Raw genomic sequence first — 115,343 nt, forward strand, 5'->3', positions numbered from 1 at the left:
TTCCGTCTCAAAGTTTTTCCAGCACATTTTAATGATGACTGTGCTTTAGAACTGTGGAGTTTGGATTATAAAAAAGGAATCTTTGAAGAGGAATTTGGCGTGAAATTAGTGCCTATTTTGGAAACGTCTACTGTTCCAAGTAGTTGTTAGGAAAATGATGGCATTTCTTTGAACCACAGTAGGGGCGCAACGCCTTGCGCCCCTACAGCTTTTTTTATGAACCGCAGAGGCGCAGAGAACGCAGAGGGAAGAGAGAAGAGATTTTACCGTAGGTTGGGTTGAGGAACGAAACCCAACATTTACAGGCATTTGTTGAGTTTCTCCACGGCGATCCCAACCCACAAAAGTTCTCAGCCCTTGTAGTATTGGGTTAGGGGGATCTCCAAAGCGTGAAATCCCGTAAGTCTTAACGGCGCGATCGCTATTACTGGAGTTTCCTTTTGCTTGCAGTTACCACTAGATGAGTTCTTGAAAGCTACTTTAGCGATCGCTTGTATATTTTAATCTACAGTAAAACCAGTATATTGACGCATGAATTGAGATTTATACGCTAGAACAATGTCTTGTTTGGGAATGCCTAACTCCACTAACTCGTTGGCGATTCCATCTTCCGTACCATCGTATTGAATCCAAATTTTGTCACCTTTGATATCAATATGAATTAAGCATCCATAAACGCGGCGGCGGTTTTCCCAACCCACGCTAATGACTTGATAGTGATCTTGCTCGTTATCAAATGCAGTGTAACGCTCAATGTCACCAAATGATGGTTTGATTTGACTGTAGTCCGTCAAAATTTGCTTAATTGCTTGACGATACTCATTTATTTTATCCATTGTGCGAGCGCCTGTTAAGTTCTTTAATTTACGAAAAAAACATTCAAAGGTTTGTTTGCGCTCTGCCAATATTCCTCTGCAGAACGCAAAATATTAACTGCTATTTGCCACTGTGTAGGTTCAGCCTGAGCGAAGATATCGGGGCGTTCATACAATAAAACATAGCTTTCAGCCGAAAACCATGTTAAATCAGTGATACATTCATCAAATGCATCCCAATTAGCACCAAAGTACGCAGGGAATTGCATTGCTTCAGCAGCTTTTCTTAAAAAAGTTTCTTTACTCGAAATTTCTCTACCATTAAGATAAAAAACTTGAATACCTTGTTCAGCCAGTTCTTCTATAATTTTATCTATAACCTGCTTCCTAGTAGCCATAATTTCTGGCTTGGGTACAGCTGTTTGCATAAAAGATAAATTATATTCACTCATTTAGCTCTCCTTTTGCTTACAGCTACTACTAGATGAGTTCTTGAAAGCTATTGTAGTGATTGCTAGTGTAGTACATTTCTCCACTTTGCCCTACAATCAGACGGCGACCACCTCTGTCTGGTGCTCCTGGTGTCTCTACAGTATACTCTTTATAGTAGCCAAGAGGTTGCGACGGTAGCAAGCCTTCAATATTTTTGAAAACAGTACCATCTTTCCCATGAGGAAATGGTCTACCTTGTGAAATTAGATTGATAGTGATTTGGACTTCAGGAGGCAGTTGACTAATGGCAACCTGTGGTATTCCCGTCATTTAAATATCTTATCTCCTTGTCCGTGATAAATATGAGTAACTAACAAATTACAGCTTTTCCCACTCATCTCTTGAAATTCCAAAAATTAAATAAATTTGTATTTAAGTTTACAGCAAAAGCAGTATATTGACGCATGAATTGAGATTTATACGCCAGAACAATGTCTTGTTTGGGAATGCCTAACTGCACTAGTTCATTGGCGATGCCATCTTCCGTACCGTCGTATTGAATCCAAACTTTGTCACCTTTGATATCAATGTAAATTAAGCATCCATAAACGCGACGGCGATTTTCCCAGCCCACACTAATTACCTGATAGGGATCTTGTTGTTAATCAAATGCAGTGTAGCGCTCAATGCCACCAAATGATGGTTTGATTTGACTGTAGTCCGTCAAAATTTGCTTAATTGCTTGACGATACTCATTTATTTTATCCATTGTGCGATCGCCTCGTTTAAGCGTGAGTAGCTGTTGGACAAGATATGCTTGCTGTTGCAGTTTTGCTGTTAGTTGATAGTTCTAGAACTTTTGTCGCTGCTTTTTATCTTTCTCAAGCTCGTTCTTTTTTCTGTGAATACTACTTTGAACAAATTCTATTTCTAGCTGATTGAGCCAGTCTCCATCTTTAGATTCAAGCAATTTTTCTAAGCGACTGAGACGTGGATCGTTCACCCAAAGATAACCGTTATCTCGATGGTGCTTGTCCCAATCCCTTGCAGCAAATGTCAAACGTTGCTGTAACATCAGGTTTTCGTATTCCTGTCGCTGCCATTTTTCTAACTTGTCCCACTCTCTCACTAGCGCATCATGAACGGGTTCTACATAAGGTTCTCCCCCGATGTCTTTTCCTCTAACAATTAGGCGAACGCGCTCGAAATGGTCGAGGATTTTCTCCACTCGTTGGTTTTCTGCTTCTGTTGGGTACTTAAGTTCCCATAAAGGGACTCTTCGCCGTGCTAACTGTCCATCTTCAATAGCGACCATTCTTAACATGACTCGCCGCAATGTTGCTTGATGGGCTGAGTCAAACTTGTCGCATTCCTCTGTTGCTCGCTGTCTTAACGAACCAATAACTCCACCTAAGGCATCATAATCTTCTTGAGTTAAAGTTCGCCTTTCTTGTGCAACACATTTTATATAAAGTTCGCTGAGTGTAAAAGATAAGAGTGACAGCGTTCCTGGCATTTGTCCAACATCATCAATGAGGCGATCAACAAGAGTTGGTGGCTCAAAGTCTAGCATCTTTTCAATTGCAGGTCTTTCAATGGCTTGACGCAATTCATGAGACTTCATAGCCTTGACTTGAAAGCGTGCTGTATCCCAATAGGATTTTAGCGGAGAATCTGTAAAACGGGATTCAAAGTCAGATCGCAAAGTCAACACTATATAAAGGCGAGGATCTGCCTCTAAAGCTTGTGTCAAAAAATTTAAGAAACTCTCTCGCGTTTTTTGTGTCAAGCACATTGTTAAGAGTTCCTCAAATTGGTCAACAACCAATAAAAACTTTGTGTTAGCCCGAACTTGGTTGTACTGTTCTATCAGGTTAATAAATTGGCTTGGTGCTTCTTTAAGCTTTTCTTTGAGGAAAGAAATTTTCTTTTGTTTCTCGGCTTCAGTTGTATAATTCTCGGCTTCAGTTGTATAAGCATTTCGCAAAACAGCTTCTGCAAGTGCTCCAAAGGGAGACCTTGTGGGTCGAATGGTCGGTAAGATATAAAATTCTTGTTCGTGATGAGTTCGCAAGCAAGGGATAAGCCCTGCTTTTACCAAACTTGACTTGCCAGAACCGGAAACTCCCAAGACAACGGTTAGTTGGTTACGGCGTTCGCTAATATGAGTATACAGTTGATTGATAAGTTCATTTCTACCAAAGAATAGGGAAGAATGTTGTTCTTCATAGCTTTTGAGTCCTCGGTATGGGTTGTTTCCTGGCTTGAGTGCGGGTGCATCTTCTAAGTTCTCCCGATCAAAGTGAGGTAGCAAGAAAATAAATTCACCTTTGTCATGCTTTTGCAGAGGAAATAAACTGGGTGTTTGGTGGGCGTTGCGATCATCAGTGATTTGCTCAACTTTATCCCGCACGTAGGAATAAATTTCCGTTGCAGTGATAATACCATCACCTCTTTTTAAAGTTGTGTCGGCGTGACCTTCTAATGCTTCAAATAATGCACTTGCAAAAGGGGAGTGTTCTTGTGTCAGGTCACTTTCTCTCTTGCCAAAAAAACCCAAGAAATCAAGGGCTTTTTGATCGTAAGCAGCGGAAGTAATGACTTGCCATGCACGAGCACGAATGAAGCGATCGTATCGTTCCTTGTAGACTTTTCGCGCAGGCATGGCGTTACGATAGGAACTTGAACGAAATGCTCCTGTAAAACAACCGTCTAAAATAACCAGCATATGACGGCATGGCAATTCTATGAGAGCATCATGCAAGTCCTGCATGGGTAGGAGAAGGTCTTGTGTTTGGAGGAGAGTTTCAGTTTTTGCATCAGTTGGGATGAGATAGCCTCTGTAAAGACTGTCGTCTTCTAACCCATCTGTAGGTACGATTCCATGTCCGGCAAAGTAAAAGAGTATGCAATCGCTCTCCTTCACTTCAACAGTTGTATTACCGACTGGGAATTTCTTGTTTTTGAAATCGGCAAGCAGAGCGTTTAATTCAGAAAGGGTAGCCTGTGAATTAAGTAGAATTTTAACTTGATATTTATAGGTTTGTTGAAGAACATTTGCCAGTTTTTCGGCATCAGCAACAGGAGTTGTTAAGGGTGGAATACCATTTGAGTATTCGTTAATACCAATAACAACTGCTAAATTACGTTCAAAATCGTAATTACCTTTTGTTTTTCTTTTAGATTTTGGAATACTCTCGTTTGAGAGCTGTTGTTCTAGTTGTTCGGCAAAACGAGCATATTCTCCGCCCATCCGTTTTAATACTTGCGCTGTTACTCTCGCAAACGGACGGACTTGAGAGGCTACTCCATCATCTTTTCCTGGTGCAAAATTCTGTAAGACTGCGGCAAACTCTTGAAGCGATAGCCCCAAGCGATATGCAATATACTCCGAAACTTTACTAATAACGTCGAGCGAATCTTTGCTAGGAATTGATTCTAGCAGTATCTCGCGGACTCCCGGCATAAAGTCGTACTCAACAGAATCGGCTTTTGTTTGTCTCTCAATCTTTGATAAGGGTTTGAGCAATCCACCCAAAAATACTTCTGCGACATGGATTTGCCTCGATTGAGATAACATTTGTGCTTGAATAATTCGCATGACTGGCAAGCAAATGACTGGCGCTGCTGCCAACAATATTGCCAGTTTGCGTGCTATTGGCGATGCGGTTACGCGGAAACGTTGAACTCGTTGTTGGGCAGAAAGTTGCACGGAGGAACGTTCGTTGTCAAAATCATCATTAACTACAGCTTGTAAATCGAACACAAACCCTGGTATCCAAGTGCCTCCTTTGCCTGTTATCATCTGCGCCCAGTTGTACAGATTTTCTACTTCCAAAGTAACAACCGGTACTTTGATGCCAGTATCAATATCAGTGTCATCCCAAGCTGACACTTGTTTCACTCTCAATTTTTGGTTGAAAACACCTACTTCTAAAGCAGAAAATAGTACTGGTGTTTGTAGTCCTAAAGCTGTTCGTTGCCACATATGTTGTGGCAACATTTGCAAAATTACTGCCAACCCACTTTCTGACCATATCTTCAATGCATCCAATATCGCACCATTGTGCCAAAAACTAGCGATGCAATCACTGACGATAAGTATTAAACGACGACCGTTAGGATCAATGAGCTCTTTAGTGCTACGAAATCCTCGATCTCCTCTTGTTACACCAGTACCTGGGCGAATTTTAATTTTTGTACGATCCTCAACCACTAACCCCCAAGTACGTATATCTCGAAACACACCGTAATTTTCCAAAATCTGCTGTATTTCTACTATTGTATGTTGCCAAATAAGCATTGATTCGCTTTCATCAACTACTAGTGCTACCTCTAACCAAGGTTCGAGTACGGGTTTGAGTACTGGTATCCAAATTTGCTCTTCAGCAATTTTTTGTATTGTTGGAGTTTCATCTAATACAGTAAGAGCAGTATTTGAAGGAACTTGACGCAGGAGAGAGCGTATTGCCCGTGCTAAGTTAAGTGGTTCTGGTAGCGATAGTGCATCTGGTACTTTAAATGAAACAGATGGGGTAGCATCATGTTGCGTGTAAACACCTGCTGATTGAGATGTGTCCTTTTGTGTAGAAGGTGAAGGTTCGTTTTTGGAATTGCTTGGTTCTGGCTTGGAAAGAGAATCTGAAGGTATCGATTTTGATGGAATGGTTTGTGGAATCTCCTTTTTAGACTGGGGTACTTGATTTTCTAAAGGGATAGAAGGGAATTTTGGCACTGCTTGCTGCATCTTGACGGCAAGCCATATGACTTCTGCAATTTCTTTTGCCGTCAAATCCTTTGTTCTTAGAGCCGTAATGAGTTTGTCAATCATTCGTTGTTTTCACTACGTAAGATATTGCATAAGTAGTGCTTTGAGATTTGTCTCGTCAACTGGAGTCAATCTGGATTTACCAGTCAGTAAGTAAACAGCATTCAGCAGTTGGTCGGTTGCTAGCTCTCCATTTTTACATTTTTCAAGAAAATCCTCAATGAGAGGTTCGGCTTTTTCTAGAACTTCATCTCCCAAATGCGCTTTCACAATTTCCGTTAGGGCTTTTTGGCTAGGTTGTTGAAGTGTCAGTCGCAAACAGCGACGTAAAAAAGCAGGAGGAAAATCTCGTTCTCCATTACTGGTAAGTAGAATGAATGGAAACGCATCACAATGTATGCGACCATCTGTAACAGAAGCGTCGGTGCCATCATAACTTCGCACTATTACCCGTTGTTCCAACTTAGATATACGGGCTAGTTCTGGAATTTCAAAATCCCCTTCTTCAAATAAATTTAGCAGGTCATTAGGTAAGTTAATATCGCTTTTGTCTATTTCATCAATAAGTAAGACACGTGGACGGGGCGATGGTAACAATGCTGTTCCAACCGGTCCTAGCTGAATGTATTGACCAATACTGTTATTTGTTTTATTGGTTTCACTTTTTTGATTTAATTGAGCATCCTGTAAACGAGCGATCGCATCATAGCGATACAGACCCTCCTGTAGCGTTGAACGTGCTGTTATAGGCCACAAAAGAACTGAACCGAGGTTGAGTTCATAAGCGACGGCATAGGCAAGGGAAGTTTTGCCGATTCCTGGTTTACCAGTAACTAACAAAGGTCGCCGCAAATAAAGTGCTGCGTTGACAATGTTAATTAAGTCGGTATCTTTTTGGTCAATCCAAAAGTTTCTACCCCGTTGCACAGCTTTTGTTTCTTTATCCTCTATTTTTTCGAGCTTCTTAGCACTAGCGAACCTGCGCCAACCGGGAGGATCGGGTAAACGTTCAATTTCATCATGGGGTTTACTATTCCCTTTGAAAATTCGCCAATCGCTCATGAATAACTCCTGTGTATTTCTATTGTCCTGGTGTTAGCAATTCAATCACGTCGGGTACAGGTGGTAACCGATATGGATCTTCCCACAAGATAGACAAGTAACCTGAGTACTTATCAGAATAAGCATACACTTCTTCTCGTTTTTTTCGCAGCAGTTCAGGTAGCTCAATTAGCTTTACCTTGTTCAAAAAATCGTTGATTTCAATCTCCAGCTTCTGGTGAGGTATGTCACACATAGACCAGATAGCAATTGGCGCTGCTGCTTTATGAATTGCTTGGAACAAATCTTGACTTTTTGATACTGATAAAGCACAGGCTACTTTAAGACCTATTTTTTGCTTCAAATCCGAAGTTATTTTCTTCCAGTCACAGTTTTCTATGCTTTTAAGTTCATAAAAATCGTCCTGACTTAATAAACTGTGAAAACAATCCTGTACTTTTTGCCAGTTTTTACGCCATTGATTATCATATTTTATCAGATATCTACGATCAAGTCGTTCACTCGAACGTAGTAAAACTCCATGTAAAATTTCAACGGGATCGTCCATAAATAACCATTGATAAATCTCTTCACATAAGTTTTTATATGGTAAGAAAAACTCAATGGTGAGATTGAAATTGCGCTGATAACGGCGAGTATGACTATTAAGTATTTTTAAACTTTCTTCTAAAAACTTCTCTACATTCTCTGAAATTTCGCTAATCAGACATATCACTTCTTCATTCTTGATATCTAAAGGTAAAAATCCCTTTGATGGATCGTTTTTATCTAACATCTTATCATCTAAAATTAACCAGGCTTTAATTCTAAACGTATTACTCCCATCTATTTCAGGACGAAGTACTATTAATAAATAAGACTGAAAATTATTGGATTCTTGAACTACTATCCTTGTACCTGATTTATCTTCTATAGAAGGTACTGTTAAATGTTTTACATTTTCTTGTATAGAGTTAGAAATAAGATGGAGTTTTTCATAAACTTCATGAGAAAAACTCTGATTTACCCGCAGTAAGTTTGTAACCAATGTAAGTATTTCTTTATTGCCAAACTTTTGCTCTATAAATTCATTAATGTTATCGGTTGATAATACAGGCCAGTCAGGTAAAGAATCACGCACAGCTTGCCTAACAATAAATTCATCTACCTGTTGAATAGTTTTTATCACCTCTTTTTTAAATTCCAATTCCTGATTTAAGTTTTTATTATCTGACATAATAATATTAAATACTATGTTATTAGTATTACTAACAAGATTATCACTTATAACTGTATTACTGTTACCTTGAACAGCTTGATTATTATTACCTTGAACAGTCCTATTTTGATTTCCTTCAACTGTACTACTAGAACTACAGGGTATTGCGTGAGTCATGAATCAATTCTGAAAGTAATTTATAATAAACAACTTACCGTAACTGTAGAATTTTAAGTTTTATAGAGAGTATCTTAAACATAGCCAAATTTTTAAATTTTTATTTCTATAGAATTATGCTAATAGCTTTTGCTATGCCTATTTAGTAGATTGCTTTATAAGCCCAGTAAATGAGAACTTGCAGCAGTACCTAACCAACTTGCTACTTTAACGACGATTGGTTTAGCTTTATCCCAAAGTGTCTTACATGCATCCACAGTTTTACTAGCTTTCTCAAGAGTTTCAGTCATTGTGTCTAAATTTCCGTTTGCTACCTTTTTTTGTGGTTCTGCTTTACTCAGTGCTTTCTTTGTATTAGTTAAATTCTCGATTACATCTTCCTTAAGCTGTTTCGGTATTTCAGTCTCTTGAACTAAATATTCAAGTTCAGCTAACAAATTTATCACTTCATCTTTAGTTAACTTTCTTTCATCTATATCAGTTCTGCCAAAAGAGACTTGATTGTTATTACCCTGAACCGAATTATTGTTATTTCCTTGAACACTATAATTATACGATACGTTAGGACTGTTATTCATAATGCTTGTCTCCTCATGCTCTTTTAACTCTGTTGCTTTTAAGTTACTAGAGAATAAACTTTTGGAACCATCGCCAATGATTTTTGGAGTTAAAGATTCCGGTATCCCATACATCTTAATGTTATTACAGCCAATTTTAAAAGCATCATCATAATTTCTCCCAGCACCAAGGGCGTCATAAAATGCTGTGGAGAATTTGATAGCAGCATCATCTGTAATAGCTCGTTCCATACCAATAACACACTCAACGTGCTGATGTATTGCTTTAGCTTGCTCTTCAGAGTAACAAGCATTAAGCAGTACACACTCAACTTTTTTAAATAACCCAAATAGGTCTGCTAGTGATTTTGTACTAACTAGCTGCATTTGCCCAAAATCATTCTCTAGGACAATACCACCGGAATGCGAACCTGCTGTGGTAGCGTTCCTCTGTAGCTCCTTGGAATCTCTACCTAACTCTGCACCGTCACCCCTTTTTCCATGACCAGAGAAATGTACAAACTGTGGTTCCTTATCTAAGAGAGTACGACGCAATTCATCAATACGTACTGCCCCTTTGGTAATAATTTCAACACTATCTCTATGTTGGAAGCGTTCCAATGCATTCTGTATTTCCCGTACCTCCTTCTCCAAACAGAGTCTCTCTGTATCTATAGGATTTGCCGATAAAATTAAAATCCTCTTTTTCATAATGTCTTAAAGATGATATTGCGGATAGTGAGAATGTCTTAACTAGGAGAGCAATACATGATAATGGATACAACATGAGTATGTAATTTTCCGGCTTAAAAAGTCATAATGCTCCTTTTCTGCTCTTATCTGTCGCTCTTAAGTAATATTAAGAAATATTATATTTATATGTATTAACAAAAAACTATGTTATCCAGAAGAGTGTCGATATCAAGTTGTTGACTGAACATGAATTCAAGCCTCGTAAGGTAAATTCTTTATCTCTCACTAGGTTTGAGATTGAGCAACTTATGCAGTTCTTTCCCACTCATCTCTTGAAATTCCAAAAATCAAAGTATCCCACCAGCGCCCCTTAAACCATTCATTCTCAGTAAATCTTTCCTCAAATTGCATCCCTACTTTTTCCATCACTCTAGCAGAGGCAAGGTTTTCAGCAATGCACCAGCCATAAATACGTTGTAGCTTTAACTCCTCAAAACCAAACTTTATCATGGTGGTTGCTGCTTCCGTTGCATATCCCTTTCCCCAGTAATCTGCAGCTATTTCGTAACCAAGGGAAGCTTCTGGTAATTCTGGTTTTATTTTGCGAATACCACAATTTCCAATGACTTTTTCTTCTTCTTTTAAGACGATCGCTAACTGAAATTTCGTTCTTGGCACTTGCTTTTGCTGTTCTAAAAACATTTGCACAAATTCTTGCACATCAGTTTCGCTACGTGTCTCCCATTCGTAAAATTCCAGGTATTGTGGATCTGCTTGGTAGTCAAAAACGGCTTGCCAGTCTTCCGGCATAAATTCTCTTAAGGTAAGGCGCTGGGAGGAAAGAATCATTTTAGTGAATGAAGCATTAACAATTAATCAGAAAACTACAGAAAAAATTATCCAATCTTGTGGGATGGAAGCCTTGTGGAATGGAAGCTTTGTGGAATGGAAGCTTTGTGGAATGGAAGCTTTGTGGAATGGAAGCTTTGTGGAATGGAAGCTTTGTGGAATGGAAGTCTTGTGGGATGGGCGTCCTCGCCCGTCCTTTATTTATTGCGGGCAAGATGTCATAAGGGGCGGGCAAGATGCCCGCACCACAAGCAGTTTTGGAGAGTGAAATTAAGCCCTGCAAAGCTTTTTCAATGCAAAATCTAAAATCTAAAATCCAAAATTGTATTACCAGTCCCCGGTATAACTTTACAAAACGACATAATTCGGTACAATTGTGTAAAGTGTTTCTTGCAATTGTAAAACAAAGGCGCAACCAGTACCATGCAACTGAAGTTCAGTGCATCTCAACAACCCTTCGCACCAATACTGCTGATAGCTCCATTTTTCTTATGGGGTACTGCAATGGTAGCAATGAAAGGCGCGATTCCCCACACGACACCATTCTTTTTAGCAGGGGTGCGTTTGATACCAGCCGGGGTACTGATTCTCATAGCAGCAGTATTCATGGGTAAGCCTCAGCCGAAAGGATGGTTGGCGTGGCTGTGGATAACTCTATTTGCTTTGGTAGATGGAACTCTATTTCAGGGCTTTTTAGCAGAAGGGTTAGTGAGAACGAGTGCTGGGCTGGGGTCTGTCATGATTGATTCTCAACCTTTAGCAGTTGCCTTGTTGTCTTTGTGGCTGTTCCAAGAACGCATCGGTTTATGGGGATGGTTGGGACTCGCACTGGGAGTGATGGGTATTAGTTTAATTGGCTTACCAGATGATTTGATTCTGGGTATCTTCTCTCATTCCTTCCCCCCCTCCCCCACTCTCCCCCTCCCCCACTCCTTTCTAGATAGTGGCGAATGGTTAATGCTTTTGGCAGCACTCAGTATGGCAGTGGGAACTGTGCTGATTCGCTTTGTGTGTCGTCACGCCGATCCCGTAACTGCTACAGGATGGCATATGATTTTGGGTGGATTGCCATTGTGGGGAATTTCAGCAGTGGCAGAATCTGAGCAAATACAGAATCTTGTTCCTTCTGATTGGCTCGCTTTGAGTTATGCGACGGTGTTCGGAAGTGCGATCGCATACGGCTTGTTTTTCTATTTTGCTTCTAGTGGCAGTCTCACCAGTTTAAGTTCTCTCACCTTCCTCACACCTGTATTTGCTTTGCTATTTGGTAATTTGCTCCTTCAAGAAGTGTTAAGCCCAGTGCAGTGGGTGGGAGTGGGATTGACTCTAGTCAGTATTTACCTCATAAATCAGCGAGATACTTTAGCTGGATCTGGTCATAAACTTGTTACGAGTACTCAGAACACGGCACAACAGCAATCTCTGCTAGAGGCTTCTGCAAAGAAACTCAACAGAGTGACTATACCTTTGCGCGAATCGGAACAGGAAATTTTACAGTAAGTTAAAAAAAAGTCCTCAAAAAGAAAGAATTATCAAAATTATTACTATTGATGGAAAGATTGGGAACAGGTTGTAGTATCCTTCAATCATATTCAGCTGTTACGCTATTTATTTACGTACACTGAGTTGTTAAGCAGCTAGCTACTTGCAGCTCTATAGTTGAAGTCTTCCATGGCTTGGTGAGTGGGGTGTATTCAATAATTTATTTTGTAGCCAAGAAAAAAAATTAACACTAAGATAGCTTGTTACCGTGGTATTGATGCGTTAGTAATGCATATCCTACCTAAAGATCTTTATATGGGGCTACGTAGTTCCTCTGTACTTCTCATTGCCAGCATTGCTTGCTTGGGTCTTGACCATAGTTTAGCAAGCAATGCGACCCCTACCCAAGCTGTGAAAAGCGTCAAACTTGCTCAAGCAAGTTCTACAGACACAGTCAATATTTCTACTCTTCTCCAACCTGGTAGCACAGGTACAGAAGTAAAAACACTGCAAACCTCACTGAAAAAGTTGGGATACTACAATGGTGAAATAGATGGTAAATACGGTACGGTGACAAGCTTGGCTGTTGCGAAATTTCAGCAAGCTAGGGGTTTAGTTGCAGACGGTGTATTTGGAACTGTTACAAAACAAAATATTGAAAAAAACATTAAGAAAAAGTCTTTGAAGCCCTCTATGGCGATCGCAAGCAACGCGATCGCAGCCAGTACAACTACAGAGCAAGAAGAAAAACAGGACATACTGTGGTGGTTACTGGTGAGTATAGGCGCTTTGGGAAGTCTTGGCGCACTCGCTTACATTATTAGGGGATTTAGTCAAGTCAAAAAACCTGCTTATTTTGAAACTTCTCGTCAAGAGAACACCAACTCTGTTAAGCCATCAATACCAGAAAACACCACCACTAGAAACGAAAGATACTTAAGAAGTACTGAACTTGTCCCACCAGAAACAGTTGCAAACCCTCAACCCCAATTACTGTCAGTAGAAAAAACTTCTCGCCTTGCCAAAGTCAACATCATAGACCAATTGATAGAAGACTTACACAGCGCAGATCCAACACAACGCCGTAAAGCTATATGGGATTTGGGACAAAAGGGAGATTCAAGAGCCGTTCAACCACTCGTGGAACTGATGGTAGATGCAGATACTCAGCAACGCAGCTTAATTTTGGCAGCTTTGGCAGAAATTGGCACTCGGACACTTAAACCCATGAATCGTGCTTTGGCAATTTCATTGCAGGATGAAAGCCCCCAGGTGCGGAAAAATGCCATCCGCGATTTGACTCGCATTTATGACATGATGGCTCAAGTTAGCCAAATGTTATCCCACGCAATGCACGATCCCGATGCTGAGGTGCAAGCCACAGCAAAGTATGCTCTTTCACAAATGAACCGCATCCGTTCTTTACCCAGTCAGGAAAGAGAGGACAGCGATCAGTGACCAGTGACCAGTGACAAATGACAAAATCAATTTCATGGAATCCAAAATCCAAAATCCAAAATCCAAAACCTTCCCCTCACCTCTTAAGCCAGGTGACTTATTAAGAGTCATAGCACCTAGTGGTGCTTTGCGAGAATTTGAGACATTTCAACAAGGGATTGAAATCTGGCGATCGCGCGGTTATCGAGTGGAAGTCACACCAGATATCGATCAAAGGTGGGGGTACTTGGGGGGGAAAGACGAACATCGTCGCTCTCAGCTAAAAACAGCGTGGAACGATCCAGATTGCCGTGGTATTCTCTGTGCTAGAGGAGGTTTTGGTAGTACGCGTATTTTAGAAAATTGGAATTGGGGAACGGATGAAGTTACAGATGTCGCAGGTACCTCATTGGCTAAAAAATCTGCCACTTGCAAATGGTTAATTGGTTTTTCTGATATTACTGCCCTTTTGTGGAGTTTATATACAGTAGGTATTTCAAGCGTCCACGGTCCTGTTTTGACAACTTTGGCTTTAGAACCAGATTGGTCTATACAACGATTGTTTGATTTGGTGGAAGGTCGTCCTCTTGCACCTTTAGAAGGTTGTGGCTGGGGTGGAGGTATAACGACTGGTATCCTATTACCAGCAAATCTTACAGTAGCAACCCATCTTCTTGGTACTTCATTACAACCAAGTATGGATAATGTGATTTTGGCACTAGAGGATGTGACAGAGGCTCCTTACCGTATCGATAGGTTGTTAACTCAATGGCGCATGAGTGGTACTTTGTCAAAAGTCAGAGGTATTGCTCTAGGACGCTTTAGCCGATGTGAACCACCACCAAATGTCCCCAGTTTCACTATTGAGGAAGTTTTACGCGATCGCTTGGGCGATCTGGGTATTCCTGTGGTTTCCAACCTGCCTTTTGGTCATGATGGACCCAATGCTGGTTTACTAGTAGGTGTGAAGGTAACTTTAGATGCAGATCGAGGAGTATTAGGTTAGAAGAACAATAATTATTCTCTGTCTTGTTTCGCTAGTGTTTCGTTATCAAAATACTCACGCCAATAAACAATTCGACCGTCTTTGACCTCAAGAACGATCGCATCGTCTGCTTTGTTCCGTTTCCCCGTTCTCTTTTCGGTATCTTCGTAGTGCCATTCTACAGCAGCTTGGTTGCCATCAACAACAACTCGCCGAATAGTAATGCTCACATCGATAAACTGTTCGGCGAACTTAGAAACTTCTTGCCGAATCTTTGTTTGTCCCTGCCATCGTTGACCAGGTACAATGAGTTCACCATCGGATGTAAATAATTGAGCAACAGCATCTGGATCGCGTGCAACCCAGGCGTTTCTAGCCTGTTCAATCAGCGTTCGAACATTTTGCCTTGTTCTATTTTGACTTGCAGACCCTACCATGCTCAGTACAAAGCTAAGTAGAACCATAGTGAACTACCTACACTCCAGCAAGCTGTGAGTGTAGGCTTCTAGCATTCCTAAGAACTACTAGAACTTCCTTGGAGGTACTATTAGTAGTAGAATTCTCTACTACTGGATTCCCCTTACGGCGTTTTATTGTTGGGAACAGTCCCAGCCCAACACGCTTTAAATTGACAGCAGCATTAATGTCGCGGTCAACCCAAAGCAATTCTTTTTCATCCCAGTACTCGCGGATATCACAATCAGTAAAGATGAATTCGTCACGATACGCAAGTAATTGAGATGTGTATGCAGGTTTCACTGCTATTGTCCTAGCCCCAGCTTTTCCAGCTATGTATTCTAGGATTGTAAAAAACTGTCCAAATGCAGCATCGTTCCAAGATTTGTTTAACCCAGACTTGGCTGACTGACCATTTGGTAAATACTTGCCGTTCTCATCCTGCTTGGCTTTGTTCCTTTTTGACAAAGCTTTTAAGTTTAAATCTTCGTGTGCAAAAACTTTTTTATTTGTCCGAACTAGAGCGTGAGCAGTCTTAAATGCATGGTCTTTTCGTGCTCTGGCAATACGTTGATGTTCACGTGCTTCACGTTTAGCCAATTTACGGCGTGCCTTAGTCCCTTTTTTCTTAGCTGATTTACGATTAGAAACTTTAGCCAGACGCTTTTCAGACTTCCTGAAAGACTTTAAAGAAGGTAGCTTGATATTCTCTGAAGTTGCCAAATAATCATCTTCATGTAGCACGGCGTCCAATCCCAAAGTATTATCCCAAGTTGGTGTCACTTCATCAGGATTGAATTCAGGTACATTTGGATCTTCTAGGCAAATCGTGATATACCAGCCATCTGCTTTTTTAGTTAATAAAGCGTTTCTCAATACAAAACCATTAGGTAAAGGTCGATGTAAGCGTACTTTTATCCAACCATCAAGCTTTGAAATTGACAAAAATAACCAATTCTTTTCAATTCGTTCAATCGTGATAGCTTGTCCCTCAATCCTCATGGTGCGATAACGTGCTGCATTTTTAAAACGTGGCTTCCCGCTACGCCTGCCGTTACTGTCTCCTTGAATAAAACGAGAAAAAGCTTTATCTACTCGCTTAGAAACATCTTGTAATGTTTGCGAAGGCAGCTTTGAAAAGTCTAGTAATTCTCCAGAATGACTTACCTTAAACAAGTCTTCTTTAATATCAGGAAGTTGTTTCTTTTGAAGATAGTAATCAGGACGCTCTCGTAGTTGTGGTAACGGACAGCTGATTATTGAACAAGCATCAATACGACTACGGTTATTTTCCCACCAATCAAATCTCTCTCCAAGTTGTTTATTATACCAGTATTGGCAAATTCGCAACCACTCGTTTAATTCTAGTTTTTGATTGGTGTCTGGATAAGCGCGATACTGATAGTTAAGCAACAAAGGAACTCACCTCCCTAAATTCTAATCAGTGTTGTTATTATGGACTACAGTGATTGTAACATAGTTCCTGGAAAAATTGTGAAAAATGATTTTGTTTCAAAAGGTCGGTCAGTCAGTGACTTAAAAGCCCTTCTTGTACTGACAACCAAATATAGACGCAAAGCCATTACTGGTGAGATGTTGAAGCGTTTGCACGTTATCCTTGAAGACTTGTTGGTTAAATGGGACTGCAAACTAGTTGAGTTTAATGGGGAATCCGACCATGTACACGCTCTATTCCAGTATCATCCTGACTTGCAGTTAAGCACACTAGTTGGAAACATTAAGTCAACGACTTTCCGCAGACTCAGACAAGAATTTGCAGAGCATTTAAGGCGTTTCTATACCAAAGATGTTTTCTGGAATGGGTCTTACTTTATCGCTAGTTGCGGTGGTGTGACCATCTCAACCTTAAAACAGTATATTGAAGCACAAGACAGTCCGGAGATTGGCAATTCCTCATCGACCCCACTCCCGCGTTGACCGTCGGTCAACATAGGTCGGGGGTCAATTCGTCATTGCCCCAAAATTCATCCCACGCCTCACTTCGTGTAGGACGTGGGGCTTCTTTTGGATTAAGCTAACCAATAACCAATCCCACCAATTCAAAACCACGGTTCTTCTTAGAATACCTTTGCTATGCATCAAATGAAGCAGCGAGTAACCTAACTCAGTAGCAGTCTACCTCCGCTAGGTCAGTGAATCTCAAGTGCATCTTTTACTTGCTAAGATGATGATGCCTAACGTTCCCTACCTTTGACCGCTCTGGTGAAAGGTTTAGCCTTCCATTAGTAGAGATGAAGTGAAGGAAGCGACAAAAACTCCACAACGTCTACATCAACGTATTATTTGCATTGTCTACATCCTTGACGTCGCTCTCCTACAGGATGTAGCAATAGACCACAGCGGCACAACATCTATCCAATGCGGTTTTTTATTAATACTCAATATGATAGCTGTTGGCTCTCTTAATGCGATCTACCAATAGATGGAAATACCTTTCCATCTATAGATAGGTTATGCAGTTGTGGTAGAAAAGTTTTTATTTGAAAACGACTTCTAGTCGCAAAAGCAAGTACAAATCATAACTTTCCAAACATCCTCTTAAACAAAAGTAATATTATAAGATCTGAAAGATATAGTTGTACGGAATTTTATGTCCTTGAGCCGCGTCTTCTCTCATATTTATCAGGTTAATCTTTGGCAGAGTTCAGAATCTGCATCTGGTCGAGGTTCTGAGGTAGCTACCACGGCTAAGGTTCGAGAGTCTATATCAGCCCTGCTTCAAAATTTGAGTATCAAGTCGATTGTAGATGCTCCCTGTGGTGATTTTAATTGGATGAGCCAGGTTTCCCTAAATAATATTGAATACCTCGGGTTAGATATTGTTCCAGATGTTATAGAACGGGTTCGGGCTAAATATGAAAAACCGGGCTTAATTTTCAAAACAGGCGATCTCACAAGGACGATCTTACCAACTGTAGATTTGATTATTTGCCGAGATGGTCTTGTACACTTATCTTTTAGCGATATCTTTAGTGCTCTAGAAAAGTTTAAGTCCAGTCAGTCTACTTATATGTTGACGACTACATATCCCAACCTTTCTACAAACCGAAATGTAGCTAGTGGATCTTGGCGAGCAATCAATCTTGAGAAACCTCCCTTTAACTTTAGTCCTCCAACACTCATATTTAGCGATCCGTCAGATGATACGGGTTCTCATCCAGATAAATCTTTGGCTCTGTGGTCTCTGAAAGATATTGAGCTTTCGCCTCCTGCTCAGTTCAGTTTTTCATCACTACAAATTAGTGTCATTTCTTTTATTAGACGATTTATTCCCTCTTTTCTGCTTTGATTTGTGAAAATTCACGTTGGATTAAAATTTAGTATATTCTTATACTAAATTTGGCTAGCGCGGAACTTTTCGATCTTATTTAAAGTAAATCTAGGTTAGTATAACCACAGCCGCCGCCCCAACAAAGACTGGATATAATTATGACATTTACCCATTCCCCAGAAGGAGAAGAACGGAAAGTTCAGATCGCGAGTACCGCCTCTATTGATGGAACTCCCGTCGCTTATATTGTTGTTTTAGCAGCAGTAACCACTGCTCTGGCTTTTATTCCCTTCACTATCGTATTAGCATCGGGAGGAGGAATGCCATTGAGCCAGAGTATTTTTCCTTTGTTGGGATGGATACTTGGACCTTTTGCAGGTGCATTAGCCAGTGGTATTGGTACGTTCATTGGAACTTTTCTGGCTCCCTATACCGCAGGTATTCCCATTTTTTCAATTTGGGGAGCAATGCTAGGTAGCTTTACTGCAGGAATTATGGTTTTAGGTTACAGACGCAAATATTGGTGGATAGGATTAACGATTTTTTTCGCCTTTGAGCTTTTTCTGTACACCAACCATGCTCTTCGCAATGGCGTAACTCCTAAAATAGTCCTTGCAGGATCTTTCGTAAACTGGTCAAGTCTTTTACTATTCGCTTTACCCACACGTACCTTGTTTGCTCGATGGATTGCGAGTCAAAAGATTATTCCCTTCATGACGGGTTTATTCTTAGGAACATGGACAGTGTGGGGGCTAATTCACCTTAGTACAATCGTCATAACGTACTATATATTTAATTGGCCTGAAGAAGTATGGATTGTCCTGATTCCTGTCATGCCTGTAGAAAACTTGATTCGTTGTGTAGCTGGTACAGTGATTGGAGCAGGAGTCATTTCCGGACTTAGAGAGATAAATTTAGTGAAACCGAGAGAAGCTATTTATTAAAAGTAATGAAAGCGATCGCTACTTTAGAAAAATTCTCTTATCTTTACCCTAGTTCTCCTGAACCAGTATTAAGAGATATCTCCTTAGAAATTTACTCAGGAGAATTTTTAGGAGTCATCGGACCGACGGGTGCAGGTAAAACTACACTGTGTCTGGCGCTGAATGGAATTGTCCCCCAATTTTACGGGGGACGTTTTTTCGGACATATTACAGTGGTGGGAAAAGACACTCTTGAGTGTCCAATCTCTGAGTTAGCGCGTTATGTAGGGATGGTATTTGAAGACCCCGAAATGCAACTCACTTCGACCTCTGTAGAAAATGAAATTGCTTTTGCTCTGGAAAATTTATGCGTTCCCAGAGATGAAATTTTTAGGCGGATTCCCCGTGTCTTAGAAGCAGTGCGCTTAGAAGGCTGTGAAACAAAAAATCCTCAAGACTTATCTGGTGGACAAAAACAGCGTTTAGCTATTGCTGCTACCTTAGCCTTACAACCTACCCTACTTATTCTTGATGAACCGACCTCTCAATTAGACCCGATTGGTGCTGAGGAAGTTTTTGCGACTGTCAAAGAACTCAATCAAGAATTAGGGATTTCAATTCTTATGGTTTCCCATGCGGCTGAAGAAATGGCTCAATTCGCCGATCGCTTGGCTTTTTTATCTGATGGTCAACTCTTAGATGTGGGAACGCCCAATCAAATTTATTCTCGTATTGAACAATTAACACAACACAACCTGCGTCCACCTCAAGTCGCTCAAACTTTTTACTTAATAGAGCAACGCAAAATTCCCATTAGTCAAATTCCCGTGACTCTCCCTCAAGGTTTGTCTTTGTTGAGCAAGTTATCAACAGAAAATCAGATTGTCCCACCCCCTCAATTTTCTCAAGCTGAAAAGAGTACAAAAACGCCTTTGCTGTCTGTGCAAAACTTAAGTCACATCTATGAAGATGGAACACAATCATTACGTGATGTATCTCTCAATATTCATCGGGGGGAATATGTGCTAATTGTTGGGCAAAATGGCGCAGGAAAAAGTACCTTGGTTAAGCATTTCCTCAACCTTTTACAACCATCTCAAGGAAAGGTCTATGTTGATAATCAAGAGACTAGGACTCTGTCGGTTAGTCATTTAGCTCGTTCCATTGGCTATGTTGCTCAAAATCCTGATAACCAAATTTTTAATACGACAGTAGAAAAAGAAGTCTCGTTTGCTTTACGAAATCTGGGTTACTCGCGCAAAGTCGTAGAGCAACGAACCTATGAAAGTCTGAAGAGTATGGACTTATGGGAAGAACGCCATCTTCATCCCCTTGCTTTACCTAAAGGCGATCGCGCTCGGATTGTGATTGCTGCGATTTTAGCTATGAACCCAGAAATCATTATTTTCGATGAACCAACTATCGGACAGGATTATCGGGGAGCTTGCTCAATTTTGGACGTAAGTCGTGAATTGCATCAGACGGGAAAAACCATAATTGTAATTACTCATCATTTATATCTAATGACCGAATACGCCCAACGGGTTGTTGTTATGGGACAAGGAACTATCCTACTCGACGCGCCTATACGTCAAGCTTATCATCAAACGGAATTGTTACAATCAACCTATTTAACTCCCCCGCAAGCAGTTTTGTTATCTCAAAAACTCTCCGAACTCACCAATCAAGATTATCCTTTACTTACTCCTCAGGAATTAGCCAATTGTTTTAAGTAGCTCTTTCTGATACTCCCTTTTTAAGGCTTTAGCTTCTCTACCCCACCCTAACCCTCCACGCGTGAAAGGGGAGGGAACTGGAAATTCAATTTCCCCACTCTGTTCTTTGCGCTCTTTGCGTCTTTGCGGTTCATAATTTTTACAACTCAAATTAGGACTGCTATATCTTATTATTTTATTTAGGAGATAGGATAATGGGAATTAAAAATTTTCAGACTGTAAAACGAGATTCAATCTTTACTCGTATAGATTTCCGCACAAAATTAGTGCTGATTGGAACAATAACCCTGATTGCTTTTATCTGGGAAAGCCCTATTACTGGAGGTCTGTTAACTTTAAGTGTTACCATTGCTTGTCTTGTAGCAGGAGTCAAGTTAAATTATTTGGGTACTCTGTTGAAAATTATGATTCCTTTTTATATATTCCTCTTACTGAGTATGGGGTTTTTTAATGTCTCTCAGGTAAAATTATTAACCCACAAGGAGGAATTAACTCCGTTGTTGACTGTCCCTTCAAGTTGGTGGTTGGTTGGAGGAGCAAAAATGTCAGTAGAAGGGATTTTATATGGAATAAATGTCATGTTTAAAACCTTGACAATGGTTCTGGTGATTCCGCTAGGAATTTTCACAACTGATGTGAATCAGATGATTGTCAGTATGGTTAAGGCTAAAATTCCTTATAAAATTGTGTTTATTTTTTCGTCTACTTTACGCTTTTTTCCCGTGCTTTTTGAAGAAATACAAGCCATTATTGAAGCCCAACGATTAAGGGGACTAGCTTTTGAAAAAATGGGTTGGCTGCAACGGACTCGAGTCTATGCTACCGTTGCAGTCCCCCTCATTTTAAATGCAATGACTAAATCCCAAACCCTAGAAGTGGTGTTACAATCGAAGGCTTTTTCTGGAAGTTCTCAGAGGACTTATCTTCATGAGTCCATACTTAAAACGACAGATTATTTCATCATAGGAAGCTGCGTAGGATTATTTGTCCTAGCTTTAATTGTCTATTTCGGGTTGGGCGTTGGTCAGTTTGCTTGGCTGATTTATTCTTAAAACACTAAACTCTGACCCATTTCAACACCTTGGGGTCTTTGTTATAGCGGTAGGTAAAGCCATCTTGAGCTGTGATGGACTTGCCAACGCTTGCCTTGCGTCTGATAGTGTTAATGGGAGCGCCTGTTAATCTCTGCATTTCCTTATGAGAAAGCCCTGAAATTGTGCTTACTTCTGGTTGACTTAGGGATTGATTTTGTGGTGAAACATCTATTGTAATTTGAGGGGTTTCGGGATGATTAGTATTAATTTCTTTGTCTTCTGTAATTTGAGGGTTTTTAGGCGGATTAGTACTAATTTCTTTGATTTTTTGAAGGCGATAATCCTGCACAGTCAGAAGTTGCCAACTGGAATCTTGCGAAAGTTCTAAAACCCATTGATGATAATTAAATAAACTTTCTCGATGTCCAACACTGATGAAAGTTGTTTTCGTTTCTTGCAATTGTTGATATAAATTGCTTTCATTGTTCAAATCTAAAGCACTCGTTGCTTCGTCTAATATAGTGAAGCTAGGATGAGTAACTATTAGTCGTGCAAATGCCAAGCGTTGTTGTTCTCCCAGCGATAATATGTTCTCCCAAGGGACTTCTGTATCAAAGCTATCGATTCGAGTCAGCAACTTTTGTAGGTTGACTTGTTGCAAAACTTCTTCAAGTTCAGGGTCGCTCATTTGACGAGTTGTATTCGGATAGAGTAACTGTTCGCGCAAAGTTCCCAGAATTATATAAGGACGTTGGGGTAAAAATAAGACTTCTTCTAGAGGAGGTCGCACCAGACGACCAGTTCCCGCATTCCACAAACCAGCGATCGCTCTCAACAGAGAACTTTTTCCTCGTCCACTCGGTCCGACAATCAGTAAACCTTCCCCTGGTTGAACAGACACAGATAAGTCTTCGACGATGACCTGTTCGTAGTTTGGCGTTTGTAAAGTGACATTCTCAAAAGCCAGACGGTTTTCTTCTAATGTTTTGATAGTACTCACGTTCTCTGGCTGTTGCGTAACACCTTTCAACGCATCCGATAACTCAGCTAAACGATCGACATAACTGGAAAATCTTCCTGAAGTTGCAAATTCTCTGATTAATTCTGCCATAGCAGTAGCAAACAGATTACAAGCTACACTGGCTTGAGAAATTTCTCCAAAATCAATTTCACCTCTAATCTGTAAAGGTCCGAATACTATAAATGGAAATATTTGGATAGCCGCCTGATATCCTCTGTTAAAAATATCCTGAGTTCTCTCCCAATTAATCTTGTGTTTAGTACTTTGAATAATATTACTAAATCTTCGCTGAATTATATTTAATTCTTTTTTTTCCCCCTGAAAAAAAGCTATTGATTCAGCATGATCGCGAACATGGGTCAGGCTATAAGTATAGTCTGCTTCAAATTCGAGTTCCTCTTGATTAATTTTATTTAATTCTTGAGCCAAGTAAACAGCAATTAAGTTGCCTATGATAGTATAAGCAACCAATACAATTGCAACCCATTGGGAAAGAGACCAGAGAATTATTAAAAACACTATCATTTCCAGAACTTTTTCTAGGAAAGTAGCCGAAAAACTGACAGCATTTTTGGTAAGTGGGGAAATTTCTTGGGATATTCGTTGATCTGGATTATCAACATCAGATTTAAAGTTTATCTTATAATAAGAACGATTGTCTAAATATTTTTCTAAAATATGACTATTCAGCCATTGATACCAATCAAGAGCGATTTGTTTTCTAACGAATCTAGAAAATCCTAATAAAAGTGTTACACAGACCAGAGCACCGCCGTAAACCCATAATGCATCAACAAATTTAGTCAAATCTTTTTCTTCAACGATGATATCGAGTAAATAGCGACCAACAAAACTATTAAAGGCAGTTACCCCCACAAGCGCAATGATTAATACTATCAGGAGAATGAGCATTACCCACGAACGAATGACATCAGAAAATGCTCTTCCTCCTGCTTCTGTAGGATACCAGTAAGGTCCCGCGATCGCTCTGACATTCTCCCAAAATTGATTAAAATCCTGGGAAGAATTCTTTGTTGAAGTTTTATCAAGAAAAGTTGGAGATTGCATATCTTAAAAATTTATTTTGGCTCTTGAGGCTTTTCAAATAGATATGGGAAATTACTGACTTCACTCCATTTGCCAAATACAACATCGTATTGTATTATAAGGTAATTGCTCCATCTCTCATCACCGCCTGTAATTTTCTGGCTAATATTTTTACATTTGGTTCATAAAGCATTTGACCGTGGTTTCCAGGTACAGATATGACCTTCACAGGCTTTTGAGTATAAGCTTGCCATCCCCAATCCGGTAAATCGTAATCTGAAATAGCTTGGAGTTCTTGTAAAAGAATCTCATGAACTTCTCGAGCGCGGAATAAAATAATAGGGGCAGAAATTTGATGATGGGGCTGATAATTTGCGTAATTGAGCGTCAGCATTTTCATCACTCCCATATTAGTTTTGAGTAAAGACAGGGTTGAGTGTTCTGGTAGAATATTATGACTGTATAAATACTCTGCCGCCAGATCCCAACGAGCTTGGTCATCAGCTTCCGCAGCTAAATCATCGTATTTCAGTCCTAAAGAAACTCTCTTTAAGGCTTCAATCCGTTGAATGGATTGCCAAATCCAATCAATATCTGCTCTATGAGTTAAATACTCGGGGTGAGAAATCAGTCCGGCGTCAAAAATAGCCAGTAAACTCACCTTTTCACCTTGCTGTTCCAGTTGGGAAGCCATTTCAAAAGCAACAGCACAACCAGAAGAGTATCCTGCTAGTATGTATGGACTCTTGGCTTGCTGTTGGCGTAATAACTCAATGAGCTGACTTGCATGGGCTGCTACCGAGTCGGGGAGTGTGCTAAGTCCGTCTCTTCCTGGAGTTTCAAGTCCATACACTGGTCTTTCAGTGCCTAGATTGATGGCTAAATCTTGAAAATAGAAGCCGTGTCCGTTTGCGCCAGGAAGACAAAATAGAGGGGTAGTGACCAGTGACCAGTGACAGGGTTGGAAAGACAGTAAATCGGGATGGGATTGTTTAGCCTGAGTATGACAGAGTTGTTGTGCCAGTTGAGCAATTGTCGGGTTCTGAAATAAACTGCTTAAGGAAAGTTGTTGCCCAAACACCAGTTGAATATCATTGAGCAATTTCATCGCCAATAAAGAATGACCGCCCAAGTCGAAAAAGCGATCGTGAATTCCAATTTCTTGACGTTCGAGTACAGCAGACCATACCTGTGCTAGTTGTTTTTCAACTTCATTGCGTGGAGCTTCAAATAAGCCTTCAACCCCAATATTGGGAGCAGGTAAAGTTTTACGGTCAATTTTACCATTGGGAGTTAAAGGCAACTTATCCAGTATGACGATCTGAGCAGGTACCATGTAATCGGGTAGACGGGATTTAAGATAATTTTTTAATTGGGTAGACAAATTAGTGGTAATTCCCGTTACGTAGGCAATTAAATGATTGCTCTCAGTTTTATGTAAGGTGACAATTGCTTCTTTAACTGATGGATATTGTAATAAAATTGATTCTATCTCACCGAGTTCAATTCTAAAGCCGCGTAGTTTAATTTGGTCGTCCATGCGACCCAGATATTCAAGGTTTCCATCAGTCCTCCATCTTGCTAAGTCGCCAGTTTTGTAAATTCGCTCGGTGTTACCAAATAATTCAACACATATGAATTTTTCGGCGGTCGTTTCAGGACGGTTGAGATAGCCTCTTGCTAAACCAACGCCAGCGATGCACAATTCCCCTGGTATTCCTGGGGGTAACGGTTGATTGTGAGCATCTAAAATGTAGATGCGGGTATTGGGTAACGGTTTACCGATGGGCGGTTTTTTGCCATTGGGTTCACAAAGAGCGATACTTGCACAAACTGTAGATTCTGTCGGTCCGTAGCCATTAAAAAAACGCCTTCCTTTTGCCCACCGGGTCACTAATTCTGTTGAACAAGCTTCACCAGCAGTCACTACGATTTGCCAATCAGGTAATGTCGCTTGCGGTAATAGGGATAGGACGGAAGGAGGTAACGTGACATGGGAAATTTTGCGATCGCCTAAAAAGTGTACTAAATCTTGAGTGGATAACAAGGTTTCTTTTTTAGCAAGATACAAACAAGCACCAGCGACGAGAGCAGTAGCAATTTCCCAAATTGAAGCATCGAAACTGAAAGAAGCAAACTGAAGCAAACGGCTTTGGGGTTGAATTTGCAAAACTTGGTCAACTGCTAAAGTCATATTAACCAGTCCTCGATGCTCGATCTTTACTCCCTTGGGTCTTCCCGTCGAACCAGAGGTATAGATCGCATAAGCCAAATCTAATGGTGTACTTTGAGGACTGGGATTATCTGTTAATTCAGCAAAAGTTTCCCGATCTAAACAAACGATCTTAAGGGGGTTTTCCAGTTCAGTTAGTGGTAAGTGGTCTAGTAGGAAACTTTGGGTCAACAACACCGATGTCCCAGAATCTTCTAGCATGAACTCAATACGCTCTTTGGGATAATTGGGCTCGATCGGCACATAAGCAGCACCCGCTTTCAGGATACCGAGTACACCAATAATCATTTCTAATGACCGTTCAACGCAGATACCAATGAATGTATCTGGCTGAATTTGATAATTTTGAATGAGATAATGAGCCAGTTGGTTGGCTTTTTGATTCAATTGCTGGTAAGTTAAACTTTGGGATTCAAATACCAAAGCAAGATGATGAGGGTTTTTTTCAACTCGATATTCAAACAGATCGACTAAAGTTTGATTCAGAGGATAATCGGTTTGAGTTTGATTCCATTGCTGTAGTTGCAAAAGTTCCGCCACTGTCATCAAAGGCAGAGTTTTGATAGGTTGGTTTGGGCGATCGATAATTCCCTGAAGCAAAACTTCAAACTGTTCCGCCATCCTTTGGATAGTACTCTTCTCAAAGAGATCGGTAGCGTATTCCCAAGAGCAATTTAACTGGCGATCGCATTCTGTGACCAGAAGTGTTAGGTCAAACTTAGCAAACGGACAGGTTACATCAAGCCATTGAATCTCTAATCCGGGCAAACTCAGGTCGGGACTTTCATTATTTTCCAGCGCCAACATGACCTGGAATAAGGGGTTATAACTCATGCTGCGCTCTGGTTGTAACTTTTCTACCAGAAGTTCAAAGGGTATATCTTGATGAGCATAAGCATCTAAACAGGTTTGGCGAGTTTGTTGCAAGAACTCAATAAAACTTTGCTCCGGCTTGATTTGGTTACGCAGTACCAAGGTATTGACAAAAAAGCCAATTAATAATTCTGTTTGGCTGTGAGTGCGGTTAGCAATGGGAGAACCAATACAAAGATCGTTTTGGCGACTGTAACGAGAAAGCAAAATACTCAAAGCCGCCAACAAGGTCATAAACAGGCTTGCTCCTTGTTGTTGACTGAAAGTTTTAATGGCATCGCTTAATTCCGGCGTCAGAGAGTAGAGATAGCGTTTGCCTCGGTAGCTTTGGTGTGCTGAGCGAGGATAATCGGTAGGTAATTCCAGTAATGAAGTTGCATCCTTGAGTTGATGTTTCCAATAGTCGATCTGGTTTTCTAATACCTCCCCTTGTAGCCAGTTTCGTTGCCAGTTTGCATAATCGCTGTATTGAATGGGTAGAGGAGTCAGGTTTGGGGTTTGACCTCGGGCAAAGGCGGTATAAGCTTGCTGTAACTCACGAACAAACACCCCCATTGACCAGCCGTCACTGACAATGTGGTGCATATTAACGAGCAACACATATTTCTGCTCTTTCAATTGCAGCAGTTTTGCTTTAAACAAAGGTCCGGTATTTAAGTCAAACGGCTCTCGAGCATGAGCATCGATTAAATGCTGGAGAATTGGGGAGTGGGGAGTGGGGAGTGGGGAGTGGGATATTGGGGATTGGGGATTAGGGATTGGGCATTGGGCATTGGGCATTGGGAAAACTTTTTCCCACCCCCTACTCCCTACTCCCCACTCCCTACTCCCCAATTCCATCGTTAAAACTTCGATAGCGTCTAAATTTTGGATAACAACTTGAGGTTGTCCGGCTACTGTAGGAAAATACATTCTAAGACTGGCATGACGGTTTAGCAGATAAGCCAAACTAGAGCGCAGAGCATCAATATTGAGGTTGCCGAACAGTTGTAAAGCGATCGGCATATTGTAGGTAGCTGATGACCCTTGGAGTTGTGCTAACAGCCAGAGGCGTTGTTGAGCAAAGGAAAGGGGCTTTGGAGTATCAGCGCTAATGAGGGGAATTTCCTCTGCCATGACAGTCTTGGCTTTGGCAGCATTTAGGAACGCTAATATATCTGCTTTATGAGTTTGTATCTCCTGCTTCAGCTCGGAAGTAAGGACATTTTTGCTAGTACGAATCCGTAATTTATCATCTTCAGCCCAAATTCGGCAGCCTATGTTCTGCAAACGAAGCATTAAAGAAACTACGTGCTCTTTTTGTGTCATAGTTCAATTTCCTCTTCGTCTGAGTTTAAAGGTTGCATATCTGTAGTGGCGGAATTAACCCAAATGCAGGTATCGAGATAATTCGCCAATTCACTGAGAGTGGGGTACTCAAAGACTTTACGCAGTGGCAGTTCTATTTTGAAGCTGTCCCGGATACGGGCGCACAGTTGGGTCGCTAATAGGGAATGTCCTCCTAAGTTAAAGAAGTTATCCTGGCGGGCTACGCCTACACCTAACGCAGACATCGCTTCATATTTCAGCAACTTCGCCCATAATTGAGCCAGCACTTTTTCTGTCGATGTTACGGGCAATTCAATGTCTGTTGATAAAACTGCTTCATCTGCTATAGGTAAAGCTTTGCGGTCTACTTTTCCATTTGGTGTCAGTGGCAGTTGTTTTAAGACAGTGAAATGACTGGGAATCATATAATCGGGGAGATTTTTTTCCAGAAAGTCTCGCCATTCAACCAATAATGCTGGATCGACTGGATTGGTACGATATTTTAATGGTTGATTTGCGTAATGTTGCCAAGGTTTCAGCCGTAAATTTTTCTCGATCGCAAATCGTGGTAGTGTCACCTGTCCGGGGATATTCCTTTGAAAAACAACATCGTAACAGGAAAACCCTGGAGAGCTATATTGTATAAAAGGCGTATAAGGCAAATCTCGCACCAAAGTTCTGAACACTTCGGGTTCTATCCCTGATTTGGCTTGTGCAACTGCTGCTTTTAAATCTAAAACAGTACCATCTAATTGACCGATTTGTTCTAACATCTCCATTTCTGAGGTTAGACGCGCATTGGGGATATCTTTAATGCCTAGCAAATCCGGTTGCTGAGTCGTTAAAATTTTCTCGATAGTTTCCAGATTCAGTTGTTCGGTTTGCCAATCTAACCATTCCGGTTCCTCCAAAGGTGTGTCGGCTCGATCCAAATAGAGAGTGGCATTATAACGAAAACGGCTCATCTCCGTCAGAGCATAACCCCGTTGCAATTGAATTTGCACTTGACTAATCCGAGGAATTCTTTGTTTGAGGGCAATAAAGAAATCGGGGTCAATCAGTAATTCACCTTCGGTGCGAATGCTTTTTTGAATCTGCAGACGCAAATCCTTGATTGATAAGTCATCGGGGGCGCGCTCAAACTCAACTGACGTCTGGAAAGCTTCCTGTAGATGGAGATTACGCACATCCCCAATAAAGATGGTTCCCTGAGTCGTCACAGCGTTAACAGCCCCCTCCAAAACTTCCAAAAAGTAATCCAAGGAGGGAAAATACTGAATGACAGAATTCATGATAACTAAGTCATGAGCATTTGTCTCTATACCGTCAAACTGGTTAGCTGCACTGTGTTTTAAGGTAATTCTGTCTTGAAGATAGGGGGTAAGGGAAGAGGGATTTTCCCGTGAATGGCTGTCTTGAAAGGATAGTTGTTTGAGATGTTGTTCGATGTGATGCAATGCTTCAGACGAAAAATCTGTACCCAGATAATGCTGACAATGAGGCGCAATTTTAAACAATAACATCCCTGTCCCGCAACCAATTTCCCAAACCCGTTTCGGTTCAAGTTCTAAAATTTGACCAACTATTGTATCTCGCCATTCTTGCATCGCTGCTTGGGGAATGGATTTTCCTGTGTAGCTATCATTCCAACCTGCTAAATTGAGGGTTGGGTCATCGGTTGAGGCTTGTTGTTGAGAGTAGCTATCATTGAAAACTTGCTGCCATAGTCCAACCTGTTCAGCTTGAAGACTTTGATTTTCAAGGTCGTTATCTGTTGGCGTAGGTACAATATAAGCTAGCAAGCGCCGATCAATTGCATCTTCTCCTTTTACAATGACAACTGCTTGCCCAATTTTAGGGTGTTTGGCTAACAAGGCTTCAATTTCGCCCAATTCTATGCGAAAACCGCGCAGTTTTACTTGATTGTCTATCCGCCCCAGGTATTCTAAGTTACCGTCGGGCAACCATCTGGCTAAATCTCCGGTTTTGTAAACTCGTTCTCGTTCGCCAAGCAAGTCGAGTTCGATGAATTTTTCTGCTGTGAGTTCAGGACGGTTGAGATAACCACGGGCTAAAGGGGTACCCGCAATACAAAGCTCCCCAGGAATACCAGGAGGGAGGGCTTGGTTTTGATTGTCTAAGATGTAGATACGCACATTGGCAATTGGTTGTCCTATCAATAGATTGCCAACCAGATCCCTTTTTCCAGTTGCTTCGTAGACACAACACCCCACAACTGTTTCTGTGGGTCCATATTCGTTAATCAACCGAGTCTCAGGGGCATGAGTTAGCCACGGAGTTATCTGGTTAATACGTAATACCTCACCGCCTAAAACCAAAGCATTAACTCGATTCTGCATCATATGCGGTGCGAGTTGCTGATTGAGTATCTCTAGATGCGAAGGCGTAATTTTGATTAGGGAGAGATGGTTATTTTGTTCAAGAATATCTGCTAGGACTTCAATCTCTTGTTTTTCTCTGACCAAAGCAGTGGTACGCCCACAAATTAGAGGTAGATACAGGGAGGTAATCGTTGCATCAAAGCTAAGGGAAGACTGCACGGCTGTCCCTTGCCCTTGCGCTACTGCATAAAAGTTTTTTGCCCAGTGTAAATAGTTAGTTAAACCACGGTGTAGCAATTGTACGCCTTTAGGTCGCCCAGTAGAGCCTGATGTGTAAATGATATAAGCTAAATCATTAGGTTGATGGCAACTTGGGTTTTCTGTCGATTGGTTGGCAAAGTTATCCTTATCTAAACACAGGATTAAAAATTGGGGACTGGGGAACTCGGGGCCCCCTCTGGGGATAAGGGGTAATGGGGACTGGGAAAGAGTTTGTTGATCCCCAATGTCCAATCCCCAATGCTCAATCCCCAGTTTATCTTTGAGTTGACTGTGAGTGAGCAAAATCTGTGCTCCACAGTCTTCGAGCATAAAACGAATCCGCTCTTGTGGGTAGTTGGGGTCAATTGGCACATAAGCCCCACCTGCTTTGAGGATACCAAATAAGCCAATAACCATAGACAGAGATCGCTCCATACAGATCGCGATCGCTAGATTGTTATGCAATTTTTGCTCTTTTTGAAATTGCAACAAATAATTAGCCAATTGATTTGCTTTTTGGTTGAGTTCTTGATAACTTAAGCTGCAATCTTCAAATACAACTGCAATATTATCAGGTGTTTTTGCTACCTGTTGTTCAAACAGAGTCACCAGTGTTTGGTCTTGGGGGTAATTGGTATCGGTTTGATTCCACCGGCGCAGTTGCTGGATTTCTGCTATTGTCATCAAGGGGAGCTGACCAATAATCTGCTGTTGGGTATTTTGGGTCGCGCCAGCGTGCTGTAGGCATATCGCTTCGAGCAAAACTTCAAAGTGTCCTGCCATGCGCCTAATGGTTTCAGCCTCAAATAAATCGGTGGCATATTCCCACATACAATGCAATTGGTCGCCCCTTTCGCAAAGATCCACTGTCAAATCAAACTTAGCAAATGGATAACTTTGCTCCCAGTATTGAATATCCAGCCCTGGTAAATTAACATTCGTCCCCGCACTTTCCGTGTTTTGCAACACCATCATGACTTGAAATAAGGGGTTGTGACTCAGGCTGCGTTCTGGTTGTAACTGTTCTACCAAATATTCAAAGGGAATATCTTGATGAGCATACGCATCTAAGCAAGTTTGACGGATTTGTTGGAGTAACTTGTTAAATTCTTGCTCTGGCTTGACTTGACTCCGCAATACCAAAGTATTGACAAAAAAGCCGATTAACCCTTCTGTATGGCTATGGGTGCGGTTAGCGATCGCAGTACCGACACATATGTCTTCTTGACGGCTGTAACGAGATAGTAAAATACTAAAAGCCGTCAACAGGGTCATAAACAAACTCACCTCGTATTTTTGACTGACTCTTTTGAGTGATAAAGTCAGTTCACTGCTCAAACGATATTCCTCGCGTCCACCTTGGTAACTTTGTTGCGCTGGACGGGGATAGTCAGTCGGCAAATCTAGCAATCGAGGAGCGCCATTTAGTTGTTGTTTCCAGTAATTTTCTTGACTTTCTAAAATATTTCCTTGCAACCAGTTGCGCTGCCAAGCTGCATAATCGCTATATTGAATCGGTAACTCTTCCCAATTCGGAGCTTCACCTCGAAGGAAAGCAAGATAAGCTTGTTGCCATTCCCGCTTGAATACACCCATTGACCATCCATCGCTGATAATGTGGTGCATATTAACAAGCAACACATATTTTTGCTGTTGAAGTTGCAGCAGTTTTGCTTTGAAGAGGGGACCAGTATTTAAGTCAAAGGGTTCTTGGGCATGATTATCGGCTAACCATTGTACCGTTTTTGCTTGAGTCTGGAGATCGAGTTCCTGCAAGTCTACGAACTCTAGCACTTCTATATCCTCTGGATTTTGGACGACGACTTGAGGTTTTCCTTCTACGACCGGAAAATATGTCCGTAAACTAGCATGGCGTTTGAGCACATAGGCAAAACTTGCACGCAACGCTTCTATATTTAAATTGCCCTCAAGTTGCAGAGCCATTGGCATATTGTAGGTAGCCGAGGTTCCTTTCCCTTCAAGCTGGGCTAAAAACCAGAGTCTTGATTGAGCAAAGGACAAAACTTTAGAGTCGTTTTCCGGCTGTGGTGCGATGGTGGTTCGGGCGCAAGGCATTGCGCCCCTACTGTCAATTTCTGTTGCCAACTCAGACAAAATACTCTGCTCAAATACCTTACGGACAGGTAATTCTACCCCAAAAATGTCACGAATACGGGCAACTAATTGGGTTGCTAATAGAGAATGTCCGCCCAGTTCAAAAAAGTTATCTTGACGACTAACAGACTTAGTTTTTAAGAGAGTTTGCCATAACGCAGCCAGTAGTTTTTCTGTTGGAGTGACTGGCATTTCTTCCTCAGTGGAAGTGGCTATATCTGGTGCTGGTAGCGATCGCCGATCTAATTTACCGTTAGGGGTAAGGGGTAACTTATCCAATACCATAATCTGGCTGGGAACCATATAATTTGGCAGGTGAGTTTTGAGGTAGTCCTTGAGTCGATCCCCTAAATTAACAGATTTTTCTATCACCGTAATATATGCCACTAGCCTAGAATTATTATCTGCTTCATGTAAAATTACGACAGCTTCTCTAACTGACGAACAATGCAATAATAACGATTCAATTTCACCCAATTCGATGCGGAAGCCCCGCAGTTTTACTTGGTTATCAAGTCGTCCTAGATATTCTAAGTTACCATCAGTTAACCATCTTGCCCGATCGCCAGTTTTGTAAATTCGTTCGGTTTTGCCGAATAACTCAACTTCAAGAAATTTTCTCTTGGTAGTTTCAGGACGGTTGAGATAGCCCCTTGCTAAACCAACACCAGCAATGCATAATTCCCCAGGTATTCCAATGGGTAATGGTTGATTGTATGCATCTAAAATATAGATGCGGGTGTTAGACAAAGGTTGACCAATGGGTGGTTTTGTGATGTTAGCTTGACAAAGCACGTTGCCTGTGGTAAGTGTAGCGATCGCCGCATTCACCGTCGCTTCCGTCGGTCCGTAACAATTGAAGAAACGCCGTCCCTGCGCCCACCGAGTCACTAATTCTTTTGAGCAAGGCTCACCACCAACACCCAAGTATCGCAAATCACTTAAGGTGGCTTGAGGTAAAACAGATAAGACTGAAGAAGGAAAAAAGCTGTGGGTAATTTTGCGATCGGTTAAGAAGTCAACTAGAATTTGACTGGGTAACAAAGTTTCTTCATTGGCAAGATACAAGCAAGCACCAGTGACAAAAGCCGTTGCAATTTCTGCTACAGATGAATCGAAACTTAAAGAACCAAACTGAAGCAAACGGCTTTGGGTTTGAACTTGAAAAGTGTTAGCGCACGCGAAGCTGAGATTGACAACTGCTCGATGCTCAATCGTGACTCCCTTTGGTCTTCCCGTCGAACCAGAGGTGTAGATAAGGTAGGCTAAATTATTGGGTGTGCTTCTTGGACTGGGATTCTTAGTTGATTCTTCAGCAAAAGTTGTCTCATCCAAACAAATAACTTTATGTGGGTATTCAGTGTTCGCACCAAGTAATTTGTTGAGTAGAAAACTTTGGGTCAGCAACACCGATGTCCCAGAATCTTCCAACATGAACTGAATCCGTCGCTGGGGATATTTGGGGTCAATCGGTACATAAGCCCCACCGGCTTTAAGGATACCGAGTACACCAATAATCATCTCCACAGATCGTTCAACACATATACCAATTAAAGTGTCTGGTTGAATTTGGTGCTTTTGAATGAGATAGTGCGCTAATTGGTTTGCTTTTTGATTCAGTTGCTGGTAAGTCAGACTTTGGGATTCAAACACCAACGCAAGGTTATGAGGATTGTTTTCAACTTGAGCTTCAAACAGGTCAACCAAAGTTCGTTCGAGAGGATAATCAGTTTGAGTTTGATTCCAAATTTGCAGTTGCTGACGTTCATCGTCTGTCAGCAACGGTAAAGAATGAATCGGTTGGTTTGGCTTATCAACAATTCCTTGAAGCAGAATTTTAAAATGTTCCGCCATGCGCCTAATGGTTTTAGCTTCAAACAAATCTGTTGCATATTCCCATTCTCCTCTCAATCCCTGAGGCGTTTGTCGAAACGTCAGTAATAAATCCAAAAAAGTTGTTGTATTTTCCCACTGAAAAAGAGTAACATCCAATCCATGAGTTTCCAATCTTTGCTCTTGTTCATTTTGCAAGCTAAAACCTACTTGGAACAGGGGATGATGGGACAGAGATCGCTCCTGACCCAGTTCATCAACGAGTTTCTCAAAAGGTAAGTCTTGATGGTCATAAGCATTCAGGGTAACTTGCTTCACCCGATTGAGTAACTCTAAGAAAGTTGGATTCCCTTGGAGGTTAGTACGCAAAGCTAGAGTATTGACAAAAAAGCCAATCAGTGTTTCAATTTCCCGACAGTTGCGATTGGCGATCGCAGAACCAACGACAATATCCTCTTGTCCGCTATAACGTGATAGTAAGAGCGTAAATGCTCCCAGTAAAGTCATAAACAGAGTCGTTCCCGACTCCTGACTCAAATGCATCAGCTTCTGCGATAAATCCCGATCGAGTTGCAAGAAGATACTACGCCCCCTAAAACTTTGAACGGAAGGGCGAGGTCGTGTGGGTAATTCTAACAGGGGAGGGACAGCAACCAGTTGTTTTTGCCAGTAATTCAGTTGAGTTTGGAGGATCTCTCCCTGTAACCATTGTCTTTGCCAATAGGCAAAATCAGCATACTGTAACGATAATTCAGGTAAGGGAGACGCTTCGCCAGAGCAAAATGCAGTATAAAGGGCGAACAATTCACGGCGGAATATCTCCATCGACCAACCATCACAAACGATATGATGAATCACGAGCAACAGCAGATGCGATCGCTCAGCCAGTTGCAACAACTTTACCCGCAACAAAGGCGGCTTTGATAAATCAAAAGGCTGTTGCAATTCTTCTGTAGCTAATTGCTGCGCTTTGCTTAACTGGTCTTGTCCGGTCAATTGTCGCCAGTCTAGCACCTGTACCATCAGTTGAAGATGAGCGTGAATTACCTGTATTGGCGAGCCATCGACAACTGAGAAAGTCGTGCGTAAAACTTCATGACGCTGAACAATTTCTCTAATAGCTTGTTCTAAGGCACTTATATTCAGAAATCCCCTAAGTTGCCAAAAAAACGGGACATTGTAGACACAATTTTTGCCTTCTAATTGGTCGAGAAACCACAGTCTTTGTTGGGCAAAAGAGAGGAGAAGGGGTTGTTCCCGCGATACGGGTGTAAGTAGAGGAGTTAACCTGCGATCATTTTGTGAAGATTGCTGTTGCTTTTTCAGTTTTTGTAGGACTAGTTCTCGCTTTTCTGGCGAAAGAGTTTCAAGACGTTTTAGTAGATCGCTCATAATAAATCCTGATACTAATTAATCAGTGACTCTCTCACCTCTTTCCTCTGCGTACTCTGCGCCTCTACGGTTAAATAAACTATTTTTGAACCGCAGAGGCGCAGAGAGTACAGAGAGAAGAGTGTGAATAAAATTTTCCATAAATGATTTAGGATTCCTATGGTTTGAAGTCTATTTTTCTTTCTGTGAATTTTTGGTTTTGTATTATACTTGCTCAATTTAATTCTTAAAAACGTAATTGCTGCATTACTTCCTCCTCTGATAACCCATCGACTTCCCCTAAAATCTGTGCTAAGGCATCATTTTCTGCTTGCTCAAATTGTTGAGCAGTCACTTTTTGGGCAAGTTCAGCAATGGTTGGATTTTCAAACAAATAACGCAAAGAAAAATCAAGAGAAAAAGCTTCTCTTAATCGAGAAACAACTTGAGTCGCCAATAAAGAATGTCCCCCCAACTCGAAAAATTTCTCGTAAATTCCAACCTGTTTTAATCGCAGAACCTCAGCCCAAATTGTAGCTAATTGTTGTTCAATGGCGGTGCGAGGAGCAACAAAATCAATTTCTAGATTTCTTTGAGAAGCATCTGGAGCAGGTAAAGCAAGGCGATTTATCTTACCATTAGGCGTTAGAGGGAATTCCTCAACAAACACGAAAGCCGTGGGAATCATGTAGTCAGGTAGCTTGTTCTTAAGGAATTGTCGCAGTAGGGGCGCAAGGCTTTGCGCCCTCACAATTGATGCGTTCTCCTTACTCAAGAAATAAGCAACTAAGCACTTATTCCCAGGTTCGTCTTCCCGTACAATAACCAAGACTTGCTTTATATCTGGATGTTGAATTAAAACCGCTTCAATTTCTTCTAATTCGATGCGAAAACCCCGAAGTTTAACTTGTGTATCAATTCGACCTAGAAATTCCAAATTCCCATCAGGGAGACGGCGGATTAAATCCCCAGTTTTGTAAAGCGTATCACCCTCAACAAAAGGATTAGGAATAAATCTTTCACGGGTTAATGTTGGTTGATTTAAGTAACCTCTAGCAACACTCGCCCCACCCACATAGAGTTCTCCAGGAATTTCAAGAGGAACCCTGTGTAAATCTTTATCTAGAAGGTAAACTTTCCGGTCACCAATGGGTTTTCCAATAGGAATTGAACGGACATTTTGAGCAAGTTGTTTGGGAAGCGGGTAACAAGAGGTAAAAACTGTACATTCCGAAGGACCATAAGCATGAATAATTTGGGTTTCAAGCAATAGTTCTAAGGCGCGACGAACATGAGGTATGGAAACGGATTCTCCCCCAAAGAGCAGTTGTTTAACTCCTGACAAACCTTCGGGTATTGTATCGATCGCGAGATTGAATAAAGCCGTAGTCAGAAACAAGGTGTTAATTCCTTGTTCTTGAATAATTTGGCTTAAGCCCTCTGGTGTGGGAATTCTCTCTGGGTAAAGCACGCAACGCCCCCCGTAAAGCAAGGGCGACCAAAGTTCTAGGGTGAGCGCATCCCAAGAAATGGATGAATGTTGTAGCCAAATTAAATTTGCATCAAGATGAATGTAATCAACCCCAAACATAAAACCAATAAAGCTACGATGGGGAACTTCTGTTCCTTTTGGTGTTCCCGTTGAACCAGAAGTATAAATAATATAAGCTAAATTTTCTGGATTAACGTCACTAGATAAATTGTCTTCTTTGTATTGTGCAATTATTTCCCAATCTGAATCAAGATTCACCACAGTTTGATTTTGGATGGGAAGGCGATCACGCAAATGAGTTTGTGTGAGTAAGATGGGTGCTTGTGCATCTTTTAACATAAACGCCAGTCTTTCTGAAGGATAAGCGGGATCTAAAGGAACATAAACTCCACCTGCTTTGAGAATAGCGAGTATTCCTATTACCATTAAAAGCGAGCGAGCAACACAAATTCCCACCCGTACTTCGGGTTGAACTCCTAGTGCTTGTAGGTAATGAGCTAATTGATTGGCGCGGTTATTCAACTCCCGATAGGTTAAGTTCTGCTTTTCATATACAATGGCAACTGCGTTGGGAGTTTTTTCTACCTGTTCTTCAAATAAAGTCTGAATACATTTATAATGAATAGAATCTATATTTTGATAATTTTCTAACAGAATCAATTGTTTTTCTTCGGCGGAATTCAGCAGAGATAATTGGGAAATATCTTGTTGTAAATTGGTTGCAAATCCTTCTAGCAACGTTTGGAAATGTCCGATCACACGGGCAATTGTCTGTTCCTTGAAGCAACTGGTATCATAGATAATCCTGCCAGACAATTGCGCTCCAGGATTAACCACTACTGTTAGAGGATAATTTGTGCGTTCAAAACAACGAAGATGACTAATTTCTAAAGTTTTTTCGTTTTCTTTTTCGGTAGAGTCAAGCGGATAATTCTCAAAAACTAAAAGGCTCTCAAACAATGAAATTCCTGGCGGAAGATCGCTTAGGCGTTGAATTTCCGCTAGAGAGTAGTAAGCATATTGTTCCTGCTCGAGTGCTTGGGTTTGTAAATGCTTGAGCCAGAGTAATAGTTCTGTCTTAGCTGTAACTTGTACTCGTATGGGGATGGTGTTAATTAATAGCCCAACCATTGAATCTACTCCCGCCAAATTTGATGAGCGACCCGATACAGTTGCACCAAAGACCACATCGCTTTCCCCACTGTAACGGGAAAGGAGCACCGCCCATGCTCCTTGCACCAAATTATTCAAGGTTAAGTGATGCTGTCGCGCTAAAAATTGCAGCTTGTTAGTTACCGTTTGAGATAATTGGAAAGGTTTTTCATCGTAAGTCCCCTGTCCTCTGTTTCCTCCTAAAGGGGTAGGAGCCTCAAACCCCTGGAGAGCTTGTTGCCAAAAGTTCTTTGCCTGAGTAATATCTTGTTGCTGTAACCAATCAATATACTCTCGATAGGGACGAGCAGGAAGCAAATGTAAATGTTCGCCTCGATAATTAGCTTCATAGAAAGCTAAAACTTCTTTCAAGACAATCTGCATCGACCAACCATCAAAGAGAATATGATGATGACTCCAAATAAATTGGTAAGTTTGTTCCTTTAGCTGGATAATGGTGAAGCGCATCAGGGGAGCAACATGAAGGGAAAATCCTTTTTGGCAATCGCTCTTGAGAAAATCCGCTAGATGCTGTTGTTGTTCGTTGAGCATTAAATGACGCCAATCTAGTTTCACCCAAGGAAGTTCCACTTGCTTGCTCACCATTTGCAAAGGCTTTTCTATCTCTTCCCAATAAAAAGAACTCCGCAAAACTGGGTGTCGCACAACAACCCATTGCCAAGCTTGCTGAAATGCAGGAAAATTCAATTTACCAGACAGGGTACAAATCAACTGCTCGAAATAAAGTTCCGATTCTGGTGCATAAAGAGTATGAAAGAGCATACCCTGTTGCATCGGCGAAAGTTCATAAAGGTCTTCAATATTTTTCATAAGGAGATTGGTATTGGTCACTGGTCACTGGTCACTGATTTTGTTGATTTTGGCTAGAAATTTATCTAGCTGTTTTTGGCTTAATCTAGCTGCTGAAAAGTCAGAAGGAGTATGACCGATCGCATCAGGTGACTGACAGTGAGCAATCAGAGTTTTTAATGCCTCCATGAATCCAAAAGCCAAGCATTCAATGGTGGCTCGTTTATGAACTTTTACACTATAAGCCCAAGTCATTTCCAGTTTTCCCGCACGAATAAATCCGCTAACTCCTAACAGGTGGCTGCGCCTATTAAGTAAGCTCTGTTCGGCTTTGAATTCTTTAACCGAACCTAAAACCTCAGTTGCTGATAGCACCCGATCGAATTGACCGAGGTAGTTAAAACTCACTTGTACTTGAGGTAACGCCTGAAGTTTTTTGCGTATTTCGGGATTGTTGTTCAAATATCGCAACACACCATAACCAATACCCCGGTTGGGAATACGCCGCAGTTGTTCTTTGACTGACTTTAAAGTCTCGCCAGGATGGTCAACTGCTTCTAGCTGTAGACAAACGGGGAACAAAGTGGTAAACCAACCCACAGTGCGTGACAGATCCACATCCTCAAATAAATCTTCTCGTCCATGTCCCTCTAAATCAAGGAGTAGGAACTGTTCCCCCGTCCATTGGGCAAAGCTTTGCACTAGGGCAGTCAACAGCACATCATTAATTTGAGTGTTGTAGGCAGAGGGTACATCTTGCAATAGGGCGCGGGTCTGTTCTTCACTTAAAGAAAGTGACACAGTAGCGGTTGAGGCTATAGTGTTGTCTTCTGTGGTTGAAGGATAATCGACTGGCAATGCGGTCACTTTAAAATTAGACTGACTCACCCAGTAATCCAACTCTGTGAGGATTTTCTCAGATTGTCCATATTCTGTCAGGCGATCGCTCCAATATTGGAAGGAAGTTGTCTTTAGTGGTAGTTTAATAGCTTCGCCACATCTCACTTGTTGGAAAGCAGTAGCCAAGTCTTCTAGCAAAATTCGCCAGGAGATGCCATCGACTGCTAGGTGATGGATAATTAACAGTAACCGACCTAGTCGATCGTTGCCCAACTGAAATAATGCCACTTGTGCAATCGCTCCAGTGGATAAGTTCAGACTAGCCTGAAGTTCAGTATTTGCACCATTCATCGCTGTTTGTTGTGCGTCTGGTGACAAGTGTGACAAATCGAACACACTCAATGGCACAGTTTCTTGGGCGGTGGTGTTAATTTGCTGCCAGTTTTCGCCTTCCCACACAAACCTCGTAGGTTGGGTTGAGGAACGAAACCCAACATTAGTGTAAGAGTGACAGTTTTCGCCTTCCCACACAAACCGCAGACGCAGAGCATCATGATGCAGTAATAATTGTTGCATGATTTGCTGCAACTGCTCGCGGGTCAATTCTGGTGGGACTTCTAGCAGTACTGATTGGTTAAAATAATTGGGTTCGGACAATTCCTGCTCGAAAAACCACTGCTGGATTGGTGTCAGTGCTATCTGACCAGTCACTAATCCTTGCTCAGCTTTAACAGAACGAACCAAACCTGCCACAGCAGCTAACTCCGCAATGGTTTGGTACTTAAATAGCTGTTTGGGAGCAATTTGGATACCCGCCTGATTAGCACGGGAAATGATTTGAATGCTAAGGATAGAGTCTCCACCCAATTCAAAAAAGTTATCGTGGATGCCGATTTTTTCTATTCTTAAGATTTCTGACCAGATTGCCGCTAATTTCTCCTCTACAAGTGTGCGGTGTGTAACAAATTTATCTTCAATACTACGAGAAAAGTCGGGAGTTGGAAGGGCGCGGTAGTCTACCTTCTGATTGGGTGTCAGGGGTAGCGCTTCTAGCAGCACGAACGCCGAGGGCACCATATAATTCGGCAATTTCTGCTTGAGAAAATGGCGCAATTCATCAGTAGTTGGTTGTGACTGGTGCGGCACGATATAAGCCACTAGGCGCTTTTGTCCGGGAATGTCTTCACGGGCAATGACAACAGCTTGGAACACCTGAGGATGTTGATGCAGCACTGTCTCAATTTCTCCCAACTCAATGCGAAAGCCCCGCACCTTCACCTGAGTGTCAACTCGACCAAGATATTCCAAAGTGCCATCCGCTCGAAATCTTGCTAAATCCCCTGTTTTATATAATTTTGGATTTTGGATTGTGGATTTTGGATTGTAAAACGGATTCTGGATAAATTTCTCCGCAGTAAGTTCAGGACGTTGCCAATACCCTCTAGCTAAGGAAGCTCCGCCAATGTGCAGTTCTCCTGGAACTCCTATGGGTACAGGCTGCAAATATCGATCTAAGACATAAACCCAAGCATTGCTTATGGGGCGTCCAATCGAAACAGAGGTGGCTGTGGAGGAATTAAGGCGGTGTAGGGTGGTGATGACCGTTGCTTCCGTTGGTCCGTAGCTATTAAATAATTGAGGTGGATGGGGAAGATGAGCAACACTACTATGCCAATGCTTCACTTTTGACGGTTGAACTTCTTCTCCTCCAACGATCGCAATTCTCAAGCTTGCGGGAATACGAGAGTCTTGAGACTTTAGTTCTGCCACTAATTGATGCCAGTATGCTGTAGGCAGATCCAAAACAGTTAACTGCCATTCTTGGCAACATCGCCAAAATTCATCACTGGAGTGCAACATCTGTTCGGTGCGGAGCACTAATGTTGCACCGACTAATAGAGTGGGAAAAATTTCTTCAATAGATGTATCAAAGCAGATGGACGCAAATTGTAGAATGCGTTCGCGAAGCGTACCCGTAGGGTTCTCGCCTGCATCAATTCCATACTCGTGGATAGCGGTCATGACAAAATTCATCAGCGATCGATGTTCGATCGCCACCCCCTTGGGTTTGCCTGTGGAACCAGAGGTGTAAATAATGTAGGCAAGGTTGTGCAGCTGAACGTCACTCGTCGGATTGGCTGTACTGTATTGACCAATGACTGACCAATCCGTGTCTAAACAGATTGTTTTTCCGGCATAATCTGGTAGTTGAGACCGGAATCTTTCTTGAGTCAGCAGAATGCTCAATTGCGTATCTTTGAGAATGTCAGCCAATCGCTCTTGGGGATAAGCAGGGTCAAGGGGAACATAAGCACCACCTGCTTTGAGAATGCCGAGTAAGCCAACAATCATTTCAAGAGAACGGTCAACGCAGATGCCAACTAGGGTTTCTGGTTTGACTCCTAAACTTTGCAAATAGTGTGCCAGTTGATTGGCGCGATCGCTCAATTCACGGTATGTTAATTGTTGACTTGACTGCTCTACGGCTACAGCATCAGGCGATTGCTCCACTTGTTCTGCAAATAACTGATGGATACACTCATCTTGTGGATATTCCCTTTGATTTTGATTCCATTTCACCAACAACTGTTGTTCAAACTGAGTTAACAGAGGTAGTTTCCCAATCTGCTGCTCTGGGTTAGCAAGAATTTCTTCTAGTAACTTTTGATACTGCTCTAGCATTCGTTGAATTGTCGCAGCATCGAAGAGGTCGCTGTTATACTCTAAAACTAGGGTGATGCCCTTGGCTCCTGTTTTAGAACCGTTCTGCACGCTTTGTTCATAGCGCGGTATGACCAGGAAATCCAGATCGAACTTTGAGGATTTGTTGCCGATTGGTTCGTGCAGGCTGATGTTTAAACCTGGGAAGCTCAAGTTTGGCATGGGAGAATCATGGAAGCTAAACATCACTTGAAACAAGGGATTGTGACTCAAGTTGCGTATTGGTTTGAGAACCTCCACCACTTTATCGAAGGGTAAGTCCTCGTTAGCATAAGCTTCCAGAGTACAGGAGCGTACTCGAGCGAGTAACTCCCGAAATGTGGGATTACCTGACAAATTGTTGCGTAAAACCAAGTTATTGACCATCATGCCAATTAACCCCTCGACCTCGCGCATCCGCCGATTGGCAACAGCTGTGCCGACGCTAATGTCGTCTTGCCCGGTGTATCGGTGCAACATGACCAAAAAAGCTGCCAGCATCGTCATGAATAAGGTAACACCCTCTCGACGACTGAGAACTCTGAGCGATTCACACAAGTCGATAGGAAGTTCCATCCTGATTTGATCGCCTTGGTAAGTTTGCTCTGTTGGTCGCGGGCGGTCTAATGGTAATTCCAACAGGGGTGAACTACCTGATAATTTTTGTTGCCAGTAAGTCAATTGAGCTTGGGCTTCCTGACTTTTGACCCACTGTCGTTGCCAATAAGCAAAGTCCGCAAACTGCAAGAGTGGTTCGGGAAGCGGGGAAGGATGACCCAAAGAGAATGCTTGATAAAGTTGTATTAACTCACCTAGAAAGACGTTGAATGACCAACCATCATGAACCATGTGATGTTCGATGTGGAGCAACAGGTGTTCGCGTTCGCGAAGCGGCTGCTTTGCAGCATCGCCCTTGGCGCAAGCCGTACCCGGCTTATCGCTTAACTTGAACAACACCCACCTAACTAATGGTAGTTGATTTAAGTCAAAAGGCTTTTGCACTTCTGTCTCAACTAGCTTTTGAGCCTGGGTCTCACGCTCGTTTTCTGGGAATGACTGGAGGTCGATCGCGATAAAATCGATTGGTTGGTGTGGATGAATGACCTGAAATAGCCGCCCATTTATTGCTGGATAAGTCGTGTGCAAGATTTCATGACGCAGCACAATTTCGTTGAGACACTGTTGTAGTACTGCTACATCTAGCTGACCGTGAAATCTCAGAGTTGCCTGGAATTGGTAGGCGTTACTTTCTGGAGCCAATTGCTGGATGAAGTACACTCGCTCTTGGGCAAAGGAGACAGGCAAGAATCCTTCATGAGAAATTCTTTCTATAGCAAGACGTTGCCAGTGTTGCTCTGGATAAGCTTGTGCGATGAGTTGACCTAAAGCCCCTATGGTGGGGTTTTCAAATATCTGGTGAAAGGATAACTCGACAGTGAATACTTCGCGCACGCGAGAAAGCATCTGAGTTGCAATTAGGGAATGACCCCCCAGATAGAAAAAATTATCGTTGACTCCAATCTGTTCGAGTCTGAGTAACTCAGCCCAGATGAGGGCTAACTTCTCTTCAATTGGATTGCTCGGCGCGATGAAGCTTTCTTCGAGATCGGGACGCGAGCGATCGGGGACTGGAAGGTTTTTACGATCCACCTTACCATTAGGGGTTAGAGGTAAGGAGTCGAGAATCACAAAAACTGCTGGTACCATGTAAAGAGGCAGCTTTTCTTCAAGGAAGCGTTTTAGGATAGTAGCGTTTGCTTCCGATTTTTGGTTCAAGACAGTATAGGCAACAAGGCGCTTATCACCGGGAATATCTTCACGGGCGATGACCGCTGCTTGACTGACATCTGGGTGTTGACTCAAAAGCGCTTCAATTTCTCCTAATTCAATGCGGAAGCCGCGAATCTTCACCTGATTATCAACTCGACCAATGAAGATAATAGTGCCATCCGGTAAGAAGCGAGCTAAATCACCTGTTTTGTAAAGGCGTTCAGAACAGGATTGGTCTTCCTTGACTCCCCTGCTCCCCTGCTCAAGAGCTCCCCTGCTTCTTCTAAAGGGATTGGAAATGAATTTTTCCTCAGTTAGGTCTGGGCGGTTTAAGTAACCTCGTGCCAAGCCATCGCCGCCAATATATAATTCCCCAGGAGTCCCAATGGGGACTGGTTGAAGTTTGGAATCCAGTATATATATTTGTGTATTAGAAATTGGGCGACCAATCGGCAAATTTGTTGCCCCTTCCGCAACGTCTTGCACCAAGTACCAACAAGAGAATGTTGTACTCTCAGTCGGACCATAAGCATTGAGCAATCGCTGTGGCGGTCTATTCCTCAAAACTGCTTTGACCGACTTAGGATCTAAAGCGTCACCACCAATGAGCAAGTGTCGCAGATCTTTAAATGCCTGGGGGACAATGCTTGCTAACTGATTAAATAAGGCTGGCGTCAAGAATAATACACTGATGCTTTGTTCGCGGATGTATGCTGCGAAATGCTGGGGCGAAAGCACAACATTTTGGGGAACAATGACCAGCTTAGCACCGTGCAGGAGAGCACCCCAGATCTCAAAAGTAGCTGCGTCAAAGGAAGCATTTGAGGCTTGGGCAATACGATCGCTCTTGTCTAACTGCACGTAGTTCGTGTTGCATACTAGCCGATTGACAGCCCGATGCGGTACAGCGACTCCCTTTGGTGTTCCTGTAGAACCAGATGTATAGATAACATAAGCTAGGTTTTCCGCCGTTACATCGGTATTGGGGTTCTCTTGGCTTTGGCGATCGATTAATTCCCAATCGGTATCCAGACAAACTGTCTTCACCCCGCTTTCTCTAAACCCTGCAACAAACTTTTCCTGCGTCAACAGCACCTGCACTTGCGAATCTGATACCATAAAGTTCAGACGTTCTTGAGGATACGTTGGATCTAGCGGCACGTAAGCTCCACCCGCCTTGAGAATGGCCAAGTTACCCACTACCATTTCCCAAGAGCGCTCAACGCAAATTCCTACCAGAACTTCAGTCCCTACACCTAAAGATTGCAGATGGTGCGCTACTTTGTTAGCTCGGTGATTCAACTCTTGATAGGTAAATTTCTCCTCATTAAAGACGACAGCAATATTGTGTGGAGTTTTTTCCACTTGTGCTTCAAATAACTGATGTATACACAAATGCTTGGGATAATCTACCCTTGTATCATTCCATTCCACCAATATTTTATGTTTCTCCTGCTCACTTAAAACAGAAAAACCATCAACAGAATGAGCAGAAACAATCACAATTTCTTGCATAAAAGATACTTTAAAAGTTGAGTAAATTGAAAAATATAGTCCAATTATTACTACTTCTCTATGCTTCAGCCAGTTGTTTAACTAGAGCAACCCTAAATCATTTGTAAAATTCTCTCTTTTTTCTTTTCTTTGCGCTTTTTGCGACGCCCGGAGCTTCAACTGCTGGTAACCAGAGCAACGAACTGGCTAGTCTTAGCGGTTCATTAATTTTTACAATTTAAATATGAATGATACATACTTCATAAATTCCTTCAGACTTACATTTTATTCATGTACAAAAAGGATACAAAAAAATATTTTCTGTCTGAAGAAATCTCCATCCATTTTTTCATATCCATCAGATTGATAAGTTATGAAGAATGGTGAGCGTCCTCGCCCACCAATTTCTTTCATCCTTTAGCTTTCATACTCAGCCTTTTTGTACCAGTACTATTCGCTCTCAAAAGACACCAAATTGAACAGTGAAATTATTCATCAACAATTTCAACTGTCCTTGGTGCGTCAGGTACTTCATAAGTATTTTCTGGTGGGCTAAGGTGATGTTTTAGTTTGAGTTTTAGCTCATCTGTAATAGGTAGATCTTTAATTTCTTTAAGGAGAACTCTCAAGGATTCGGTTTTGCTGCGTTCTGAATAGATTGCCTTCAGAAGGGCTTCAAGTCCAAATCCCGCTACAGCATCCCCTACAACTGATATCAGACCAAGTATGGCTATACCACCTACGATGCCAAACGGTCCTCCCCAGGCTGTGAGGGCGGCAGCAACAGCCGCAGAACTACCTCCTGATGCGGCTGTTAAAACTACAAGAATTATGCCAGGAAGACCTAGACCGGCAAGTTTTTTAGCGATTTCGTCCATTGGAATTACCTAAAATCCTTACGTTTTGGTTAAAAAATGACTAACGGTAAGAGACTAGAACTGTTGTCAAGAAAGAACTCTGTTTCAAAATTTAGACTACGCTAAATAAGAGCCATCCACACTTAGATAAGGTTAAAATTTTACAAATTTTTCTATTTACCCCGATCTAAGAACTGAGTCACTTAATCAAGATTGTGACTGATTTTTCCTTTGACATTTGGCAAACTGAACCATCTGTTTGTTCTATCACTATATGCTTCATACAGCAGCCCTGTACCCAATCGACGAACTGCCGATTTATTTTTGCGCTAGCGATCGCATGGCAGCGCCGCCGTACCCGGCTTATCGCGTTCAGCTTAACAAAATATTACATAACTCATCAATTTGTTGACTTTGTGCTGCAATCAGTTGGTGGGCTGAGGCTTGTAGCTGGCGAATGTTTTCCAACTTGACATTATCTACGAGTTCCAAATCTCCTGTAAGGAATGTTTGAAACCGATAATAAGAACCGTTGAGTTCTTTTTGACTCGCCTCAAACCAGCGTTCTAATTCTCCGGCTACCACTTCACTACCACCATCAAAGACAATATTTAAAAGCGGTTGTCCCCATTGCAACTGCCCCCAATGTTTGACTTCGTTATAGGTATAGACACTTGTCAGAGAACCCGTTCCCAAGGAAACTATCAAGAGATCGTCTAAATTCACTGGCTGCGTGTTTTGTCTGCTTATTCTCGCCTCCATAATTGCTAAATAGGTGGGATTATTAGCAATCAATCCACCATCCACTAAAGTATAGAAGCCGTTGGCATTATGGGAACTTGCAACGCGATAGGGAGGAAAATAAGTTGGAATCGCAGTTGTTGCCATGGCTGCATCTTTAAGTGTAAAGCCGACAGATAACTTGCGAAACCTTTTCGATTCTATCTGTTGTTTTTCAACTTTATTTGTAAACAAGATGGGAATTCGCTGCTCAATATCGTAGCTAGTTACGAACACTTCTTTGAGATTCCCCTCTAGAGGCGCATCTCCAAAATATTCCCGGAAGATTTCCTCTCTGCTATCCGCCGCGTATTTTGGCTGGATAAATACATCTTCTATCGGTCCAAGTATTTTTTCCCATGCTGGCTCGTAAAACATTTCTGGTCCATACTCAACAAAGAGTTTTACCAGATCCTCTGCGGTATATTGAGCGATAGGCGTGGTATCGAATGGCTCCAAATTTAATCGGGGTTTAGTCAGTCCGAGCGCTAGAACTCCTCCAGTAGAAGTACCTGCAATTAAATCGAACAAACTGAATATCTGCTTTTGTGTCCGCTTTTCAATTTCTGCTAGTATCAAGGCTGGGATAATGCCCCGAATACCGCCTCCATCGATGGTTAGTATTTTATATTTAGCATTGGCTGGTGTATTCATAGCTGCTTGCGATTGCTCCTGAGTGAATGTTTGCGATCGCTCCTGCTGTGGGATATTTTCTGAGACTTCGCTTTGACTCGTTTGGTCTATTTTGATTTCCCCTGCTTGTGGTTGGGAGGTTAGAGATGTTTGGTCGCGAGCGAGTTTTTTCCTTGTCTCTTTTTTTACTTTTGGTTGACCTTCATTCCTGGCTGCTGCTGGAGCTAAAGCCGTCGTCTCTTGAGTCGGGGAATCTTCCTCTTGCACCACAGTTTCTGTTAAAGGAAGGTTTTCCTCTAAACGATTTGCTGTCTCATCTTGTCTTTCGCCCTCATTGGAGGATTGTGCGGTCATATATGGAAGTTCTGCTAAATCCCAAGTGGGATTGCCATGCAACGTTCCACCATAGCCATTTCCAGTTTGGTCTCGGACAATTGCTCCTTCTCCTTCGTTTAATGTCCAGTAAGCTACTAATCCAAGTTCATTCCCAACTAGAGGCTGATACCGTTGTGTTTGGATTTGCGTTTGGTCACAGGGGTAATTCCAGACACTTATGTTAGCTATTTGACCTGTATAATATATGTTATTATGTAAAGTCGCGCCCAAAGTTACAGAACTCGTTGCTTTGTTTAACGAGGCACCTCTCAACGAGCCTGCATACTCATGCTCATCAAGATATATGGTCAGTTGCCCCTGATAAAAGACAATCGCAAAGAAGTGCCATTGTCCGAGCGTCAGTTCTCCATTGCCAAAGGTTCTGAGACCGTTGTCTAGCTTCTCATCAATATAAACATCGAGATTTCCTGACTCACTAATGCCAAACTCAAAATTATCACTGTACCTATCTGAAGAACGGGCAAAAAAAACATTGCGCGTCCCATAAGTACTCGCTTTACTTGTGAGTTGATGCGGATTCAACCATCCTGAAATTGTAAAGGCAGAACTCCCTTCTGCAAAAACACCACCAATATCATTTTTGCCAAAATCTATGTAATCATCCTGCCCATCAAATGTCAAAACTGATTGCGTGTATACCTTGTTTGTCACAACATTTTCATCTCCCAATCGTACTTGGACTTACGCACTGGTATAAAACTGAACTTTTAGGTTGAAACTGGTTGACTATGACTAAAGTAGATTTTAACCCAAGCTTGCTAATAATCAGCTTCAAGTTATCAAGTTTACCAAGAAAATGCAATAGCAGACAACACAAATAAATGACATTTTGCAATGGGTGCAAGATGTGAGATTGGGGTCGCAGACAGTTAAGAAAGTTAAGACAGTTAAGCACATATTTATTAAAGGGGAAAACACATTATTGTAACTGTGTCCAAACTCCTTGACAGCGTTCCATCACTAGCGCCTGAAAAATTGATTGAGTTGATGGATGAATATTTATTTTATACAGAGAAAAAATTCCTGTAGGACTTTTAAGGTTTAACTCTCTTCGGGTAAGACATAATGCTTGTGCTCGATGGAGTTCCACAGCTTGCAGTAAACCTGGATAAGTCAAATTACGTAAAGCTAATTGACCTTTTTTAGTAACATATATGGCATCATTTTGAAAAAGATGTTCTAAGCTTATAAGCCCAGCATACACATCCACATCTTTTTCTATGCCTCCTAAACGGTGAGCATCTAAGCCAAAGCGAATGCAGAAATTGACAGCTACCAACTTCCCAGCTTCTTCAGCAGGTAAAGTGCAAGCTGCAAACTCAAAGCCCAAGCTATCAGATCGCCATTCTTCTACACCACTATGGGTATAGTTTTGGAGAAGGTTTTGCTTTACCTTGAAGTCAAATCCCAAACCACTCGCGTGTCCTGCTTCATGAACTTGAGTATCTATGTGGCGATAGCGTTCACCATTAATTTCGTCTTCTAAAGGACCTAAGAGTAAATTAGCTGTTTCATATTCAAATACTTTTTGGATGCATTCGCGGCTCGATCCTAAAAAACGCCGTCGCTGTTCCCTTGCATTGTTTAATGCTGGACCACAAACAATGTTAGGAAAAGACCATCCATTCGGGACGATGAAGGCTTCACCACTTTCACCACTAGTATTACCGCAACTAGCAATCTCGGTAAAGGACAGGTTTCTTGGAATTGGTTGACTTAAGGTTCCAAATTTTTCGCGAATCAGATTTTCTAATTGTTCAATAGATGGCTGAGAGTTTGAGTGTATTTGCCCGTAAATTGAGCTTAAAGTCACTTTGTGTTGGCATTGTCGATTTATTTGGTAAGGGGCGATAATCAGAAAATAGCCGTTTTTACCGATAAAATCCATATTGACAAAGCCTTCAGATAAGATACTCCAGTCATTATTTTCTAGAGCATCTGCTGTGTTGAGTAGCCAATCTGGAGGCAGTTCACAAGAGTTGTTTGCCTGTTGACGCAGTTTTTTGACAGCAATGGCAATTTCATCTTGCTCGATATATTGGACTACTTGTTTGGTTAATTCTTGTTCATCTACAAAGATCTTTGTCATTTGTGATACCTAAGATTGTATAGAAAACAAGCTATCAATTTGCATCTTCTTGTAAACGCACTCAAACATAGCGTTCTTACCTAGTCCATCCCTATTTTGTAAAAATATTAAGCGATTAGAAATCGCTGCTACAAAAAAACTTGCCCGCCTGCGCGGACTAGTAGTTCTTACCCTGTGGAGGCAGGCTTTGTTTGTATACCTCCAAAATTTTATTAATGTTTGAGTGAAAATGCAAGGATATTTTAACTACCAGCTTAACTGTCTTAAATTTCCGCTTAAATGTCTTATCTGTCTTAACCGTCCAATTAACAGTCTTAAGTGCTATTGCATTTTCTTCAGAAAACTGAGATGATTTGTGAGTTGAAGTTCTAAGTAACTCAATTTAAAAAAATATACAATGTTAGTAATTGCGCTTTAGCGCTAAAGCATAAGCACCAACCTAAAAGGCTCTAAAATTTAATTTGTTTGAGCTATTTTAATATGTGTTTTCAAGAAAGTAAGTTGATTTCATCAGATAAGCTGTCTTTAAAAAGGATAAAGCTAATGCAGTTAAATGATTATAGTTATAGTCGGCTTCTAGTAAATTCAGATAAAAAAAAATTTACAAGTAGAGAAATAGAAGTTGCTATTCTGTCGAGTTTGACTGTAGATGATTGTGTAGTGATAAAAAGACAAACCCAAAAGCTACAACAGGAATTACTTGCCTATGTAGTTCCATCAGGCTTATTCGCACCAGAACAATTGTTGTCTCACCTGCAAGCAATTCTGCCTAGCGAATTGATACCTACAGCACTCGTACCAGTCTCCACCATACCCCTAACAGATGTAGGGCAGGTAGATGAAGTCTTTTTAGCGAGATCAGAAGTTATTGACTCTGACTTAATGCATTGCGTCGAGGAGCAATTGGAGTCATTATCAGAAATTGAACATGTTGCGGTGGTTGTTGAATCAAGAGTTACAAGTATTCCTCCCGTGCATTTGGAGGATTTGTTAGGTGAGACTCACGTGTTCGCCTCTGAAGATAGCGAGCAACAAGCACAAACAAAAATATCTGGTAAAGTAAAAGTAGAAAATAAAAACATTTTCTCGTCAAAAAAGCTAGCTATTAGTCATGGGGAACCGCTACAACTCCCTCCAGATGCTCCCAAAACTTTAGCAGAAGTACTGCAACGAGCAGCTCAAAATTCAACTAAGGGTATTATCTACATTCAGCCTGATGGCAGCGAGAAACTTCAATCGTATCGGGAATTATGGCAGGAAGCCCAACAGATTTTAGCTGGATTGAGAAAGCTAGGATTAAAATCTCAAAACAAAGTTATTTTTCAACTAGAGGATAATCAAGATTTTATCCGTGCTTTTTGGGGTTGTGTACTAGGGGGCTTTGTTCCAGTGCCAGTATCCATCGCCCCTACCTATGAGCTAGTCAACAGTACCGCAAGCAAATTACAAAATACTTGGCAGATGTTGGGGAAACCCCTTGTACTAACGAGTGCTTCTTTAGCTCCCAAGATAGATGCTTTTTCAAGGCTTTTAAATTTAGAAAACTTTCAAATTGCAACTATTGAGAGCCTGCGTCAGTGCGAAGCGGATTTTCACTGGCATCAAAGTCAGCCAGAAGATTTAGCAATTTTGCTTTTGACGTCTGGAAGCACGGGTAAACCCAAAGCTGTGATGCAGAGTCATGGCAGTCTAATCGGCCATTGTGCTGCTACTGTTGCAATGAACAGTTTTACACAAGAGGATGTCTCTTTAAATTGGTTTCCCCTAGATCATGTTGGGGGAATAATCATGTTCCATCTTCGGGATGTTTATCTAGGTTGCCAGCAAATCCATGCTCCCACAGACTTGGTTTTGCAGAAACCTACAAAATGGCTGGATTGGATTTTCTACTATCGAGCCACGATTACCTGGGCTCCTAATTTCGCTTATGGACTGATCGATGAGCAACTAAAAAAGCTAAAAAGTAGGGCGACTTCCACATGGGAATTATCTTCAATGCGATTTATGCTTAATGGAGGTGAAGCGATCGTCGCGAAAACAGCAAGAAAATTTTTGCAGTTGCTGGAATTTTATCAACTGCCTACTACTGCAATGCACCCAGCATGGGGAATGGCTGAGACATCTTCAGGCGTTACCTATTCTGACAGCTTTCTATTGGATTCAACGACAGACGAGCAAAAATTTGTGGAAGTGGGCACACCTATTGCTGGATTTTCTATGCGAATTGTGGATACCCAAAACCAAGTCGTTGAGGAACAAACAATTGGGCGATTGCAGGTTAAAGGTACTTCCGTGACTTCTGGTTACTATCAGAATCCACAGGCAAACCAAGAAGCTTTTACCCCCGATGGTTGGTTTAATACTGGGGATTTAGGATTTCTTGATGGAGGTCGTTTAACTATTACTGGACGACAGAAAGAGATCATTATCATCAATGGACTCAACTACTACTGTCAAGAAATCGAAGCTGCCGTTGAAGAACTTAAAGATGTAGAGGTTTCTTACACAGCTGCCTGTGCAGTGAGACAACCAGGAATAAATACCGACCAACTTGCTATCTTTTTCAATACTCTTCTTTCTGAGGGTACCAGTTTAGTAACTCTGCTTAAAGAAATTCGCACTTCTGTTGTCAACAGGTTGGGAGTAAATCCAGACTATCTTATTCCAGTAGAGCAAGAAATTATTCCTAAAACTGCTATTGGGAAAATTCAACGCTCCCAATTGAGCCAGCGTTTCAATAAAGGTGAGTTTCAATCAATTATTAAACGAATTGATATATTACTAGGTAACACTAATACCATTCCTGACTGGTTCTACCGTCAAGTATGGAAGCCCAAATATCCCATTACCACTCTTAATTCTTCTTTAACTGTTACTCATTCTACTCTAGTATTTCTAGATTCTTTCGGGTTAGGAACATATTTATGTCAAATATTGTCAGAACATAACCTGCCATACATAACTGTTTCACCCGGAGAAGATTTTCAAAAAATAAATGGCTCGCATTACACAATTACTCCAGGACAAGCCAAGGATTACCAACTTTTAATCGAATCCCTAGCAGCAGCTAATATTCCCATTGGGCAGATTCTTCATTTTTGGACTTATGACCAGTATATTGGCGAAGTTAAAAGCCTTGATGCTCTCGAACAAGCACAAGAACATGGGATATACAGTTTATTATTCCTGGTTCAAGCTTTAGCCAAAGTTCAGGGTTTGGATAATTCTGTTCAATTAATACTTATTTCTTCTCATATCCAATCTATATTCTCAGATGACCCAATAACTTACGAGAAATCAACAGTCTTAGGGCTGCTGAAAACTATTTCTCAAGAACTACCAAAAGTGAACTGTCGGCACATCGATTTGCCTTTTGGAAAAGTTGAAACAAATGCAGCTTGTATCCTACAAGAGATGCAAGTTTTCTCAAAAGAACGCGAAGTAGCCTACAGAAATGGTCAGCGTTTTATTCCTCGTCTAGAGAAAGTTGATTTGACTGACGAACCTAAATCCCCAGTCACCTTCAAGCAAGGAGGAACTTATTTAATCACTGGAGGACTGGGAGGGATAGGTATCCAGATTGCCCAATATCTATTGAAACATTATAAAGCTCGGCTACTGTTGGTCGGCAGAACTCCTTTACCAAATAAAAGTACCTGGAATGCTCATTTAGAGAGGGAAGATGCTCTGACACAACGCCTCCAAGCTTATCAACAACTAGAAAAGCTTGAGGGAGAGATAATTTACGAAGCTGTTGATATCTGTGACTTGAAACAGTTGCAGATAATAGTTGAAAAAACTAAATATCGATGGCAGAAAAACTTAGATGGAATAATTCATTTAGCCGGAACTTTTCACGAGCAACTTGTACTTAAAGAGCAAAAGGAAAACTTAGCAGCAGTACTACGTCCTAAGGTGTTAGGGACTTGGGTACTGCATCAATTGGTGAAGGATAGTTGCGACACCATTTTTATCAACTTTTCTTCGGTAAACGGTTTTTTTGGTAGCACTGCTGTTGGTGCTTATGCTGCTGCTAATAGTTTTCTCGATCGCTTTTCTCATTACCAAAATTCCAAAAGTGAATTAGCAAGCTATTGTATGAGTTGGAGTATGTGGGATGAAACAGGGATGAGCCAGGGATATCAGATGAAAAATCTAACCCGTGCTAAAGGTTTCTATATTATGTCTTCCTCCCAAGCAATATCTTCAATGCTTGCAAGCTTACAACATCAGCAAGGGCATCTATTTATAGGTTTGGATGGCAGCAACCAAAACATTCAACGTTGGCAGTCGTCAGCTTTTGGTTTACAAAAGTTAACCGCCTATTTTACTGTTAGTAGTAGTGAAAAGGTGGTTAATTTACCAGATTTACAGCTACAAGACCGCTTTGGAACTTCTTTTACCTGCAATTTAATACCGCTGGATGAGATGCCCTTCACCGTAAGTGGTACTATTGATAAAAACAAATTAATTCGGCAGTTTAATCATCAGGAAGCAAACGCTAATGTAGCACCCCGAAACGAGGTAGAAAAACAGATGGCTCAAATTTGGCACCAAGTTTTAGGCATACCTCTTCTTAGTATTCACGATAACTTCTTGGAAATGGGAGGAAATTCTTTGTTGGGAACGCAATTAATTTCTCGGTTACGCGATGCATTCTCTATTGAGTTGTCTTTACGCGATTTATTTGCATCTCCGACTGTAAGCGCTCTGGCTAGTAACATTCAAGCACTGCAAATTGCAACAAAAGACATTACATTGATTGCTAATGCACAAGAAGAATACGAAGTGGGTTCTTTATAAGATGACAGTATTTAAATTTTTATCTTCATTAGAAAGCTTAGGAATTGATATCTGGCTTGAAGATGACCAGCTACGCTACCGTGCGCCTAAAGGAGTCATGACATCAACCATCAAGCAGGAATTGATGGAGAGTAAAACAGAAATACTTAGTTTTTTGCGAAAAGCCAGAGATGCCAAACAATCAACTGCTAGACCTATACTACCTATTGAAAGAAATCGCGATCTACCTTTGTCTTTCAGCCAACAAAGAATGTGGTTTCTCTATGAATTAGATAGAGAAAATACGTCATACAACGAAAGTCTACAATTGCGGATTAGCGGAGTCCCAAATGTAGCCCTATTAGAGCAAAGTATTAACGAAATTATCCATCGCCACGAAGCTTTGCGGACTATTTTTACCACGGTAGATGGATTGGCGGTGCAGCGAATTTTACCCAGCTTAACTATCAATATACCAGTCTTAGACTTGCAAGGGTTAAAAGAAGCTGAAATTCAACAGCGAGTTATTGACGGAATCCGCAAACCCTTTGATTTAGAAAAACAGCCTTTACTGCGAGTTAGCCTCCTACGCCTGAAACCAGAGTTACATCTGCTGATACTGACGATACACCACATTATTGTGGATGGTTGGTCAATAGGAATATTCATCAAAGAATTGTCAGATCTATATCAAGCCTTTTCTGTTGGTTCTCCAACTCCATTACCAAAGTTAACAATCCAATATGGCGACTTCGCTGTTTGGCAGAGAGAATGGTTGACTGAGGAATTGCAACAACAACTTGATTATTGGAAGCAACAGTTAGCCGATGCACCACCATTATTAGAATTACCAACAGATTATCCTCGCCCCTCAGTTCAAAGTTTCTCTGGCGCGGTTAAAAAATGGCAACTCAACTCGAATTTAAGCGCACAACTCAAAACCTTGAGCCAAGAGTCCGGAACTACCTTATTTGTGACACTCTTGGTAGCTTTTGTAGTCTTACTTCATCGTTACAGCCATCAGGATGATATTTGTATTGGCTCCCCTTTTGCTAACCGCAACCGTACAGAAATTGAACCGCTCATAGGCTGTTTTATTAACACCTTGGTGTTGCGTACTCAAATTAACGATCGCTCCAGTTTTAGAGAGTTGATTGCTCGGGTGCATTCTGTTGTTTTGGATGCCCACGCACACCAAGATGTGCCGTTTGAACAAGTGGTAGAAGCAATACAACCAGAACGTTCTCTTGGTTACAATCCCTTGTTTCAAGTAATATTTGTCCTGGAGAATTTTTCGCTCGATACTTTAGAATTACCCGATATTAGTTTAACTCCAGAGATAGTAGAGCAGGATACGGCTCAGGTTGATTTGAGGCTCGCGATTTGGCAAACACAGCAGGGATTGATAGGTTCGTGGAGATATAACAGTGACCTGTTTGATGCCAGCACGATTGAACGGATGGCAAGTCATTTTGTGACCTTGCTTGAAGGTATTGTTGCAAATCCACTGCAGAAGATTTCACAATTACCTTTGCTTACAGAAGTTGAGCAACAGCAGTTATTGGTTGAGTGGAACAAGACTCAAGTTGATTATCCCTCCTCTAAGTGTATTCATCAGTTATTTGAGGAACAGGTAGAGCGGACACCAGATGCAGTAGCAGTTGTATTTGAAAATCAACAACTCACTTACCGCCAGTTGAATAGTCGCTCTAACCAGTTGGCGCACTACTTAAAGTCTTTGGGTGTAGGCGCAGATGTGCTGGTGGGATTGTGTGTGGAGCGATCGCCAGACACAATTATCGGACTACTGGGTATTCTTAAAGCGGGTGGTGCTTATTTACCCCTTGACCCAGAGTATCCGACTGAGCGTTTGCTCGTTATGCTCAAAGATGCCCGAGTTCCAGTGCTGTTGACGCAACAAAATATAATTGCAGGGCTTCCACAACACCAAGCAGAACTTGTTTGCTTAGATACTGACTGGCGGCGAATCTCTCAAGCAGTGGAATCAAATCCGGTTTGTGAAATTCAACCTGAGAACTTGGCTTATGCAATCTACACTTCAGGTTCGACAGGAGAGCCAAAGGGAGTCTTGATTCAGCACTCCTCAGTTGTGAATCTCGCCAACGGTTTGCATCAAGCTATCTATTCTCAGCACCAGAGGTCCCGATTGCAAGTCAGCTTGAATGGGTCTTTAGCTTTTGATACTTCTGTTAAACAAATTATTCAACTGATATACGGTCATGCCTTGGACATAGTACCAGAAAAGGTGCGATTTGATGGAAATGCCATGTTGTCCTACCTGTGGCAGCAAAAAATAGATGTGTTAGATTGCACACCATCGCAACTGGGACTGCTGATTTCAGCAGGATTGCTGGACAGTGAGGCTGCTCCTCAATATGTACTGGTTGGAGGAGAACCTATTGATGAATCTATGTGGGCAACTTTGGCACAGGCTCACAATATTAATTTTTATAATGTCTATGGACCTACAGAATGCACTGTAGATACTACAGTGTGTTTGATAACAGCTAACCTCAAGCCAGTTATTGGTCGTCCCATAACTAACGTAAAAACCTATATTTTAGACGAATATCTGCAACCTGTTCCCGTTGGTGTACCTGGGGAATTGCACGTTGGCGGTGCGGGATTGGCAAGAGGCTATCTCAATGCTAAAGAGTTAACGCAAAAGAAATTGATTCCCAATCCGTTTGATAAGACAGCAGGGAGTAGATTATATAAAACAGGGGATTTAGCCCGTTATTTATCAGATGGCAACATCGAATACTTGGGGCGCATTGATAACCAAGTAAAAATTCGGGGTTTTCGGATTGAATTGGGAGAAATCGAAGCAGTCCTCGGCCAGTATCCTCACGTGCAAACCGCTTGTGTCATCTCCCATGAAGATCGACCAGGAATTAAACGCTTAGTTGCTTACATAGTACCGCAAAAAGATGTAACACCAACAACAAGCGAACTGCGGCAATTCCTGAAAACTAGGCTGCCAGATTATATGGTACCCAGTGCTTTTGTTATCTTAGAAGCCCTACCTTTAACGCGCAACGGCAAAGTAGATCGCCGTGCATTGAAAGCACCAGACTTGCGCGAGGGGCTGGAAGTGAGTTTTGTTGCTCCGCATACCCCAGAGGAAGAAATATTAGCCCAAATTTGGTCTGAAGTTCTGAGAGTGGAGCAAGTTGGTATACATGATAACTTCTTTGAACTCGGTGGCGATTCCATCCTCACTATTCAAATCATCGTGAGAGCAAGGCAAGCAGGTTTGCAGCTGATTCCCAAGCAATTCTTTACCCATCAAACCATTGCCGAATTAGCTGTAGTCGCAGAAACAAACAGGGTGGCGCAAATAGAACAGGGATTAGTCACAGGTGCAGTTACCCTAACGCCAATTCAACAAAGATTTTTTGAGCAGAACTCGCCCGAAAAGCACCACTACAATCAATCATTTCTGCTATCTGTACCATCCAACCTTAAGCCAGAACTATTAGAGCAAGCATGGCAGCAATTGCTAGTACATCATGATGCCCTACGCTTGCGATTTACACAACCTGACGATCGCTGGCAACAAATTCACTCTACTGGGTGCGATCGCGTTACTGTCTCCTTTGTAGATTTATCCACACTCCCAGACAGCGAGCAACAAACAACTATTGCAGCTACCGCCTCTTCCTTACAAGCAAGTTTGCAGCTTGCAGAAAATCTCGTCCAAGTTGCCTTTTTCTGGTTGGGGGTTGACAAAAGGGCGCGATTACTCATCATCATTCACCACTTGGTAGTGGATGGTGTTTCCTGGCGGATTTTGTTAGAAGATTTGCAGACAGCTTACCAGCAACTGTCTCAAGGACAAACGATATCGCTTCCAGCCAAAACCACCTCTTTCAAAGATTGGGCGCAACATCTGGTAGAATATGGCCAATCGGATGTTTTAAAATCCGAACTGCCTTACTGGTTGAGTGTATCTAGTGCTTCTGTTTACTCCATCCCAGTAGACCATACAGCAGGAGCAAACACAGTATCATCCGCTCGTACAATATCCGTGTTTTTGAATGAGGCACAAACCCAAGCACTCCTACAAGATGTGCCAAAAGCTTATAAAACTCAGATTAACGATGTCTTACTGACTGCTTTAGCATTGGTTTTGAGCAGATGGACTCACTCTGAGTCAGTGTTCTTCAACCTAGAAGGTCATGGACGGGAAAATATAGTGGATGGTGTAGATTTATCTCGCACCGTCGGTTGGTTTACAACAATTTTCCCGGTAGTTTTAAATATTCCTGCAACAGACAAAGACAATATCGGGGATGTTTTAAAATCTGTCAAAGAACAATTACGCACCATTCCCAACAAAGGAATTGGCTATGGCTTATTGCGCTACTTGAGCCAGAAGCCAGAAATCATTGCCCAACTCCAGACATCCAAGCAAGCAGAGATTAGCTTCAATTATCTGGGTCAATTTGCTCAAGTTCTCAATCAATCTTCAATGATGCAAATCGCGAGTGAATCTAGCGGACAAAACCACAGTTTGCATCATCCGCGCCCTCATCTGCTAGACATTAACGCCATCATTATCGATGAACGGCTGCAAATAGATTGGACATACAGTAGCAATTTCCATCAACCCAGAACCATTGAGAAGATTGCTCAAGAATTTCTTGAAACATTACAAGAACTCATTGACCATTGTTTATCTTCTGAAAACGGGGGTTATACTCCCACAGATTTCCCACTATTACAACTTAACCAATCAGAACTAGATCGAATATTTGCAAATCTATGAAATCAGAAATTAACAAAACAAACAAACAAAATGTTGAAGATATTTATCCCCTATCACCAATGCAACAGGGGATGCTGTTTCATAGTTTGTATGAACCAGACTCAGGCGTATATTTTTCCCAGATAAGTTGCACTTTGACAGGAAATTTGTATATACCAACCTTTGAGCAAGCTTGGCAGAAAATAGTAGCAAAGCATTCCATCTTCCGCACGGCTTTTCTTTGGGAGACTTTGAGTACTCCTGTGCAAGTTGTGTATCGACAGGTACAGGTCACAGTCGAAACTTACGACTGGCAAAATTTACCTCCACAAGAACAGCAACAACAGTTAGAAGTTTTTCTGGATTTCGATCGGCAAAAGGCTTTGCAATTGTCTCAAGCTCCATTGATGCGTTTGCATCTGATCCGATTTGACAGAAATACTTATCAATTTATCTGGAGCCATCATCATTTATTAATGGATGGCTGGTCTTTACCTTTAGTTTTTAAAGACCTGTTGAACTTTTATCAAGCGATTTCTCAGGGAGAAACTTTCCGCTATCAAACTGCTGTCAGCTACCGTAACTATATTGCTTGGCTACAGCAACAAGATCGGAAACAAGCTGAAAAATTCTGGAAACAAAAACTTCAAGGTTTTACTGTACCCACTCCTTTAACAGTAGAAAAACAGCTTTCAAACCAAGAAAGTCGCAGTGTCAGGTATGGTACACAACAAATTCAGTTTACAGTTTCAGCAACAACTGCACTTCAGTCTTTTGTACGACAGCATCGCTTGACGCTCAATAATTTGGTGCAAGCAACTTGGGGATTGTTGCTGTCTCGCTACAGCCAAGAAACAGATGTCGTTTTTGGTGCAACTGTATCTGGTCGGGAGTCATCTATTGTCGGGATCGAGTCGATGGTGGGGCTATTTATTAACACCTTACCAATGCGAGTTCAAGTTGCAGCAGACTCCCAAGTGCTGGCTTTATTGAAGGATTTACAGGCGCAGCAAGTTGAGTCTGAGCAATACTCATATAGTTCATTGGCTGAGATTCAGAGTCTTAGTGAAATCCCCAAAGGAACGTCTTTGTTTGATAGCATTGTTGTCTTTGAAAATTATCCATTTGATGATGCACAAAAATTAGACAATGGCAGTTTCTCCATAGAGAATATTCGGGGCTTTGAACAATCTAATTATCCACTCACATTAGTCGCTCTCCCCGGTCAGCAATTACGGGTGAAGATTAGCTACGATACTAGCCGATTTGATGATGCAGCGATCGCTCGAATGTTGGGGCATTTCCAAACATTGCTTTTGGGAACGATCGCCAACCCACAACAGCGCATTTCTCAATTGCCAATGCTTACAGAAGTTGAGCAACAGCAGTTATTGGTTGAGTGGAACAATACTCAGGCAAATTACCCTCAGGAGCGGTGTATCTATCAGTTGTTTGAGGAGCAGGTACAGCGCAACCCGAATGCTATAGCAGTGACATTTGGCGATCGACAACTAACCTATCAACAGTTGAACGTCCAAGCCAATCAAGTGGCGCATTACTTGCGCTCGTTGGGTGTAAAAGCCGATATGCTGGTGGGTATTTGTGTGGAGCGATCGCTCTTAACGATCGTGGGCATACTAGGCATTCTTAAGGCAGGTGGAGCTTATGTACCACTCGATCCCGAGTATCCCCAAGAGCGTCTTAGTTTCATGTTAGAAGATGCTCGAGTGGGAGTGCTGTTAACTCAACAGCAATTGGTAGAGTCTCTACCTAAACATCAAGCGCATATCGTTTGCTTAGACACCGACTGGGAAAAAATTGCTCGAGAGTGCTCCTCAAACCTGGAAAACACCGCCACACCCGAGAACCTAGCATACGTCATTTACACTTCAGGGTCTACAGGGAAGCCCAAAGGTGTTTTAGTCAATCACTCCAACGTAGTTCGTCTATTTGCAGCAACAGATTGGTATAACTTTAACTCTCAAGATGTCTGGACATTGTTCCACTCTTATGCATTCGACTTCTCAGTATGGGAAATTTGGGGTGCTTTGTTTTATGGTGGACGACTGGTCGTTGTGCCCTACCTTGTGACGCGATCGCCCGAATCCTTCTATAATTTATTGTGTCAAGAGAAAGTCACAATTCTTAACCAAACACCTTCAGCCTTCCGCCAATTAATTCAAGCCGAACAAGCAATAGCAACTGCTAACGCCCTAAGTTTGCGCTTAGTGATTTTTGGTGGGGAAGCCCTGGAACTCAAGAGTTTGCAGCCTTGGTTCGAGCGACACGGCGACCAAATACCCCAGTTAGTCAATATGTACGGAATTACAGAAACCACCGTACACGTTACCTATCGTCCCCTAAGCAAAGCCGATTTGTACGATACAGCCAGCGTCATTGGTCGTCCAATTCCCGACTTACAGGTGTATGTCTTGGATAAACATTTACAGCCAGTGCCCATTGGTGTTCCTGGGGAGATGTATGTTGGTGGTGCTGGGGTGACGAGTGGCTACCTGAATCGTCCCGAACTGACAGAACAACGATTTATCTCTCATCCCTTTGGGGATTTTGGATTGCCGATTTTAGATTTTGGATTAGACAACAGGAGTGAGAATTTAGAATTTTCTCAAACTATTGAATCAGAAAATAAATCTCAAAATCCAAAATCCAAAATCCAAAATCCAAAATTGGATCGTCTCTACAAAACTGGGGATTTAGCGCGGTATTTGCCCAATGGCGAGTTAGAGTATTTAGGACGCATAGATAACCAGGTCAAGATTCGCGGCTTCCGCATTGAGTTGGGAGAAATTGAGGGATTGCTGGCGCAACACCCAGCCGTTTGGGAAAACGTGGTGGTGGTTCGAGAAGATGAACCGGGGGACAAACGTTTAGTTGCTTACGTAGTGCCAAAACTGGAACAATCTGCCACAGTTCAAGAACTGCGTCAGTTCCTCAGCAGCCAACTGCCAAGCTACATGGTGCCAAACACCTTCGTGTTGCTGGAATCCTTACCCCTCACCTCTAACGGTAAAATAGACCGCCGCGCCTTACCAAAACCAGACTTAGACAGCACGCAGCTAGAAAAATTTGTTTCCCCACGCACTCCCATTGAAGAAATGCTGGCACAAATTTGGGCGCAAGTGCTGAAACTAGAGCAAGTGGGCATTCACGATAACTTTTTTGAACTGGGGGGACATTCTCTACTAGCAACGCAACTTGTTTCACGCATCCGCAACCTTTTTAAAGTGGAACTACCATTGCGTGAGTTGTTTACCAATGCAACAGTAGCGCAATTAGCGCGATCGCTTCAGCAGTTGCAACAACAAGAGATCGCCCTGACTTCCCCGCCCATCCTCAAGCGAGCGGAGAATGTAGAACTACCACTTTCATTTGCTCAACAGCGTTTATGGTTTTTAGACCAATTTGAGCCGAATAGTCCATTTTACAATATCCATGTTGCTTTGCGTCTAACAGGAACTCTCAAAGTTACTGCCTTGGAACAAAGTTTACAAGCGATCGTTGAGCGTCATGAAGCTTTACGCACTAACTTCAGGACTGTTGATGGACAAGCAAAGCAAATTATTAGGGAATGGGGAATAGGGAATGGGGAATGGGAAACAGTTTCCGTTGTTGACTTGCAACATCTGTCTAAAGAAGAACAAGAACTAGCTGTACAGCAATTAGCGCAAGCACACGCTGTTCAACCTTTTGACCTAGCAAATCAGGCGTTATTCAGAGCGAATTTACTGGTGCTGAATGAGACAGAAAATGTCTTGTTAGTTTCCATGCACCACATTGTCTCGGATGGCTGGTCAATGGGTGTGTTTGTTGAAGAATTGGCGGTGCTGTACGATGCTTATGCTCGAAGTAAATCACCCAATTTATTACCACTACCGGTTCAGTATGCAGACTTTGCACTATGGCAGAGACAGTGGTTGCAAGGCTCGGTACTGCAAAGTCAATTGAATTATTGGCAAAAACAACTCCAAGATGCACCAGCTTTATTACCGCTTCCTACAGACCGACCCAGACCAGCGGTGCAAACCTTTGCTGGCGCACGTCAAGAGTTTTCGATTTCTCAAAAACTCACCCAAAAACTGACACAACTGAGTCAGCAACAAGGTTGTACTCTCTTTATGACGCTGTTAGCAGCGTTTGATACCCTACTTTACCGCTACACGGAACAAACAGATATTTTGGTGGGGACACCAATTGCAAACCGCGATCGCACGTACTTGGAAGGGTTAATTGGCTTTTTTGTCAATACCTTAGTCATGCGTACCAACTTGGCAGGTAACCCCAGTTTTAGCGAATTATTGGATCGCGTTCGGTTCATGGCAGTGGAAGCATACACGCATCAGAATTTACCGTTTGAAATGCTGGTGGAAGCATTGCAGCCAGAACGCAATCTCAGTCATACACCACTGTTCCAAGTGATGTTTGTCCTGGAAAATGCGCCTATATCAACCGTGGAGTTAACTGGGTTAACTGTCAATCTACTTAAAATCAAGAGTAAAACTGCCAAGTTCGATCTTACCTTAGCAATGGAGAACACTGCTACCGGACTGGTGGGTGTGTGGGAGTACAATACTGACTTGTTTGATACGGGTACTATTGAACGGCTGGCGAATCATTTTGTGACACTGCTAGAATCCATTGTGGCGAATCCACAACAGCGTATTTCTCAATTGCCTTTGTTGACACAACCCGAACAACATCAACTGTTAGTTGAGTGGAATGATACTCAAGTAGATTATCCTCAGGATAAGTGTATCCATCAGTTGTTTGAGGAGCAGGTGCAGCGTACTCCTGATGCAGTGGCGGTGGTGTGGGAAAATCAACAACTGACCTACCATGAACTGAATTGCCGTGCTAACCAGTTGGCGCACTACTTGAAGTCCTTGGGTGTGGGGGCTGATGTACTGGTAGGGTTGTGTGTAGAGCGATCTTTGGAAATGATGGTGGGATTATTGGGTATTCTCAAAGCAGGTGGGGCTTATGTACCACTTGACCCCGAGTATCCCCAAGACCGCTTAAGCTTCACGATCGCAGATGCTCAGCTTTCGATCCTCTTGACTCAACAGCATTTAGTAGAAAGGCTACCTGACCATCAAGCACAGCTTGTTTGTTTAGATACTAACTGGCAATCTATTGCTCAATCGAGTGATACTGCTTTGGTTAATAGCATCAGCAGCAAAAATTTAGCTTATGTAATTTACACTTCTGGTTCTACAGGTCAGCCCAAGGGTGTGATGATTCAACATCAATCCCTAGTGAATCTTACTCAATCGACAATTGTTGAATATGGTATAACGAATAGCGATCGTATACTACAATTTGCCTCCATTAGCTTCGATGTAGCAGCAGTAGAAATTTATCCTTACCTAAGTTGTGGTGCGACAGTAGTGCTGCGAACTCAAGAAATGCTGAGTTCAGTGCAGACGTCGAGCCAAAAATGCCGCGATTGGAATTTAACGGTTTTAAGTTTCCCAACCGCATACTGGCATCAACTAACTTTTGAATTAGTCAATGCCAATTTGCGGTTACCTGATTCCATCCGATTGGTAATTATTGGCGGCGAGCATCCACTTGAACAACGATTTAGAATGTGGCAGCAACATATAGGTGAATATCCGCAACTTATCAACGCTTATGGACCTACTGAAGCAACTGTAGAAGTGACGTGCAAAAAACTAGGTGTTGATGAGCAAAAGATAACTATTGGACGACCCATTCATAACACTCAGATATACATTCTCGATCGGTATTTACAACCAGTTCCCATTGGCGTACCGGGAGAACTGCTCATTGGTGGTGCTTCCGTGGCAAGAGGATATCTCAACCGTCCGGAGTTGACCGATGAGAAATTTATTTCCCATCCGTTCTTGGGGTCAGGAGGAGATAGATTATATAAAACGGGGGATTTAGCACGCTATTTACCTGACGGCAACATCGAATACTTGGGACGCATCGACAATCAAGTTAAAATCCGTGGCTTCCGCATTGAGTTGGGAGAGATTGAAACAGTTCTGAGCCAATATCCTCACGTACAAGCTTGTTGTGTCATCGCCCGTCAAGATACACCTGGTGACAACCGCTTAGTCGCCTACATAGTACCGCAAAAAGGTGTAACACTTACAACTAGCGAACTGCATCAGTTTTTGTCTCACAAACTGCCTGACTACATGATGCCCCAGGCTTTTGTGATGTTGGAGTTCTTGCCACTAACTCCTAACGATAAAGTAGACTACGGCGCTTTACCAGCACCAGATTTACAGAGCGGCGCAGACAAATATGTTGCCCCACGAACTCCCACCGAAGAAATGCTGGCACAAATTTGGGCGCAAGTGCTGAAAGTAGAGCAAGTGGGCATTCACGATAACTTTTTTAGCTTGGGAGGACACTCGCTACTAGCAACGCAACTCGTTTCACGTATCCGCAAAATTTTCCAAGTGGAGCTACCATTACGCGAGTTGTTTGCTACAGCCACAGTTAGCGAATTGGCGCAATCCATCGACCATTTGCAGCAACAGGATTTAGCGACTGCCCCACCCATCTTAAGGCGGGCAGAGAATGTAGAACTACCACTGTCATTTGCTCAACAGCGTTTGTGGTTTTTAGACCAGTTTGAGCCGAACAGTGCCTTGTACAACATTCCCTTTGCTTTGCGTCTAGCAGGAAATCTGAATCAAGCTGCGCTACAACAGAGCTTACAAGCAATTATTCATCGTCACGAAGCTCTACGCACCAACTTCATCAGCGTTGATGGACAAGCAACGCAAGTTATTAGGGAATGGGGAATAGGGAATGGGCAATGGGAAACAGTCAAAAGTTCCGACCTCTTAGCACTTACAAATTGGCAACTGTCAGTTGTTGAATTGCAACATCTGTCTGCCGATGAAAAAGAAAGAGCTGCACAGCAATTAGCCCAACAACAAGCTCTTCAACCTTTTGAGCTAGCAACACAAGCATTAGTGAGGACAACGTTACTAGTGCTGAATGAGACAGAGCATATCTTGTTAGTCTGCATGCACCACATTGTCTCAGATGGCTGGTCAATAGGTGTGTTGGTCTCTGAATTAACGACGTTGTACAATGCTTATGCTCGAGGTCAATCCCCCAATTTAGCACCACTCCCGATTCAGTATGCCGACTTTGCACTATGGCAGAGACAGTGGTTGCAAGGGGATGTACTACAAAGCCAATTGGATTACTGGCAAAAACAATTGGCAGATGCACCTACTTTATTAGCGCTTCCTACTGACCGACCAAGACCAGCCCAGCAAACCTTCGCAGGCGCACATCAGGAGTTTACACTCTCTGTTGAGTTAACTCAAAAACTAACAAAACTCAGCCAAGAGCAAGGGTGTACTCTCTTCATGACGCTGTTGGCAGCATTTGATACATTACTTTATCGCTATACAGGACAGTCAGATATTTTGGTGGGGACACCAATTGCTAACCGCAATCGTAATGAAATAGAAGGGTTAATTGGCTTTTTTGTCAATACTTTAGTTTTGCGGACTGATTTATCAGCCAATCCTAGCTTTAACGAATTACTGACTCGTGTTCGGTTGATGGCAATGGATGCTTATGCTCATCAGGATTTGCCGTTTGAAATGTTGGTGGAAGCATTACAGCCAGAACGAGACCTCAGTCACTCACCACTGTTTCAGGTAGATTTTCTGCTGCAAAACGATCCCCTATCAACCGTAGAGTTGACTGGATTAACTGTCAGTTCGTTGCTAATAGATACTGCAATGGCCAAATTTGATTTGACCTTGGCAATGCAGAACACTGCTAACGGACTGGTGGGTGTGTGGGAGTACAACACTGACTTGTTCAACCATACCACTATCGAGAGGATGACTGGTCATTTTGTAACTCTGCTGGAAGCAGTTGCTACCGATCCCTCTGAGCGAATTGACCAATTGCCAATATTAACAGCAGTTGAGCAACAGCAATTACTTGTTGAGTGGAATGATACTCAGGCTGATTATCCTTGGGATAAGTGTCTCCATCAATTATTTGAGCAGCAGGCAGAACTAACTCCTAATGCAGTAGCAGTGGTGTTTGACAATCAACCACTGACATATCAGGAGTTGAACGCCCAAGCGAATCAATTAGCACATTACCTACAGTCTCTGGGTGTAGGGACAGAGACTTTAGTGGGGATTTATTTGGAGCGATCGCTATCCATCATTGTGGCATTGTTAGCCGTTCTTAAAGCAGGTGGCGCTTATGTGCCTCTAGACCCCGATTATCCCCAGCAGCGATTGGCTGATATATCGGAAGATTCACAAGTTTCGGTACTGATTGCACAGCAGAAATTGCTCAATTCCTTGCCAATCCAAGGGGTGAAAGTTATTGTCTTAGACGCGGAGTTTGAGCAATTAGCGTCTCAAAGTCAAGAAAATCTGGTGAGTGAAGTAGAACCAGAAAACTTGGCTTGTTTGTTGTACACTTCTGGATCTACTGGCAAACCCAAAGGGGTGATGCTGACTCACGCTGCGTTAGTAAATCATAGCAGTGCGATTAGTGAAGTCTTTGGTTTGACGAGTCGCGATCGCGTTTTACAATTTGCTTCTTTTGGCTTTGATGTAGCCGCTGAAGAAATCTACCCAACTTGGTATAAAGGCGGAACCGTGGTCATTAGACCCGTGCAAATGTTTTCTGACTTTGCCAATCTTGCCAAATTTATTGAAGAACAAAAGCTGACTGTTTTAAATATTACCCCAGCTTACTGGCATGAATGGACGGTGGCGGTATCTCAATCCTATGCAACCGTACCGCAATGTTTGCGCGTAGTGGCTGTGGGTGGCGATGCAGTGCTACCAGAAACAGTGACTATGTGGCGGCAATTGGTAGGCGATCGCATCACTTGTCTCAATGTTTACGGTCCTACCGAAGCGTCGGTAACAGCTGTAGTCCACGATTTGCTAGATCCCAAATCGGAAAAAACGAATACAGTTCTTATTGGTCGTCCCATCGCTAACACAGAAATCTTTATCCTCGATCGTCATCTCCAACCAGTACCTGTTGGCATCAAAGGGGAATTGCATATTGGTGGCGTGCGTTTAGCCAGAGGATACTTCAACCGCCCTCAATTGACAGACGAAAAATTTATCCCCAACCCGTTTAGTGATTTTGGATTGCCGATTTTAGATTTTGGATTGGGGAGTAGGAATGAGAATTTAGAATCTTCTCAAACTACTGAATCGGAAAACAAATCGAATCATCTCAAATCCAAAATCCAAAATCCAAAATCAAATAATCCAAAATCCAAAATCCAAAATCCAAAATTATATAAGACTGGAGATTTAGCACGCTATCTACCCGATGGCAACATTGAGTGCTTCGGACGCATTGACAATCAGGTAAAAATCCGGGGCTTCCGCATTGAGTTGGGAGAAATCGAAGCCGTACTCAACCAACATCCTGATGTTCAGACATCTTGTGTCGTCCTCCGCGAAGATACAATAGGTGATAAACGCCTGGTCGCTTACGTTGTACCTTATTCTCAAGACATACCCGCAATTAGCGAACTGCGTCAATTCCTCTCCAATCGGCTGCCGCTTTACATGGTGCCGAATACTTTCGTGGTGATGGAGTCCCTACCGCTAACACCGCACCGCAAAGTAGATCGCCGCGCCCTACCCGTACCAGATTTACACAGCGCACAAACAGACAGCTATGTTGCACCGCGCACTCCCACCGAAGAAATGCTGGCGCAAATTTGGGCGCAAGTGTTGAAATTAGAGCAAGTAGGTATTCACGATAACTTCTTTACTTTGGGAGGACACTCGCTGCTAGCAACACAGCTAGTTTCACGTATCCGCAACATTTTCAAAGTAGAACTACCATTACGTAGCATTTTTGCAGCAGCAACTGTTGCTGCATTGGCGGATGCGATCGGGCAATTGCAGTCACAAAATTTAGAATTAACTTCCCCACCCATTTTGCCAAGAGCAAAGGACGCTCAATTATCACTGTCATTCGCTCAACAGCGTTTGTGGTTTTTAGAACAGTTACAGCCGAACAGTGCCTTATACAACATTCCCGAAGCTTTGCGTCTGGTAGGAACTTTGAATCAAACTGCGCTACAACAAAGCTTGCAAGAAATCATTCAGCGCCACGAAGCCTTACGTACTAACTTCATCGTCGTTGATGGACAAGCAACGCAAATTATTAGGGAATGGGGAATAGGGAATGGGGAATGGGAAACAGTAAGAACTTCCGACCTCTTAGCACCTACTGATTGGCAACTTTCAATTGTTGACTTGCAGCATCTACCTGCAAACGAGCAAGAAATAGCTGTACGGCAACTAGCGCAACAACAAGCTCTGCAACCCTTTGACCTGGCAACACAGGCATTAGTGAGGACGACATTACTGGTGCTGAATGAGACAGAACACATCTTGTTAGTGTGTATGCACCACATTGTTTCTGATGAGTGGTCAGTAGGTGTGTTTGTCCAAGAATTAACAGCGTTGTACAATGCCTATGCTCAAGGTCAGCCCTCACCGTTAGCGCCACTACCGATTCAGTATGCTGACTTTGCACTGTGGCAAAGACAGTGGTTGCAAGGTGATGTCCTGCAAAGCCAATTGAACTACTGGCAACAACAACTCAAAGACGCACCAGCTTTATTACCGCTTCCCACAGACAGACCCAGACCTGCGGTACAGACTTTCGCTGGCGCACACCAAAAGTTTGAACTTTCACCAGAGTTAACCCAAAAGCTGACACAACTGAGCCAGCAGCAAGGTGCAACTTTGTTCATGACGCTATTGGCAGCGTTTGATACTCTACTCTACCGCTACACGGGGCAATCAGATATTTTGGTGGGGACACCAATTGCAAACCGCAATCGCAGTGAGATAGAAGGGTTAATTGGCTTTTTTGTCAATACTTTAGTGATGCGGACAGATTTATCTGCAAATCCCAGTTTCCAAGATTTACTAGGTCGCGTTCGGGAAGTAGCTTTGGGAGCCTATGCTCATCAGGACTTGCCCTTTGAAACGCTGGTAGAAGCGTTGCAGCCTGAACGCAACCTCAGCCATACACCACTGTTTCAGGTAGCGTTTGTATTTCAAAATGCGCCCAGGTCTGCTGTAGAACTGAATGGGTTAACTATCAGTGAATTGCCAACAGAAAATCTTACTGCCAAGTTTGATTTAACTTTAGCAATTGGGAACACTGCGACTGGATTGGCAGGAGTGTTGGAGTACAATACCGACTTGTTTGACCATAGCACCATCGCCCGGATGCTGGGTCATTTTGTCACACTGCTAGAATCCATTGTGGCAAATCCTCAAGAGCGCATTTTCCAACTGCCAATGTTAACAGCAGTAGAACAGCAGCAGTTATTAATCGACTGGAACGATACTTTTGTAGATTATCCCTCTGATAAATGTATTCATCAGTTGTTTGAGGAACAGGTAGCGCGTACCCCTGATGCAGTGGCAGTGGTGTTTGGCAATGAACAACTCACATACCACGAGTTAAATAGTCGAGCGAATCAGTTAGCCCATTACTTACGGTCTTTAGGTGTGGGAGCAGATGTACTGGTAGGGTTATGTGTCGAGCGATCGCCCTTAATGGTCATAGGACTGTTGGCGATTCTCAAAGCTGGTGGTGCTTACGTACCCCTTGATCTAGAGTATCCTAGCGATCGCCTCAGCTATATGCTAGAGGATACTCAAGTCCCGGTACTACTGACTCAACAGCACTTAGTTGATAAACTACCCCCAACATCAGCAAACCTTATCTTCATAGATAAAATCTCGTCACAAATTGACGAAAATAACCAAGATAACCTAACTAGTGGTGTCACGGCTTCTCATTTAGCTAATGTGATTTACACCTCCGGTTCCACAGGTAAACCTAAAGGTGTCATGGTTGAGCATCGAGGACTGTACAACCTAGCCATAGCACAGATTCAAGCTTTTGGTGTAGACTCCTCAAGTCGCGTTCTTCAGTTTGCCTCCTTCAGTTTTGATGCGTGTATCTCCGAAATTTTGATGAGTTTGGGGTCAGGCGCAACCCTTTACCTAGCATCAAAAGACGCAATCATGCCGGGTACACCGTTAGTTGAGAGCTTACGCAACTATGGCATCACCCATGTCACCTTACCACCATCGGCATTAACAGTCTTGCCAAATGAAGAACTTCCCAATCTGCAAACAATCATTGTCGCTGGTGAAGCTTGTTCTAGTGAACTCATAAAACTTTGGTCAGTGGGGAGAAACTTCTTCAACGCTTACGGCCCGACAGAAGCCTCCGTCTGCGTCACCATTACTCAATGCACTCCCCAAGACGAGAAAGTTACCATTGGTCGTCCCATTGCCAACGCCCAAATCTACATTTTAGACAGCCACTTACAACCAGTACCCATTGGTGTACCCGGAGAACTGCACATTGGTGGTGTGGGTTTAGCAAGAGGTTATCTCAACCGTCTGGAATTGACAACTGAGAAATTCATCTCTCATCCCTTTAGCAATCAGCCGCATTTACGACTTTACAAAACTGGGGATAAAGCACGTTATCTACCAGACGGCAACATAGAATATTTGGGACGCATCGACAATCAAGTCAAGATTCGTGGTTTCCGTATTGAGTTAGGCGAAATTGAAACTGTGCTGTCTGATTTACCTGAAGTACGGGAAGCAGTAGTTGTCGTACAGGAAGACCAACCGAATAACAAACGCTTAGTAGCTTATGTTGTACCGCAACAGAATAATGTCGAATCATCAAATAAACCAGAAAATTTATCAGCAGACAAAGTAGAACTATGGCCATCTGTAGCTGAATACTATGTTTATGATGACTTACTATATTACGCTATGACCAATGACTATCGACGCAACGATAGTTATAAAGTTGCCATTAATCAATTGGTCAAAGACAAAATAGTCGTTGAAATCGGCACAGGTAAAGATGCCATCTTATCGAGATTTTGTGTTGAGGGAGGAGCCAAGAAAATTTATGCAATTGAAAGAAGTGAGGAAACCTACCGCAAAGCAAGAGCTTGCGTTGAGAATTTAGGTTTAGCAGATAAAATCATAATCATTCATGGAGATGCAACTGTAGTTGATCTTCCAGAACTAGCTGATGTTTGTGTTTCCGAAATTGTGGGGGCAATTGGTGGCTCTGAAGGTGCAACGGTAATTATTAATAACGCAAGAAGATTTCTCAAGCCTGATGGTTTGATGATTCCTGAAAGAAGCGTGACTAAAATGGCGGCTGTCACCCTCCCAGATGAAATATTACACAACCCCACATTTGCTAAAACTCCTGCACATTACACCAGAGAAATCTTTGAGCAAGTCGGCTATCCCTTCGACTTAAGAGTATGTATTAAGAAATTTCCACAAGCAAATGTCCTCTCCACAGTGGATGTTTTGGAAGAATTGAACTTCAATGAATATATTCATCCAGAATTTTCCCATACAGTTAAATTGGAAATTCAGAAAAATGGGCGAATGGATGGCTTTTTAGTTTGGCTTAATTTGCATACTATTTCTGGCGAAGAAATAGACATTCTCGAACACGAGCATTGCTGGCTACCTGTTTATTTTCCAGTATTTGAACCAAGAATTGAGGTTGAGCCTGGTGATGTCATCCAAGCAGTTTGTTATAGAACAGTTTGCGAAAATAATCTCAACCCAGATTATAAAATAAAAGGTTGTTTGTTGAAAAAAAATGGAGAGAATATAGAATTTGAATATATCTCTTATCACTATAAAAATAATTTCCGTCAAACGCATTTCTATCAAAGATTATTTGCCGATTATGGCAATGTAGAAAATAATCAACCTGATAATTTGGCTCAATTTTTAAGAGCTAATCTCAAAGAAATTTTGCCAGAATACATGATACCCTCTAGCTTTATAATGCTAGAGAAACTGGCCTTAACACCAAATGGTAAGGTAGACCGTCGCGCCCTAAGAGTACCAGATTTACAAAGTGAAATAGCAGACACATTTGTTGCACCTCGCAATTCCATTGAGGAAACGTTAGCGTTGATTTGGGCGCAAGTGTTGGGGTTAGAGCGAGTAGGTATTCACGATAATTTCTATGAACTAGGCGGACATTCCCTACTAGCTACTGGGGTAATTTCTCGCTTGCAGGAAGCTTTTGGAATTTCATTACTGTTGCGTTCTTTGTTTGAATCACCAACAGTTGCTCAGTTAAGTGAAGTAATTTCCAGTCAGCTAGAAACTGGTTATAGTCTAACAGTACCGCCGATCGCACCTGTTTCTAGAGATGCAGGCATACCCCTGTCATGGGCGCAGGAACGCTTGTGGTTTGTCAATCAGTTAGAAGGCGAAAGCGGTGCTTACACAATAGATTTAGCCTTGCGTTTGGTGGGGCAACTCAATGTTAAAGCTTTGGAACAAGCTTTTGCGGCGATCGTGCAACGCCATGAACCTTTGCGGACTCGCTTTGGGATGAAGGATAATAAGCCAGTACAGGTAATAGACCCCTATACAACCTTCACGTTACCAGTAGTGGATTTACAGAATCTGCCAGACCCTGCCAAACAAGTAGAGCAACTGATGGCAGAAGAAGCGTGCAAACCTTTCGACCTGGCTAATGGTTCTGTGCTGCGAGTCAAGCTGTGGCAAATTGCAACTGACGAGTATGTATTGGTATTCGCGATTCACCATATTGCAGCTGATGGTTGGTCACTGGGCGTATTCATCAGTGAATTATCAACCTATTATCGCGCGATCGCCGCAGGTACTCCTGTGATGTTACCAGAGTTACCCATACAGTATGCCGACTTTGCTGTGTGGCAGCGTCAATGGCTGACAAATGAAGTGCTAGAGCGTCAGTTAAGCTACTGGAAGCAACAATTAACAGGTGCGTTACCTCTGTTAGAACTACCCACAGACCGCCCCCGCCCAGCCGTACAAACTTTCCGAGGCGGTACAGAACGACTGCAATTAGATGCCAAGCTAACGCAACAGCTGAAAAAGCTCTCGCAAGAGTCTGGCAGTACGCTGTTTATGACATTGCTGACGGGTTTTGTGGTGTTAATGTCTCGCTACAGTGGACAAACAGATTTGGTGGTTGGTTCACCGATCGCCAATCGCAACCGCACCCAAATAGAAGGGTTAATTGGCTTTTTTGTCAATACCTTGGCACTGAGATTCGATTTATCCCAAGAACCAACCTTTGAAGCTTTACTAGCGCAGGTACGACGGGTAACTCAAGAGGCTTACGACCATCAAGATTTGCCCTTTGAGATGTTAGTCGAAGAGTTGCAAGTGGAGCGAAACTTGGATCGCAACCCTCTCGTGCAGGTGGTGTTTGCCCTCCAAAATGCTCCTTCCGCACCTTTAGAACTGCCTGGGTTAACAGTCGAAGGGATGGCTTCGGGACTTGACTCAGTGCGGCTTGACCTAGAACTTTACTTGTGGGATGCACCATCTGGACTTGGGGGCTTCTGCTCTTACAACAGTGATTTATTTGATGCGGTAACGATCGCCCGCATGATGCAGCATTTTCAGATTTTACTTGAAGCGATCGCCACTAACCCAGCACAACCAGTAGCATTACTTCCCTTGCTTACCCGGCAGGAACGCCATCAATTGTTGGTGGAGTGGAATGATACTCAAGCAGATTATCCTCAAGATAAGTGTATTCATTCCTTGTTTGAGGAACAGGTAGCGCGTACACCTAATGCAGTAGCGGTAGTGTTTGGAAATCAACAACTGACTTACCGCGAGTTAAATTGTCGTGCAAATCAGTTAGCCCATTACTTACGGTCTAGTGGTGTAGGAGCAGATGTACTGGTAGGGTTGTGTGTAGAGCGATCTCTTTTCATAGCGATCGGGCTGTTGGCAATTCTCAAAGCGGGTGGTGCTTACGTACCGCTTGACCCAGAGTATCCTCAAGATCGTCTGAGCTTTATGCTAGATGACACTCAAGTTCCGGTACTGTTGACCCAACAGCACTTAGTTGATAAACTACCCCCAACTCAAGCACGACTGGTCTTTTTAGATAAAGTTTGGTCAGAAATTGATGAAAACAACCAAGATAACTTGACTGGGGTCGTGACTGCTTTGAATCTAGCAAATGCAATCTACACGAGCGGTTCTACAGGTAAACCTAAAGGGGTGATGGTTGAGCATCGGGGATTGTACAACCTAGCTTTAGCACAGATTCAAACTTTTGGCGTGCAATCTCGCGATCGCGTTCTTCAGTTTGCCTCCTTCAGTTTTGATGCTTGTATATCGGAATTTTTGATGACTTTGGGGTCAGGAGCAACACTTTACTTAGGTACAAAAGACTCGCTGATGCCCGGTAAGCCGTTAATTGAGCGATTGCGCGATGATGGCATTACTCATGTTACTTTACCCCCATCAGCATTAGCAGTCTTGCCCACTGAAGAACTCCCAGCCCTACAAACGCTCGTTGTTGCAGGCGAAGCTTGTTCTACTGAACTGATAAAACAATGGTCTGTTGGCAGAAATTTCTTCAACGCTTATGGACCGACAGAAGCTAGCGTCTGCGCCACCATCGCCAAATGCACTCCGGGGGATGAGAAAGTTACCATTGGTCGTCCAATTGCCAACACGCAAATCTACATTTTAGATTCGCACAATCAACCAGTTCCCGTTGGTGTACCAGGAGAACTACACATTGGCGGTGTGGGATTAGCACGCGGTTATCTCAACCGTTTGGAATTGACACAAGAAAAATTTATCCCTAACCCGTTTAGCGATGAGCCGCACTCCCGACTCTACAAAACTGGGGACAAAGCACGTTATCTACCAAATGGTAATATTGAATACCTGTGTCGCATTGATAACCAAGTCAAGATTCGTGGTTTCCGTATCGAGTTAGGCGAAATTGAAGTCGTTTTGACTCAACACTCCTTGATACAAGAAAGTATTGTCGTCGCTAAAGTTGATAGCACTGGCGATAAACAACTGGTGGCTTACTTAGTACCTGCGCTGAAAAACAAAGTCTTACCCCAACAGCTGGCTCAATGGCAAAGCGAGTACGTCAGTGATTGGCAAATGCTCTATGAACAAGCTTATGGGCAACCTCAAGCATCCGCCGATGACCTGACTTTCAATATCAGTGGTTGGAACAGTTCGTACACAAAACAAGCTCTCCCAAACTGGGAAATGCGGGAGTGGGTGGAGAATACCGTCACCCGCATTCTGTCGGTGTCACCACAGCGAGTCTTAGAAATTGGTTGTGGTACGGGGTTACTATTATCCCGCATTGCTCCAAACTGTCAAGAGTACTGGGGAATAGATTATTCCAGTGCCGCTTTACAGCATGTCGAGCAGATGTGTAAAACAGTGCCCGGTCTGGATAATGTGCGTCTGCTGCAACGAACGGCAGATAACTTTGACGCTATCCCCACTGGAGAGTTTGATACTGTAGTTATCAACTCAGTGGTGCAGTACTTTCCCAGTGTTGAGTATTTGTTGCAGGTCATCGAAGGAGCAATGGCTGCGATCGCCCAACAAGGTACAATCTTTATGGGTGATGTCCGCTCCTTGCCTCTGTTGGAGCCATTTCATGCCGCAGTGCAGTTGTCCCAAGCTCCTGAAGACAAAACGATTGAGCAATGGCAGCGAATGGTACATTCTAGTGTGGCTTCTGAAGAAGAATTGGCGATCGATCCTGGTTTCTTCATCGCCCTAAAACAACGTTTTCCTCAGATTACTTGGGTAGAGATTCAGCCCAAACGCGGTGACTCTCAAAATGAGTTAACTCAATTCCGCTATGATGTCACCCTGCATATCGGTACTGATATCAAAACAACGGTAGTTCCTTGGTTAAACTGGCAATTAGATCGGCTGTCATTGACACAAATTGAAAATCAACTGCACCAAGAACAGCCAGAACTTTTGGGAATCAGGGGTGTACCCAATCAACGGGTGCAGCAAGCACTACAGATTTGGCAATGGTTGGAAAGCCCCCCAAATGTCGAAACAGTGGGGCAACTGCGGCAACTGCTGGCACAACAGCTAGACGTTGGGATTAATCCCGAAGAGTTTTACCAGTTGGGGCAGCATCTCGGTTACACCGTCCACCTAAGTTGGTGGGAAAGCAGTCAAGATGGTTCTTATGATGTGGTGTTCTGCCGCGATCGCGCAGACAAAGCGACTTTCTGGGATAATTCAACCATCACTGCCAAATCTTGGACTGATTACACTAATAATCCTTTATACGGCAAGTTAGTCCAGAAGCTAGTGCCGCAAGTGCGCTCCTTTATCCAACAAAAGCTACCAAACTACATGGTGCCGCAAGCTTTTGTTCTTCTCAAAGCAATGCCGTTAACACCTAACGGCAAAGTCGATCGTCGCGCCCTACCAACACCAGATACGGCGACTAGAAATCTCGCCACTGGCTTTGTATCACCCCGCACGCCTCTTGAAGCTCAACTGGTGCAAATTTGGAGTGAAGTCTTGGGAACCGAACGTATTGGCGTGAAGGATAACTTCTTTGAACTTGGCGGTCATTCCTTGTTAGCAACTCAAGTGGTGTCACGAATCAACTCAGCTTTTAAACTTGACCTATCTGTACAGATGATCTTTGAGTCTCCCACAGTGGTTGGTATAGCAGCTTATATTCAGGCAATAGATTGGGCAGCACAAGATTTAGCAGTACTTGATATCAGTAGTGAGGTAGTGGAGTTTTAAGCATGACTAACAGCATTGTTGAATTCATTTGTCACCTGAGCAACTTGAGTATTAACCTGGAGATCGATGGCGATCGCCTGCGTTGTCGCGCACCTGAAGGAGCTTTAACACCAATGCTGCGCCAAGAAATAGCTGGGCGTAAAACAGAAATTATGCTGTTTTTACAGCAAGCAAAGCAGGTAAAAGCTACTCATCAATTACCCATTCAAAGAGTGCCACGAGATGCGGAGTTACCGCTATCATTTGCCCAGCAGCGACTCTGGTTTGTCCAACAACTCTCACCGGACAATGATTCTTACAATATGTTGGAGGCATTGCGGCTGGATGGTGCGCTCAATATAGTGGCACTGGAGCAGAGCCTCAATGAACTTGTCCGCCGCCACGAGGTCTTAAGAACCACTTTTCCCACGTTAGACGGAAAACCTATCCAAAAAATTGCCCCAGATACTGCCGTAACTTTGCCCATCCATGACTTACAGGAGCTGTCAACCCAGGAACAAACTGCCCAAATTCGACAAATGGCGGAGTCTCTTGCATCTGCGTCCTTCGATTTGGCGGTTGAACCACTGGTACAATTCACCCTACTCCAACTGAGTCACAAGGAGTATGTACTGCTGTTGAAGATGCACCACATCATCTATGATGGCTGGTCTTTAAACATCTTCTTTAGTGAATTATCTCAGTTATATGCAGCTTTTACCCAAGGATTGCCCAACCCACTACCCGAACTACCCATCCAGTATGCTGATTTTGCCTTTTGGCAACGCCAGTGGTTAACAGGCTCAGTCCTAGAACGCCAACTTAATTACTGGCAACAACAGTTAGCAGATGTTCCAAACGTACTAGAACTGCCTCCCGATAAACCGCGTCCCCCAATCCAAACCTTCCAGGGTGGAGCTAAGTCTTTTGTGCTCGATCGCGACCTCACGCAACGCCTCCAGCAATTGAGTCAGGAGTCGGACGCAACATTATTTATGACCCTACTGGCAGGTTTTTTCGTTTTAATTTCTCGCTATAGCGGTCAGCCAGATATTGTTGTGGGATCGCCCATCGCCAACCGCAACAGCCCCCAAATTGAGAAGTTAATGGGGTTTTTTGCAAATACTCTAGCATTAAGAGGCAATCTTTCTGACAACCCCAGCTTTACTGACTTTTTGGCACAAGTGCGGCAAACCACTTTATCAGCCTATGCCCACCAAGACTTACCCTTTGAAATGTTGGTGGAAAAGCTACAGCCAGAGCGAGATTTGAGCCGCAACCCTTTGGTGCAGGTGATGTTTTCCCTCCAGAATGCACCCCAGTCTTCTGGCAATTTATCAGGGTTAAATATCCAGAACCTGCCCTTGCCCATTGATGTCAGAGCTAGGTTTGACCTGGAGGTGAACTACTGGGAAGTCCCTTCTGGTTTAGAGGGCGTTTGGTGTTATAATACCGATTTATTTGAGGCAACCACAATTGCACGCATAGCCCAACATTTTCAAACTTTACTCAAAGCAATTGTGGCTAATCCAAAAGTGCGAATTTCAGAATTACCACTGTTGACTCCAGCACAGCGTCATCAATTGTTAGTGGAGTGGAACGATACTCAAGTAGATTATCCCCACGACAAGTGTATCCATCAGTTGTTTGAGCAACAGGTAGCGCGTACTCCAGATGCCGTGGCAGTGGTGTATGAAAACGAACAATTAACTTATCATGAATTGAATTGCCGTGCGAACCAGTTGGCACACCACTTACGTTCTTTGGGTGTCGAAGCAGATGTACTAGTTGGGTTGTGCGTCGAGCGATCGATAAACGCGATTGTGGGAATGTTAGGCATTCTCAAGGCGGGTGGGGCTTATGTGCCGCTTGACCCTGAGTATCCCCAAGAGCGTTTGAGCTTTATGCTTCGTGATGCTCAAATTTCCGTGTTGTTGACAGTGCGATCGCTCGTTCACAAATTGCCAGAGCATACTGCACAAGTGGTTTGTTTGGATACTGACTGGCACTTAATTGAGCAATGCAGTCAGGATAATGCGATGGCATTTGTACAAGCAACTCACTTGGCTTATGTAATTTATACCTCTGGTTCTACAGGTCAGCCTAAAGGAGTTGAAGTTGTACACCGTGGTGTGAATCGTCTGTTGTTTGGCGTCAACTACGTTCATCTCGATGCTACACAAACATTTCTTCAACTAGCCCCAATTTCTTTTGATGCGTCTACATTCGAGATTTGGGGAGCTTTGCTACATGGTGCAAAATGCGTTCTTTCCTGTGGATCGATTCCCACATCTCAAAAGCTGCGCGAGGAAATCCACAAACATGGCATTACTGTTGTATGGCTGACGGCAGCATTGTTTAACTCCATCATTGACGATGACCCACAGGCATTATCAGGAATTAAACAGCTACTCATTGGTGGGGAAGCACTTTCAGTAGCACACGTCCGGAAAGCTTTAGAAAATCTGCCATTGACACAAATTATTAATGGATATGGACCGACAGAATGCACAACCTTTACTTGTTGTCACCCTATCCCCAGACAGATTGAGGCAAATATAGAATCAATCCCCATTGGTCGCCCTATTGGCAATACACAAGTCTACATCTTAGACGCATATCTGCAACCAGTTCCCGTTGGCGTACCAGGAGAATTGCATATTGCTGGTGCGGGTTTAGCACGCGGCTATCTCAACCGACCGGAGTTAACCAATGAAAAATTTATTCCCAATCCTTTTGAAGTAGGAGAGAGTAAATTATATAAAACTGGGGATTTAGCGCGTTATTTACCTAATGGTAACATCGAATACTTAGGACGCATTGATAACCAAGTAAAAATTCGAGGCTTCCGCATCGAGTTGGGAGAGATTGAAGCCGTACTCAATCAACACGATCGCGTGCAGGTCTCTTGCGTCATTGTCCGCGAAGATAGCCCTGGTGAGAAGCGGTTAGTTGCTTACGTAGTACCGCACAAACAGGAGACACTTACCACAAGCGAAATCCGTGAGTTTCTCAGCAATAAACTGCCTGGGTACATGATAGCAAATGCTTTTGTCATCCTGGAGTCCCTACCACTGACACAAAATGGTAAGATAGATCGCCATGCCTTGCAAGCTCCTTCCCACATCAGTGACTCTGACAGATTTATTGAAGCACGCAACCAATTAGAGTTGAAACTAGTGCAAATTTGGTCAAAAATTCTGAAAATTGACAAAATTGGGGTACAAGATAACTTTTTCGACCTGGGAGGTCATTCCCTTTTAGCTACCTACTTAATGACTCAAATTAAGCAGCAGTTTGATAAAGATATTTCCTTAACAACTCTTTTCCAAAACCCAACTATTGAACAGTTGGCGATAATTATCCAACAAGATTCGCATGACTCAAATTCTTCTTGTTTGGTAGCCATTCAACCCAATGGAACAAACTTACCTTTCTTCTGCGTTCCAGGTGCAGGAGGTAGACCTTTCTATTTTTATCATTTAGGACGTTATTTAGGAGAGGAACAACCATTATATAGTTTTGAAAACGATCTGTACGAGAAAGTAGGTTCCATCGGTAGTATTGAGGAGGTCGCTAGTATTTACGTTACAGCAATGCAAACAGTTCAGCCACAGGGACCATACTTTTTAGGAGGTCATTCCTATGGGGGAAACGTTGCTTTTGAAATGGCTCAACAGTTGCACAAACAAGGACAAAAAGTTGCTTTGCTAGCAATAATTGATTCTTCAGCACCAACCTATAAAGATAAGCAAATGCTTGTTGATTACCTAAATTGGGAGCATGCGAGGTGGTTAGCGGAAGTGAGCAAAGGCATAGAAATTTACTTAGACAAGGAGGTAGATATTTCCTACGAAACTCTGCAACCCTTGTCGGTAGAGGAGCAACTAAAATACGTTTTACACTATTTCAAAATAGCTAATATGTTAGCTCCAAATGCCGAAACGACTCAACTGACAAATATTGTACAAGCTTATAAAACTAGTTGTTTGTGTCTGGTTGATTATGTACCAAAAGAGCTTTATCCGGGTAAAATAACTATTCTACGTGCTAACGAGGATTTGCCGGACGATCCCAATAGTGAGTTAGCATCTGAAGTTGCCAAAGATTTTTCCTTAGGCTGGAGTGAGTTTTCTACAGAGCCAGTGGATATCCATTTTGTGCTGGGGAATCATGTCTCAATCATGGCGGAACCCCATGTTCAAGTTTTAGCGGAACAGTTAAAGGCTTGTATCCAGAAAGCAAGGGAGTAGGGGGTAGGGACAAGGGGGACAAGGGGGACAAGGGGGACAAGGGGGACAAGGTAGACAAGGAGGACAAATGACAAATGACAAATGACAATAGTTTCTTGATGCAGAAGAATAAACCAACTCCAACATCTCGCTCGAATCGCTATCCTATATAAAAAGTTAATCGGAAAATGACTGAACAATCTTTTAACGATCCTAATTCTCATTTCCAAGCAAATTCTACGGAAGCGGGACGTGCGTTGGAAAAAGAAGCTAATTTACCGCTTACAGGCTGGCAACAGGAAGTTTCTAGAGGACTAGAATTAGGGTTAGAAGCAGCAGAAAGTATACGCGATCGCTCGATTCCTACCTTTTCACGCGGTGAACTTCCCCATTATGCTGGGATTAATACTTTCTTGAAAGCACCGTATTTAGAGGATGTGCGTAGGGTAGGTGAATATGATGTAGCGATCGTTGGTGTTCCCCATGATTCTGGAACGACTTATCGACCGGGGACACGTTTTGGTCCACAAGGTATTCGTCGGATCTCCGCATTATACACCCCCTACAATTTTGAATTTGGTGTAGACTTGCGCGAGCAAATTACTTTATGTGATGTCGGTGACATTTTCACCATTCCAGCTAATAATGAAAAATCCTTTGACCAAATTTCCAAGGGCGTTGCTCATATCTTCAGTTCTGGGGCATTCCCGGTAATTTTGGGAGGGGATCATTCAATTGGTTTTCCTACAGTGCGTGGTGTTTGTCGTCATTTAGGCGATAAAAAAGTAGGCATTATTCACTTCGATCGCCATGTGGATACCCAGGAAACAGATTTAGATGAAAGAATGCATACCTGTCCTTGGTTTCATGCAACAAATATTAAAAATGCCCCAGCAAAAAATCTAGTGCAATTGGGAATTGGTGGCTGGCAAGTGCCGCGCCAAGGTGTTAAAGTTTGTCGAGAAAGGGCAACAAATATCCTCACAGTGACAGATATTACCGAAATGGGCTTAGATGCAGCCGTTGATTTTGCTTTGGAAAGAGCATTAGACGGTACGGATTGTGTTTATATCAGTTTCGATATTGATTGCATTGATGCTGGTTTTGTTCCTGGGACTGGTTGGCCGGAACCCGGTGGTTTATTACCGCGTGAAGCCCTATATTTGTTAGGTAAAATTATCCGAAATGTACCTGTTTGTGGTTTAGAAGTTGTGGAAGTTTCACCTCCTTATGATATTAGTGATATGACATCTTTAATGGCAACACGAGTTATTTGTGATGCCATGGCACATCTAGTTTTATCTGGTCAATTACCACGCAAACAAAAGCCTGCATATATTCATCCTGCTTCCCAACCAGAATTAATTGAGGAATGGAGGTAAATTTTGCACGAAACTGATATGACAAAGGCACTGATTTTAACAGTAAAAGATTGGTGGGAATCTCAACCAGAGCGTCTAGAAATTTCTCAAGTTCACTTAATTATCGGTAAGTTTACTTGCGTTGAACCCGCTAGTTTACAATTTGCTTTTGAAGTCCAAACACGCAATACCTTTTTAGAAAAAGCCAAATTGATCGTTCAAGAAACACCACTGATTGCTTTCTGTCATCGTTGCCAACACGAATATTCACCACAAATTGGTTTGCGGTACGCTTGTCCTGACTGTAATTCTCCAATGGAGGATATTCGTTCGGGTAGAGAGTTGAAAATTGATAAAATAGAGTACGCTTATGCATCAAACATTTGACGCAGCATTAGGAATTAACCTACTTCATGTTAATCAACAAGGTGCTGACCACAACCGAGCACATTTTGATGAATGGGGAATTACTTGTTTCAATATTATGAGTAGCCCTGGTGCTGGAAAAACGGCATTATTAGAACGCACGCTAGAAGCTTTAAGTAATGAGTTAAAAATAGCTGTGATTGAAGGCGACATGACAACTCATTTAGATGCCGAACGTTTAGAAAAATATAATGTTCCTGTATTTGCCATAAATACAGGACGTTCTTGTCATTTAGATTCTAGAATGGTAGCTGGTGGCATTCATCGACTGGAAGATGAATACAATCCTTCAGATTTTGATATAGTTTTGGTAGAAAATGTTGGTAATTTAGTTTGTCCTGCTGAATTTGAAGTAGGAGAACACGCAAAAGTTGCTTTATTAAGTATTACTGAAGGAGAAGATAAACCACTAAAATATCCGATTATGTTTCAAGAAGCAGATTGTTTGCTGATTACAAAAATAGATTTAGCTCCTTATTTAGACATTGATATTAGCCAAATTGAAGCAAACATCCGTCAGATAAATCCTGATGTGGAGATTATTCCTGTTTCTACTAAAACAGGTGAGGGATTAGAAGTTTGGTTAAATTGGCTGCGTATACAGACAAAAGCGAGTCAAATACTTGTCGATTAAACCTAAAAATACGAAAACACGTAGGTTGGGTTGAGGAACGAAACCCAACATTTATCAGCATTCGTTGGGTAACACTCTACCCAACCTCAAATTCCCTTATCCGAGCAGTATTGAAAGTGGTGATTATGGGCGCAATCTCGGGAATCGATCTGGCGATCGCCTTTGGAATAGTGGAGGATAAAAGCGTATGGAGCTATCACAAAATTCGGGTTGGCAACTTGTAACTGTACAGGATTATCAGACTCAAAAAGCAAACGATTGCAATTCCTCTACTTTGACCTATCCACAACGATGAATAGCTACAAAGTAGTTACAGTTGGTAATGATTCTTGATTAACTGTTTGAAATATTTTAACTATCGCTTAACTGTTTTAACGAGTTTAAATTTCCTCTAAACATTAGCTTAAGTGTCTTAACTGTCTTAAATTTCCACTTAAGATTTGCTTAACCGTTTACTCAACTTTTTCAACTACTATTGCATTTGCTTAATAAAGCTGAGATAATTTACAATCATCCAATAAACGTCTAATTTAGAAAAAACCAGAGTAAATTTAATCAAAAATTGAGTTGTTCAACAAAACCATTGTTAGGGAAGCAAGGTTCCAGTCAATATACAACAGCAAGATCAACCACAAACATGGACTCAGGAGCGATCGCCAAAAACCATGAGTACGACAACTAGCCCCAAATATAAAATACTTGCCACTGATAAAGGTGGGATTCGAGGTATTATCCCAATAAGGATTTGAGGCGATCGCAATGGAAGATGGCCTAGTTTCGTTAAGGTGAGTAATTTCTTTCTAAGTTTTGAAAGATATTTGTTTGTTGGTAAAGGCTCCATTCGCACACTCTTGCTAGTGTTGTCATCAAGATTGTCAGAATTTTAAGGAACTTAAATGAACAAAAGTCTAAAAACAACTTACCCGCTCTCCTATGGTCAACAAGCAATGTGGTTTATCTACAAAATGGCGACCGAGAGTGTAGCTTATAATATATTTATTACAGTAAAAATTAATTCAACCTTAAATATTGCTACTGTCATCAGTGTATGGGAAAAAATTATTGAACGCCATCCTATTCTCAGAACCACATATATCACTCATGAAGACAAGCCAGTTCAGCAAATTAATGAAAAACAAAAATTTAGTATTTGGGTAACAGATGCTGACGGTTGGAGTGAAGATGACTTAAAAGAGAAAATATTTGCTGAAACTGACCGTCCTTTTAACTTAGAAAAAGATTCAATTTTGAGGGTTAATTTATTTACTCGATCGGAAAAAGAACACGTTCTCTTGCTAACAATGCATCATATTGCAGGTGATATGTGGTCTTTTGATTTGCTGCTGAGTGAATTTCAAGCTTTGTATGCTAATGAAATTGAGCAAGTTAGTCAAGAGCAGACAGAGGTAGCAGCAGATTTTTTAAGTGGGAATAAATCTTATGCAAATTTTGTCCACTGGCAATCAGAAATGCTATCGGGTTCCAAGGGAGAAAAACTGTGGCAATACTGGCAAGAACAATTAGCTGGCGAATTGCCAATTTTGAATTTGCTCGCAGACAAACCCCGCCCCCCAGTACAGACTTATCAAGGGACATCATATATTTCACCGCTAGATGAACAGTTAATTCAAAAACTCAAGCATCTAGCTCTAGTTTCTGGAACAAGCCTTTATCAGATTCTGTTAGCAGCATTTTACGTGCTACTTTACCGCTACACCAATCAAACAGACATTCTCATAGGAAGTCCAATGAGGGGTCGGTGGAGTAGAGAGTTTAAAGAGATTGTCGGCTACTTCGTTAACCCGATCGTTTTACGAACTTCCGTACAGGAAAACGCTACATTCACAGAATTTCTGGCTCAAGTCAGCAAGACAGTTAAACAAGCCCAAAAGCATCAAGATTACCCATTTTCTCTGTTAGCAGAACAACTCCGGCCACAACGCGATCGCAGTCGTTCTTCTTTATGTCAAGTTAGTTTCACTTGGCAAGCACACCGTTGGTGTGAATCAACCCAAAATTTATTGCACAGTCGAGAACAAGTTCTTCAGATGGAGCCATACTTGCTCGGACATCAACGCGGTGCTGACTTCGATCTGAATTTAATGGTGATGGAAGCTCAGGGAGTGTTGCAACTCTGCTGGCAATACAATACTGACTTGTTTGAGGCTACCACGATCGCGCGTATGGCTCAACATTATGAGACCTTGCTTGAAGGTATTGTAGCTAATCCTATTCAGCAGATTCGGCAATTACCTCTGCTAACAGAAATTGAGCAAGAGCAGTTATTAGTTGAGTGGAATAAGACTCAGGCGGATTATCCCCAGGATAAGTGTATCCATCAGTTGTTTGAGGAGCAAGTTCAGCGCACCCCCGATGCAGTGGCGGTGGTGTTTGAAAATCAACAACTGACTTACCACCAGTTGAATACTCGCGCTAACCAGTTGGCGCATTACTTACGTTCTTTGGGCGTGGGAGCAGATGTGCTGGTTGGTATTTGTGTGGAACGTTCTTTAGAAATGGTCGTAGGATTACTGGCCATTCTCAAAGCTGGTGGGGCTTATGTGCCACTCGATCCGGTGTATCCAACTGAGCGTTTAAGCTTTATGTTAGAAGATGCTCAGATTCAGGTACTGTTAACTCAACAGCAACTGCTGGAAAAACTACCCGAACAGAAAGCTCATCTTGTCTATTTGGATACTGCGGTTCAGGAGTTTACCCAAGCCAGCGAAATTCCTAATGCCTGTGAGGTAAAACCATCAAACCTAGCCTACGTGCTCTACACCTCCGGCTCTACAGGTAGACCAAAGGCAGTCGCCATACAGCATCACAGCCCAGTTGCTTTAGTGAGTTGGGCGCAAGAGGTTTTTACACCCAATGAGCTTACTGGTGTCTTAGCTTCTACCTCTATCTGTTTCGATCTCTCGGTTTTTGAGTTGTTTGTGACTCTGAGCACCGGAGGAAAAGTCATTTTAGCTAAAAACGCTTTACATTTATCCACTATTACTACTGCCAACCAAGTCACTCTGATTAATACAGTTCCTTCGGCAATCGCTGAGTTAATTCGAGAGAAGAATTTACCTGAGCAGGTATGCACAATTAATTTAGCTGGTGAACCTCTCCAAAATCAACTTGTGCAACAAATCTATCAGCAGAGTACAATCCAGCGTGTATTCAATCTCTATGGTCCATCAGAAGACACTACTTACTCTACATTTAGCTTGAGCAAAAAAGGGACAAGTGACTCACCGACCATTGGTCGCCCCATCTCTAATACACAAATCTACATCCTCGATCAAAACTTACAACCAGTACCGATTGGTGTACCCGGAGAATTGCACATCGGTGGTGCAGGTTTAGCACGGGGTTATCTCAACCGACCAGAGTTAACCCAAGAGAAATTCATCTCTAATCCGTTTGAGAAGCCAGGAGGGGGTAGATTATATAAAACTGGGGATTTAGCACGTTATTTACCTGATGGAAACATAGAATATCTGGGACGCATCGACCATCAAGTGAAGATTCGGGGTTTTCGGATTGAGTTAGGGGAAATTGAAGCAGTATTAAGCCAATATTCCCAGCTCCTGGCATCTGTCGTTATTGTTCGTGAAGATGAGAGCGGGGATAAACGCTTAGTTGCCTATATAGTACCGAAACCGGAAATAAAACCCATAATTCAAGAAATCCGCCAATTTTTGAAAGCTAAGTTGCCAGAATACATGGTTCCTAATGCTTTCGTCCTCCTCGAAGCTTTACCCCTAACTCCTAATGGGAAAATAGACCGTCGTGCTTTACCAGTACCAGAATTACACAGTGAAGACAAATATATCGCACCCCGTACCCCCATTGAGGAAATACTGGCAAATATTTGGTCACAAGTCCTAAAAGTCGAAAAAGTGGGAATAGATGAGAACTTTTTTGAATTAGGGGGGCATTCTCTCCTTGCAACTCAACTTATCTCCCGTATTCGCAACAGTTTCCACATAGAACTTCCTTTGCCAAGTCTGTTTGCAGCACCAACCATAGGGGAATTATCCCAACAGATTCCAAGGTTACAGCAACAAGAATTAGCGATCGCGCCCCCCATTTTACCCAGAGACCCAAACGCAGAATTAGCTTTATCTTATGCTCAACAGCGTTTATGGTTTTTAGACCAATTACAGCCCAATAGTGCCTTATACAATATGCCAATCGCTTTGCGTCTGGCAGGAACTCTAGAGGTGACAACCTTAGAAAAAAGCTTAATTGAAATTATCCAACGCCACGAAGCCTTACGCACTAATTTCCTGACAATTGCGGGAAAACCAACTCAAATCATCCAAACAGCAACAAATTGGACAATATCGGTTGTTGACTTGCAGCATTTAGCGACAACTGAACAAGAAATGAGTTGTCAGCAATTGATTAATACTCAAGCTATTCGACCCTTTGACTTAGCCAGCGAATCTTTAATCAGAGTCACATTAGTCACGCTTTCGCAGACAGAACACATCTTACTGATATGTATGCACCATGTGGTCAGTGATGGCTGGTCAATGGGTGTGTTCGTGCAAGAATTAGTAGCGTTGTATGATGCTGATACTCAAGGTCAGTCTTCTGGTGCATCCGCTACGCGTAGCTTGCTTCCCCAGAGGGGTACACCCTTAAACCCCCTACCGATTCAGTATGCGGATTTTGCCCTTTGGCAGCGACAATGGTTACAAGGGGAGGTACTAGAAACCCAATTAGCTTATTGGCGCAAACAACTCGCAGATGCCACCACGTTCTTAGCCTTACCGACAGATCGACCTAGACCTGCGGTACAAACTTTCGCAGGCGCACATCAAGAGTTTAGCCTCTCACCAGAGTTAACTCAAAAACTCACAAAACTCAGCCAAGAACAAGGAGTCACCTTGTTTATGACCCTTTTGGCAGCATTTAATGTCTTATTGTATCGCTACAGTGGACAATCAGATATTTTAGTCGGAACACCGATTGCTAACCGGAATCGGAGTGAAATCGAAGGGTTAATTGGCTTTTTTGTCAATACTTTAGTTTTAAGGGCTGATTTATCAGAAAATCCCAGTTTTGAAGAATTATTGGTACAGGTGCGAGAAGTAGCGTTAGGAGCTTATGCTCATCAAGACTTGCCTTTTGAAATGCTAGTGGAGGCATTGCAACCTCAACGAGACCTCAGTCATACCCCCCTGTTTCAAGTGTTGTTTGCTCTTCAAACTCCTCTGTCAACGGTAGAGTTAACTGGGTTAAGTGTACGTCCTTTCTGGGTAAAAACACCAGTGGCTAAATGTGATTTATCTTTAGCAATGGAAAATACATCTACTGGACTGATGGGAGTATGGGAATATAATACGGATTTGTTTAACCCTGATACTATAGAGCGGATGACAGGTCATTTTGTCACACTGCTAGAAGCAATTGTGTTCAATACTCAAACAACCATTGCTCAATTGCCTTTATTGACAGAATTTGAACAAAAACAATTATTAATTGATTGGAATAATACCGAAACTGACTATCCTTCTGATAAGTGTATTCATCAGTTGTTTGAGGAACAAGTAGAACGCACCCCAGATGCAGTAGCAGTGGTATATGAAAATAAATCTCTAACTTACCATCAATTGAACAGTCGCGCTAACCAGTTAGCCCATTATTTACAGTCTTTAGGTGTGGGTGCAGATGTATTGGTGGGTTTATATGTAGAACGTTCTTTAGAGATGATGATAGGAATACTGGGTATTCTCAAGGCGGGTGGGGCTTATGTTCCTCTCGACCCGGATTATCCCCAAGAACGATTAAACTTTATGTTAGAAGACTCTCAGGTGAAAGTCTTATTAACTCAAGAGAAATTAGTCCAGTCTCTACCTCAACATCAGACGCGTGTCCTCTGTTTAGATACAGAATGGGAAAGAATTGCTCCAGAGAGTACATCAAACCCAGAAAACGGAGTAGACCCCCACAATTTAACTTATATTATCTATACTTCTGGTTCCACAGGTAAGCCTAAAGGGGTTTTAGTCAACCACAATAATGTAATTCGTCTGTTTGCAGCAACGGAACTTTGGTACCACTTCAACTCTCAAGATGTGTGGACATTATTCCACTCTTATGCATTCGATTTCTCTGTTTGGGAAATGTGGGGTGCATTGCTTCATGGTGGACGACTGATAGTCGTGCCTTATATAGTGACGCGATCGCCTGAATCCTTCTATAAGTTATTGTGTCAAGAGAAAGTCACAATTCTCAATCAAACACCTTCCGCCTTCCGCCAGTTAATTCAAGCCGAACAGTCAATAGCAATTACGGCTGATTTGAACTTACGCTTGGTAATCTTTGGTGGAGAAGCTTTAGAACTTAACAGTTTGCAGCCTTGGTTTGAGCGTCATGGCGACCAATTCCCTCAGTTAGTGAATATGTATGGGATTACGGAAACCACTGTTCACGTCACTTATCGCCCGTTAAGTATAGCTGATTTGAAGGGTACAGTAAATGTGATTGGTACTCCGGTTCCAGACTTACAGGTGTATGTGCTAGATGAACATTTACAGCCGGTACCCATTGGAGTACCCGGTGAGATGTACGTGGGGGGTGCTGGAGTAACAAGAGGCTACCTCAACCGTCCAGAATTGACAACAGAACGGTTTATCTCTAGCCCATTTTCTCAGTCAAAATTGTACAAAACGGGAGATTTAGCCCGTTATTTACCCAATGGAGAGTTAGAGTATTTAGGACGAATTGACCATCAAGTGAAAATTCGGGGCTTTCGGATTGAGTTAGGGGAAATTGAAGCAGTATTAAGTCAATATTCCCAGATCCTGGCATCTGTCGTGATTGTTCGTGAAGATGAAAGCGGGGATAAACGCTTAGTTGCCTATATAGTACCGAAACCGGAAATAAAACCCATAATTCAAGAAATCCGCCAATTTTTGAAAGCTAAGTTGCCAGAATACATGGTTCCTAATGCTTTCGTCTTGCTCGAAGCTTTACCCCTAACTCCTAATGGGAAAGTAGACCGTCGTGCTTTACCAGTACCAGAATTACACAGCGAAGACAAATATATCGCACCCCGTACCCCCATTGAGGAAATACTGGCAAATATTTGGTCACAAGTCCTAAAAGTCGAAAAAGTGGGAATAGATGAGAACTTTTTTGAATTAGGGGGGCATTCTCTCCTTGCAACTCAACTTATCTCCCGTATTCGCAATAGTTTCCACATAGAACTTCCTTTGCCGAGTCTATTTGCAGCACCAACCATAGGGGAATTATCCCAACAGATTCCAAGGTTACAGCAACAAGAATTAGCGATCGCGCCCCCCATTTTACCCAGAGACCCAAACGCAGAATTAGCTTTATCTTATGCTCAACAGCGTTTATGGTTTTTAGACCAATTACAGCCCAATAGTGCCTCATACAACATCCCTCTAGCGTTGCGTCTGGTGGGAACTCTAGAGGTGACAACCTTAGAACGAAGCTTACAAGAAATTATCCAACGCCACGAAACCTTACGCACTAATTTCCCGACAATTGCGGGAAAACCAACTCAAATCATCCAAACAGCAACAAATTGGACAATATCGATTGTTGACTTGCAGCATTTAGCGACAACTGAACAACAAAAGAGTTGTCAGCAATTGATTAACACTCAAGCTATTCAACCCTTTGACTTAGCAAGCGAATTTTTAATCAGAGTCACATTAGTAATACTTTCGCAGACAGAACACATCTTACTGATATGTATGCACCATGTGGTCAGTGATGGCTGGTCAATGGGTGTGTTTGTGCAAGAATTAGGAGCGTTGTATAATGCTTATATTCAAGGTCAATGTTTACCCTTAAACCCCCTGCCGATTCAGTATGCGGATTTTGCCCTTTGGCAGCGACAATGGTTACAAGGGGAGGTACTAGAAACCCAATTAGCTTATTGGCGCAAACAACTCGCAGATGCCACCACGTTCTTAGCCTTACCGACAGATCGACCTAGACCTGCGGTACAAACTTTCGCAGGCGCACATCAAGAGTTTAGCCTCTCACCAGAGTTAACTCAAAAACTCACAAAACTCAGCCAAGAACAAGGAGTCACCTTGTTTATGACCCTTTTGGCAGCATTTAATGTCTTATTGTATCGCTACAGTGGACAATCAGATATTTTAGTCGGAACACCGATTGCTAACCGGAATCGGAGTGAAATCGAAGGGTTAATTGGCTTTTTTGTCAATACTTTAGTTTTAAGGGCTGATTTATCAGAAAATCCCAGTTTTGAAGAATTATTGGTACAGGTGCGAGAAGTAGCGTTAGGAGCTTATGCTCATCAAGACTTGCCTTTTGAAATGCTAGTGGAGGCATTGCAACCTCAACGGGACTTAAGTCATACCCCCCTATTTCAGGTGTTATTTGCCCTCCAGAATACGCCCACGTCGCAAGTAGAGTTGAGTGGGTTAAGCATAAGTTCTTTCCCAATAGAAAGCACAACTGCAAAGTTTGATCTTACCTTAGTAATGGAAAACACTGCAGCTGGACTAGTGGGTGTGTGGGAGTATAATACTGACTTGTTTAACCCTGATACTATAGAGCGGATGACGGGTCATTTTGTCACAATGCTAGAGGGGATTATTGCTAACCCCAAACAGCGAATTTCCCAATTGCCAATGTTAACAGAAGTTGAGCAACGGCAGTTATTGATTGAGTGGAATGATACTCAGACGCATTATCTTTCTAATCAATGTATCCATCAATTATTTGAGTTACAAGTAGAGCATACCCCGAATGCAGTGGCAGTAGAGTTTGAAAATCAACAACTGACTTACCAGCAATTGAATAGTCGTGCTAACCAATTGGCACATTACTTGCGCTCATTGGGAGTGTCCGCAGATGTACTGGTGGGTATTTGTGTGGAGCGCTCTTTAGAAATGATTGTGGGACTACTGGGTATTCTCAAAGCGGGTGGTGCTTATGTGCCGCTTGACCCAGAGTATCCCACCGATCGGTTGAGCTTTATCTTAGAAGATGCTCAACTTTCAGTGCTGCTGAGTCAACAGCATCTAGTTGAGAAATTACCCGAGCATCAAGCGCGTGTTGTCTACTTAGACAGTGAGTGGGACAAAATTGCTCAATTGAGCGAGTCAAACCCTGGAAATGAGGTAACAGCCACTAATTTAGCTTATGTCATCTACACTTCTGGTTCCACAGGCAAGCCTAAAGGGGTTTTAGTCAACCACAATAATGTAATTCGTCTGTTTGCAGCAACGGAACTTTGGTATCACTTCAACTCTCAAGATGTGTGGACATTATTCCACTCTTATGCATTCGATTTCTCTGTTTGGGAAATGTGGGGTGCATTGCTTCATGGTGGACGACTGATAGTCGTGCCTTATATAGTGACGCGATCGCCTGAATCCTTCTATAGGTTATTGTGTCAAGAGAAAGTCACAATTCTCAATCAAACACCTTCCGCCTTCCGCCAGTTAATTCAAGCCGAACAGTCAATAGCAATTACGGCTGATTTGAACTTACGCTTGGTAATTTTCGGTGGAGAAGCCTTAGAACTAAAGAGTTTGCAACCTTGGTTCGAGCGTCATGGCGACCAATTCCCTCAGTTAGTGAATATGTATGGGATTACGGAAACCACTGTACACGTGACTTATCGTCCATTGAGCTCTTCCGATTTGAATGGCACAGCCAGTGTCATTGGTCGTCCGATCCCGGATTTACAGATGTATGTGCTAGATGAACATTTACAGCCAGTACCAATTGGGGTCAGGGGCGAGATGTATGTTGGTGGTGCTGGAGTGACTCGTGGCTATCTCAATCGTCTGGAACTGACAGCACAACGTTTTATCTCCAGCCCATTTTATCGGTCAAAATTGTATAAAACGGGAGATTTAGCCCGTTATTTGCCCAATGGAGAGTTAGAGTATTTAGGACGAATTGACAATCAGGTGAAGATTCGTGGCTTCCGCATTGAGTTGGGAGAAATAGAAGCATTACTGACGCAACACCCCGGCGTTTGGGAAAGCGTGGTGGTGGTACGAGAGGATGAACCGGGCGACAAACGTCTAGTGGCTTACGTGGTGCTCAAAGGGGAACAATCTCTTACAGCCCAAAAACTGCGGGAGTTTCTCGCCAACCAACTACCAGCCTATATGGTGCCAAACACTTTTGTGGTGCTGGAGTCCTTACCCCTGACATCTAACGGTAAAGTAGACCGTCGCGCTTTACCCACGCCAGATTTCAACAGCCAAGCATCAGACCAATATGTTGCACCCCGCACACCGCTCGAAGAAATGGTAGTTCAAATTTGGGCGCAAGTGCTGAAAGTAGAGCAAGTAGGAGTTTATGATAACTTCTTTGAACTGGGGGGACATTCCTTACTCGCCACCCAACTGGTTTCACGCATCCGCGATTGCTTCAAAGTCGAACTTCCTTTACGCGAATTGTTCACTGCTGCAACACTAGCTGAATTAGCGCAATCAATTGGGAAGTTACAGCAACAAAACTCAAACCTAACTCTTCCACGCATTCTACCAAGGAGCAAGAGATGAAAACTGAAGAATTCCCCCTATCTTATGCTCAACAGCGTTTATGGTTTTTAGCCCAATTTGAGCCAAACAGTGGATTATACAACATCCCTCTAACTTTGCGTCTAAAAGGAACTTTCCATCAAGTTGCCTTAGAACAAAGCTTACAAGAAATAATTGCTCGCCACGAAGCCTTACGTACCAACTTCATCACCGTTGATGGAAAAGCTTCACAAATCATTCACACAGAAACAACCTGGAAAGTATCGGTTGTTGACTTGAAGCATTTATCGATAGATGAACAAAAAATTACTGCACAACAATTAGTACAAAAACAAGCGATTCAGCCGTTCGATCTGGCAAGTGAGTCATTAATCAGAGCCACAATAGTTATGCTGTCACAGACAGAACAACTATTGTTAGTGTGTATGCACCACATTGTGAGTGATGGCTGGTCAATGGGCGTGTTTATGCAAGAACTAACAGCCCTATACAACGCTTATGCTCAAGGTCAACCTTCTCCCTTAACCCCACTGGAAGTTCAGTATCCAGATTTTGCTATCTGGCAGAGAGAGTGGTTACAAGGGGAGATAGTGGAAACCCAACTAGCTTATTGGCAAAAACAACTAGCCGATGCAGCTACTTTCTTACCCTTACCAACAGACCGCCCCAGACCGGCAGTACAGACTTTTGCAGGGGCACATCAAGAGTTTACCCTTTCTGTGGAACTCACTCAAAAGCTGACAAAACTAAGCCAGGAGCAAGGATGTACTCTCTTCATCACCTTACTGGCAGCCTTTAATACCTTACTTTACCGCTACACTGGACAAGAAGATATTCTAGTTGGTTCACCCATTGCCAACCGAAATCTGAGTGAAATAGAAGGGTTAATTGGCTTTTTTGTCAATACTTTAGTGATGCGGACTGATGTATCAGGTAACCCCAGTTTTAGCGAGTTACTAGGTCGCGTTCGGGAAATGTCTCTGGGAGCATACACTCATCAAAATTTGCCATTTGAAATGTTGGTGGAAGTCTTGCAGCCAGAACGCGACCTTAGCCATACACCTCTGTTCCAAGTGACGTTTATTCTCCAGAATACGCCCACATCTCAACTAGAGTTGACTGGGTTAACAATAAGTGAATTGCCAATAGCAAGTGTAACTACAAAGTTTGATTTAACTTTAGCAATGAAGAACACTGCTACTGGATTAGTAGGTGTGTGGGAATATAATACAGACTTGTTTGATTCGAGCACGATCAAGCGCATGACAGGTCATTTTGTCACCATGCTTGAAGCAATTGTGGCGAATCCACAGCAACAAATTTCCCAACTGCCAATGTTAACACCAGTTGAGCAGCAGCAGTTATTAATTGACTGGAATGATACTCAAGCAGATTACCCTGTCGATCGATGTATCCATCAGTTGTTTGAGGCGCAGGTTGAGCTGAACCCGAATGCAGTAGCGGTAGTGTTTGAAAACGAACAACTGACTTACCACCAATTGAATTGTCGTGCGAATCAGTTGGCCCATTACTTGCAGTCTTTGGGTGTGAAAGCCGATATGCTAGTTGGGTTGTGTGTGGAGCGTTCTTTAGAAATGATTGTGGGACTGTTAGGTATTCTCAAAGCAGGTGGAGCTTATGTACCGCTTGACCCTGAGTATCCAACTGAGCGCTTACAATTTATGCTTCAAGATGCTCAACTTGCAGTGCTACTGACTCAACAACGACTCGTTAACAAACTCAAGGAGTCTCAAGCACAGCTTGTCTGTTTGGATACTGAGTGGGCAGTCATTTCCAACTCCAGTCAAAAGAACCCAGACACTGCTATCACAGATCATCACTTAGCTTATGTGATTTATACCTCTGGTTCTACAGGTCTGCCTAAAGGAGTATTGGTTACTCATGATAATTTGCTAAATCTAGTGTTCTGGCATCAACGTGCTTTTGAAATCACTTCAACTGACAAAGCTACTCAGTTAGCTTCCACAGCATTTGATGCGGCTGTTTGGGAATTATGGCCTTATCTGAGCGTAGGAGCAAGTATCTATTTAGCTAAACCGGAAATCCTTGTATCTCCAGTAGATTTGCAAGATTGGTTGAAATCGCAACAAATCACCATCAGTTTTCTACCAACACCACTGGCAGAGCAATTATTATCTCTGGAGTGGACAGAAGATACAGCCTTGCGAACTGTACTCACTGGAGGAGATAAACTTCATCGATATCCATCAAATTTACTCCCTTTCCAGGTAATCAATAATTATGGTCCAACGGAAAATACTGTTGTCGCAACTTCAGGCATAGTTGTTTCTGATGAACGCGAGCGTAAGATCTCACCACCTATCGGTCGTCCCATCGCCAACACACAAATCTACATTTTAGATGAGTATTTGCAGCCAGTACCGATTGGTGTACCAGGAGAATTGCATATTGGTGGGGAATCCTTAGCGCGAGGCTATCTCAACCGCGCAGAGTTAACACAAGAGAAATTCATCCCTAATCCCTTTAGTGACGAGCCGCATTCCCGTCTCTATAAAACTGGAGATTTAGCACGCTATTTACCGGATGGCAACATTGAATACTTGGGACGCATCGACAATCAGGTAAAAATTCGTGGCTTCCGAATTGAATTGGGAGAAATTGAAGCAATACTGAACCAAAATGGTGATGTCCATGCATCTTGTGTTATTGCACGCGTTGATACCCCAGGAGAGAAGCGCTTAGTCGCCTACGTAGTACCGTGTCAGCACTGTACGCTTACAATTAGCGAACTGCGCCACTACCTGAAAGCAAAAATCCCTCCTTACATGATGCCCCAGGCTTTTGTGATGTTGGAGGAAATGCCACTCACTCCCAATGGGAAAGTAGACCGCCGTGCATTAAAAGCACCGGATTTACATCATGAACTCAAAGACAAATATGTAGCCCCACACAACCTAATTGAAGAACTGTTAGCACAAATTTGGGCGCAAGTGTTAAAAGTAGAGCAAGTGGGTATTTATGATAACTTCTTTGAACTTGGAGGACACTCGCTACTAGCAACCCAATTGGTCTCACGTATCTGCTCTCACTTCCAAGTAGAACTACCATTGCGCGAGTTGTTTGCCACAGCAACAGTTGCCGAATTAGCCCAATCTATCGAGCAGTTACAGCAACAAAAGTTACAACTGACTTCGCCACCCATCTTACCAAGGTCAAAAACCGCAGAATTACCACTATCATTTGCCCAAACACGGCTGTGGTTTTTAGATCAGTTCGATCCCAACAGTGCCTTCTATAATATACCTATAGCTTTACGTCTAATTGGAACTCTTAATGTCGCCGCCTTAGAACAAAGCTTAGAAGAAATTATTCGTCGTCACGAAGCGTTACGCACCAATTTCATCACAGTTGATGGAGAACCTTCTCAAATCATTCAAACTCAAACGAATTGGATGGTATCAATTGTTGACTTGAAGCATTTATCTACAACCGAACAAGAAATTGTTTCACAGCAATTAGCGCAACAACAAGCCACTCAACCATTCGATCTAGCAAGACAAGCATTAGTGAGAGCAACATTAGTCGTGCTGTCCGAGACAGAACACATATTTTTAATGTGTATGCATCATGTTGTCTCCGATGGTTGGTCAATGGGTGTGTTTGTACAAGAACTAGCAGTGCTGTATAATGCATATTCTCACGGTCAGCCCTCGCCTTTAGCGCCACTGCCCATTCAGTACGCAGATTTCGCCATTTGGCAACGAGAGTGGTTGCAAGGGGATGTACTGCAAAACCAATTAAGTTACTGGCAAAAACAATTGGCAGATGCACCAGCTTTATTGTCCCTACCCACAGACCGACCCAGACCGGCTGTGCAAACTTTCGCTGGCGCACATCAAGAGTTCGCACTGTCAATTGAACTCACTCAAAGGCTGACAAAACTGAGCCAGGAGCAAGGTTGTACTCTCTTTATGACGCTGTTGGCAACGTTTAATACCTTACTTTACCGCTACACAGAACAAGAAGATATTTTGGTGGGGACACCAATTGCTAACCGCAATCGCACGTACTTGGAAGGGTTAATTGGCTTTTTTGTCAATACTTTAGTTTTGCGGACTGATTTATCAGGCAATCCCAGTTTTTTGCAGTTGTTGGGTCGTGTTCGGCAAATGGCAATGGAGGCATACTCTCATCAGGACTTGCCATTTGAAATGTTGGTGGAAACATTGCAGCCAGAACGAGACCTCAGCCATGCACCACTGTTTCAGGTAGATTTTCTCCTCCAAAACGATCCCCTATCTCAAGTAGAACTGACTGGGTTAACTGTCACTCCGTTGCCAATAGAAAGCGCAACGGCAAAATTCGATCTTACCTTAGCAATGCAAAACACTGCTACTGGACTGGTGGGTGTCTGGGAATACAACACTGACTTGTTTGATGACAGTACCATCGTGCGGATGACGGGTCATTTTGTAACACTGCTGTCAGCAATTGTGGCTAATCCCCAAGAGCGCATTTCCCAATTGCCAATGTTAACAGAAGTTGAACAACGGCAGTTATTTGTAGAATGGAACGATACTCAGGCGGATTATCCCAGGGATAAGTGTATTCATCAATTGTTTGAGCAACAAGTAGAGCTTACCTCAAATGCAGTAGCAGTGGTGTTTGGCAATCAACAATTAACTTATCAACAGCTGAACACCCAAGCTAATCAATTAGCACACCACCTACAATCTCTGGGTGTGGGACCAGAGGTTTTGGTTGGGATTTATCTGGAGCGATCGCTATCCATCATCGTGGCATTATTAGCCGTCCTCAAAGCTGGTGGCGCTTATGTCCCCCTAGACCCCGATTATCCCCAGCAGCGATTAGCTGATATATCGCAGGACTCACAATACTCCGTGCTGATCGCACAACAGAAATTGCTGGATTCTTTGCCAGTCTCTGGGGTAAAAGTCATCGTCTTAGACGCAGAATCTGAAGTGCTGACTCTTCAAAGTCAAGAAAATTTGGTGAGTGAAGTAGAACCAGAAAACTTGGCTTGTCTGTTGTATACTTCTGGGTCTACCGGCAAACCTAAAGGTGTTATGCTGACTCATGCTGCGTTGGTGAACCATAGCAGTGCGATTAGTGAAGTCTTTGGTCTGACTGGCCGCGATCGCGTCTTGCAGTTTGCTTCCCTCGGCTTTGACGTAGCTGCCGAAGAAATCTTCCCCACTTGGTATAAAGGCGCAACTGTCGTCTTAAGACCCGCTCAAATGTTCCCTGACTTCGCCAGCTTTGCCCAATTTATTGAACAACAAAAGCTGAGTGTGTTGAATATCACCCCAGCCTATTGGCATGAATGGGCGGTGGCGGTATCTCAACAGGATGCAACTGTGCCGCAAAGCCTACGCTTAGTCGCTGTGGGTGGGGATGCAGTGCTACCGGAAACAGTGACAATCTGGCAGCAATTAGTAGGCGATCGCATCACTTGTCTGAATGTTTACGGACCCACCGAAGCGTCGGTTACAGCCATAGTCCACGATCTACTACATTCCAAATCAGAAAAAACCAATACAGTCCTCATTGGTCGTCCTATTGCCAATACGCAAGCATACATCCTGGATCGTCATCTGCAACCAGTACCGATTGGAGTCATAGGCGAACTGCACATTGGCGGTGTTCGTTTAGCAAGAGGGTATCTCAACCGCCCTCAATTAACAGACGAAAAATTTCTGCCCAACCCGTTTAGCGATTTTGGATTGCCGATTTTAGATTTTGGATTAGGGAATAGGAATGAGAATTTAGAATCTTCTCAAGCGACTGAATCAAAAAACAAATCCAATCATCCAAAATCCAAAATCCAAAATCCAAGATTATATAAGACTGGGGATTTAGCACGTTATCTACCCGATGGTAACATTGAGTGCTTTGGACGCATCGACAATCAAGTAAAAATCCGGGGTTTCCGCATTGAATTGGGAGAAATCGAAGCCGTACTCAACCAACATCCCCAGGTACAGACATCTTGTGTCATCATCCGAGAAGATACGCCAGGTGATAAGAGATTAGTCGCCTACGTAGTATCCCACAAACAGATACCCACCATTAGCGAATTGCGTCAGTTTCTTGCCAATAAACTGCCGCTTTACATGGTGCCAAACACTTTCGTGATGCTCGAGTCTCTACCTTTAACACCAAACCGCAAAGTAGACCGTCGCGCTTTACCCGCACCAGATTTACATAACGAACCCAAAGACAACTATGTTGCACCACGTACCCCCAACGAAGAAATGCTGGCACAAATTTGGGTGCAAGTACTGAAACTAGAGCAAGTCGGTATTCACGATCACTTCTTTGAACTTGGGGGACACTCGCTACTAGCAACGCAATTGGTTTCACGCATCCGCAACATCTTCAAAGTAGAACTACCATTACGTAGCATTTTTGCAGCACCGACAGTTGCTGCACTGGGGGAGCTGATTGGGCAGTTGCAGCTACAAAACTTAGAACTAACCACCCCACCCATCTTAAGACGCGCAGAGAATGTAGAACTATCACTGTCATTTGCTCAACAGCGTTTGTGGTTTATAGAACAGCTACAGCCCAACAGTGCGTTATATAACATACCCTTGGCTTTGCGTCTAGTAGGAAATCTTGAAGTTGCTGCCTTAGAACAAAGCTTAATTGAAATAATTGCGCGTCACGAAGCGTTACGCACCAACTTCATCGCCGTTGATGGACAGCCAACACAAGTCATTCAAACACAAACAAATTGGACACTATCAATTGTTGATTTGCAACATCTGCCCGTAAGCGAACAAGAAGTAGCTGCTAAGCTTTTAGCTCAACAAGAAGTTCTGCAACCCTTTGACTTGACAAGCCAAGCATTAGTTAGGGCCAAATTAGTCGTGCTGTCCGAGACAGAACATGTGTTGTTAGTGTGTATGCACCACATTGTCTCTGATGACTGGTCAATGGGTGTGTTGATCGCAGAACTCACAGCACTCTACAACGCTTATTCTCAAGGTCAGCCTTCTCTACAAGACGCTACGCATAGCTTGCTTAAGAAGAGGGGTACACCGTTAACCCCACTACCGATTCAGTACGCAGATTTTGCAATCTGGCAAAGACAGTGGTTGCAAGGGGAGGTATTGCAAAGCCAACTCTCTTACTGGGAACAACAATTGGCAGATGCACCACCCCTCTTAGAGCTTCCCACCGACCGACCCAGAGGAGCTGTGCAGACCTTCGCTGGCGCACATCACGAGTTTGCACTCTCTGTCGAGTTAACTCAAAAACTAACAAAACTCAGCCAAGAGCAAGGTTGTACTCTCTTTATGACGCTGTTGGCAGCGTTTGATACATTACTTTACCGATATACGGGACAATCTGATATTCTGGTGGGGACACCAATTGCTAACCGGAATCACAGTGAGATCGAAGGGTTAATAGGCTTTTTTGTCAATACTTTAGTGATGCGGACTGATTTATCTGAAAATCCGAGTTTCTCATCGTTATTGACTCGCGTTCGGTTGATGGCAATGGATGCCTATGCTCATCAGGACTTGCCATTTGAAATGTTGGTGGAAGCATTGCAACCAGAACGAAACCTCAGCCATACACCCCTGTTCCAGGTAATGTTTGTACTTCAGAATACACCCATGTTACAAGTAGAACTGACTGGGCTAACTATAAGTGATTTGCCAATAGAAAGTGCAACTACAAAATTCGATCTTACCTTAGCAATGGGAAACACTGCTACTGGATTAGTGGGTGCGTGGGAGTACAATACTGATTTGTTTGATAGCAGCACGATCGCCCGGATGGCAGGTCATTTTGTGACTTTACTTGAGGGAATTGTGGCGAATCCTCAAGAACGAATTTCCCAATTACCTCTGCTGACAGAAGCTGAGCAGCAGTTATTGGTTGAGTGGAACGATACGCGGATAGATTATCCTGTTGATAAATGTATTCATCAGTTGTTTGAAGAACAGGTTCAGCGTACTCCAGATGCAGAGGCGGTGGTGTTTGAAGATCGACAACTGACTTACGAGCAGTTAAATTGTCGTGCTAATCAGTTAGCGCATTACTTGCGCTCATTGGGTGTGGGGGCGGATGTGCTGGTGGGTATTTGCGTGGAACGCTCTGTGGAAATGATTGTGGGACTGTTGGCAATTCTCAAGGCGGGTGGTGCTTATGTACCGCTTGACCCTGAGTATCCCCAAGAGCGTTTGAGCTTTATGCTTGAAGATGCCCAGGTGAAGGTACTGTTAACCCAACAGCAATTAGTAGACTCTATTCCTAAACATCAGGCGCGTGTCGTCTACTTAGACACTGACTGGGAAAAAATTGCTCAACAGAGCGAGTCAAACTTGAAAAACTCGGCAACATCGGATAACTTAGCATACGTCATCTACACTTCAGGTTCTACAGGTAAGCCCAAGGGTGTTTTAGTCAACCACTCACATGTAGTGCGTCTATTTGCAGCAACAAACTCTTGGTATCAATTTAACTCTGAAGATGTGTGGACAATGTTCCACTCTTATGCATTCGATTTCTCGGTTTGGGAAATTTGGGGTGCTCTGCTGTATGGTGGACGACTGGTAGTCGTGCCATACTTCGTAACGCGATCGCCAGAATCCTTCTACCAATTACTGTGTCAAGAAAAAGTCACAATTCTTAATCAAACTCCTTCCGCTTTCCGCCAGCTAATTCAAGCAGAACAGTCAATCGCAACTGTTGGGGAAGTGAAGTTGCGCTTGGTAATTTTCGGTGGAGAAGCCTTAGAACTGAAGAGTTTGCAGCCTTGGTTTGAACGCCATGGTGACTCCTCACCCCAGCTAGTAAATATGTACGGGATTACAGAAACCACCGTACATGTAACTTATCGTCCATTAAGCAAAGCCGATTTGCATGGTACGGCAAGTGTAATTGGTCGTCCGATTCGGGATTTACAGGTTTATCTGTTAGATGGGGATTTACAGCCAGTGCCAATTGGGGTTCCAGGCGAGATGTACGTTGGTGGTGCTGGGGTGACTTGTGGTTATCTCAATCGTCCCGAACTTACAGAACAACGGTTTATCTCTAACCCCTTTGGCAAGTCAAAATTATATAAAACAGGGGATAAGGCGCGTTATTTGCCGAATGGCGAGTTGGAGTATTTAGGGCGAATTGACAATCAAGTTAAGATTCGCGGCTTCCGCATTGAATTGGGAGAAATTGAGGCGTTATTGGTGCAACACCCAGGCGTTTGGGAAAGCGTGGTCGTGGTACGAGAGGATGAACCAGGCGACAAACGTCTAGTGGCTTACGCAGTACCGAACACAGAACAATCTCCAAAAGTCGAAGAACTGCGTCAGTTCCTCACCAACCAACTACCGAGCTACATGGTTCCCAATGCAATAGTCATCCTGGAGTCCTTACCACTCACTCCCAATGGCAAAGTAAACCACCGCGCTCTTCCCGCACCGGATTTACACAGTCAAATCGCAGACAAATTTGTTGCACCCCGCAACTCTACTGAAGAAATGCTGGCACAAATTTGGGCAGAAGTACTGAAAGTTGAGCAAGTAGGCATTCACGATAATTTCTTTACCTTGGGAGGACATTCCCTGTTAGCGACTCAAATAATTTCTCGTTTGCAGGATGCCTTTGGGACTTCGTTACCGTTACGTTATCTGTTTGAATCACCGACAGTTGCTCAGTTAAGTCAAGTCATCTTCAATCAGCTAGAAACTGGTTCGGGTCTGACGCTACCAGCGATCGCTCCGATTTTGAGAGACACAGACATACCGTTATCTTGGGCGCAGGAGCGGCTGTGGTTTGTGAATCAGTTGGAAGGCGAAAGTGGTGCCTATACCATAGATTTCACCGTGCGTTTGGTAGGGAATCTCAATATCAAAGCTTTGGAACAAGCCTTTGGTGCGATAGTGCAACGCCATGAACCCCTGCGGACTTGCTTTAAAATTAAGGATAACAAACCGATACAGGCAATCGCACCCAGTATGACGATCGCTTTACCAGTGGTGGATCTACAGAATCTGCCAGATCCCTGGAAACAAGTGGAAGCGTTGGCGACAGCAGAAGCCTGCAAACCCTTCGATTTAGCTAATGGTCCTGTATTGCGAGTCAGACTTTGGCAAGTGGCGACTGAAGAGTATGTCTTGCTATTTGCAATTCACCATATTGCTGCTGATGGTTGGTCGATGGGGATTTTAATCGGTGAACTCTCAACCTATTACCGATCTATTTCAACAGGGAGTTCTGCTGAGTTAGCTGAGTTACCTATACAGTATGCCGATTTCGCTGTCTGGCAACGTCAGTGGCTAACAAATCGGGTACTAGAGCGTCAGTTAAGCTATTGGAAGCAACAGTTAACAGGAGCGCCACCATTACTAAAATTACCCACAGACCACCCTCGCCCAGCGATACAGACTTTTCGAGGCGGTACAGAGCGACTGCAACTAGATAGCAAGTTAACGCAGCAGCTCAAAAAGCTATCTCAAGAATCTGGAAGCACGCTGTTTATGACATTGCTGGCGGGTTTTGTGGTGTTAATGTCGCGCTACAGCGGACAAACGGATCTTGTGGTAGGCTCACCAATAGCGAATCGCAACCGCAGAGAAATCGAAGGGTTAATTGGATTTTTTGTCAATACTCTAGCACTGAGATTTGATTTATCCGAAGAACCGACCTTTGAAGCTTTACTAGCACAGGTGCGACAAGTTACCCAAAACGCCTATGACCATCAGGATTTGCCCTTCGAGATGTTAGTCGAAGAGTTGCAACTAGAGCGAAACTTAGATCGCAACCCACTTGTGCAGGTGGTGTTTGCTCTCCAGAATGCTCCCACCTCCCCTTGGGATCTGCCTGATGTAAAGGTTGAAGGGATGCCGTCAGGATTTGACTCAGTTCGGGTTGACCTAGAAGTTCACTTGTGGGATTCACCACAAGGACTTGGGGGTTTTTGCTCGTACAACAAGGATTTGTTTGATGCAGCAACGATTGTCCGCATGATGCAACATTTCCAGACTTTATTAGGGGCAATTGTTGACAATTCCCAGCAATCGGTGGCAAGACTCCCCTTGCTCACTCAACAGGAACGCCATCAATTGTTGCTGGAGTGGAATGATACTCAAGCAGAATATCCCCAAGATTGGTGCATTCATCAGTTGTTTGAGGAGCAGGTAGCGCGTACCCCAAATGCCGTAGCAGTGGTGTTTGAAAATCAACAACTGACGTATCAGCAGTTGAATTGCCGTGCGAACCAGTTGGCACACCATTTGCAGTCTTTGGGTGTGGGAGCAGATGTACTAGTAGGGTTGTGCGTGGAGCGATCCCTCTTCATGGCGATCGGACTACTGGGGATTCTTAAAGCAGGTGGGGCATACGTGCCGCTCGATCCTGAGTATCCTCAAGAACGCCTACAATTTATGCTAGAGGACACTCAAGTTCCGGTACTGCTGACCCAACATCACTTAGTCGATAAACTACCCCCACTTCCAGCACGGCTGGTCTTTTTAGATGAAATCTGGTCAGAAATTGACGAAAGCAACCAAGATAACTTGACTGGGGTCGTAACAGCTTCTCATTTAGCGAATGCGATCTACACGAGCGGTTCTACAGGCAAACCCAAAGGGGTGATGGTTGAGCATCGGGGATTGTGCAACTTAGCTCAAGCTCAGATTCAAGCATTTGGCGTACATTCTCAGAGTCGCGTTCTCCAGTTTGCTTCCTTCAGTTTTGATGCTTGTATATCGGAAGTCTTGATGACTTGGGCATCAGGGGCAACACTTTACTTGGGAACAAAAGACACTCTCATGCCCGGTATGCCGTTAATGGAGCAATTACGCGATAATGGCATTACCCATGTCACCCTACCACCATCAGCCCTGGCAGCTCTGCCAACTGAAGAACTCAGATCCCTGCAAACAATTATTGTCGCAGGAGAAGCTTGTCCTGTTGAACTTATAAGACAATGGTCTGCTGGTAGAAACTTCTTTAATGGCTACGGACCAACAGAAGCTAGCGTTTGTGCCACGATCGCTAAATGCACTTCAGAGGACGAGAAAGTAACCATTGGTCGTCCAATTGCCAACACGCAGATCTACATTTTAGATTCGCACAATCAACCCGTGCCGATTGGTGTACCGGGAGAATTGCACATTGGTGGTGCAGGATTGGCACGCGGCTATCTCAACCAACCTGAGTTAACCCTTGAGAAATTTATTTCCAATCCTTTCAGCGATTTTGGATTGCCGATTTTAGATTTTGGATTAGGGAATAGGAGTGAGAATTTAGAATCTTCTCAAACTATTGAATCAGAAAACAAATCTAATAATCCAAAATCCAAAATTCAAAATCTAAAATTGAGTCGCCTCTACAAAACAGGGGACTTAGGACGCTACTTAAGCGATGGTAATATCGAATACTTGGGACGCATTGACAATCAAGTAAAGATTCGAGGTTTTCGGATCGAGACGGGCGAAATTGAAGCGAATTTAAATCAACATCCCTTGGTGCAAGGGAGTGTGGTAGTAGCAAGAGAAGACATCAGGGGTGATAAACGTCTGGTGGCTTACTTAGTTCCAGCTCTTAAGGGTCAAGTTTTACCAGAACAGTTGGCGAAATGGCAAAGCGAGTACGTGAGTGATTGGCAAAATCTCTATGAACAATCTTATAGCCAACCGCAAGCAGTAACGGATGACCCCACCTTCAATATCAGTGGTTGGAACAGTAGTTATACTGGGCAAGCCATTCCAGCGCCACAAATGCGGGAGTGGGTTGAGAGTACGGTGAACCGAATTCTGGCAGAAAAACCGCAGCGAGTGTTAGAAATTGGTTGCGGTAGTGGGTTACTGCTATTTCGCGTGGCTAAACACTGCCAAGAATATTGGGGAGCCGATTATTCCAGTGCCACTATTCGCAATCTTGAGCGGTTATGTGGGGAGATCGAGGGTCTAGGAAATGTGCGACTGCTGCACCGAAAGGCAGATAACTTTGAAGGTATCCCCCAAGGAGCCTTTGATATGGTGGTTGTCAACTCCGTTGTGCAGTATTTCCCCAGTGTTGACTATTTGTTGCAGGTTTTAGAAGGAGCAATGGCAGCGATCGCCACTACGGGTAAGATTTTTGTGGGGGATGTCCGCAGCTTACCGTTGCTTTTGCCATACCATGCTGCCGTACAATTAGCCCGTGCCGAGTCAGACAGAACAGTTGAGCAATGGCAACAGCAGGTACATCAGACTGTGGCTACCGAAGAAGAACTGCTCATCGATCCCAAGTTTTTCATCGCTCTCAAACAACGTTTTCCCCAAATTACTTGGGTGGAAATTCAGCCTAAGCGCGGTCATGCTCAAAATGAGCTAACCCAATTCCGTTATGATGTCACCTTGCATCTTAATACTAATGTGCAAAAAACGGCAGTGCCTTGGTTAAATTGGCAACTCGAGCGACTTTCGTTGCCACAACTGCAAAATCAGCTGCAAGAAGAGCAGCCAGAATACTTAGGAGTCAGGGATGTACCCAATCAACGGGTACAACAGGCACTACAAATTTTAGGCTGGTTGGAATATCCTCCTGCGGCTTCGACGGTGGGAGAGCTCCGGCAACAGTTAGCCGCACAGTCAACAGTCGGGATCGATCCCGAGCAAATTTGGCAACTGGGACAGCAATTAGGTTACACAGTTCACCTCAGTTGGTGGAAAAGTAGTCAGGATGGTTCCTTTGATGTGATATTGAACCGCAACAGTTCAACGCCAGTGTCTGATGTCCAACCATACCCAAGTTTTTGGGATCGTGAAACAGTTACAGCTAAACCCTGGACTGACTACACGAACAATCCTCTGTATGGTAAGTTAGTCCAAAAGCTTGTGCCGCAAGTGCGGGAATTTATCCAACAAAAGCTACCTAATTACATGATTCCTCAAGCTTTTGTCCTGCTCGACTCTCTGCCGTTAACCCCCAATGGCAAAGTAGATCGCCAGACCTTGCCCGCACCTGATACAGCTGCCAGAAATCTGGCAACTGGCTTTGTGTCACCTCGTACCCCGATTGAGGCTCAAATGGCACAAATCTGGAGTGAAGTCCTGGGAACCGAACGCATTGGGATCAAGGATAATTTCTTTGAACTAGGAGGACATTCTCTGTTAGCAACTCAGGTGATCTCTCGTTCCCGCGATATTTTCTCGGTAGAATTGTCCTTACAAAATTTGCTTGAGTACCCAACTATCGACAATTTAGCCCAAATCATTGAGGTACTTGGGGTTGTACAGGATGGTCAACTGGCGCTTACTGAAACCTCAGAAGATTACGAAGAGGGAGAATTATAGAAAACTCTTTCCCCCCTTTTAGAGTAGGTAGGGGGGATTCTTAGACGTTTGTGTACACCGTAGTTTATTCAGGTTAGTGCCTATAGGTCGGTAGATATTACAAATTTTAATGCTTACTTACCCAAACAAATTTGTTATATTTTTGGGAAATTCAAAACGATGAAAACAGTTGAATTTTTGTCTTATATCAATAATTTAGGAATAAATGTCTGGGTGGAAAACGATAAGCTGCGCTATCGTTCATTGCCGGGAGTAATGACTCCAGAATTACTGCAAGATTTAAAAGAACACAAAGAGGAATTAATCGCTTTATTGCGCCAACAAGCGGAGGATTTAAGTCAAGCAGAATCCTATGATGTTGTTATTTGTGGCGGTGGATTAGCCGGGTTAACCTTAGCACGACAGTTAAAACTTCAAAATCCTCATATTTCGATTGTTGTTCTCGATAGAATAGCTCGTCCTTTACCTGAAGCTAGTTTTAAAGTGGGAGAGTCAACTGTTGAAGTTGGAGCCTTCTATTTAGCGAATACTCTTCAGTTAACCGATTACTTTGAAGAGCAACATTTAGTAAAGCTGGGATTACGATATTTCTTTAACAATAGTGCTACTAATTTCCAAGAAAGACCCGAATTAGGACTTTCAGAGTTTCATGCTCCCAATTCTTATCAAATAGATAGGGGTAAATTGGAAAATGATTTACGCAAATTTATTGTTGAAGCGGGAGTCGAATTACAGGAAGATTCTTTAGTTAACGAAATCGATCTCGCGGCGGGGTTACAGCAACATCATAAAATTGTTTACACCCAAGGCGATGGAGATCGTAAAAAAACTAACATCATTAAAGCCCGATGGGTAGTTGATGCAATGGGTCGCCGTCGATTTCTACAAAGGAAACTAGAGTTAGATAAACCTAACAACGAGCAATTTAGTGCTGTTTGGTTTCGGGTTGAAGGTCGCTTTGATGTCAGCGATTTTGTTCCTAATAGTGAAGAAAAATGGCATAATCGCGTTCCTAACAAAAACCGTTATTATTCTACCATTCATTTATGCGGCGAAGGGTACTGGGTTTGGACAATTCCTTTGTCTACTGGTCATACCAGTATTGGGATTGTTGCTCGCCAAGACATTCATCCTTTAAAAAATTACCATAACTACGAACTAGCCTATCAGTGGTTACATAAAAATGAACCTATTTTAGCTTTTCACTTAGCAAGTAAACAACCTGAAGACTTTAGGAAAATGCCCAAGTATAGCTACTCCTCTAAACAAGTATTTTCCTACAATCGCTGGGCTTGTGTGGGTGAAGCAGGTACATTTCCCGATCCATTTTATTCTCCGGGTACAGATAATATTGGTTTTGGCAATTCATTAACTGCCCAGATGATTGAACTCGATCTTGAAGGTAAACTTGTTCGGGATACAGTTGAAGATGCTAATCACTTTTATCTAACCTATAGCGATGGAGTAACCTTTAATATTCAAAACGCCTATTATTGTTTGGGTAACGGCACAGTGATGTCCATGAAATTCATTTGGGATGTTTTGTCAGGATGGACATTCAGTGGTTTGATGATGTTTAATTCTATCTTCCTCGATCGAGAATTTAGAATTAAAGTTCAACAAATAAATAGCAAATTTTTCCCCCTTTCCTATCGGATGCAACAGTTATTTCGACATTGGGCTAATAAATCTTTGCATCGGGTTAATTTTGAATTTATTGATTATTTAGCAATTCCTTTTGTTGATGAACTGCGATCGCGGAACTTAAAATATAACCAAACGCACTCGGAAATCATTGAGAATTATGTGATTAGCCTAAAATTGTTGGAGGAAGTGGCGCAAGTTATGTTTCACTTAGCTCTAGAAGATACTATGCCAGAGATGTTACCTAAAGTTAGCTCGCATTCATGGTTAAATGCCTGGGCAATTAGTCTTGATGCTAGTAAATGGGAGGCTGATGGACTGTTTGAGCCTAAGAGTGAACCGCGAAAATTAAACATGATTAAACAACAACTTTGGGAGGCAATTGGCAAATGAAAGTATTTGAATTTTTGTCTTATTTAAATAGTTTAGATATTAAAGTCTGGCTTGAGGAAGAGACGCTACGCTATCAGGCTCCCAAGGGAGTGATGACATCAGAAATTAAGCAAGCAATAGGGACTAGAAAACCCGAAATTCTCGGCTTTTTGAAACAAGCGAAAAAACCTTCTAGTGCTTTTGAATTAGCCATTATTCCTGTCTCACGGGATGAAGATTTACCCCTATCTTTTGCTCAACAGCGACTCTGGTTTGTGCAGCAGCTATCACCCGACAGTAATGCTTACAATCTGTTGGAGGCTCTGCGGCTAGAAGGTGCGCTCAATCTAGTTGCGCTGGAACAGAGTTTAAGTGAACTCATCCGTCGCCACGAGATCTTAAGAACCAATTTTCCAATGGTAGAAGGAAAACCGATCCAGCGAATTGCTCCGCCCAAGGCAGTAACCTTACCAATCCAGGATTTACAAGGTTTATCGACAGAAGAACAAACGGCTCAATTTCGACAGATGGCGATCGCCGCCTCATTAAAACCCTTCGATCTAGCAGGAGAACCCTTAGTACAGTTTACATTACTGAAACTGAGTGACCGGGAGCATATACTCCTGTTGAAGATGCACCACATTATCTACGATGGTTGGTCATTGAGCATCTTCTTCCGTGAATTATCTCAACTCTATGCAGCGTTTGCCCAGGGTTTGCCCTCTCCCCTAACGGAATTACCGATTCAGTACGCGGATTTTGCAGTGTGGCAACGGCAGTGGCTAACGGGTGAAGTCCTCGATCGCCAACTTAATTACTGGCGAGAACAACTAGCAGGGTTAACTCCCATCTTAGAACTGCCAACGGATTATCCTCGTCCCCCAGTTCAGACCTTCCAAGGTGGAGTTGAATGTTTTCGACTGGATCGCGACCTAACGCAACGCCTCAAGCAGTTGAGCCAAGAGTCAGACGCAACGTTGTTTATGACCCTACTGGCAGCTTTTTTGGTCTTAATTTCTCGTTATACTGGTCAGTTAGATATTGTTGTTGGCTCGCCGATCGCCAACCGCAACACTAAGAGCGTCGAGCAGCTCATGGGATTTTTTGCTAATACCTTAGCAATAAGGGGCGATCTCTCTGGAAACCCGAGCTTTCAAGACTTCTACGCCCAAGTGCGGCAAACAACGTTGTCAGCCTATGCCCACCAGGATTTGCCGTTTGAAATGTTGGTGGACAAGTTACAGCTAGACCGAGATTTAAGTCGTAATCCCTTGGTACAGGTGATGTTTTCTCTCCAAAATACCCCCCAGTCTTCTGGCAATTTGTCAGGTTTAACTATGGAGAATATGGCCTTGCCACTTGATGTCAGAGCCAGATTTGACCTGGAAGTAAACTTCTGGGAAGTTCTCGGAGGTCTGGAGGGTGTTTGGTGCTACAACACTGATTTATTTAATGCCAGCACAATTACTCGGATAGGGGAACATTTTCAAACTTTACTAAAAGCAATTGTGGCAAATCCCACGTTGCGAATTTCTGAACTACCCCTGTTGAGTCCAGCAGAGCGTCATCAATTGTTGGTGGAGTGGAACTCGACTCAAGTAGACTATTTCCAAGATAAGTGTATTCATCAGTTGTTTGAAGAGCAAGTTGAGAGGACACCGAATGCAGTGGCGGTTGTGTACGGAAATGAACAACTGACCTACCAGCAGTTGAATTGTCGTGCTAACCAGTTAGCCCATTACTTGCAATCTTTAGGCGTGGGTGCAGAGGTGCTAGTTGGGTTGTGCGTGGAGCGTTCTTTAGAAATGATTGTGGGATTACTGGGCATTCTCAAGGCGGGAGGAGCTTATCTGCCACTCGATCCAGAGTATCCCCAAGAGCGCTTAAGCTTCATGCTCTGTGATGCTCAAATTTCCGTGTTGCTGACCCAGCAATCACTCCTCGACAGATTGCCTGAGTATACTGCACGGTGCGTTTGTTTGGATACAGACTGGCACTTGATTGCTCAATTGAGTCAGGATAATGCGAGCGTAGATGTGCAAGCTAGTAACTTGGCTTATGCGATTTATACATCAGGATCTACAGGTCAGCCTAAAGGAGTTGAAGTTGTTCACCGTAGCGTTAATCGTCTGTTGTTTGGCGTAAATTACGTCGAGATCGATGCCACACAAAGATTTCTTCAGCTAGCCCCAATTTCTTTTGATGCTTCCACCTTCGAGATTTGGGGAGCTTTGTTGCATGGTGCTAGATGCGTTCTGTTCCCAGAGAGTATTCCCACATCTCAAAATCTGGGCGATGAAATCCGCAAGCACGGCATTACTATTTTATGGCTGACGGCAGCTTTATT

Annotated in this window: 40 protein-coding genes and 1 pseudogene (2 of these 41 only partly in view); 21 read left to right on the forward strand and 20 right to left on the reverse strand. The window is 42.8% G+C overall.

Going from position 1 to position 115,343, the window contains the following annotated elements; all coding sequences use genetic code 11:
* Positions 1 to 150 carry the final stretch of a Ppx/GppA phosphatase family protein gene (locus tag WA1_RS15240; protein WP_017742615.1) on the forward strand. Its footprint begins 1,503 nt before the window's first position, so the window shows 150 of its 1,653 coding nt (coding positions 1,504-1,653); its start codon lies off the left edge, out of view; it ends in the stop codon at positions 148 to 150.
* A gap of 350 nt (positions 151 to 500) precedes the next feature.
* Here the strand turns inward: WA1_RS15240 and WA1_RS15245 are convergent, their stop codons facing one another.
* From WA1_RS15245 to WA1_RS15285, 9 genes and pseudogenes are all read right to left on the reverse strand, one after another.
* Positions 501 to 836 carry a XisI protein gene (locus tag WA1_RS15245; RefSeq protein WP_017742616.1) on the reverse strand — a complete coding sequence of 112 codons (336 nt, stop codon included), beginning with the start codon at positions 834 to 836 and terminating at the stop codon, positions 501 to 503.
* A 23-nt stretch (positions 837 to 859) separates the two neighbouring features.
* A complete protein-coding gene (locus WA1_RS15250; protein ID WP_017742617.1) occupies positions 860 to 1,267 on the reverse strand; it encodes a barstar family protein in 408 nt (135 codons plus the stop codon).
* A 28-nt stretch (positions 1,268 to 1,295) separates the two neighbouring features.
* Positions 1,296 to 1,577, reverse strand: a complete 282-nt coding sequence (locus WA1_RS15255; RefSeq protein WP_017742618.1) for a guanyl-specific ribonuclease — start codon at positions 1,575 to 1,577, stop codon at positions 1,296 to 1,298.
* Between the two features lie 64 nt (positions 1,578 to 1,641).
* A pseudogene (locus WA1_RS15260) lies at positions 1,642 to 2,016 on the reverse strand (element excision factor XisI family protein).
* A gap of 81 nt (positions 2,017 to 2,097) precedes the next feature.
* Complete coding sequence (locus tag WA1_RS15265) at positions 2,098 to 6,078, reverse strand: SAV_2336 N-terminal domain-related protein (RefSeq protein WP_017742621.1); 3,981 nt, start codon at positions 6,076 to 6,078, stop codon at positions 2,098 to 2,100.
* A 12-nt stretch (positions 6,079 to 6,090) separates the two neighbouring features.
* Positions 6,091 to 7,077 (reverse strand): AAA family ATPase, encoded by a 987-nt coding sequence (locus WA1_RS15270; RefSeq protein WP_017742622.1) that lies wholly within the window; start codon positions 7,075 to 7,077, stop codon positions 6,091 to 6,093.
* A gap of 19 nt (positions 7,078 to 7,096) precedes the next feature.
* Positions 7,097 to 8,452 (reverse strand): VMAP-C domain-containing protein, encoded by a 1,356-nt coding sequence (locus WA1_RS15275; RefSeq protein ID WP_017742623.1) that lies wholly within the window; start codon positions 8,450 to 8,452, stop codon positions 7,097 to 7,099.
* A 155-nt stretch (positions 8,453 to 8,607) separates the two neighbouring features.
* Positions 8,608 to 9,720, reverse strand: a complete 1,113-nt coding sequence (locus WA1_RS15280; RefSeq protein ID WP_017742624.1) for a CHAT domain-containing protein — start codon at positions 9,718 to 9,720, stop codon at positions 8,608 to 8,610.
* Positions 9,721 to 10,008: 288 nt separating this feature from the next.
* Positions 10,009 to 10,551, reverse strand: coding sequence for a GNAT family N-acetyltransferase (locus WA1_RS15285; RefSeq protein WP_026134560.1), 543 nt, complete (start codon positions 10,549 to 10,551; stop codon positions 10,009 to 10,011).
* A gap of 4 nt (positions 10,552 to 10,555) precedes the next feature.
* Between WA1_RS15285 and WA1_RS15290 the strand changes: the two genes are divergently transcribed.
* The 4 genes from WA1_RS15290 to WA1_RS15305 all read left to right on the forward strand — a co-directional run bounded on the left by WA1_RS15290 (position 10,556) and on the right by WA1_RS15305 (position 14,476).
* Positions 10,556 to 10,819, forward strand: a complete 264-nt coding sequence (locus WA1_RS15290) for a hypothetical protein (RefSeq protein ID WP_017742626.1) — start codon at positions 10,556 to 10,558, stop codon at positions 10,817 to 10,819.
* A gap of 155 nt (positions 10,820 to 10,974) precedes the next feature.
* Positions 10,975 to 12,051 (forward strand): DMT family transporter, encoded by a 1,077-nt coding sequence (locus tag WA1_RS15295; protein WP_017742627.1) that lies wholly within the window; start codon positions 10,975 to 10,977, stop codon positions 12,049 to 12,051.
* 297 nt (positions 12,052 to 12,348) lie between these two features.
* Positions 12,349 to 13,491 (forward strand): peptidoglycan-binding protein, encoded by a 1,143-nt coding sequence (locus WA1_RS15300; protein WP_017742628.1) that lies wholly within the window; start codon positions 12,349 to 12,351, stop codon positions 13,489 to 13,491.
* A 34-nt stretch (positions 13,492 to 13,525) separates the two neighbouring features.
* A complete protein-coding gene (locus WA1_RS15305; protein ID WP_026134561.1) occupies positions 13,526 to 14,476 on the forward strand; it encodes a S66 peptidase family protein in 951 nt (316 codons plus the stop codon).
* 11 nt (positions 14,477 to 14,487) lie between these two features.
* Here WA1_RS15305 and WA1_RS15310 read toward each other — a convergent pair whose 3' ends face one another.
* A complete protein-coding gene (locus tag WA1_RS15310) occupies positions 14,488 to 14,919 on the reverse strand; it encodes a nuclear transport factor 2 family protein (protein WP_017742630.1) in 432 nt (143 codons plus the stop codon).
* 10 nt (positions 14,920 to 14,929) lie between these two features.
* A complete protein-coding gene (locus WA1_RS15315; protein WP_017742631.1) occupies positions 14,930 to 16,327 on the reverse strand; it encodes an RNA-guided endonuclease InsQ/TnpB family protein in 1,398 nt (465 codons plus the stop codon).
* Positions 16,328 to 16,405: 78 nt separating this feature from the next.
* On the opposite strand from WA1_RS15315, the gene tnpA reads away from it, so the two are divergent.
* The 5 genes from tnpA (at position 16,406) to WA1_RS15340 (ending at position 21,914) form a co-directional block, all read left to right on the forward strand.
* Complete coding sequence (gene tnpA, locus WA1_RS15320; protein ID WP_026134562.1) at positions 16,406 to 16,849, forward strand: IS200/IS605 family transposase; 444 nt, start codon at positions 16,406 to 16,408, stop codon at positions 16,847 to 16,849.
* 673 nt (positions 16,850 to 17,522) lie between these two features.
* Complete coding sequence (locus WA1_RS15325; RefSeq protein ID WP_017742633.1) at positions 17,523 to 18,221, forward strand: class I SAM-dependent methyltransferase; 699 nt, start codon at positions 17,523 to 17,525, stop codon at positions 18,219 to 18,221.
* A gap of 140 nt (positions 18,222 to 18,361) precedes the next feature.
* Entirely contained in the window at positions 18,362 to 19,147 is a 786-nt protein-coding gene (locus WA1_RS15330) for a hypothetical protein (RefSeq protein WP_017742634.1), read from the forward strand.
* Between the two features lie 5 nt (positions 19,148 to 19,152).
* Complete coding sequence (locus tag WA1_RS15335) at positions 19,153 to 20,862, forward strand: ABC transporter ATP-binding protein (protein ID WP_017742635.1); 1,710 nt, start codon at positions 19,153 to 19,155, stop codon at positions 20,860 to 20,862.
* Between the two features lie 194 nt (positions 20,863 to 21,056).
* Positions 21,057 to 21,914: an energy-coupling factor transporter transmembrane component T family protein gene (locus WA1_RS15340; RefSeq protein WP_017742637.1), complete on the forward strand. Its 858-nt coding sequence runs from the start codon at positions 21,057 to 21,059 to the stop codon at positions 21,912 to 21,914.
* Between the two features lie 4 nt (positions 21,915 to 21,918).
* On the opposite strand, the gene WA1_RS15345 is transcribed toward WA1_RS15340, so the two are convergent.
* The 8 genes from WA1_RS15345 to WA1_RS15380 all read right to left on the reverse strand — a co-directional run bounded on the left by WA1_RS15345 (position 21,919) and on the right by WA1_RS15380 (position 51,313).
* Complete coding sequence (locus WA1_RS15345; protein WP_017742638.1) at positions 21,919 to 23,985, reverse strand: ABC transporter ATP-binding protein/permease; 2,067 nt, start codon at positions 23,983 to 23,985, stop codon at positions 21,919 to 21,921.
* 94 nt (positions 23,986 to 24,079) lie between these two features.
* Entirely contained in the window at positions 24,080 to 28,378 is a 4,299-nt protein-coding gene (locus WA1_RS15350) for a non-ribosomal peptide synthetase (protein WP_017742639.1), read from the reverse strand.
* The gene (locus tag WA1_RS15355) at positions 28,375 to 36,321 is read right to left on the reverse strand and encodes a non-ribosomal peptide synthetase (protein ID WP_017742640.1); all 7,947 of its coding nucleotides are present in this window, start codon (positions 36,319 to 36,321) and stop codon (positions 28,375 to 28,377) included. The genes WA1_RS15350 and WA1_RS15355 overlap by 4 nt, the downstream gene beginning before the upstream one ends.
* Positions 36,322 to 36,547: 226 nt before the next feature.
* Entirely contained in the window at positions 36,548 to 39,796 is a 3,249-nt protein-coding gene (locus WA1_RS15360) for an amino acid adenylation domain-containing protein (RefSeq protein WP_272819144.1), read from the reverse strand.
* A gap of 3 nt (positions 39,797 to 39,799) precedes the next feature.
* Positions 39,800 to 46,579: a non-ribosomal peptide synthetase gene (locus WA1_RS15365; protein WP_017742642.1), complete on the reverse strand. Its 6,780-nt coding sequence runs from the start codon at positions 46,577 to 46,579 to the stop codon at positions 39,800 to 39,802.
* Between the two features lie 467 nt (positions 46,580 to 47,046).
* On the reverse strand, positions 47,047 to 47,436 hold the full coding sequence (locus WA1_RS15370) for a hypothetical protein (protein WP_017742643.1): 390 nt from the start codon (positions 47,434 to 47,436) through the stop codon (positions 47,047 to 47,049).
* A 351-nt stretch (positions 47,437 to 47,787) separates the two neighbouring features.
* A complete protein-coding gene (locus tag WA1_RS15375) occupies positions 47,788 to 49,875 on the reverse strand; it encodes a patatin-like phospholipase family protein (RefSeq protein ID WP_033334921.1) in 2,088 nt (695 codons plus the stop codon).
* Positions 49,876 to 50,143: 268 nt separating this feature from the next.
* Entirely contained in the window at positions 50,144 to 51,313 is a 1,170-nt protein-coding gene (locus tag WA1_RS15380; protein WP_017742645.1) for a DUF6014 family protein, read from the reverse strand.
* Positions 51,314 to 51,856: 543 nt separating this feature from the next.
* Here WA1_RS15380 and WA1_RS15385 point away from each other — a divergent pair.
* The 7 genes from WA1_RS15385 (at position 51,857) to hypB (ending at position 86,172) form a co-directional block, all read left to right on the forward strand.
* Complete coding sequence (locus WA1_RS15385; protein WP_033334922.1) at positions 51,857 to 56,116, forward strand: SDR family NAD(P)-dependent oxidoreductase; 4,260 nt, start codon at positions 51,857 to 51,859, stop codon at positions 56,114 to 56,116.
* A 1-nt stretch (position 56,117) separates the two neighbouring features.
* A complete protein-coding gene (locus tag WA1_RS15390) occupies positions 56,118 to 60,887 on the forward strand; it encodes a non-ribosomal peptide synthetase (protein ID WP_017742647.1) in 4,770 nt (1,589 codons plus the stop codon).
* Positions 60,884 to 79,540 carry a non-ribosomal peptide synthase/polyketide synthase gene (locus WA1_RS15395; RefSeq protein ID WP_017742648.1) on the forward strand — a complete coding sequence of 6,219 codons (18,657 nt, stop codon included), beginning with the start codon at positions 60,884 to 60,886 and terminating at the stop codon, positions 79,538 to 79,540. Before WA1_RS15390 ends, WA1_RS15395 begins: the two co-directional genes overlap by 4 nt.
* A gap of 2 nt (positions 79,541 to 79,542) precedes the next feature.
* The gene (locus tag WA1_RS15400) at positions 79,543 to 83,772 is read left to right on the forward strand and encodes a non-ribosomal peptide synthetase (protein WP_017742649.1); all 4,230 of its coding nucleotides are present in this window, start codon (positions 79,543 to 79,545) and stop codon (positions 83,770 to 83,772) included.
* A 167-nt stretch (positions 83,773 to 83,939) separates the two neighbouring features.
* A complete protein-coding gene (locus WA1_RS15405) occupies positions 83,940 to 85,133 on the forward strand; it encodes an agmatinase family protein (RefSeq protein ID WP_017742650.1) in 1,194 nt (397 codons plus the stop codon).
* A 3-nt stretch (positions 85,134 to 85,136) separates the two neighbouring features.
* A complete protein-coding gene (hypA, locus tag WA1_RS15410; RefSeq protein ID WP_272819145.1) occupies positions 85,137 to 85,499 on the forward strand; it encodes a hydrogenase maturation nickel metallochaperone HypA in 363 nt (120 codons plus the stop codon).
* Positions 85,483 to 86,172, forward strand: a complete 690-nt coding sequence (hypB, locus tag WA1_RS15415; RefSeq protein ID WP_017742652.1) for a hydrogenase nickel incorporation protein HypB — start codon at positions 85,483 to 85,485, stop codon at positions 86,170 to 86,172. The genes hypA and hypB overlap by 17 nt, the downstream gene beginning before the upstream one ends.
* A 643-nt stretch (positions 86,173 to 86,815) precedes the next feature.
* Here the strand turns inward: hypB and WA1_RS55010 are convergent.
* Positions 86,816 to 87,013, reverse strand: a complete 198-nt coding sequence (locus WA1_RS55010) for a hypothetical protein (protein ID WP_148662695.1) — start codon at positions 87,011 to 87,013, stop codon at positions 86,816 to 86,818.
* Positions 87,014 to 87,068: 55 nt separating this feature from the next.
* Between WA1_RS55010 and WA1_RS15420 the strand changes: the two genes are divergently transcribed.
* The 4 genes from WA1_RS15420 to WA1_RS15435 all read left to right on the forward strand — a co-directional run.
* A complete protein-coding gene (locus tag WA1_RS15420) occupies positions 87,069 to 96,704 on the forward strand; it encodes a non-ribosomal peptide synthetase (RefSeq protein WP_066612889.1) in 9,636 nt (3,211 codons plus the stop codon).
* On the forward strand, positions 96,701 to 110,980 hold the full coding sequence (locus WA1_RS15425) for a non-ribosomal peptide synthetase (protein ID WP_017742656.1): 14,280 nt from the start codon (positions 96,701 to 96,703) through the stop codon (positions 110,978 to 110,980). Before WA1_RS15420 ends, WA1_RS15425 begins: the two co-directional genes overlap by 4 nt.
* Before the next feature lie 159 nt (positions 110,981 to 111,139).
* On the forward strand, positions 111,140 to 113,017 hold the full coding sequence (locus tag WA1_RS15430) for a TubC N-terminal docking domain-related protein (RefSeq protein ID WP_017742657.1): 1,878 nt from the start codon (positions 111,140 to 111,142) through the stop codon (positions 113,015 to 113,017).
* Positions 113,014 to 115,343 carry the 5' portion of a non-ribosomal peptide synthetase gene (locus WA1_RS15435; RefSeq protein ID WP_017742658.1) on the forward strand. The gene runs 2,017 nt beyond the window's last position, so the window shows 2,330 of its 4,347 coding nt (coding positions 1-2,330); its start codon is at positions 113,014 to 113,016; its stop codon lies beyond the right edge, outside the window. The genes WA1_RS15430 and WA1_RS15435 overlap by 4 nt, the downstream gene beginning before the upstream one ends.

Origin of the sequence: Scytonema hofmannii PCC 7110 (genome assembly GCF_000346485.2) — a bacterium.
Lineage (GTDB): Bacteria > Cyanobacteriota > Cyanobacteriia > Cyanobacteriales > Nostocaceae > Scytonema > Scytonema hofmannii.

Bases quoted from the DNA above. Each gene is read 5' to 3' on its own strand.
- WA1_RS15245 (WP_017742616.1), bottom strand. From the start codon at position 836: ATGGATAAAATAAATGAGTATCGTCAAGCAATTAAGCAAATTTTGACG.
- WA1_RS15250 (WP_017742617.1), bottom strand. From the start codon at position 1,267: ATGAGTGAATATAATTTATCTTTTATGCAAACAGCTGTACCCAAGCCA.
- WA1_RS15255 (WP_017742618.1), bottom strand. From the start codon at position 1,577: ATGACGGGAATACCACAGGTTGCCATTAGTCAACTGCCTCCTGAAGTC.
- WA1_RS15265 (WP_017742621.1), bottom strand. From the start codon at position 6,078: ATGATTGACAAACTCATTACGGCTCTAAGAACAAAGGATTTGACGGCA.
- WA1_RS15270 (WP_017742622.1), bottom strand. From the start codon at position 7,077: ATGAGCGATTGGCGAATTTTCAAAGGGAATAGTAAACCCCATGATGAA.
- WA1_RS15275 (WP_017742623.1), bottom strand. From the start codon at position 8,452: ATGACTCACGCAATACCCTGTAGTTCTAGTAGTACAGTTGAAGGAAAT.
- WA1_RS15280 (WP_017742624.1), bottom strand. From the start codon at position 9,720: ATGAAAAAGAGGATTTTAATTTTATCGGCAAATCCTATAGATACAGAG.
- WA1_RS15285 (WP_026134560.1), bottom strand. From the start codon at position 10,551: ATGATTCTTTCCTCCCAGCGCCTTACCTTAAGAGAATTTATGCCGGAA.
- WA1_RS15295 (WP_017742627.1), top strand. From the start codon at position 10,975: ATGCAACTGAAGTTCAGTGCATCTCAACAACCCTTCGCACCAATACTG.
- WA1_RS15300 (WP_017742628.1), top strand. From the start codon at position 12,349: ATGGGGCTACGTAGTTCCTCTGTACTTCTCATTGCCAGCATTGCTTGC.
- WA1_RS15305 (WP_026134561.1), top strand. From the start codon at position 13,526: ATGGAATCCAAAATCCAAAATCCAAAATCCAAAACCTTCCCCTCACCT.
- WA1_RS15310 (WP_017742630.1), bottom strand. From the start codon at position 14,919: ATGGTTCTACTTAGCTTTGTACTGAGCATGGTAGGGTCTGCAAGTCAA.
- WA1_RS15325 (WP_017742633.1), top strand. From the start codon at position 17,523: ATGTCCTTGAGCCGCGTCTTCTCTCATATTTATCAGGTTAATCTTTGG.
- WA1_RS15330 (WP_017742634.1), top strand. From the start codon at position 18,362: ATGACATTTACCCATTCCCCAGAAGGAGAAGAACGGAAAGTTCAGATC.
- WA1_RS15335 (WP_017742635.1), top strand. From the start codon at position 19,153: ATGAAAGCGATCGCTACTTTAGAAAAATTCTCTTATCTTTACCCTAGT.
- WA1_RS15340 (WP_017742637.1), top strand. From the start codon at position 21,057: ATGGGAATTAAAAATTTTCAGACTGTAAAACGAGATTCAATCTTTACT.
- WA1_RS15345 (WP_017742638.1), bottom strand. From the start codon at position 23,985: ATGCAATCTCCAACTTTTCTTGATAAAACTTCAACAAAGAATTCTTCC.
- WA1_RS15350 (WP_017742639.1), bottom strand. From the start codon at position 28,378: ATGACACAAAAAGAGCACGTAGTTTCTTTAATGCTTCGTTTGCAGAAC.
- WA1_RS15355 (WP_017742640.1), bottom strand. From the start codon at position 36,321: ATGAGCGATCTACTAAAACGTCTTGAAACTCTTTCGCCAGAAAAGCGA.
- WA1_RS15365 (WP_017742642.1), bottom strand. From the start codon at position 46,579: ATGCAAGAAATTGTGATTGTTTCTGCTCATTCTGTTGATGGTTTTTCT.
- WA1_RS15370 (WP_017742643.1), bottom strand. From the start codon at position 47,436: ATGGACGAAATCGCTAAAAAACTTGCCGGTCTAGGTCTTCCTGGCATA.
- WA1_RS15380 (WP_017742645.1), bottom strand. From the start codon at position 51,313: ATGACAAAGATCTTTGTAGATGAACAAGAATTAACCAAACAAGTAGTC.
- WA1_RS15385 (WP_033334922.1), top strand. From the start codon at position 51,857: ATGCAGTTAAATGATTATAGTTATAGTCGGCTTCTAGTAAATTCAGAT.
- WA1_RS15390 (WP_017742647.1), top strand. From the start codon at position 56,118: ATGACAGTATTTAAATTTTTATCTTCATTAGAAAGCTTAGGAATTGAT.
- WA1_RS15395 (WP_017742648.1), top strand. From the start codon at position 60,884: ATGAAATCAGAAATTAACAAAACAAACAAACAAAATGTTGAAGATATT.
- WA1_RS15400 (WP_017742649.1), top strand. From the start codon at position 79,543: ATGACTAACAGCATTGTTGAATTCATTTGTCACCTGAGCAACTTGAGT.
- WA1_RS15405 (WP_017742650.1), top strand. From the start codon at position 83,940: ATGACTGAACAATCTTTTAACGATCCTAATTCTCATTTCCAAGCAAAT.
- hypB (WP_017742652.1), top strand. From the start codon at position 85,483: ATGCATCAAACATTTGACGCAGCATTAGGAATTAACCTACTTCATGTT.
- WA1_RS55010 (WP_148662695.1), bottom strand. From the start codon at position 87,013: ATGGAGCCTTTACCAACAAACAAATATCTTTCAAAACTTAGAAAGAAA.
- WA1_RS15420 (WP_066612889.1), top strand. From the start codon at position 87,069: ATGAACAAAAGTCTAAAAACAACTTACCCGCTCTCCTATGGTCAACAA.
- WA1_RS15425 (WP_017742656.1), top strand. From the start codon at position 96,701: ATGAAAACTGAAGAATTCCCCCTATCTTATGCTCAACAGCGTTTATGG.
- WA1_RS15430 (WP_017742657.1), top strand. From the start codon at position 111,140: ATGAAAACAGTTGAATTTTTGTCTTATATCAATAATTTAGGAATAAAT.